Origin of the sequence: Streptomyces sp. NPDC102437 (assembly GCF_044765565.1) — a bacterium.
Classification (GTDB): domain Bacteria; phylum Actinomycetota; class Actinomycetes; order Streptomycetales; family Streptomycetaceae; genus Streptomyces.
The window spans coordinates 1-111,908 of sequence record NZ_JBIWKI010000014.1 but is presented as its reverse complement, the minus strand read 5'-3'; the positions used below and the strand labels follow the sequence as shown (position 1 = coordinate 111,908).

At 69.7% G+C, this 111,908-nt stretch carries 103 protein-coding genes and 8 pseudogenes (1 of these 111 running past the window's edge); 55 read left to right on the top strand and 56 right to left on the bottom strand.

All coding sequences use genetic code 11. The features are described 5' to 3' along the window. Window positions 1–895, bottom strand: partial view of a 2,3-diaminopropionate biosynthesis protein SbnA gene (sbnA, locus tag ACIRJP_RS19860; protein ID WP_404175558.1) — the 5' portion only. It extends 155 nt beyond the left edge of the window; the window shows 895 of its 1,050 coding nt (coding positions 1–895); its start codon is at window positions 893–895; its stop codon lies beyond the left edge, outside the window. Window positions 896–1,106: 211 nt separating this feature from the next. Here sbnA and ACIRJP_RS19855 point away from each other — a divergent pair, with 211 nt between their 5' ends. From ACIRJP_RS19855 to ACIRJP_RS19845, 3 genes are all read left to right on the top strand, one after another. Continuing rightward, window positions 1,107–2,720: a tryptophan halogenase family protein gene (locus ACIRJP_RS19855; protein WP_404175555.1), complete on the top strand. Its 1,614-nt coding sequence runs from the start codon at window positions 1,107–1,109 to the stop codon at window positions 2,718–2,720. Between the two features lie 86 nt (window positions 2,721–2,806). Continuing rightward, a complete protein-coding gene (locus ACIRJP_RS19850) occupies window positions 2,807–3,343 on the top strand; it encodes a flavin reductase family protein (RefSeq protein ID WP_404175552.1) in 537 nt (178 codons plus the stop codon). Continuing rightward, window positions 3,330–4,670, top strand: coding sequence for a cation:proton antiporter (locus ACIRJP_RS19845; protein ID WP_404175549.1), 1,341 nt, complete (start codon window positions 3,330–3,332; stop codon window positions 4,668–4,670). Before ACIRJP_RS19850 ends, ACIRJP_RS19845 begins: the two co-directional genes overlap by 14 nt. Window positions 4,671–4,761: 91 nt before the next feature. On the opposite strand, the gene trpD is transcribed toward ACIRJP_RS19845, so the two are convergent. The 8 genes from trpD to ACIRJP_RS19805 form a co-directional block, all read right to left on the bottom strand. Next, window positions 4,762–5,871: an anthranilate phosphoribosyltransferase gene (gene trpD, locus ACIRJP_RS19840; RefSeq protein ID WP_404175547.1), complete on the bottom strand. Its 1,110-nt coding sequence runs from the start codon at window positions 5,869–5,871 to the stop codon at window positions 4,762–4,764. Between the two features lie 19 nt (window positions 5,872–5,890). After that, entirely contained in the window at window positions 5,891–6,169 is a 279-nt protein-coding gene (locus ACIRJP_RS19835; RefSeq protein ID WP_404175544.1) for a hypothetical protein, read from the bottom strand. Window positions 6,170–6,367: 198 nt separating this feature from the next. Further along, the gene (locus ACIRJP_RS19830; protein ID WP_404175541.1) at window positions 6,368–6,958 is read right to left on the bottom strand and encodes an anthranilate synthase component II; all 591 of its coding nucleotides are present in this window, start codon (window positions 6,956–6,958) and stop codon (window positions 6,368–6,370) included. After that, window positions 6,955–8,490, bottom strand: coding sequence for an anthranilate synthase component I family protein (locus ACIRJP_RS19825; RefSeq protein ID WP_404175538.1), 1,536 nt, complete (start codon window positions 8,488–8,490; stop codon window positions 6,955–6,957). The genes ACIRJP_RS19830 and ACIRJP_RS19825 overlap by 4 nt, the downstream gene beginning before the upstream one ends. Window positions 8,491–8,502: 12 nt before the next feature. Next, window positions 8,503–9,537, bottom strand: a complete 1,035-nt coding sequence (sbnB, locus tag ACIRJP_RS19820) for a 2,3-diaminopropionate biosynthesis protein SbnB (protein ID WP_404175535.1) — start codon at window positions 9,535–9,537, stop codon at window positions 8,503–8,505. Window positions 9,538–9,691: 154 nt separating this feature from the next. Next, window positions 9,692–12,676 carry a BTAD domain-containing putative transcriptional regulator gene (locus tag ACIRJP_RS19815; RefSeq protein ID WP_404175532.1) on the bottom strand — a complete coding sequence of 995 codons (2,985 nt, stop codon included), beginning with the start codon at window positions 12,674–12,676 and terminating at the stop codon, window positions 9,692–9,694. A 333-nt stretch (window positions 12,677–13,009) separates the two neighbouring features. Continuing rightward, the gene (locus tag ACIRJP_RS19810; protein ID WP_404175833.1) at window positions 13,010–14,572 is read right to left on the bottom strand and encodes an acyl-CoA carboxylase subunit beta; all 1,563 of its coding nucleotides are present in this window, start codon (window positions 14,570–14,572) and stop codon (window positions 13,010–13,012) included. 49 nt (window positions 14,573–14,621) lie between these two features. Continuing rightward, a complete protein-coding gene (locus ACIRJP_RS19805; RefSeq protein WP_404175529.1) occupies window positions 14,622–14,819 on the bottom strand; it encodes an acyl-CoA carboxylase subunit epsilon in 198 nt (65 codons plus the stop codon). 725 nt (window positions 14,820–15,544) lie between these two features. Here ACIRJP_RS19805 and ACIRJP_RS19800 point away from each other — a divergent pair. Together ACIRJP_RS19800 and ACIRJP_RS19795 are read left to right on the top strand one after the other, a co-directional pair. Continuing rightward, entirely contained in the window at window positions 15,545–16,201 is a 657-nt protein-coding gene (locus tag ACIRJP_RS19800; RefSeq protein ID WP_404175526.1) for a TetR family transcriptional regulator, read from the top strand. Window positions 16,202–16,339: 138 nt separating this feature from the next. Then, complete coding sequence (locus ACIRJP_RS19795; RefSeq protein ID WP_404175523.1) at window positions 16,340–17,884, top strand: FAD-dependent monooxygenase; 1,545 nt, start codon at window positions 16,340–16,342, stop codon at window positions 17,882–17,884. 10 nt (window positions 17,885–17,894) lie between these two features. Here ACIRJP_RS19795 and ACIRJP_RS19790 read toward each other — a convergent pair whose 3' ends face one another. Together ACIRJP_RS19790 and ACIRJP_RS19785 are read right to left on the bottom strand one after the other, a co-directional pair. Then, window positions 17,895–18,776 (bottom strand): alpha/beta fold hydrolase, encoded by an 882-nt coding sequence (locus ACIRJP_RS19790; RefSeq protein ID WP_404175520.1) that lies wholly within the window; start codon window positions 18,774–18,776, stop codon window positions 17,895–17,897. 58 nt (window positions 18,777–18,834) lie between these two features. After that, window positions 18,835–19,278, bottom strand: a complete 444-nt coding sequence (locus ACIRJP_RS19785) for a nuclear transport factor 2 family protein (RefSeq protein ID WP_404175517.1) — start codon at window positions 19,276–19,278, stop codon at window positions 18,835–18,837. Window positions 19,279–19,373: 95 nt separating this feature from the next. Between ACIRJP_RS19785 and ACIRJP_RS19780 the strand changes: the two genes are divergently transcribed. Together ACIRJP_RS19780 and ACIRJP_RS19775 are read left to right on the top strand one after the other, a co-directional pair. After that, window positions 19,374–19,943, top strand: coding sequence for a PadR family transcriptional regulator (locus tag ACIRJP_RS19780; protein WP_404175515.1), 570 nt, complete (start codon window positions 19,374–19,376; stop codon window positions 19,941–19,943). Then, entirely contained in the window at window positions 19,930–20,745 is an 816-nt protein-coding gene (locus ACIRJP_RS19775) for an SGNH/GDSL hydrolase family protein (protein WP_404175512.1), read from the top strand. The genes ACIRJP_RS19780 and ACIRJP_RS19775 overlap by 14 nt, the downstream gene beginning before the upstream one ends. 102 nt (window positions 20,746–20,847) lie before the next feature. Here ACIRJP_RS19775 and ACIRJP_RS19770 read toward each other — a convergent pair whose 3' ends face one another. From ACIRJP_RS19770 to ACIRJP_RS19760, 3 genes and pseudogenes are all read right to left on the bottom strand, one after another. After that, complete coding sequence (locus tag ACIRJP_RS19770; RefSeq protein ID WP_404175509.1) at window positions 20,848–21,804, bottom strand: N-acetylmuramoyl-L-alanine amidase; 957 nt, start codon at window positions 21,802–21,804, stop codon at window positions 20,848–20,850. Between the two features lie 179 nt (window positions 21,805–21,983). Beyond that, a pseudogene (locus ACIRJP_RS19765) lies at window positions 21,984–22,201 on the bottom strand (DUF4287 domain-containing protein). Window positions 22,202–22,277: 76 nt separating this feature from the next. Further along, a complete protein-coding gene (locus tag ACIRJP_RS19760; protein WP_404175506.1) occupies window positions 22,278–23,078 on the bottom strand; it encodes an alpha/beta fold hydrolase in 801 nt (266 codons plus the stop codon). Window positions 23,079–23,231: 153 nt separating this feature from the next. Between ACIRJP_RS19760 and ACIRJP_RS19755 the strand changes: the two genes are divergently transcribed. From ACIRJP_RS19755 to ACIRJP_RS19745, 3 genes and pseudogenes are all read left to right on the top strand, one after another. Continuing rightward, window positions 23,232–23,840 carry a TetR/AcrR family transcriptional regulator gene (locus tag ACIRJP_RS19755; protein WP_404175503.1) on the top strand — a complete coding sequence of 203 codons (609 nt, stop codon included), beginning with the start codon at window positions 23,232–23,234 and terminating at the stop codon, window positions 23,838–23,840. Between the two features lie 47 nt (window positions 23,841–23,887). Continuing rightward, on the top strand, window positions 23,888–24,727 hold the full coding sequence (locus ACIRJP_RS19750) for an alpha/beta fold hydrolase (protein WP_404175500.1): 840 nt from the start codon (window positions 23,888–23,890) through the stop codon (window positions 24,725–24,727). Further along, window positions 24,724–24,876: pseudogene (locus ACIRJP_RS19745) on the top strand (LysR family transcriptional regulator); the annotation flags it as partial. The gene ACIRJP_RS19750 and the pseudogene ACIRJP_RS19745, both read left to right, overlap by 4 nt. A 96-nt stretch (window positions 24,877–24,972) precedes the next feature. On the opposite strand, the gene ACIRJP_RS19740 reads toward ACIRJP_RS19745, so the two are convergent. Beyond that, entirely contained in the window at window positions 24,973–25,557 is a 585-nt protein-coding gene (locus tag ACIRJP_RS19740; protein ID WP_404175497.1) for a GNAT family N-acetyltransferase, read from the bottom strand. Window positions 25,558–25,705: 148 nt separating this feature from the next. On the opposite strand from ACIRJP_RS19740, the gene ACIRJP_RS19735 reads away from it, so the two are divergent. Next, complete coding sequence (locus ACIRJP_RS19735; protein ID WP_404175494.1) at window positions 25,706–26,176, top strand: hypothetical protein; 471 nt, start codon at window positions 25,706–25,708, stop codon at window positions 26,174–26,176. 72 nt (window positions 26,177–26,248) lie between these two features. Continuing rightward, window positions 26,249–26,519: pseudogene (locus ACIRJP_RS19730) on the top strand (polyketide cyclase /reductase); the annotation flags it as partial. Here the strand turns inward: ACIRJP_RS19730 and ACIRJP_RS19725 are convergent. The 6 genes from ACIRJP_RS19725 to ACIRJP_RS19700 form a co-directional block, all read right to left on the bottom strand. Continuing rightward, the gene (locus ACIRJP_RS19725; protein WP_404175491.1) at window positions 26,504–27,175 is read right to left on the bottom strand and encodes a hypothetical protein; all 672 of its coding nucleotides are present in this window, start codon (window positions 27,173–27,175) and stop codon (window positions 26,504–26,506) included. The pseudogene ACIRJP_RS19730 and the gene ACIRJP_RS19725 overlap by 16 nt on opposite strands. An 86-nt stretch (window positions 27,176–27,261) precedes the next feature. Then, a complete protein-coding gene (locus tag ACIRJP_RS19720) occupies window positions 27,262–28,302 on the bottom strand; it encodes an aminoglycoside phosphotransferase family protein (protein WP_404175488.1) in 1,041 nt (346 codons plus the stop codon). Window positions 28,303–28,356: 54 nt separating this feature from the next. Then, on the bottom strand, window positions 28,357–29,016 hold the full coding sequence (locus ACIRJP_RS19715) for a glyoxalase (protein ID WP_404175485.1): 660 nt from the start codon (window positions 29,014–29,016) through the stop codon (window positions 28,357–28,359). Between the two features lie 79 nt (window positions 29,017–29,095). Next, window positions 29,096–29,506 carry a VOC family protein gene (locus ACIRJP_RS19710; RefSeq protein ID WP_404175482.1) on the bottom strand — a complete coding sequence of 137 codons (411 nt, stop codon included), beginning with the start codon at window positions 29,504–29,506 and terminating at the stop codon, window positions 29,096–29,098. A 251-nt stretch (window positions 29,507–29,757) separates the two neighbouring features. After that, window positions 29,758–30,507, bottom strand: a complete 750-nt coding sequence (locus ACIRJP_RS19705) for a dienelactone hydrolase family protein (protein WP_404175479.1) — start codon at window positions 30,505–30,507, stop codon at window positions 29,758–29,760. A 24-nt stretch (window positions 30,508–30,531) separates the two neighbouring features. Beyond that, complete coding sequence (locus ACIRJP_RS19700; protein ID WP_404175476.1) at window positions 30,532–32,691, bottom strand: PQQ-binding-like beta-propeller repeat protein; 2,160 nt, start codon at window positions 32,689–32,691, stop codon at window positions 30,532–30,534. Window positions 32,692–33,183: 492 nt separating this feature from the next. Between ACIRJP_RS19700 and ACIRJP_RS19695 the strand changes: the two genes are divergently transcribed. Then, on the top strand, window positions 33,184–33,726 hold the full coding sequence (locus tag ACIRJP_RS19695) for a L,D-transpeptidase family protein (RefSeq protein ID WP_404175473.1): 543 nt from the start codon (window positions 33,184–33,186) through the stop codon (window positions 33,724–33,726). Between the two features lie 244 nt (window positions 33,727–33,970). Further along, window positions 33,971–34,960, top strand: a complete 990-nt coding sequence (locus ACIRJP_RS19690) for a CorA family divalent cation transporter (protein WP_404175470.1) — start codon at window positions 33,971–33,973, stop codon at window positions 34,958–34,960. Window positions 34,961–34,995: 35 nt separating this feature from the next. Here ACIRJP_RS19690 and ACIRJP_RS19685 read toward each other — a convergent pair whose 3' ends face one another. Beyond that, a complete protein-coding gene (locus tag ACIRJP_RS19685; protein WP_404175468.1) occupies window positions 34,996–35,604 on the bottom strand; it encodes a TetR/AcrR family transcriptional regulator in 609 nt (202 codons plus the stop codon). A 52-nt stretch (window positions 35,605–35,656) separates the two neighbouring features. On the opposite strand from ACIRJP_RS19685, the gene ACIRJP_RS19680 reads away from it, so the two are divergent. Continuing rightward, entirely contained in the window at window positions 35,657–36,643 is a 987-nt protein-coding gene (locus ACIRJP_RS19680; RefSeq protein WP_404175465.1) for a GNAT family N-acetyltransferase, read from the top strand. A gap of 54 nt (window positions 36,644–36,697) precedes the next feature. On the opposite strand, the gene ACIRJP_RS19675 is transcribed toward ACIRJP_RS19680, so the two are convergent. Continuing rightward, complete coding sequence (locus ACIRJP_RS19675) at window positions 36,698–37,927, bottom strand: PQQ-binding-like beta-propeller repeat protein (protein ID WP_404175462.1); 1,230 nt, start codon at window positions 37,925–37,927, stop codon at window positions 36,698–36,700. Between the two features lie 226 nt (window positions 37,928–38,153). Between ACIRJP_RS19675 and ACIRJP_RS19670 the strand changes: the two genes are divergently transcribed. Continuing rightward, window positions 38,154–39,344, top strand: a complete 1,191-nt coding sequence (locus tag ACIRJP_RS19670) for a serine/threonine-protein kinase (protein WP_404175459.1) — start codon at window positions 38,154–38,156, stop codon at window positions 39,342–39,344. 85 nt (window positions 39,345–39,429) lie between these two features. Here ACIRJP_RS19670 and ACIRJP_RS19665 read toward each other — a convergent pair whose 3' ends face one another. The 4 genes and pseudogenes from ACIRJP_RS19665 to ACIRJP_RS19650 form a co-directional block, all read right to left on the bottom strand. Beyond that, window positions 39,430–40,335 carry a DUF3626 domain-containing protein gene (locus ACIRJP_RS19665; RefSeq protein ID WP_404175456.1) on the bottom strand — a complete coding sequence of 302 codons (906 nt, stop codon included), beginning with the start codon at window positions 40,333–40,335 and terminating at the stop codon, window positions 39,430–39,432. A gap of 79 nt (window positions 40,336–40,414) precedes the next feature. Next, a pseudogene (locus ACIRJP_RS19660) lies at window positions 40,415–40,785 on the bottom strand (isochorismatase family protein); the annotation flags it as partial. 376 nt (window positions 40,786–41,161) lie between these two features. Beyond that, window positions 41,162–42,052 (bottom strand): alpha/beta fold hydrolase, encoded by an 891-nt coding sequence (locus ACIRJP_RS19655; protein WP_404175453.1) that lies wholly within the window; start codon window positions 42,050–42,052, stop codon window positions 41,162–41,164. Between the two features lie 64 nt (window positions 42,053–42,116). After that, window positions 42,117–42,785, bottom strand: coding sequence for a DUF4097 family beta strand repeat-containing protein (locus ACIRJP_RS19650; RefSeq protein WP_404175450.1), 669 nt, complete (start codon window positions 42,783–42,785; stop codon window positions 42,117–42,119). Window positions 42,786–43,011: 226 nt separating this feature from the next. Here ACIRJP_RS19650 and ACIRJP_RS19645 point away from each other — a divergent pair, with 226 nt between their 5' ends. Beyond that, window positions 43,012–43,767 carry a helix-turn-helix domain-containing protein gene (locus ACIRJP_RS19645; protein ID WP_404175447.1) on the top strand — a complete coding sequence of 252 codons (756 nt, stop codon included), beginning with the start codon at window positions 43,012–43,014 and terminating at the stop codon, window positions 43,765–43,767. Window positions 43,768–43,819: 52 nt separating this feature from the next. Here ACIRJP_RS19645 and ACIRJP_RS19640 read toward each other — a convergent pair whose 3' ends face one another. Both ACIRJP_RS19640 and ACIRJP_RS19635 read right to left on the bottom strand, forming a co-directional pair. After that, entirely contained in the window at window positions 43,820–44,059 is a 240-nt protein-coding gene (locus ACIRJP_RS19640; RefSeq protein ID WP_404175444.1) for a hypothetical protein, read from the bottom strand. 170 nt (window positions 44,060–44,229) lie between these two features. Then, a pseudogene (locus ACIRJP_RS19635) lies at window positions 44,230–44,668 on the bottom strand (hypothetical protein); the annotation flags it as partial. 358 nt (window positions 44,669–45,026) lie between these two features. On the opposite strand from ACIRJP_RS19635, the gene ACIRJP_RS19630 reads away from it, so the two are divergent. After that, window positions 45,027–45,800, top strand: coding sequence for an SAM-dependent methyltransferase (locus ACIRJP_RS19630; protein ID WP_404175441.1), 774 nt, complete (start codon window positions 45,027–45,029; stop codon window positions 45,798–45,800). A gap of 58 nt (window positions 45,801–45,858) precedes the next feature. Here ACIRJP_RS19630 and ACIRJP_RS19625 read toward each other — a convergent pair whose 3' ends face one another. The 3 genes from ACIRJP_RS19625 to ACIRJP_RS19615 are packed head-to-tail and all read right to left on the bottom strand — an operon-like array spanning window position 45,859 to window position 48,354. After that, window positions 45,859–46,428, bottom strand: a complete 570-nt coding sequence (locus ACIRJP_RS19625) for a transcriptional regulator (RefSeq protein ID WP_376625183.1) — start codon at window positions 46,426–46,428, stop codon at window positions 45,859–45,861. After that, window positions 46,429–47,970 carry a helix-turn-helix transcriptional regulator gene (locus ACIRJP_RS19620; RefSeq protein ID WP_404175437.1) on the bottom strand — a complete coding sequence of 514 codons (1,542 nt, stop codon included), beginning with the start codon at window positions 47,968–47,970 and terminating at the stop codon, window positions 46,429–46,431. It abuts the gene before it with no gap. A 51-nt stretch (window positions 47,971–48,021) separates the two neighbouring features. After that, window positions 48,022–48,354 (bottom strand): hypothetical protein, encoded by a 333-nt coding sequence (locus ACIRJP_RS19615; protein ID WP_351262368.1) that lies wholly within the window; start codon window positions 48,352–48,354, stop codon window positions 48,022–48,024. Between the two features lie 139 nt (window positions 48,355–48,493). Between ACIRJP_RS19615 and ACIRJP_RS19610 the strand changes: the two genes are divergently transcribed. Beyond that, complete coding sequence (locus ACIRJP_RS19610) at window positions 48,494–48,700, top strand: DUF5988 family protein (protein WP_404175434.1); 207 nt, start codon at window positions 48,494–48,496, stop codon at window positions 48,698–48,700. A 28-nt stretch (window positions 48,701–48,728) separates the two neighbouring features. Here the strand turns inward: ACIRJP_RS19610 and ACIRJP_RS19605 are convergent, their stop codons facing one another. The 3 genes from ACIRJP_RS19605 to ACIRJP_RS19595 form a co-directional block, all read right to left on the bottom strand. Further along, entirely contained in the window at window positions 48,729–49,724 is a 996-nt protein-coding gene (locus ACIRJP_RS19605; RefSeq protein ID WP_404175431.1) for a cupin domain-containing protein, read from the bottom strand. Between the two features lie 76 nt (window positions 49,725–49,800). Next, window positions 49,801–50,592 (bottom strand): NAD(P)H-binding protein, encoded by a 792-nt coding sequence (locus tag ACIRJP_RS19600; RefSeq protein WP_404175830.1) that lies wholly within the window; start codon window positions 50,590–50,592, stop codon window positions 49,801–49,803. Window positions 50,593–50,764: 172 nt separating this feature from the next. Beyond that, window positions 50,765–51,388, bottom strand: a complete 624-nt coding sequence (locus ACIRJP_RS19595; protein ID WP_404175428.1) for a sigma-70 family RNA polymerase sigma factor — start codon at window positions 51,386–51,388, stop codon at window positions 50,765–50,767. 77 nt (window positions 51,389–51,465) lie between these two features. Between ACIRJP_RS19595 and ACIRJP_RS19590 the strand changes: the two genes are divergently transcribed. Beyond that, the gene (locus tag ACIRJP_RS19590; protein WP_404175827.1) at window positions 51,466–52,335 is read left to right on the top strand and encodes an alpha/beta fold hydrolase; all 870 of its coding nucleotides are present in this window, start codon (window positions 51,466–51,468) and stop codon (window positions 52,333–52,335) included. A 21-nt stretch (window positions 52,336–52,356) separates the two neighbouring features. On the opposite strand, the gene pip is transcribed toward ACIRJP_RS19590, so the two are convergent. Next, complete coding sequence (pip, locus tag ACIRJP_RS19585) at window positions 52,357–53,316, bottom strand: prolyl aminopeptidase (protein WP_404175425.1); 960 nt, start codon at window positions 53,314–53,316, stop codon at window positions 52,357–52,359. A gap of 397 nt (window positions 53,317–53,713) precedes the next feature. Here pip and ACIRJP_RS19580 point away from each other — a divergent pair, with 397 nt between their 5' ends. The 4 genes from ACIRJP_RS19580 to ACIRJP_RS19565 all read left to right on the top strand — a co-directional run bounded on the left by ACIRJP_RS19580 (window position 53,714) and on the right by ACIRJP_RS19565 (window position 58,254). After that, a complete protein-coding gene (locus tag ACIRJP_RS19580; protein ID WP_404175421.1) occupies window positions 53,714–53,917 on the top strand; it encodes a hypothetical protein in 204 nt (67 codons plus the stop codon). A 281-nt stretch (window positions 53,918–54,198) separates the two neighbouring features. Beyond that, the gene (gene abc-f, locus ACIRJP_RS19575; protein WP_404175418.1) at window positions 54,199–55,878 is read left to right on the top strand and encodes a ribosomal protection-like ABC-F family protein; all 1,680 of its coding nucleotides are present in this window, start codon (window positions 54,199–54,201) and stop codon (window positions 55,876–55,878) included. Between the two features lie 83 nt (window positions 55,879–55,961). Beyond that, window positions 55,962–57,647: an ABC-F family ATP-binding cassette domain-containing protein gene (locus ACIRJP_RS19570; RefSeq protein ID WP_404175415.1), complete on the top strand. Its 1,686-nt coding sequence runs from the start codon at window positions 55,962–55,964 to the stop codon at window positions 57,645–57,647. A gap of 28 nt (window positions 57,648–57,675) precedes the next feature. Then, window positions 57,676–58,254 (top strand): CGNR zinc finger domain-containing protein, encoded by a 579-nt coding sequence (locus tag ACIRJP_RS19565; protein WP_404175412.1) that lies wholly within the window; start codon window positions 57,676–57,678, stop codon window positions 58,252–58,254. A 296-nt stretch (window positions 58,255–58,550) separates the two neighbouring features. Here ACIRJP_RS19565 and ACIRJP_RS19560 read toward each other — a convergent pair. The 8 genes and pseudogenes from ACIRJP_RS19560 to ACIRJP_RS19525 form a co-directional block, all read right to left on the bottom strand. Further along, window positions 58,551–58,691 (bottom strand): annotated as a pseudogene (locus ACIRJP_RS19560) (antibiotic acetyltransferase); the annotation flags it as partial. 104 nt (window positions 58,692–58,795) lie between these two features. Beyond that, a pseudogene (locus ACIRJP_RS19555) lies at window positions 58,796–60,265 on the bottom strand (MFS transporter). A gap of 150 nt (window positions 60,266–60,415) precedes the next feature. Then, on the bottom strand, window positions 60,416–60,727 hold the full coding sequence (locus tag ACIRJP_RS19550; RefSeq protein ID WP_266738032.1) for a replication initiation protein, RepL2: 312 nt from the start codon (window positions 60,725–60,727) through the stop codon (window positions 60,416–60,418). Then, window positions 60,724–61,176, bottom strand: coding sequence for a MarR family transcriptional regulator (locus tag ACIRJP_RS19545; RefSeq protein WP_266738034.1), 453 nt, complete (start codon window positions 61,174–61,176; stop codon window positions 60,724–60,726). The genes ACIRJP_RS19550 and ACIRJP_RS19545 overlap by 4 nt, the downstream gene beginning before the upstream one ends. A gap of 774 nt (window positions 61,177–61,950) precedes the next feature. Next, complete coding sequence (locus ACIRJP_RS19540; protein WP_404175847.1) at window positions 61,951–62,097, bottom strand: hypothetical protein; 147 nt, start codon at window positions 62,095–62,097, stop codon at window positions 61,951–61,953. Further along, window positions 62,049–62,297, bottom strand: coding sequence for an FAD-dependent monooxygenase (locus ACIRJP_RS19535; protein ID WP_404175407.1), 249 nt, complete (start codon window positions 62,295–62,297; stop codon window positions 62,049–62,051). The genes ACIRJP_RS19540 and ACIRJP_RS19535 overlap by 49 nt, the downstream gene beginning before the upstream one ends. Continuing rightward, window positions 62,298–62,534: a hypothetical protein gene (locus ACIRJP_RS19530; RefSeq protein WP_404175404.1), complete on the bottom strand. Its 237-nt coding sequence runs from the start codon at window positions 62,532–62,534 to the stop codon at window positions 62,298–62,300. It abuts the gene before it with no gap. Window positions 62,535–62,666: 132 nt separating this feature from the next. Beyond that, window positions 62,667–63,302 (bottom strand): ScbR family autoregulator-binding transcription factor, encoded by a 636-nt coding sequence (locus ACIRJP_RS19525; RefSeq protein ID WP_404175401.1) that lies wholly within the window; start codon window positions 63,300–63,302, stop codon window positions 62,667–62,669. Between the two features lie 430 nt (window positions 63,303–63,732). Here ACIRJP_RS19525 and ACIRJP_RS19520 point away from each other — a divergent pair, with 430 nt between their 5' ends. Then, on the top strand, window positions 63,733–64,686 hold the full coding sequence (locus ACIRJP_RS19520; RefSeq protein WP_404175397.1) for a ScbA/BarX family gamma-butyrolactone biosynthesis protein: 954 nt from the start codon (window positions 63,733–63,735) through the stop codon (window positions 64,684–64,686). Window positions 64,687–64,769: 83 nt separating this feature from the next. Here ACIRJP_RS19520 and ACIRJP_RS19515 read toward each other — a convergent pair whose 3' ends face one another. Then, on the bottom strand, window positions 64,770–65,621 hold the full coding sequence (locus tag ACIRJP_RS19515; protein ID WP_404175394.1) for an NAD(P)H-binding protein: 852 nt from the start codon (window positions 65,619–65,621) through the stop codon (window positions 64,770–64,772). 128 nt (window positions 65,622–65,749) lie between these two features. On the opposite strand from ACIRJP_RS19515, the gene ACIRJP_RS19510 reads away from it, so the two are divergent. After that, the gene (locus tag ACIRJP_RS19510) at window positions 65,750–66,421 is read left to right on the top strand and encodes a ScbR family autoregulator-binding transcription factor (RefSeq protein WP_404175391.1); all 672 of its coding nucleotides are present in this window, start codon (window positions 65,750–65,752) and stop codon (window positions 66,419–66,421) included. Window positions 66,422–66,447: 26 nt separating this feature from the next. On the opposite strand, the gene ACIRJP_RS19505 is transcribed toward ACIRJP_RS19510, so the two are convergent. The 4 genes from ACIRJP_RS19505 to ACIRJP_RS19490 form a co-directional block, all read right to left on the bottom strand. Then, entirely contained in the window at window positions 66,448–67,956 is a 1,509-nt protein-coding gene (locus ACIRJP_RS19505; protein ID WP_404175388.1) for an FAD-dependent monooxygenase, read from the bottom strand. A 131-nt stretch (window positions 67,957–68,087) separates the two neighbouring features. Continuing rightward, the gene (locus ACIRJP_RS19500; RefSeq protein WP_124723573.1) at window positions 68,088–68,477 is read right to left on the bottom strand and encodes a DUF6009 family protein; all 390 of its coding nucleotides are present in this window, start codon (window positions 68,475–68,477) and stop codon (window positions 68,088–68,090) included. After that, complete coding sequence (locus ACIRJP_RS19495; RefSeq protein WP_404175385.1) at window positions 68,474–70,000, bottom strand: phage/plasmid primase, P4 family; 1,527 nt, start codon at window positions 69,998–70,000, stop codon at window positions 68,474–68,476. The genes ACIRJP_RS19500 and ACIRJP_RS19495 overlap by 4 nt, the downstream gene beginning before the upstream one ends. Beyond that, window positions 69,997–71,109, bottom strand: a complete 1,113-nt coding sequence (locus ACIRJP_RS19490; protein ID WP_404175382.1) for a bifunctional DNA primase/polymerase — start codon at window positions 71,107–71,109, stop codon at window positions 69,997–69,999. Before ACIRJP_RS19490 ends, ACIRJP_RS19495 begins: the two co-directional genes overlap by 4 nt. A gap of 1,551 nt (window positions 71,110–72,660) precedes the next feature. Here ACIRJP_RS19490 and ACIRJP_RS19485 point away from each other — a divergent pair. From ACIRJP_RS19485 to ACIRJP_RS19475, 3 genes are all read left to right on the top strand, one after another. Next, on the top strand, window positions 72,661–73,296 hold the full coding sequence (locus ACIRJP_RS19485) for a hypothetical protein (protein WP_404175379.1): 636 nt from the start codon (window positions 72,661–72,663) through the stop codon (window positions 73,294–73,296). Between the two features lie 45 nt (window positions 73,297–73,341). Then, complete coding sequence (locus tag ACIRJP_RS19480; protein WP_404175375.1) at window positions 73,342–73,755, top strand: hypothetical protein; 414 nt, start codon at window positions 73,342–73,344, stop codon at window positions 73,753–73,755. Window positions 73,756–74,159: 404 nt separating this feature from the next. After that, window positions 74,160–74,729: a DinB family protein gene (locus ACIRJP_RS19475; RefSeq protein WP_404175372.1), complete on the top strand. Its 570-nt coding sequence runs from the start codon at window positions 74,160–74,162 to the stop codon at window positions 74,727–74,729. Window positions 74,730–75,390: 661 nt separating this feature from the next. Here ACIRJP_RS19475 and ACIRJP_RS19470 read toward each other — a convergent pair. Continuing rightward, on the bottom strand, window positions 75,391–76,284 hold the full coding sequence (locus ACIRJP_RS19470; RefSeq protein WP_404175369.1) for an NADP-dependent oxidoreductase: 894 nt from the start codon (window positions 76,282–76,284) through the stop codon (window positions 75,391–75,393). A 70-nt stretch (window positions 76,285–76,354) separates the two neighbouring features. Between ACIRJP_RS19470 and ACIRJP_RS19465 the strand changes: the two genes are divergently transcribed. Further along, a complete protein-coding gene (locus ACIRJP_RS19465; RefSeq protein ID WP_404175366.1) occupies window positions 76,355–76,954 on the top strand; it encodes a TetR/AcrR family transcriptional regulator in 600 nt (199 codons plus the stop codon). Between the two features lie 869 nt (window positions 76,955–77,823). Here the strand turns inward: ACIRJP_RS19465 and ACIRJP_RS19460 are convergent. The 4 genes from ACIRJP_RS19460 to ACIRJP_RS19445 form a co-directional block, all read right to left on the bottom strand. After that, window positions 77,824–78,933: a ParB/RepB/Spo0J family partition protein gene (locus tag ACIRJP_RS19460; RefSeq protein ID WP_404175363.1), complete on the bottom strand. Its 1,110-nt coding sequence runs from the start codon at window positions 78,931–78,933 to the stop codon at window positions 77,824–77,826. Next, window positions 78,933–79,595, bottom strand: a complete 663-nt coding sequence (locus tag ACIRJP_RS19455; protein ID WP_326770378.1) for a ParA family protein — start codon at window positions 79,593–79,595, stop codon at window positions 78,933–78,935. Before ACIRJP_RS19455 ends, ACIRJP_RS19460 begins: the two co-directional genes overlap by 1 nt. A 1,530-nt stretch (window positions 79,596–81,125) precedes the next feature. Next, on the bottom strand, window positions 81,126–82,448 hold the full coding sequence (locus ACIRJP_RS19450; RefSeq protein ID WP_404175360.1) for a winged helix-turn-helix domain-containing protein: 1,323 nt from the start codon (window positions 82,446–82,448) through the stop codon (window positions 81,126–81,128). A 442-nt stretch (window positions 82,449–82,890) separates the two neighbouring features. Next, a complete protein-coding gene (locus tag ACIRJP_RS19445; protein ID WP_404175357.1) occupies window positions 82,891–83,367 on the bottom strand; it encodes a hypothetical protein in 477 nt (158 codons plus the stop codon). A gap of 800 nt (window positions 83,368–84,167) precedes the next feature. On the opposite strand from ACIRJP_RS19445, the gene ACIRJP_RS19440 reads away from it, so the two are divergent. Further along, the gene (locus ACIRJP_RS19440; protein WP_404175354.1) at window positions 84,168–84,500 is read left to right on the top strand and encodes a hypothetical protein; all 333 of its coding nucleotides are present in this window, start codon (window positions 84,168–84,170) and stop codon (window positions 84,498–84,500) included. On the opposite strand, the gene ACIRJP_RS19435 is transcribed toward ACIRJP_RS19440, so the two are convergent. Next, window positions 84,497–84,769, bottom strand: coding sequence for a prolyl oligopeptidase family serine peptidase (locus tag ACIRJP_RS19435; RefSeq protein WP_404175351.1), 273 nt, complete (start codon window positions 84,767–84,769; stop codon window positions 84,497–84,499). The two genes, ACIRJP_RS19440 and ACIRJP_RS19435, sit on opposite strands and share 4 nt — an antisense overlap. Before the next feature lie 81 nt (window positions 84,770–84,850). Here ACIRJP_RS19435 and ACIRJP_RS19430 point away from each other — a divergent pair, with 81 nt between their 5' ends. Then, on the top strand, window positions 84,851–86,659 hold the full coding sequence (locus ACIRJP_RS19430) for an acyl-CoA dehydrogenase (protein WP_404175348.1): 1,809 nt from the start codon (window positions 84,851–84,853) through the stop codon (window positions 86,657–86,659). On the opposite strand, the pseudogene ACIRJP_RS19425 reads toward ACIRJP_RS19430, so the two are convergent. Next, window positions 86,656–87,089, bottom strand: a pseudogene (locus ACIRJP_RS19425) (integrase core domain-containing protein); the annotation flags it as partial. The gene ACIRJP_RS19430 and the pseudogene ACIRJP_RS19425 overlap by 4 nt on opposite strands. 303 nt (window positions 87,090–87,392) lie before the next feature. On the opposite strand from ACIRJP_RS19425, the gene ACIRJP_RS19420 reads away from it, so the two are divergent. The 23 genes from ACIRJP_RS19420 (at window position 87,393) to ACIRJP_RS19310 (ending at window position 111,730) form a co-directional block, all read left to right on the top strand. Further along, window positions 87,393–88,055, top strand: coding sequence for a hydrolase (locus ACIRJP_RS19420; RefSeq protein WP_376596576.1), 663 nt, complete (start codon window positions 87,393–87,395; stop codon window positions 88,053–88,055). A gap of 5 nt (window positions 88,056–88,060) precedes the next feature. Continuing rightward, complete coding sequence (locus ACIRJP_RS19415) at window positions 88,061–88,570, top strand: DoxX family membrane protein (protein ID WP_404175344.1); 510 nt, start codon at window positions 88,061–88,063, stop codon at window positions 88,568–88,570. A 97-nt stretch (window positions 88,571–88,667) separates the two neighbouring features. Then, window positions 88,668–89,246 (top strand): Dps family protein, encoded by a 579-nt coding sequence (locus tag ACIRJP_RS19410; protein ID WP_404175341.1) that lies wholly within the window; start codon window positions 88,668–88,670, stop codon window positions 89,244–89,246. After that, entirely contained in the window at window positions 89,246–90,670 is a 1,425-nt protein-coding gene (locus ACIRJP_RS19405; RefSeq protein WP_404175338.1) for a dihydrolipoyl dehydrogenase family protein, read from the top strand. The genes ACIRJP_RS19410 and ACIRJP_RS19405 overlap by 1 nt, the downstream gene beginning before the upstream one ends. 122 nt (window positions 90,671–90,792) lie before the next feature. Further along, entirely contained in the window at window positions 90,793–91,629 is an 837-nt protein-coding gene (locus ACIRJP_RS19400; RefSeq protein ID WP_404175335.1) for an alpha/beta fold hydrolase, read from the top strand. A 47-nt stretch (window positions 91,630–91,676) separates the two neighbouring features. Next, window positions 91,677–92,630, top strand: a complete 954-nt coding sequence (locus ACIRJP_RS19395; RefSeq protein WP_404175331.1) for an alpha/beta hydrolase — start codon at window positions 91,677–91,679, stop codon at window positions 92,628–92,630. Further along, window positions 92,627–94,513 carry an amidohydrolase gene (locus ACIRJP_RS19390; protein ID WP_404175328.1) on the top strand — a complete coding sequence of 629 codons (1,887 nt, stop codon included), beginning with the start codon at window positions 92,627–92,629 and terminating at the stop codon, window positions 94,511–94,513. The genes ACIRJP_RS19395 and ACIRJP_RS19390 overlap by 4 nt, the downstream gene beginning before the upstream one ends. Before the next feature lie 13 nt (window positions 94,514–94,526). Further along, window positions 94,527–95,255 carry a GPR1/FUN34/YaaH family transporter gene (locus ACIRJP_RS19385; RefSeq protein WP_404175325.1) on the top strand — a complete coding sequence of 243 codons (729 nt, stop codon included), beginning with the start codon at window positions 94,527–94,529 and terminating at the stop codon, window positions 95,253–95,255. A 45-nt stretch (window positions 95,256–95,300) separates the two neighbouring features. Next, window positions 95,301–95,615: a GNAT family N-acetyltransferase gene (locus tag ACIRJP_RS19380; protein ID WP_404117976.1), complete on the top strand. Its 315-nt coding sequence runs from the start codon at window positions 95,301–95,303 to the stop codon at window positions 95,613–95,615. 52 nt (window positions 95,616–95,667) lie between these two features. Further along, the gene (locus tag ACIRJP_RS19375) at window positions 95,668–96,393 is read left to right on the top strand and encodes an alpha/beta fold hydrolase (protein ID WP_383723805.1); all 726 of its coding nucleotides are present in this window, start codon (window positions 95,668–95,670) and stop codon (window positions 96,391–96,393) included. Between the two features lie 103 nt (window positions 96,394–96,496). Continuing rightward, entirely contained in the window at window positions 96,497–97,828 is a 1,332-nt protein-coding gene (locus ACIRJP_RS19370; RefSeq protein ID WP_404175321.1) for an ABC transporter substrate-binding protein, read from the top strand. Beyond that, window positions 97,828–98,793 carry a carbohydrate ABC transporter permease gene (locus ACIRJP_RS19365; RefSeq protein WP_404175318.1) on the top strand — a complete coding sequence of 322 codons (966 nt, stop codon included), beginning with the start codon at window positions 97,828–97,830 and terminating at the stop codon, window positions 98,791–98,793. Before ACIRJP_RS19370 ends, ACIRJP_RS19365 begins: the two co-directional genes overlap by 1 nt. Then, the gene (locus tag ACIRJP_RS19360; RefSeq protein WP_404175315.1) at window positions 98,790–99,677 is read left to right on the top strand and encodes a carbohydrate ABC transporter permease; all 888 of its coding nucleotides are present in this window, start codon (window positions 98,790–98,792) and stop codon (window positions 99,675–99,677) included. The genes ACIRJP_RS19365 and ACIRJP_RS19360 overlap by 4 nt, the downstream gene beginning before the upstream one ends. Continuing rightward, window positions 99,674–102,430, top strand: a complete 2,757-nt coding sequence (locus ACIRJP_RS19355; RefSeq protein WP_404175312.1) for an ATP-binding protein — start codon at window positions 99,674–99,676, stop codon at window positions 102,428–102,430. The genes ACIRJP_RS19360 and ACIRJP_RS19355 overlap by 4 nt, the downstream gene beginning before the upstream one ends. A gap of 134 nt (window positions 102,431–102,564) precedes the next feature. After that, window positions 102,565–103,401, top strand: coding sequence for an alpha/beta fold hydrolase (locus ACIRJP_RS19350; RefSeq protein WP_404175309.1), 837 nt, complete (start codon window positions 102,565–102,567; stop codon window positions 103,399–103,401). A gap of 102 nt (window positions 103,402–103,503) precedes the next feature. Next, on the top strand, window positions 103,504–104,589 hold the full coding sequence (locus ACIRJP_RS19345) for an LLM class flavin-dependent oxidoreductase (protein ID WP_404175306.1): 1,086 nt from the start codon (window positions 103,504–103,506) through the stop codon (window positions 104,587–104,589). Further along, a complete protein-coding gene (locus ACIRJP_RS19340; RefSeq protein WP_404117955.1) occupies window positions 104,586–105,200 on the top strand; it encodes an FMN reductase in 615 nt (204 codons plus the stop codon). Before ACIRJP_RS19345 ends, ACIRJP_RS19340 begins: the two co-directional genes overlap by 4 nt. 75 nt (window positions 105,201–105,275) lie before the next feature. Continuing rightward, window positions 105,276–108,110 carry an ATP-binding protein gene (locus ACIRJP_RS19335; RefSeq protein ID WP_404175303.1) on the top strand — a complete coding sequence of 945 codons (2,835 nt, stop codon included), beginning with the start codon at window positions 105,276–105,278 and terminating at the stop codon, window positions 108,108–108,110. A 137-nt stretch (window positions 108,111–108,247) separates the two neighbouring features. Next, a complete protein-coding gene (locus ACIRJP_RS19330; RefSeq protein WP_404175300.1) occupies window positions 108,248–108,397 on the top strand; it encodes a hypothetical protein in 150 nt (49 codons plus the stop codon). Between the two features lie 38 nt (window positions 108,398–108,435). After that, window positions 108,436–108,732, top strand: a complete 297-nt coding sequence (locus ACIRJP_RS19325) for a PucR family transcriptional regulator (protein ID WP_404175297.1) — start codon at window positions 108,436–108,438, stop codon at window positions 108,730–108,732. 138 nt (window positions 108,733–108,870) lie between these two features. Next, a complete protein-coding gene (locus ACIRJP_RS19320; RefSeq protein ID WP_404175294.1) occupies window positions 108,871–109,722 on the top strand; it encodes an alpha/beta fold hydrolase in 852 nt (283 codons plus the stop codon). Between the two features lie 41 nt (window positions 109,723–109,763). Continuing rightward, window positions 109,764–110,648, top strand: coding sequence for a helix-turn-helix domain-containing protein (locus tag ACIRJP_RS19315; RefSeq protein ID WP_404175291.1), 885 nt, complete (start codon window positions 109,764–109,766; stop codon window positions 110,646–110,648). A gap of 236 nt (window positions 110,649–110,884) precedes the next feature. Next, the gene (locus ACIRJP_RS19310) at window positions 110,885–111,730 is read left to right on the top strand and encodes an alpha/beta hydrolase (RefSeq protein WP_404175824.1); all 846 of its coding nucleotides are present in this window, start codon (window positions 110,885–110,887) and stop codon (window positions 111,728–111,730) included. Window positions 111,731–111,908 lie beyond the last annotated feature (178 nt).

Here is a 111,908-nt window from a genome sequence, read left to right as displayed (position 1 = left end):
TGGAGCCGGGCGGTATGCCGGGGGCGAGCCGGGTCAGGGCCGCGACGACCGCGCCCGACGAGCCGCCGGCGAGGATCGCCTCGCGGCGCACCAGGGTGCGGCAGCCCACCACGCAGTCCAGGTCGCCGACGTGCACCACCCGGTCCGCGTCGGACCGCCGCAGCAGTTTGGGCGCGACGGACGCACCGTGGCCGGGCACCAGACGGGCGCAGTCGACGGGTGAGTCGAACAGCACGCTGCCGAGGGCGTCGACCGCGTTGACGGTGGTGCCGAGGTGGTGCCGGCGGATGTACTCGGCGCAGCCGCCGAGCGTGCCGCTGGTGCCCGCGGCCACGACGAGCTGGTCGACCTTGCCGTCGAGGGCTTCGGTGATCTCCTCCATCGTGGTCTCGTGGGCCCGCCGGTTGAGCGGGTTGGCGTACTGGTCGGGCCAGTAGGCGTCGGGGGTGGTCGCCACGAGTTCGGCGACCCGGTGCAGCCGGGCGGACAGCAGTTCCCCGGTGGCCGGGTCGGGCTCGGTGATGATCTCGACCTCGGCCCCGTAGGCACGCAGGATCGCGATGTTCTGCCGGGTGGTGCGGGTGTCCACCACACAGACGAGCCGCAGGCCGTAGTAGCCGCAGATCTGCGCGAGCCCGATCGCGAGGTTCCCCGAGCTGGACTCGATGACCGTCGAACGGCCCGGGACGAGCTCCCCGGACCGGATCTTCGTGGCCACCATGTTCAGCGCGGAGCGGTCCTTGACACTACCGCCGGGGTTGAAACGCTCCACCTTGGCGAACACCCGCGAGGTGAAACCCGGCATCAACCGTTCGAGCTCTACGAGCGGGGTTCCTCCCACAGTGGAAAGGATGCCTTTCAGCCCCGTCTCCGGCTCCCGTTCTGTGCTCGCCATGTGATGCGGCCATCCTCTGCTGGGAGATACGAGTGCGGAATCAACAGGTCCCAGGCTGTGCCTGCGCGCTATACGCCCTCCATAAATCCGGGCGCCCAGCGATCTCATTCGGCCTTTTCCGCCGGGTTATAGAAGTGCCGTAGAGCAGCTGCGGATTCTGGCCATCCCCACAGTTCCGCCACCACAACTCCGCCAGAAGAGGAAATTCGATATGACGGGCACCTCCACCGCAACAGACAACGCCATCAATAAGGTCGTGATCCTCGGCGGCGGTACGGCCGGCTGGATGACTGCCGCCTATCTCGGCAAGGCCCTCCACAACACGGTCGACGTCACGGTCCTGGAGGCGCCGAGCATTCCGCGCATCGGTGTGGGCGAGGCCACCGTGCCCAATCTGCACCGTGTTCTCTTCGACTTCCTCGGAATCGAGGAGGAGGAGTGGATGCGCGAGTGCAACGCCAGTTACAAGATGGCGGTCCGCTTCATCAACTGGCGTACTCCGGGCAAGGGCCAGAGCAGTCCGCGTGAGCTCGACAAGGGCGGTCCGGACCACTTCTACCACCCGTTCGGCATCAGCCCGGAACACGACAACGTTCCGATGTCGCACTACTGGTTCAAGAACAAGTTCGAGGGGAAGACGGACGAGCCGTACGACTACGCCTGCTTCCGCGAGGCGCCGCTGATGGACGCCAACAAGGCGCCGCGGCACCTGGACGGCACCTCGCCCACCCGGTACGCGTGGCACTTCGACGCGGCGCTCGTCGCGGACTTCCTGCGCCGGTTCGCCACCGGGAAGCAGGGTGTGCACCACATCCAGGACGAGATGACGCGCGTCGAGAAGGACGAGCGGGGCTTCGTCAAGGCCCTGCACACCAAGGAGGGCCGGGTCCTCGACGCGGACCTGTTCGTGGACTGCTCCGGCTTCCGCAGCCTGCTGATGAACCAGGCGATGGAGGAGCCCTTCGTCGACATGAGCGACCAGCTGCTGTGCGACCGCGCGGTCGCCACGGCCGTGCCGCACGACGACGAGGCCAACGGCGTGGAGCCGTACACCTCGGCGATCGCGATGTCCTCCGGATGGACCTGGAAGATTCCGATGCTGGGCCGCTTCGGCACCGGTTACGTCTACTCCAGCCGCTTCACCACGCAGGAGGAGGCCACCGCCGAGTTCTGCGAGCTGTGGGGCCTGGACCCCGAGACCACCCAGTTCAACCACGTGAAGTTCCGGGTCGGCCGCAACCGCCGCGCCTGGGTGAAGAACGTCATCGGCATCGGCCTTTCCAGCGCCTTCCTGGAGCCTCTGGAGTCCACCGGCATCTACTTCATCACCGCCGCCGCCTACCAGCTGGCGAAGCACTTCCCGGACAAGACGTTCAACCAGGCCCTGGTCGACAACTTCAACAAGGAAATAGAGGTGATGTTCGACGACACCCGCGATTTCATCCAGACCCACTTCTACTTCGCGCCGCGCACCGACTCGCCCTTCTGGCGGGCCAACAAGGAACTGAAACTCGCCCCGAGCATCCGCGAGAAGATCGACGCGTACAAGGCGGGTCTTCCGGTCAATCCCGCGGCCACCGACGACACGACGTACTACGGGAACTTCGAGGCGGAATTCCGTAACTTCTGGACCAACGAGCGCTATTACTGCATCTTCGCCGGCCTCGGTCTGGAGCCGGACGCACCGCTGCCGATCCTCTACCACAAGCCGGAGTCCGTGGCCGCCGCGCAGACCATGTTCGCCAAGGTCAAGAAGGAGCAGCAGGAACTCCTCAACTCCCTGCCGAGCACCTACGAGGCGCTCCGCCAACTGCACGGCAAGTAGTCGTGCCGCACCGCGCCGCCCGGCAGCCGGGACTCCTCTCCGGCCGGCTGCCGGGCGCGCGGCACACGTCTTCGACAGGAGAAACCATGACCGACCGGCCCGTTCCGGAAGCCGACATACGCCCGCTGATGGGCAGTTTCCCCTCCGGCGTCTCCGTGGTGACGACGCTCGACGCCGACGGCACGCCCCGCGGGATGACCTGCAGTTCCCTGGCGAGCGTGGCGCTCTCCCCGCCGACGCTCGTGATCTGCCTGCGCACGGCGAGCCCCACCACCGAATCCGTGCTGTCCAGTGGGCAGTTGGCCCTCAACCTGCTGCACGAGGACGCGCACGGCACCTCCGACCTCTTCAGCTCCGGCAACCCCGACCGGTTCGCGCTGAGCGAGTGGCGGCTGCCGCTGGGCGCGGGCGGCCCGCATCTGACGGAGGCCGCGCACGCCATCGCCGACTGCGCGGTGGTCGGTACGCGCGAGGTCGGGGACCACACCACGGTCTTCGTGCAGGTACGGCGGTTCACCGCCGACGAGTCCGCCCAGCCGCTGTTGTACGGGCGGCGCCGTTACGCACGCTGGTCGGACGCCACGGCGACCGCCAAGGAAGGAGCCGGCCGTGTCGGCACGTGACCCCCTGCCCGATCTCCTGATCGCGATCCCGGTGGTCATCCTGGTGTGCCAGGCGGGCGCCCAGCTGTTCCGCAGGTTCGGGCAGCCGCCGGTCATCGGTGAGATCACCCTCGGCATCATGCTGGGACCGTCGCTGCTGGGCTGGATCTCGCCCGCGGCACAGACCTGGCTGTTCCCCGAGTCGGTGCTGCCGTACATCAGCGCCTTCGGCAACATCGGCCTGCTGGCCTTCATGTTCCTGATCGGCCTCGAACTGGATCTCGGCACATTGCGCGGCCATCGCGGGACCGCGGTCGCGGTCAGTCAGGCCAGCATCGCCCTGCCGCTGGCCCTGGGCTCGCTGCTGGCCCTCGCGATGTTCGGCTCGTTCGCGCCGCCGGGCGTGGGCCGGTTGCCGTTCGTGCTGTTCATCGCCGTGTCGATGAGCATCACCGCGTTCCCCGTCCTCGCCAGGGTCCTCACCGACCGGGGCCTGGTCGGTACCCGGATCGGCTCGCTGGCCATGGCCTGCGCTGCGGTCGACGACGTGACCGCCTGGTGCCTGCTGGCGGCGGTGGTCGCGGTGTCGACGAGCGGTTCGCCGGCCGAGGCGCTGACGACGGCGGCACTCGCCGCGGTCTTCCTCGCCGTCATGGTCTACGCGCTGCGTCCGCTGCTCGCCCGCTGGGCAAAGCGGGCCGAGCGGACCGTGGACGGTGTGGTCCTCGTCGTCCTGTTCAGCGGCCTGTGCCTCTCCGCACTGGCCACCGACAGGATCGGCGTGCACGCGCTGTTCGGCGCCTTCGTCTTCGGCCTGGTCACGCCTCGGGGATCCAGGGTCATCGAGCGCTGCACGGCCCGGCTGCGCGCGTTCTCGGTTCCGGTGCTGCTGCCGCTGTTCTTCGTCGCCACCGGGCTGCGCACCGATGTCTCGCTGCTGGCCGGCGACCCGGTCCAGTGGCTGTGGGCGCTGGCCGTGCTCGCCGTCGCGATGCTCGGCAAGTGGGGCGGGAGCACGGCCGGGGCCCGGCTGTCGGGTCAGTCCTGGCGCGACTCCCTGGCGATCGGGGCCCTGATGAACTGCCGGGGCCTGACCGAGCTGGTGGTGCTGAACCTGGGGCTCGAACTCGGTGTGATCGGGCCCGATCTGTTCACCATGCTGGTCCTGATGGCACTGATCACCACAGGCCTCACGTCGCCGGCCCTCTCCTGGATCCGGCGCGAGAAGTTCCGCGGTTCCCGGCGGACGGGGTCCGAGGCGGCCGCCCGCGACGACGCGGAGCCGGCGGCGGCCGGCGGAGCGGACCTGGAGCGGGACCAGGCTCTCGAACCCACCGCTGCCAGGTGACCGCGCGGACGCGCCATGGCCGTACCCACCGGTCTCCCGGGAAGTACCGCCATGGCGCCGTCCACGGTCCGCGTCCGTCCCGGGTGCCCGCTCACGCCGCCGTGGCGACCCGGGTGACCGGGGCTTCGGCGACCGGGGCGTCGGTGTGCGGGGCCGAGGTGGCCCGTACCCACCGGTCGAGGGTGTCGGCCGCGGCGCCGGAGTCGATCGCCCGGCCCGCCGCTTCCACCGCCCAGCCCAGGCGTTCGGTGACGGTACGTCCCCCGGTGGGTTCGCCCGCCACGAGCGCGGCGCCCGCGGAGAGCAGCACCGCGTCCCGTACCGGGCCGCGCTCACCGTCCAGGATCCGCCGGGCGACGGCCGCGTTGTACGCGGCGTCCTCCCCGCGCAGCGCCTCCAGCGGTGCGAGCGCGATCCCCACGTCGCGCGGGTCGAACCGCTCCTGCCTGATGTCGCCGTCGTCCACGGTCAGCACGGTCGACGTGGTGGTGACGGTGAGCTCGTCGAGCCCGTCGTCGCCCCGGAAGACCAGGCCCCGGCCGCCGGCCCGGGCCAGTGCTCCGGCGATCAGCGGCAGCAGCCGGGCGTCGGCGACCCCGACCGCCTGGGCGGTGGGCGTCGCCGGATTGGTCAGCGGGCCCAGTGCGTTGAAGACGGTCGGGATGCCGAGCTGTTTGCGCGGCCCCGCCGCGTGACGCATCGCCGGGTGGAAGTCCGGCGCGAAGCAGAAGGTGATGCCCGCCTCGTCGACCACGGCGGCGATCCGCTCGGGCGGCAGCCGCAGGGTGACACCCAGTGCTTCCAGTACGTCGGCGGAGCCGGAGGCCGAACTCGCCGCACGGTTGCCGTGCTTGACGACCCGTGCCCCCGCTCCCGCCGCGACGATCGCGGACATCGTGGAGATATTGACCGTGCGTGCGCCGTCGCCCCCGGTGCCCACCACGTCGACGGTCCTCCCCGGCACGTCGATGTGTACGGCATGGGCCAGCATCCCGTGTACGAGCCCTTCGAGCTCGCCCACGGTCTCGCCCTTGGCCCGCAGGGCCACCAGGAAGCCGGCGATCTGTGCGTCGGTCGCGCGGCCCCGCATCACCTGGTCCATCACCCAGGCGGTGTCGACGGCGGTGAGATCCCGGCCGTCGAGCACCTGCCCCAGCAACGGGGGCCAGGAGCGGTCCTGTTCGGGTGTCGTGGCGCTCACTGGTCTTCTCCTTCTTCGGTCAGGCGCTCGGCGCCGGGTGCCACGGGTCGTCCAGCACCGATGCCTGGACGGCCACGGGGCTCGGGTGCCACGGGTCGTCCAGCACCGATGCCTGGACGGCCACGGGGCTCGGGTGCCACGGGTCGTCGAGCGGCGTGGCGGCGGCGGTGATGTAGGAGCCGACGCGGTCCGCCCGGCCGGCCTCCGAGACGGTCTGCACGGTGGCGAATATCGCCGCACCGGCGAGCGTCACGACGACGGTCTGCTGGATCTTGCCGGTGATCGCATTGAGCTTCATGATTCGTTTTCCCCCTGTGAACTGTTGCGGTTCGTTCCGACATCCAGAACATTAGGAAGGACCTGTTTCGAATCATTATCACCGGGACTTCCGCCCATCAGACGCAGCAATATATTTGATATAACCGCTGATCAGCGCCATTCGGACGCGAATATTCCAGCCGTCTGGAGGGTGTGTCCCACGGGACAGCCCTCAGTCTCAGGGGATCGATTTCAATTTCCGTCCGGCGGTCGTCAGGAAGTTGTCCAGGAGCCGCAGGCCGCCGACGGTGGTGATGGACTCGGGGTGGAACTGCACCCCTTCCACGGCGAGCGTGCGGTGCCGCAGCCCCATCACATAGCCGTCGTCCTGGGCGTGCGCGGTGGCGATCAGCGGGGGCGGCAGCGGTTCGTCGGCGATCAGCGAGTGATAGCGCGTGGCGGTCATCACCGGTTCCAGCCCCTCGAACACCCCGGCGCCGTCGTGGCGCACGAGGCTGGTCTTGCCGTGCTTGAGCCGCTCGGCGACCGTGACCCGGCCTCCGTAGGCCAGGCAGATCGCCTGGTGGCCCAGGCAGATGCCGAGCAGCGGTACGGACCCGGCGAAGGTGCGCACCAGCTCGACGTGGCCCGAGTCGGCCGCGTGGCCGGGCCCCGGGCCCAGGACGACCGCGTCGGGCCTCGTGCCGGCGAGCTGCTGCGGGGTGCGGGTGTGCGAGCGGACGACGTCGGTGTCGGCGCCCAGGGTGCGCAGGTACTGGTCGATGATGTGGGTGAAACTGTCGTACGCGTCGACGAGCAGGACCTTCACGGCAGCAGCTCCTCCCCGGTCAGCGACCAGTAGGCCGCGCCCATCTTGTGCAGGGTCTCCCGCCACTCGGCCCCGGGGGACGAGTCGGCGACGATGCCCGCGCAGCTCTGGGTGGAGTAGGTGCCGCTGCGGCCGTCGTGCACGATCGTGCGGATGCACAGGGCGAGTTGGCTCCAGCCACGCAGGTCGACGAGGCCGACGGCGCCCGCGTACATGCCGCGCGGCTCGCTCTCCAGCTCCTCGATGATCTCCATGGCGCGGATCTTGGGCGCGCCGGTGACGGTGCCCGCCGGGAAGGTGGCGCGCAGCACGGACCAGGTGTCGTCCTCGGGGGCGAGGGTGCCCTCGACGGTGGAGACGAGATGGAAGACGTGCGAGTACGTCTCCACCGTCATCAGCCCGTGCGCCTCCAGCGTGCCGGGCAGGCAGACCCGGCCGATGTCGTTGCGGCACAGGTCGACGAGCATGACGTGCTCGGCCCGTTCCTTCTCGTCGGCGACGAGGCGGGCGACCCGGGGCTCGTCGATGCCGGGGTCGCCGCTGCGCGGCGCGGTCCCGGCGATGGGCCGCATGACGACCTTGCCGACCTCGGTACGGAAGAGCACTTCGGGGCTGGCGCCGATGACGGTGCGCCCGTCGCGCGGGACGAGGTACATGTACGGGGACGGGTTGCGGCCGCGCAGCCGCCGGTAGACCTCGAAGGGTTCGAGGTCGGATTCGACGTCGATGCGGTGGCCGATCTGGATCTGGTAGATGTCGCCGACGCCGATGTGCTCCAGGCAGCGCCGGGCCCGCGCGAGGAAGGTCTGCTCGTCGCAGGTGTCCCGTACGGCGTGCGGCTTCGGCGCCTCGGGCAGGACCTCGGATACCCGGCCGACGGCGGCGACCGCCGCGACGGTCTCCTCGCTCAGGTCGAGGGGTTCCGGGTCGGGGAAGGCGTCGCTGTGCGCGGTGAGTCTGCGCACGGTGCCCGGTTCGGGGCCGTACCAGACGGTCTCGCGGAAGAGGCCGAGCACGATGTCGGGTTCGCCGTGGTCCCGCTCGCCCCGGTCGGGCAGGGTCTCCATGTGCCAGGCGGAGCCGTAGCCGAAGGTGGCGAGGAAGCCGAAGGCGTAGCTGTCGTGGGGCCGGCCGGTCTCCACGGTGAACAGGTCCTGGACGGTGCGCAGCAGTTGCCAGAGCTGGTCGCCGTGGAGGAGACCGCGTTCGTTGCCGGGCCGGGGGGCTAGGCCGAGTCCGTCGGCGGCCGCGAGGGCCGCGGCGACGACGGCCTCGGCGCCGTCGACCGAGATCCGGTCGGCGTGCACCCGGATCTCGGCGAGCAGTCCGTGGCCCACGACGGTGGCTCCGGGAGACTGTCCGGGGCCTTCGCGGCTCTCCAGCAGGAAGACGTCGTGCGCCGACTGCTCGCGCAGCGCGGCGTAAAGGTCGAGCGGTTCGTGCGGGGCGAGGGCGGTCTCCTCCACACGTACGGTGATGGAACCCGGGCCGGGCCCTGCGGGCCGGGGCGGGCTGTCGAGCAGAGTGGTCACGGTCGTCTCATCTCAGCCGTATCGGCGCATCTCGTGGAAGAAGTCGTCCACGACGGCGAGTTGGCCGTCGGCGCGCAGGGTTTCGTAGATGTGTCCGCCGACCGCGAGGTCCAGGACGCCGAGCCCGAAGGGTGAGAAGACGACGGGCCGGTCGTCGGGGATCTTCAGGTCGCCGGTGAGTACGTCGTACAGGGTGCCGTCGATGAACTCCCGGTTACCGCTGAGCTGTTCGGCGAGATGCGGGGAGGTGTCGGCCTTGAGGCAGTGGTCGATGTCGTCGACGACGTTGGTGGCCGCGAGGATCACCTCGGGCGACAGGTCGCGCAGCGACACGTGCAGGACCAGCGGGTTGTGGGTGAACCACGCCGGGTCGGTGACGTGCGGGGCTCCGGCGACGGTCGCGAAGACGACGACGTCGCTGGAGCGGATCAGCTCTTCGGGGCCGGTGTGCAGGGTGACCGTGCCGTTGTCGCCCTCGCGCTCCAGGTGTTCGGCGAAGCCCCGGGCGTGCTCCTCCGACAGGTCGTGCACCCCGGTCTCCTCGAAGCTCCAGCCGGTGCCCACGAGGTACTGGTGGATGAACCGGGCGATCAGGCCGGTGCCGAAGAAGCCGATCCGGCGCGGCCGGTCACGCCCCTCGGTGAGCCGGTCCGCGGCGAGCGCCGCCGAGGCGGCGGTGCGGGCCGCGCTGATGATGGAGCTCTCCAGACAGGCCAGCGGGTAGCCGGTGGCCGGGTCGTTGAGGATGAGCACGGCGGAGGCCCGGGGAATCCCGGCCGCCACGTTCTCGGGGAAGCTGGAGATCCATTTGATGCCGTCGACGGGTGCGGCGCCGCCGAGGGAGGCGGGCAGCGCGATGATGCGTGAGGTGGGACGGTCGGGGAAGCGCAGGAAATAGGAGGGCGGGTTGACCGTGTCACCGCCACCGTGCACGCGGTAGGCCGACTCGATCAGCCGGACAACTTCCTCGTGCCGGCCGTCGAGGACTCGGTGCACCTGCGCGCCGGGAATCACGGCGAACGAGGGCACCCCGGGGGTAGGCGGCATCACAGACTCCACAGCTCTCGGGAAACCGAATTTCTGTGATGACGCTAGCCATCGGCCTTATCGGCGTGATATCGCCGGATTAAGCCCTTCCGCAAAGCGGGCCCTGTCCCACCACCCGGGGCCGGCCCTGGAAAAATGGCCGGCCCCTTTCTTCCTATTCGCCGATGCCCACCTCCGGGGCGACTGCCGGCGGGACCTCTGCGGAGACATCCGGGGATCCGCTGAGCTCCCGGGCCACCTCCTCCTGCCAGTGCGTGGCCCCTCTCCGGGTGAACAGCTCCTTGGCGCCCAGGAGTTCGGCGCGGGCCTCCTCCTCGCGGCCCAGCTCCCGCAGGAGTACGCCGAGTTTCAGCCGGATCGATCCCTCAACAACGGGGCTGCCGAGCTCGCGGGCGACCTTGCGGCCCTGGACGTACGCGGTCTCGGCCGATTCGAGCGCGCCGAGCGCCACCCGGGCCTGGCCGAGTCCGTACAGGGCGTGCGCGAGGCCATGGGTGTCGGCCTTCGCCCGGGACAGCTCCTCCACCCGCAGGTACGACTCCTCGGCCTCCTCCGCCCGCCCGGACAGCAGCTGCGCGCTGCCCAGCCGGTACAGGCACTGGGCGAGGCTGCGCGAGGCGCCGGGGTCCATGGACTCCGCGACCCGTACCGCGTCCCGGGCGTGGCCGAGGCTGGCCTCGTAGTTGCCCCGGTCCAGCTCCAGCTGGGCCATGTTCTGGAGGACGGACGACTCCGACGAGAGGTCGCCGGCCTCGCGGAAGATGGGCAGGGCCCCGCGCAGCCGGTCCGCCGCCGCGTCGGGGTCGCCCTGGAGGCGGTGGACGACCGCGAGGTTGCGCAGGACCAGGGCGCGGCCCAGCCGTTCGTCCAGGTCTCCGTACAGCTCAAGCGCCTCCTCGGAGCGCGCCTTCGCCTCGTCCATGCTCTGCCGCATCAGCGCGGCGGCCCCGGTGTGGTGCAGCATGACCGCCTGGCCCAGGCGGTCGTCGGCGGCGCGGGCCGCGTCCAGGGCGTGCTCCGCGCAGCTCTCCCAGTTCTCCACGTAGCTGCGCGTCTCGAAGAGCACGGACGCGGACCCCGTGAGGTCCCAGGCGAGATCGGCCATGCCCATCCGGGCCGCCTGCTCGACCATGCCGACCAGGCAGAGCCGCTCCGCCTCGAACCAGGCCAGCGGGTCCGAGAGCAGCTCCTCCAGCAGGTCCGTGTCGATGGTGGCCGGCTCGGTGCCGCTGTGCACGATGCTGAACTCCCCGCCGCTCTCCCGGCGGTGGGCCTCGCGGGCAATGGTCAGGGCGGTGCGGAAGACCCGGCGGCAGGCCTCCCGCCAGGCCTCGTCCGACTCCTCGTCCCGGGCGCGCTCCCCCGCGTACAGACGCAGCAGGTTCTGGAAGCGGTAGCGCAGCCGCCCGGTCGCGTCGACGCCGACGACCTCCAGGAACTGGGTGTCCACCAGGTCCTCCAGGAGCAGCTCCGCGTCGATCACGTCGACATCGAGCAGCGCGGCGGCCACCCACGAGGTGAAGTCCGGTACGTCGGCGAGGCCGAGGCGCCGGTAGAGGCGGGCCGCGTGGGGGGAAAGGTAGCGGTAGCTGAGCTCGAACCCGGCCCGTACCCGGGAATCCCCCTGGCTCAGCTCGTCGAGCCTGCGCCGCTCGTCGCTGAGCCTGGTCACCAGGTGCCGTACCGTCCAGTGCGGCTTGGACGCGAGGCGGGCGGCGGCGATGCGCAGGGCGAGCGGCAGCCGGTCGCAGAGCTCGACCAGCCGGTTCGCGTCCGCGCAGGCGGCGATCCGTTCCTCGCCGGCGATCTTGGCGACGAGTTCGACGGCCGCGCCTGGCGGCAGGACGCCCAGGTGGACGCGGGCCTCCTGCGGCCAGGTCACCAGCTGCTCCAGCTGGTCGCGGCTGGTGACGACCACACAGCTGGCGCCGCTGCCCGGCAGCAGCGGGGCGACCTGGGCGTGGGTGCGCACATTGTCCAGGACGATCAGCGCGCGGCGTTCGGTGAGCAGGCTGCGGTAGAGCGCGATCCGCTCCTCCAGCGCCTCCGGGATCTGCTGCCCCGGCACGCCGAGCGAGCGCAGGAAGCGGCCGAGGACGTCGGCGACGGATGCGGGCTCGTGCTGTTCGTCGTAGCCGCGCAGGTCGGCGAAGAGCCGCCCGTCGGGGAAGCCGTCGGCGACCCGGTGCGCCCAGCGCAGGGCGAGACCGGACTTGCCGACCCCGGCGACACCGGTGATCAGGCCGACGGTGGGCGTCTGGAGCGCGGCCCCGGACTCGATCATCAGCGCGTCCAGGGCCGCGAGTTCGCTCTCGCGGCCGGTGAACCCCGGTACGTCCGGCGGAAGTTCGGAGGGGACCACGACGACCTCTGGCACCGCGGCCTCGGCTGCGACGGAGACCGGTCCGTCGGCCGGGGTCAACGAGGGGTCGTCGCGCAGGATCAGGTCGTGCAGTTCCTGGAGGTCCGGGCCCGGTTCGAGCCCGAGCTCCTCGATGAACTGCTCGCGCGCCTCCCGGTAGGACTCCATGGCCTCGGCGCGCCGGCCCGCCCGGTACTGGGCGAGCATCTGGTGGTACCTGGTCCGTTCGCGCAGCGGGTTCTCCTGCACGACCCCGCCGAGCTCGGGCAGCAGCTCGTAGTGGCGCCCCAACGCCAGCTGGACGGCGGTGGCGTCGTCGTAGGCGTTGAGCCGGTACTCACCGAGTCGGCCGGCCTCCTCCTCGACGAGCAGCCCGGACACCCCGGCGAGCGCGGGCCCGCGCCACAGGTCGAGGGCGCGCCGGTACCGGCCCGCCGCGTCCTCCAGGCGCTGCTCCCGCACGTCGGTCTCCGCCTGCGCGACGAGAGCGGTGAACTCCACCGAGTCGATGCAGTGGCTCTCGGCGTCGAGGAGGTACCCCGGATGCGTGGTCACGATGGTGTCGTCGGCCGCGCCCTGCGCCTTGAACGTCTTGCGGAGCGCGGCGATGACGATGGCGATCTGGGTACGGGCGGTGGCGGGCGGGTTCCCGTTCCACACTTCGTGCACCAGAGTGTCCACCGGCACGGTTCGACCGGGATTGAGCAACAGCAGAGCGAGTGTGGTCCGTTGACGTGCCCCGCCGATGACCACCTTTCGCTCGCCCGACGTCACCATGAGTGGGCCAAGGATTTTGAATAAGAACCGTTCCCCCACCGGGCCTCCCGTTTCCCCCACCCCGAGGAATTCCGGGATCACATTACCCGTCCAGGAGTTCGAAACGGGTGATCGGGGACGAACTCTCGATGACCGATTTCCGGTGCCGGGCGCGGACATACCGCCGGGGACCGGTTACCTGTCATATGCGGTCACATCCGTACGGGTCCGATCGGCGACGATCGGACCCGCCACGGGTGGGACCACCGGCGGGACCAGGGCCGGAACCGGGGCCGGACCGGGGTCGCCAGGGCTCGGCGGGATCCCGTCTCCCGCACGTTCCGGCGCTTGCGTCTACTGCGGCGGGTTCCCGTGCTTACGGGACGGCAGGTCGGCGTGCTTGTTGCGGAGCATCGCCAGGGACTTGACGAGCACCTCCCGGGTTTCGGCCGGGTCGATGACGTTGTCCACGAGCCCGCGCTCGGCGGCGTAGTACGGGTGCATGAGCTCGGCCTTGTACTCCTCGACCATGCGGGCGCGCATCGCCTCCGGGTCCTCGGCGGCGGCGATCTGCCGGCGGAAGATGACGTTGGCGGCACCTTCGGCGCCCATCACCGCGATCTCGTTGGTCGGCCAGGCGTACGTCAGGTCCGCACCGATGGACTGGCTGTCCATCACGATGTACGCACCGCCGTATGCCTTGCGCAGAATGAGCGAGATCCGGGGCACGGTCGCGTTGCAGTACGCGTACAGCAGCTTGGCACCGTGCCGGATGATCCCGCCGTGCTCCTGGTCGACGCCGGGCAGAAAGCCGGGTACGTCCAGCAGAGTGATGATGGGGATGTTGAAGGCGTCGCACATCTGCACGAAGCGTGCGGCCTTCTCGGACGCCCCGATGTCCAGCACCCCGGCCAGCGACTGGGGCTGGTTGGCGACGATGCCGACGACCTGTCCGTCGAGCCGCGCCATGGCGCAGATGATGTTGCGGGCCCAGCGCTCGTGGACCTCCAGGTAGTCACCGTCGTCGACGAGCTCCTCGATGACCTGGCGCATGTCGTACGGCCGGTTGCCGTCGAGGGGCACGAGATCGAGGAGACCGTCGTTGCGCCGGTCGGCGGGGTCGCGGGTGGGCTGGACCGGCGGGTCCTGCCGGTTGTTGGAGGGCAGCATCCCGATCAGGTAGCGGACCTCGGCGATGCAGGTCTCCTCGTCGTCGTACGCGAAGTGCGCGACGCCCGAGGTCTCGGCGTGCACGTCCGCGCCGCCGAGCCCGTTCTGGGTGATCTCCTCACCGGTGACCGCCTTCACGACGTCCGGTCCGGTGATGAACATCTGCGAGGTCTCGCGGACCATGAACACGAAGTCCGTCAGCGCCGGGCTGTACGCCGCACCGCCCGCGCACGGGCCGAGCATCACACTGATCTGCGGAATCGCACCCGAGGCCCGGGTGTTGCGCTGGAAGATCCCGCCGTAACCCGCGAGCGCGCTGACACCCTCCTGGATACGGGCGCCGGCGCCGTCGTTCAGCGAAACCAGCGGCGCACCCGCCGAGATGGCCATGTCCATGATCTTGTGGATCTTCGTGGCGTGGGCCTCGCCCAGCGCACCGCCGAAGATCCGGAAGTCGTGGGCGAAGGCGAAGACGGTCCGGCCGTCCACGAGCCCCCAGCCGGTGATGACGCCGTCGGTGTACGGCCTCTTGTCCTCCAGCCCGAAGCCGGTGGCCCGGTGCCGCCGCAACTGCTCGACCTCGCAGAAGGTGCCCTCGTCGAAGAGGAGCGCCAGCCGCTCGTGCGCGGTCAGCTTGCCCTTGGCGTGCTGTGCCTCGGTCGCCTTCTCGCTCGGCCCGCTGCGGGCCAGCTCACGCAGGGCGTGCAGTTCCACGACACGACCCCGGACGTCGGCCGGGGCGCCCATGGCATCGACAGAAGCGGAGGGATCGACAATCGTCGTCATGGCGTCCCCCTCACTGCCAGCTGAGCGGGGCGTCGTACCGGTCCGCGTGCCGCCACCACCGCGACCCGGCGACGGACTGCCGCTGCGGCGGCTCCGCGCGATCGGCCCGCAACGCGAGCAACACCACGGTGAGCGCGGCCAGTTCCTCGTCGGTGGCCTGCCCCCGCTCGACGCTCAGCGCGATCCCGGAGCTCTCCGGACTGTCCATCTCACCCTCCTTCGCCTCCGGGGAGCTCACTGCGGAGAACCCCACGGCCCCTCATGGGACGACGGATTCCTTGCGAGGGACTACGCGGCTCCTATGCGGGGACCGTGATCGACCAGCGGGTCGTGGGCCGGCACCACCACGCGCTGGAGCACGTCCCAGCCGTCGTCGACGGCAGCCGCCGGCGGACTGTCCAGGGCGATGGCAGCTGGTCGGCCGGAGCCGCCCCGATGCCTGCTCCAGCGACGCGGGCCCCGACGTTCACGGCTTCGGCCGAGTCGGCGCCGCCTCCCACTGCTTCATCAACTCGCTTATAGAAGGAATTCCTGAATGCGCAAGCGTTGAGCACTGCTGCCCCCGGGCGTCGCGGCAATGGCCGTCATCGTCCCGCGCGCACCGTCCGCCCGGGCGGCGGACTGGACGCGCATCGGCATGTACGCGAGCAAGTCCCGGTGTGTCGACGCCGGTCAGCAGTACCAGCGCGAGGGTTGGTCCGAATGGAAGTGCGTGAACAGGCCCGCACGGGCGAGTACGGCCTCTCCATCCGCTGAGCCCGAGCAGCGCCGGAGGCCGGAAGCGGGACGTCAGCCACCGCACCGGCCCCCGGCCCTGTCACGGCGGCACTATCACCGCCCCGGGCGGACCACCTCGAAAGATATTTCCATATTGGCAAACTTTCTATTCTTGCAATCTTGCCGTGGCGGCAAGATTTGCCCTACGCTGCTCACATGACACCTGCAGACGAGGCCCGCACGAGCGGGCAGCCCGGACTCCGCGAGCGCAAGAAGCGGGAGACCCGGCTCGCCCTGAGCCAGACAGCGATCCGGCTCTGCGTGCTGCACGGCTGGGCCGATGTGACGGTCGATCAGATCGCGGCCGAGGCCAACGTCTCCGTCCGCACCTTCCGCAACTACTTCGCCGGCAAGGCCGAGGCGATCGCCGCCAGCCACCTGGATAGGATGCTCCAGGTCGCCGAGGACCTGCTGGCACGCCCGGCCGGCGAACCGCTCTGGGACTCGCTGCTCCACGCCGTCGTCGGCCGGTTCGTACCGTCGGAGACCCCCGCGTCCCCCAACGCACCGCAGAGCGAGCGGTGGCGCGAGGGCGTGCGGCTGATGCTGGGCGAACCCGCGCTGGCCGGTGAGATCGTCAAGGCCAACGCCGCCGCCCAGCAGGCGCTGGCCGAGGCCGTCGCACAGCGCACCGGCACCGACGCCGAACGTGACGTCTACCCGAAGCTGGTCGCGTCCGTGGTGGCGGCCGGCAGCGCGACGGCCGTCGAGCACAGCCTGCGCGCCGACGAACCCGCGCCGCTCGGCGCGGTCCTGGCCCAGGTCTTCGAGCAGCTCGCCGCCGGCCTGCCGGTCCCGGGCGGAGAGCGGTAACCACCCACCGCGTACCCGGCGCCGCCCTCTCCACTTCCGCAACGAGGAGCGGCAGCCGCCGCATGCCCGAACCCGCCCCTTACCTCCCCCCTTCCCTTCCCCTCACCTTCCCTTTTCCCGTACCGAGGAGGCACGACCGTGACAGCCGACGTGATCATCGTGGGAGGCGGCCCGAACGGGCTGATGCTGGCCTGCGAGCTGAGCCTGGCGGGCATCAGCCCGATCGTGCTTGAGCAGCTTCCGGAGCCCAGCACCGAGCCCAAGGCCAACGGCCTGCTCGGCCAGGTGGTGCGCCTGGCCGACCACCGCGGCCTGTACGAGCCGCTCAGCGGCAGCCCGGAGCCCCCGCAGCCGAACACCGCCTACTTCATGTTCGCCGCCATGGGCCTGGATCTCGGCCTGCTGGACGCCAGTCCGGTATTCGGCCTGGCCGCCCCGCAGCACCGCATCGTCCAGGTCCTGGAGGAGCGCGCCCGCTCGCTCGGCGTCGATCTGCGGCGCGGGCACCGGGTCGGTGCCGTCGTCCAGGACGAGGACGCCGTCACCCTCGACGTCACCGGCCCCGACGGCGACCGGCAGCTCCGCGCCCGCTACGTGGTCGGCGCGGACGGCGCGCACAGCGTGATCCGCAAGCTCTCCGGGATCGGGTTCCCCGGCGTCAGCCACGACCGCCGGACCAACCGCACCGCCCACGCCGTCGTCCCGGCCGACTGGGTCGATCCGGGCAACGGCGCCCTGACCGTTCCCGGCCACGGGCCGGTCCTGCCCTTCCTGCCCCACCGCACCGACCGGGGCGGCTTCTCCTACGCGCCGTTCCCCGGGCAGCCGCCGCTGGTCAGCACCACCGAGTGGGACCAGCCCGCGACGGACGAGCCGATGACCCTGGCCGAGATGGAGGCGAGTGTCCGCCGGGTCCTCGGCGTCGGCCTGCCGCTCGGCCCGCCGGACGGCACGGGCCCCCATGTGCTGCGGCGGCTGGCCGGCGGCAACACCCGGGTCGCCGACCGGTTCCGCGACCGCCGGGTCTTCCTCGTCGGCGACGCCGCCCACGTGTACGCCTCCGGCGGCGGCCCCGGGCTGAACCTGGGCCTGCGGGACGCCGCCAACCTCGGCTGGAAGCTTGCCGCCGCGCTGCGCGACACCGCTCCGCCCGGCCTGCTCGACAGCTACGACACCGAGCGCCGCCTGGCCGCCCGCCGCATGGTGCTCAACTCCGAGGCGCAGTCCGCGCTCACCGCCCCGGGGAGCGACACCACGGCCCTGCGCGAACTCTTCACCGAGCTGCTCACCGGCAAGGAGGTCGTCCAGCGCCTTGCCGACCTCACCGCGGGCACCGATGTGCGCTACGAGATGGGCATCGCCGATCCCCACCCCGCGGTCGGCCACTTCGCACCGGAGCTGGAGCTGATCACCGGGACGGAGAAGGTCCGGCTCGCCGAACTCGCCCGGAGCGCCCGGCCGTTGCTGATCGACCTGACCGAGGACCGGTCGGCGGTGGCCGTACTGGCGAAGGACCAGAACGCCGTCGATCCCGTCGTCGCACGGGGTGGCGGCCCGGCCGGTCTGTCCGCCCTGCTGATCCGCCCCGACGGATACGTGGCCTGGGCCAGCGGCTCACCCGTCCCGGACCCGGCCGAACTGGCCGCGCTGCGGGCGGCGGTCGAGCGCTGGTTCACGGTCTGAGCACGTCCGCTCAACGGGTGTGGGTCTCCAGGGCGTCGATGATCTCGGGCCAGAGTTCGCGAGGCCGGTCGTGCCCCATGTCGGCGAGCAGCAGGAGCTTCGCGCCAGGCACCAGCTCGGCGGTGCGCCTGCCCCCGCTGGGGTCGATCAGCGTGTCGTCCAGACCGTGGATCACCAGGGTCGGCACTCGGAGCTCGCGCAGCGCGTCGGTGCGTGGGCCGCTGAGGATCATGGCCGCGAGTTGCCGCCCGGCTCCGGTCGGGTAGTGGGCGCGGTCGTAGCTCCGGGCAGCCAGCTCACGCAGGGGCGCCGGGGTGCCGTACCGCTTGGAGGCCCACACCAGGTCCTTCTCCGCCGCCGCGATGTACCCCTCGCGATCCGATGGTTTCGGGCTGGAGACCACCGCCTGGGCCTCGGGGCTGGACCGTCCGTAGTCGGGCTCGCCGGTCGAGGACATCATCGACGTCAGGGTCAGCAGTCGCTCCGGCCGGCTGACGGCCATCGTCTGGGCGATCATGCCGCCCATCGAGGACCCGATCACGTGGGCCCGCTCGATGCCGAGCGCGGTGAGCAGGCCGAGGCCGTCGTCGGCCATGTCCTGCAGCGTGTAGGGCGCCATCGCTCGGGCGGACGAGATGTCTCCCGAGCTCACGGCTTCGATGAACCGGCCCATGTCGACGGGATGTTCGTCGAATGTGGTGGACAAGCCGCAGTCTCGGTTGTCGTACCGGATCACGTAGCGTCCACGTTCGGCGAGCGCGCGGCAGAAGTCCTCGTGCCAAGCGATCATCTGGGCGCTGAAACCCGTAACGAGCAGCACGGCCGGATCAGCGGGGTCGCCGAAGGTCTCGTACTCGATGGACACTCCGGGCAAAGCTTCGACAAGCGGCATGCAGGAAGTGTCCAGCATCGACCGTCCGCGCGCATCCGGGTTCGGCGCCGGGCAGCCCCTACGGCCTGTCCTCGGCCGCGGGGGCGAGGCCGTCGGAGACCAGCCCGTCGAGTACCGCCTGCCCCAGGGCGTGCACGGCGGACTGGGGGCGGACCATCACGGTGAACTCCTTGATCCGGCCCGCCGCGTCGAACTGGAGCAGGTCGATGCCGTGGATCTGCTTGCCGTTCACGGTGGCCCGGAAGACCAGGACCGTCGACGGGGCCTCTTCGCCGTCGGCACTCGTCTCGGCCGAGCCCTCGAAGTGTCCGACGTAGCGGAAGTCCTCGAAGGTGCGCAGCAGTACGCCGAAGAGCCCCAGCACCATGCGCCGGCCCTCGAAGGGGGTGAACTTCACGGGGCTGTAGAGGCGGATGTCCTCGGTGAACAGGTCGCTCAGCGCGGCCAGTTCCCTCTTCTCCACCGCCGCACGGAAACGTTCGGTGGTCTTCGCAGCCTCCATGGCTCCTCCTGATGCTCAGAAATACTCAAGAATATGACTAATCATTTTCTTGAGTATGATGCAGCGGCGGACGAGGAAAAGGAAGGGGCGCTTCGATGGCCTTGCGACATGCCGTGCTGGCGGCGCTGCTGGACGGTGAGTACAGCGGGTACCAGCTGGCGAAGGCGTTCGACATCGGCGTCGCGAACTTCTGGCACGCCCTGCCGCAGCAGCTGTACGTGGAGCTGGCCAAGCTGGAGAAGGAAGGACTGGTCGCGGGGCGGCAGGTGGTCCAGGAGACCCGGCCCAACAAACGTCTGTTCCAGGTCACCGACGCCGGTCGCGCCGAGCTGGAGAAGTTCGCCGCAGCCGTGTCGAAGCCCTCGTTCATCCGCGACGATCTGCTCGTCAAGGTCCAGGTCGCCGACCGCATCGGCACGGATTCGGTGATCGAGCAGCTCCAGGAGCGGGCCTCCGCGGCCGAGGCCAAGATCGAGCTTCTCGGCAAGGTCCTGCGGCAGTTGCGCGGCGACGCGGACGAGGCGGAGTTCCTCCTCCGGGGCGAGCGGATCGGGCCGTATCTGACCTGTCTGCGCGGGCTGGCCTTCGAGCAGGAGCACCGTGACTGGTGCCGGCGGATCGCGGCCGTCCTCCAGGAAAGGCAGTCGGCGCATGCCGAACGGTGAGTACCTGCGCTACGTCGCCCTGGGCGACAGCCAGACCGAAGGGCTCGGCGACGGTGACGACATCGTCGGACTGCGGGGCTTCGCCGACCGGCTCGCCGAGCACCTCGCGGCCGTCGCCCCGGGCCTTCGGTACGCCAACCTTGCCGTACGCGGCCGTGTCGCCGATCAGGTCCGCGCCGAACAGCTGGAGCCCGCCCTGGCTCTGCGCCCCGACCTGGCCACCGTTGTCTCCGGGGTCAACGATCTGCTCCGGCCACGGTTCGACGCCGCGGCGGTGGCCGGGCACATGGAGGAGATGTTCGCCGCGCTCACCGCAGCCGGAGCCCATGTGGTGACGCTCACCTTCCCCGACGTGGGGAAGATCGTGCCGCTCGCCCGGCCGATCAGGTCACGCGTGTTCGACCTCAACACCCGCATCCGTGCCGCGGCCGCCCGGCACGGGGTCGCGGTTGCCGAAACCGGCCGGGCGGCCGTCGCCACCGATCCCCGGCTGTGGAGCGCGGACCGGCTCCACGCCAGTCCCCTGGGCCACGAGCGGATCGCCTCAGCCATCGCCGAGGCGATCCAGCTGCCCGGCAGCGACGACGCCTGGGCTCTCCCCCTCCCGCCGCGGAGAGTCCTCACGGGCCGTCAGGCCGCAGCTGCCGAACTGCGCTGGGCGGCCGCGTTCCTCGGCCCCTGGCTCGGACGCCGCCTTCGCGGCCGGTCCTCCGGCGCCGGTCGCACCGCGAAGCGTCCCCAGCTGCTGCCCGTGAGCGCCCCGCCCGGCGCCGCGACGGGAAACCGACCGGCGGGAGCCTAAGGGCTTGCAGGGAAGCAACACCTTGATTCCCTGCAAGCCCTTAAGCCTCTCGTTTGGATCATGCCGGGCTCGCGGGGTTCGGCCTGATCCAAACGAAAGACCCTAGGCGTCCCCGGTTTCGGTGTCGGTGTCGGTTTCGATGACGGCCCGTTCGATCGCGGCCTCGACCGCGGCGACGACGGTCCGTGTGTCGGCGCCCGTGCCGACCTGACCGGCGAGCGCGGTGATCGCGGCGGTCTGGGCGGCCATCCGCCTGTCCATGGACCGGATGCGGGCCTGCATGTCCTTCAGGATGGACTGCGGCTGCCACGTCGGATTCGTCGAGTGGTCCGCCGCGTCCGCCGGGCCGCCGATCGCGTCGGTCTTCCACACGGCGTCGAAGATGTCGCGCTTGGTGATGCCTGCCATGGGGTCCTCCTCCTGATCCGAGCCGGGGTTCCAGCTCGCGGGGTGCTTGAGCCGCTCGGAGACATCGGCGCGGAGCTCGGGCATGGTGAAGCCGCGGGGGTCGACCTTGTCGTTCGACCATTCCAGGTGGCCTATCACGGACTTCGCCGACCATTTGTGCGCCCGGCACAGGGCGGCCTGGACGCGGACGATCGCGTCGTACTGGGCCTTGGGCCAGGGGTCCTTGCCGTCGCCGAGGTTCTCGCACTCCCACCCGTAGAACCGCGCGTTGCCGTCGACCCCGTTGCTGTTGCCGCGGGTCGGCGGAGTCGGCCGGGTGCCGTACGACTCCGCTATGACCTGCTCCAGCACCTTGGGGTCGCCGCCACCGGCATGATTCGCGCGGCCCCAGCCGACCATGTGCACCCGGCCGTCCTTCGCGATCATCCCGTGGCACAGCGGGCCGGGCAGGTCCGCGTAGCCGTCGCGGACCATCCGGACCGTCGCCGCGGTGCCCTTGGTAACGGTGTGGTGCACGATGCTGCCGTTGACCGGGCCCCATGGGCCCTTCGAATTGCGGTTGTGGGTAGGCCAGTTGCCTACCTCGACCACGCGCACGCCCTCGGCGCGCAACGCCTTGAGCACAGCGGAGGCGGACAGAGGACCAGCCATTCGTTTCCCTTCAGCCCGGGGTGTACGGGACGTCGCGGACCTTTACGTACGGTTCGCCACCGTCCGCCACCGTCCGCGTGAACGCGAACCGGGGTGCGGTGACGTCCATTTCATAAGAGATCCATACCCGCACAACGACTCCCGGACTCGACCGCGCGACCGGCAGTGTGCACGGACCGTCACTCAGCGCCGGACTTCGCCTCGGCCAGGGTGTGTGCGACGAGGGCGTTGGCATGGCCGTGGCCCAGGCCGTGCTCGGTCTTGAGCCAGCGACGAGCTCCATGTGCTTGGTCAGCGGCGATGTGCGGATGAGGTTCTTCCAATCCTCGACCGGGCGGCCGTACTTCTTCTCGATCGAGGGGAAGTAGCTGGCGGGGCCGTTCACCGGGGCGGTCATGTCGTTGTCTGTCCTGTGTGCGTACGTGGTGGTCGTAAAAGCCGTACGGTCACCCGCCGGGCCGGCGGGGCCTTGCTCAGGCCTTCTGCCCGGCGGCGAAGAAACCCTCCAGGACAGGAGCGAGGGAATTCGGGTCGATGTTGTGGTCCTGGCCGGCAAAGGTGTGCAGGGTGAAGTTGTCCGCCAGTGCGGCGAGTTCCCGCGCCCCCTTCAGCATGTGCTCGTCGGCATCGCCGCTGCCGACGAGGACGGGGACCTTCACGGACTGCCAGCGGTCGGCGGGCAGCGGGCGGCCTGACATGGTGTCGCCCATGACCTGACCGTCGTACGGCAGGGTACGGGCGGTGGCCTCCATCCCGGCCCAGAAGGGGGCTTGCCGCATCCCTGCGACGGCCTCGGCGGGCATGCCGACGGCCGCGGTCATGAAGTAGGCGACAGCATCGCCGAATGCCTCCCGGGCCACGAGCGCCTTCAGGTGGTCCACGTAGTCGGCGGGCAGCGGAGGACGGGTGGTGTCGACGATGAACGGCGGTTCGTACAGGGCCAGGCGGGAGACGGCGGTGCCCCGGGCCACGGCCTCCAGCGCCAGAACAGCGCCGGAGGACAAGCCGAAGACCATCGCCTCGCCGCCCACGCGCTCGATCAGCGCGTCCAGGTCCTCGACCTCGCGCTGCACGTCGTACGCCGCGTTGTCCCCGCTGTCGCCGCGGCCCCGGCGGTCGTACGTGATCACGGTGAACCGCTCGGCCAGCAGGCCGGCGAGTGCGGCGGAGTCGCCACGGGTCATGAAGGCACCGCCGACGAGCACCACCGCGGGGCCCGAGCCCTGCTGCTCATAGGCGATGGCCGTGCCGTCGGACGAGAACACCTTGTCCATGCGAGATCCCCAATCCCATTCATACGCAGTGCACACGCACCAGGAAGGAATCCCCGGCGCTTCGGAACTAGACGGTACAGTACCGACATGAGTACTGAACAGTCCAGTACTCTTCGGTGGGGGCGAACCGAGGCAGGAAGGGAGTTGTTGGCGATGGACAACCGTTCAGCACGCAAGCACCAGGCGATCCTGGAGGCCGCGACCACGGTGTTTCTGGGCAAGGGCTACTCGGGAACGAGCATGGACGACATCGCGAAACTGGCCGCGGTGTCCAAGCAGACGGTCTACAAGCACTTCGCGGACAAGGAGAAGCTTTTCTCCGAGATCGTCCTGGCCACCACCGATCGCATCGACGGCATGATCGACCTGGTGGCCGCCGTCCCCGCGGACGCCGATGCCCTGGAAGAGAACCTGACCCGGCTCGCCCGCCAGTTCCTGGCCGCCCTCACCCGGCCCCAGGTCCTTCAGCTGCGACGTCTGATCATCGCCAACGCCGATACCTTCCCCGAGCTGGGTGCCGCCTGGTACGAGCAGGGCTTCGAAAGGGTTCTGGTCACCCTGTCGGAAACCTTCCGGCATCTCGCCGACGAGGGTCTGCTCCGGACCGACGACACGATGCTGGCGGCCCATCACTTCGCCGGTCTGTTGCTGTGGGTCCCCGTGAACAAGGCCATGTTCCACGGCAGTGCCCAGCACACCGAGGCGGACCTCGACCACTACGCCGCCGCCGGCGTCCGCGCCTTCCTCGCCGCCCACCGCTGATCCGACGGAGTGCCCGGCCCGACCGTCCGCGAACCGGAGGAAGCCACATGAACTGGTCCGAGCGCACCGTCGTACGCGAGGGTGTCCGCATCTCCTGCCGCGACTGGGGCGGAACCGGACACCCTCTCGTCCTTCTGCACGGTCTGGCCGGCCACGCGGGCGAATGGGACGTCGTGGCCCGCGGCCTGAGTCCTCGGTACCGGGTCATCGCCGTCGACCAGCGAGGCCACGGCGCCAGCGAACGCCGTCCGAGCGACGTTTCCCGCGCGGCCTACGTAGCGGATGCCGTCGCGGTCATCGATCAACTGGCCCTCCAGCAGCCGGTTCTGATGGGTCAGTCGCTCGGTGGTCACACCGCCATGCTCACCGCTGCCGCGCACCCCGGCCTGATCCGCGCGCTCGTACTCGTCGAGGCCGGGCCGGGCGGGGCGGGGCCGGAGGTTCCCGCCGGGATCGGCAGATGGCTCGACACCTGGCCCACGCCCTTTCCCACGAGGCAGGCAGCCGTACGGTTCCTCGGCGGCGGACCGGTCGGCGAGGGCTGGGCGTCCGGGCTCGAAGAACGCGACGGTGGATGGTGGCAGCGCTTCGACCGCGATGTGATGGTCGGCTCCCTGGCCGAGAACGCCCGGCGTTCCTACTGGGACGAATGGGCAGGCGTCACATGTCCGACCCTGACCGTCCTCGGCCAGTCCGGAATCATCACGCCTCAGGAGGCCGACGGCATGTTCCGGAAACGGCCGCATACGGTCGCCGTGAGCATCCCGGGGACGGGACACGATGTCCATCTGGAGCAGCCCGACGTCCTGCGGCAGGTACTCCAGGGGTTCCTTACGGAGGTCCTGGCAGCGCCCCCTGCTCAATCGGCGCGCGTGGAACGGGCGTAGCACTCCGAATCTCCCAGGCCGCTGTCTCCCGCAACCTGCTCGCCCTGGAGAAGGTCGTCGGGGTGCGGCTGCTGCACCGCACCAGCCGCACCGTCGCGCCCACCGCCGTCGGCGTGCGCGTCCTCGCCCGCGCCCGGCTCCTGCTCTCTCCGAACCGGGCCGCGGCCGGGGCGGTGGCCACTGCATGCCCTGCCCGATCATCCGCGGACCCGTGTCGTACTGACGACCCTGCTCCCGCTCCTGCTTCAGCGTGGGCCGGAAAGCGGAGACCGGGCCTTGAACAAGTGCAGGTCGACCGCGGCGAGGGTCTGCTCCGCGTCATGCGCCTCGAAGGTTGCCTTGTGCTGGAAGCCGAGACGGGTGGCGAGCCTGAGGGAACGCTCGTTGGCCGTCTGGGTCACCACCAGGACCGGCTGGTCGGGCAGTTCACCGGCGGCGGCGCGCAACACGGCCGTGGCGGCCTCGAATGCCAGCCCCGCGCCCCAGCTTCCGCGCCGGAGCAGATAGCTCAGCTCCAGCTCCCCGCCTTCCTCGGTGACGTGTCCGGGAAGGTCGGCGGAGCGGCGGTCCAGCGCGAGTGTCCCGATGAACCGGTCGGTTTCCTTGTCGGCGATGACGTAGGTACCGGGCCTGCCCGCGATGGCACCGATGCCGTGCGCGTCGAAGTACTGCTCGACGACGCCACGGGGCCGCGGGCCACCGAGGTGCGCACGGAGCTGTGGATCGGTCTGGAGCTCGATGAGGCCGTCGATGTCGGCGTCGTGCGCCTTTCGCAGCCGGAGGCGATCCGTGGTGATCTCAGTGGCGGACAGCGTGGGCGATGCGTTCATGGGATCCATTGTCCCGGCTCGACAAGTACGGGCGCCGCGTGTCCGGCATAAGCAGTGTCGTTTCAGCAATGAAGTCGCTGGGCCGTCCGGGTGGGTTCCTGGCCGCAGGGCTGGCGCGGGCCCCTGCGGACTGCCTAAAACCGGGGTTGTGATCAAGAACCTCGTGCGGCGCGGACTTCCCGCGCTCGCCCTCGCAGCCCTGCCCGTCCTGGCCGCCGTTCCCGCCGCTGATGCCGCGGGAACCGGCCATGCCGTCCGGAGCACGCAGACCCACGCGGTGCGGAGCGACGCCCACTTCTACCCGCCCGCCACCCTCTTCAGGAACCAGGCCTGGACCTCCGGCAACGGCCGTACCATCCTGCGTGTCCAGAGCGACGGCAACGTCGTCGTCTACAAGGACGGCCGCCCCGTCTGGCAGGCCCCCGGCGTCTACCCCAACGCCGACCGCCTGGTCATGCAGGAGGACGGCAACCTCGTCGTCTACAACCGGTCCGGCGATCCGCTCTGGGCCGCCGGCACCTGGCACAAGGGCCGGTACCTCGCAGTCCAGGACGACGGCAACGTCGTCGTCTACGACAGCGCGAACCGGCCCGTCTGGGCCACCAACACCGGCGACTGAGCGACGTTCCGCGTACGGCAGGGGCCCGGACAGCCGTCCGGGTCCCTGCCCGTGTCGTCCTGTGCCGGGGCTACCTCGACCGTCGAGCAGCTCAAACGCGACTCCTGCATCCGCTGGACCGGCCCCGCGACCAGTGAGGGACTACGTATCGACGGCGTCCACGTATGGCAGTTCACCAAAGCCGATGGCGGCGTCCTCGTACGCACCGAAGAGACCCGCGCCGGAAAACAGGTCGAGGCGGACGTCCCCACCGCGACCGAGATCCTCCGCGAGGGCCTCGAAGGGTGGCCCGGGCGACCTGAAGCCCACCGCCGAGGCCCAAGCCGGTCACCACCGGCGCTGAACCGCCCCAGGCGCATTGGCCCGGTCCGGCGCGCCCGCGCGTCCGACGGGCCGCCCGTCGGCCCTCGTGCTCCTGGCGGCCCGGAAGCGGTGGACGGCCCAGCCGGCGCCGATCACCAGGGCCGTCCAGATGAGGACCTCGGCCAGAACGGTTTCCCGCGCGAAGGCGAGGCCCGGCCGGGGCGGGAGCATGATCATCTGCGCGGCGCCGCCCACGGGCACCGTCAGCCCGGCGAGCAGACCGGTCACGCCGGGGCGCTCGATGGCAGCGCCCACCACGCCCAGGACGGAGCCGAACAGCACGCTCGCCGTCCACCACATGAGCATCTCCGGCCAGTACAGGGCGAGTGGTTCATCCCGTATCGCCGCGTCCATCGGGTAGTACGCCGCCGTGGCCGCGACCAGCGCAACCGCCCCGGCCACGGCACCTCGCGTCCATGTCCTCGCCTGCCACCCCATTACCACGGCCAGCGCGGCCCACGCCCAGCCGAGCCCCACCAGGACGCTGAGCACCTTGGCAGCACTGCCCCAGACAGTGCCCGTCAGTGGGGCGCCGAGTGTTGTGTACGGCGAGGAGAGCGCGTTGGCGAGCGAGACGGCCGCACCGAACCCGGCCCCTGCCACAAGGCTCACGAGGCCCGACACCATGATCTTCATTTCGCGAGCATACTCAGTATGCTCCTGACGCTCACAGCGCCCCGGCTGCCGATGACGGCTGTGTAGGCCACATCGGCAGAAGTCGTCTACCGGCGCTTCGACGGGACCGGCCGGAGCCTGGGCCAGCGGGCGAGCATGCGGCGCCGCATGTCAGTGCTGAGCCTGCTCATGCCGGACAGGTCGGCGCGGTCGGCGGTCAGCCGGCCGACGACTCCGAGCCGGTGGACGAGGCGCTGCCGGGCGGTCACGTTGCCCCACTTCCAGTTCCGGTCCGGAATCCGGGCCAGGTGGTCGGTTGTTCCCCGGTGGGCCCTCTCGACCAGTGCGTCGCCCCGCAGCAGCCAGCCCGCGCACGCGTCGGCGAGGCCGTCGTCGTGGAGTTCCGTGCCGGTCGCGGTGTGCCATGCCGTGCGGTAGGCGGTCTCGGCCCGGTCCAGCAGCGGGACGGGGGCCTCGGTGACGCACCAGCATGTCGGAAAGCCGATGCGCAGGTAGGCGAGCTCCATCAGTCCGCTGCCCAACGAGGCCTGTTCCAGGTCGATGAACCTGACCCCGTCGGCGGTGTGCAGATCGTTGCCGGGGCACGGATCCCCATGCAGAAGGGCATGCCCCGGGGCCCGGCCGAGCCGGTGCACGAGCTCGTCGAGCTCGCCGGACACACCGGGCGCGACAGTCGCGACGGGGACCCCGAGCGCCTCGGCCAGCCCGAGGAAGGACTCGACGTCGGCTCCGTCCGGACCCTGCCAGCGGGGAAGTGATCCGGCGTCCTCGGGGCGGGCGACGGCATGCAGCCGCGCCAGCGCCGAGGCGTAGCCGACGATCCAGTCGCCGGACGGGCGCCGGTGGTCCAGCTGCTCCAGGACCATCACCCGCTCGCCCGGATCGGTGCCCAGCAGGGCGGGCACCAGGGGTTCGTCGGACCGGGCGGCGAGCCGCAATGCGGTCAGCTCGCGGGCGTACCGCTCCTCGGCGTCGGTACCGCCGACGATCTGTTTCACCACCACCGGTCCCCCGGCCAGCTTCACGCGCCACACACGTGAGCGCGGGCTGCTTTCCAGACGCCGGGAGCGCCCGGGAGCGCCCAGCTCTGCCCGTAATCCGTCCCCGAACGGGAGTCGCGACCGCATGGGGGCTCATCCTTCCACGCGAGGGGCGCGGCGGGCAGGTCCCGGCACGCGAAGTCACGCTCGGTGGTGACCGGACGAACCGGCCAGCGAGGCGGCCTCCCATGCGAACCCGTCCGGGTCGGTGAACGGGCCGGCGTCGCCGCCGATCAGGAGCCCGTGCGTTCCGGTGCCCTCGGGAGAGACGCCGAGGTCCTTGGCCAGGGCGCGGCGCCGGTACAGCGCCAGCTTTACGGGACTCTCGCCGGTGACGGGACTCTCCCCGGCCGCGAACTCGACGTAGACACGGCTGAAGCTCTTCGCCACGGCGAGGCCCCGGCCGACGTAGAACCGCTTGCTCGCGATCACGTCCGCGACTCCCAGCAGGAGCACGATCTCGTCGATCTTCCGGGTGGCGGGGCCGGTGTCCTTCTTCGCCGAGGTCGCGATCTTCCAGATCGTCCCGTCCGGGGCCTGTACGACTCCGCCGTAGCCCCAGAGGGACTTCGCGGCAGGCTTCAGCGACGTGGCGCCCGCGTCGAGTGCGGCGCCGATGAAGCCGTTCACGTCGGCCGGCTGGGACACCGTGAGTGCGAGCGTGAATCCTCGGAAGCCGGTGGTGGGGGCCTCCGAGGCGCGCAGGCGGATCGTGGTGTCCAGGCCGAAGGCGGTGGCGTGGAAGCGGTCGGCGGCCGCGGGGTCGGCCACTTCAAGGGTCACGGTTTCGATGGTTGCCATGTCCCTCACGCTAGTTACGGCCCGGCGACCGGTGCTTCTCGATTCCTGATCGGTTCGGTCCGGGCCGCCGCCGGACGGCTCAGCGCACTTCCTGGATGCGCACCAGGTTGCCCGCGGGATCGCGGAAGGCGCAGTCGCGGATGCCGTACGGCTGCTCGGTCGGTTCCTGGACGACCTCGGCGTCGGCGGCCCGCAACTGCTCGAAGGTGCCGTCGAGGTCGCTGGTGGCCAGCAGGATCCAGCCGTATGTGCCCTTGGCCATCATCTCGGCGATGGTGCGGCGCTCGTCCTCGGTGACTCCCGGGTCGGCTGCGGGCGGTGCCAGCAGGATGGAGGTGCTGGGCTGGCCGGCGGGACCGACCGTGATCCAGCGCATCTTGCCCTGGCCGACATCGCCGCGTACCTCGAAGCCGAGGACGTCGCGGTAGAAGACCAGGGACTCTTCCGGGTTGTCGTGCGGAAGAAAGCTCGTGTGAATGGAGATGTCCATAACGATCATGCTAAGGGCTGTCCCGTAATCCCTGGCGGGCGTGCGGCGTCAGCCACTGCACCTCGCCGCGTTGTCGGAACGCCCGAATACACCCAGTATTCGGGCGTCCCTCCGCCTTGCGATGCACCGCGTCTGACGCCGCACGCTGATCCACCAGGGATTACGGGACAGCCCTTAGGCGCGGCTCCGCGAACCGCACCTCGCAATTCCCGCTCCGGCCCGGCCGCGCCGCTCGCCCCCGGGCCGGAGCCTCAGCCCTTGGCCAGGGTGCGGTCGAGGAGGGGGAGCAGGCGGTCCCAGTGGCGTTGCAGTGCGGCGGGGTCGAAGGCGGCGGTGTCGGCCATGGTGAAGCCGTGGAGGGTGCCGGGGTAGATCTCGCAGGTGTGGGCGACGCCTGCGGCGTCCAGGGCCTGTTCGAACTCGCTGATGGCCTCGGGCGTCATGTCGCCCTCGGCGAGGCCGAGGTGGACCTCGGCCTTGAGCCCGGGGGCGAGGCGGTGAGGGCTGTCCGGCGCATCGGTGACCAGGGCGCTGGGGTGGAATCCGGCGGCGGCGGCCACCCGGTCGGGGTGGGCCGCCGCGGTGCGCATCGCCAGGGCGGCACCCATGCAGTAGCCGATCGCGGCGACCGGTCCGGCGCCGACCTCGGGCCGGTCGGCGAGGAACCCGAGGTAGGCGTCGGCGTCACGCAGGACGCGTTCGGGGGTGTGCTCCTCCAGCAGGGGCTTCAGTCGGCTGAACACCGTGGGCCGGGCCTCCGCTCCGATGTGCTCGGGAAGTTCGACCACCGGTGCCGTGCCGTTCCGGTAGAAGACGTTGGGGACAAGCACGTAGTACCCGTGGCCGGCCAGTTCGCGGGCCATCTCCTCAAGCACCGGACGCACTCCGAAGATGTCCATGTACAGCAGCACTCCGGGGTGCTGCCCGCCACCGTCGGGGTAGGCGGCGAACGCGTCGGCCTGGCCGTCCTTGGTCGGAATCTGCAGTGTCATGGTGGGCATGGGTACGAACCGTAGCAGCGATGATCAGTCCGAACGCGGCTGCGCCCTGCCGTGCTTGGCGGTGGCGGTGGCTCTCAGGGCATACACGTTCCTGTCGTCGCTGCCGACGTACACGACTCCAGCGGCCACCGTCGGGGACGACTTGACCATGTCGCCGGTGGCGTACGCCCATTTCCTCTTCCCGGTGGCCGCGTCCAGGGCATACACGTTCCTGTCGTCGCTGCCGACGTACACGACCCCGGCGGCCACCGTCGGCGCCGAGTTGACCGAGTCGCCGGCGTCGAACTGCCATTTCTTCCTGCCGGTGGCCGCGTCCAGGGCGAATACCCTGCCCTGCCAGCTGGCGCCCGCGCTGTCGTGGTTGCCGACGTACACGGCTCCGTCGATGACCGCCGGTGCCGAGCAGCCGCTGAACTGATTGGACTCGATGCCGTGGACCCATTTCTGTCGGCCGGTGGCGGCGTCCAGGGCGTACACGGAGTGGACGCTGCTGACATACACGACTCCGTTCACCACCGTCGGCGCCGAATAGGTGCCCTCGGCTCCGGTTCCGAAGATCCATTTCCTGGCCCCGGTGGCCGCGTCCAGGGCATACACGGAGTGGATGTTGCCGACGTACACGTCCCCGCCGGCCACCGCCGGGGACGAGAAGAGACTGCCGCCGAGGGTGTCGAAGCGCCACTTCTGGTCCCCGGTCGCCGCGTCCAGGGCGAGGACGCCGCTGTCGCTGCCGACGTACACGACCCTGCCTGCCACCGTCGGCGCCGAGCGGACCGCGTGACCGGCGGCGTAGGCCCATTTCTTCTTGCCGGTGGCCGCGTCCAGCGCGTACACGGTGTTGTCGAGGCTGCCGGCGTACACGACTCCGCCCGCCACCGTCGGCGCTGCTTCGACCTTGCGGCCGGTGGCGTAGGCCCACTTCTTCTTCCCGGTGGCCGCGTCCAGCGCGTACACGTTCTTGTCGTCGCTGCCGAGGTACACGACCCCGTGGGCCACCGTCGGGGACGACTTGACCGCGTCGCCTGTGGTGTATCGCCACCGGAGCAAGGAGGTGGCGTCGGGGGCTTCGTGGTCGGAGGCGTTCTGGTCGAACAGGGTGAAGGCGGCTGCGATTCCGGCACCGGCGGCGGCGCCGATGCCGAGCCGCAGCGCCGTGCGACGGCTGAGGGCCCGCGTCGGCGCCGGTGCGCCTGTGGACGGGTCCGGACCGGGCTCGGGGGGTGGCACGGCATCGGGTGCTGTGGCGGTGACCGTGGCCAGGGCCGTGGTGCCGGTGTTCGCGTCCGTGTCGGGCGAACGGGGCGCGGTCACGGGGGCCGCGATCGGTGGGGTCGGGACAGTGGGTGCCGGGGTCAGAGGTGGAGGCGGGGCCAAGGTCTCGGCGGGGCGTTCGCGAAGGCGTTCGTGGACCTCGGCCGCTGCCGCGGGACGGTCGTCGGGGTTCTTGGCCAGCAGGGCCATGACGAGGTCGTCGAGTGCGGCGGGAACGCCGGGCCGCGTCCGGCCCGGTGGTTCGGGGACGCTGTTCAGGTGTGCGGCCATCAGCGCGACCGGGTCGGTGGCCTGGAAAGGAGCCTTACCGGTGAGCAGCTCATGGAGCACGCAGCCCAGCGAGTACAGGTCCGAGCGGGCGTCCGCCGGGTGGTCCCCGAAACGCTCGGGGGGCATGTAGGCCAGCGTGCCGATGACCTTGCTCGACTTGTGGGTGGACGCTATGTACCGGGCGATCCCGAAGTCGAGGACCTTCACCCGGCCGCCCCGGGTGAGCATGAGGTTCGCCGGTTTCAGGTCCCGGTGCACCACCCCGGCGGAATGCGCGGCCTGTAACGCCTCGGCGGTCTGGGCCACCCAGTCCACGGCGGTGGCCACCTCGGGCAGACCGTCCTCGCGGAGCACTGTGTCCAGGTCTCGTCCGGCGAGGAACTCCATCACCAGATAGAGGGTGCCGTCGTCGGGATCCTGCCCCAGGTCGAAGATCGTCACCACGCCCGCATGGCTCAGACCGCCCGCGGTCCGCGCCTCGCGGAAGAACAGCTCCGCGCCGGAGGTGTCCCGCCGGTCGTGCGGCAGCAGCTTGACCGCGACGCGGCGCTCGATCACACGATCGTGCCCCTCCCAGACCTCCCCCATTCCTCCCCGGCCGATGAACGCGACCAACTCGTAGCGGCCACCCAGAACCCTCACAGCCACCCCACCCCGCTCGGACACCCGCCACGCCACCCGCGTCGGGCCGGCCCCGCCCTCGCGGGACCGTATCGAAGATCCCACGACTGCGCCGCGCCCACCGACAGCAGAGCGGAATCGACTCGAACCCGAGATGCCCGGCACCGGGTGCGCGGTCCTGCTCCCGCTCCGGACACGCCCCGTGCCCACTGCCCGCCCACGTCTCGACCGCACCGCGTCCGGTATTCATCCGGCATGCATAAGCGCAGGCCGGAGCGGTGCATGGGGTGCGCATGAGGGCATGCATGACCGCCCATCGGCGCATCGCCGCCGGGCGTTCCGTACTGCCTCCCCGAGGACCCATGGTTGGTCCACGGCGCCCCGGACTCCCGGGGCCTGCCGCTCCACCACCCCTCGAAGGAGCAGTCACCCATGTCCGCAACCTCTACCTCTACCTCAGCCTCTCCCCTGCGTGTCCGTGCAGCCGCCATCGGTCTGAGTGCCATGGCCCTGATGAGCATTGCCGCCGTCACCGCCCCGAGCGGTCAGGCCGCCCCCGCGGCCGGCGGCCGGCCGGCCGCTGCTGCCGCCGCCGTCACCACCTTGAAGTTCGTACGGAACTCCGCCGACCCGCAGAACTCCCGGCTGCTGGTGGTACGCAACAACAAGACGCAGGCCGTCTTCCGCGCCGGCTCCGGACTCGGCCGCAGCCATGCCAAGGGGCGCGACGAGTGCGCCTCGGCCAAGGGATGGCTGCCCGCGGGCACCTACACCGTCGGCACCCGTCAGACCAGCTACAACGGCAACCTCATCAAGGGCTACGCCGTCCCCCTGAGCAACAAGACGTGCAAGAACGGCCGGACCACGCGCACGGAACTCTTCATCCACAGCGAGATGACCCGTACCGGAGGACAGGGCAGCACCGAGAGCCGACGCTGGGACGGCGTGGGCGACTACAAGTCCGCGGGCTGCATCAAGCTCGCCCCGGAGGACATCAAGAAGCTGTTCCGCAACCTCGACGGGGGCTCGGCCCCCAAGCATCTCGTCGTCGTCTGACACCGGGGAGCGAGCGTGCTCCGGGCCTCGGCCCTGGGCGCGCCCACCGCTGTCAGCGCCCCGCCAGCTTCCCGAACAGCCCGGGCGCCCGTCCGCCGGGTGGGACGGGCGGAGTCGGTCCGTGGTCCGCGGCGTACTCCTGGTCCGCGTCATCCTCGTGGTCGGCGCGTACGTCCGGCCCGGCGGGCTTTCCGCCCCGAAGATGGGTCCGAAGGCGGGCGGAATAAGGATTCGGCGAGGGACGATGATCGTATCGATGGTGTCGATGCCGGAAGGCACCGTCATCCACACCCATGTGTCGGAGGCACGTGAGCGACTGGCGACATCCCGTTTCCTGCTCGTGGACATCGAGCTGCCCGACGATGAACCGCCCGACGAACAGCCGGTCGCCCACCTGCTCGGACTGGAGACCGAGGACGTGGCGTGGCTCGGCAGGGCGGGCGAATCCGCGCGGGTCGAGTTCCTCGGGGACAGCGCCGCGTTCGTCGTGCCGATGGTCCAGGCGGCCCGGATCACGCATGTCCACGCCTTCGTGACCGAGCGGTACCTGATCACGGTGCACCGGGGTCCGGCCGAACCGATCAGGAGCCTCATCGCCGGGTTGCCGCACGAAAGGCCGCCCGACAGCGTGGCCATGCTGTTCCTGCTGCTGGAGGAAGCCCTGGACACCTTCCGCGGGTCCGCCGTGCAGGCCCTGCTGGAGGTGGAGGACCTGGAGGACGAGATGTTCCAGCACCGGGTCCCCCAGCACGTCTACCGTCTGGCGCGGCTGCGCCGGCGCGGGGCGCTCCTGCACCACGCGCTGCTGCCCTACCTCCAGGTGACGGACGAGATCTTCACGCGCCGGATGATGAACCCCGGGTTCCCCGAGGAGCGCCAGAAACTCGCCCGCGACTACCAGCACACGGCGAGGCTGGTGCTCACGGACATCGAGTCGCTGCAGAACTCCGCCCGCCGCGCCTTCGCCAGTTACTCCTCACTTGTGTCGGGCGAACAGAACAGCGTGATCAACCGGCTGGCGATCGTGTCGACGATCTTTCTGCCGCTGACCTTCCTGACCGGGTTCTTCGGGATGAACTTCAGCTACTTGACCGACGAGCTGGAGAGCAGGGACGTCTTCTGGCTGCTCGCCGTGGGACTGCAGGCGGTGTTCCTGCTCATCGCCCTCTACGCGCTGCACCGCACCCGCATCTGGCGGAAGCTGCGCGACGGCGAGGGCGTCGACGACCTGTAGCGCGATGCGCGCGCCCGGAACCACCGGGCATGGGCTCATCGCCGTGCGGGCCGGAGCGGTGCGACCGAGGCGAGGAAGCCGTCGAGCATGGCGATCTGTACGTCCTCGGGGAAGCGGCCGGGGTCGAAGAGGGCCTGGACGACGAGCCCGTGGGTGAACGCGACCGCCGTGGCGGCGAGTTGCTCCGGGTCGGCGGCTTCGGGGACTTCACCCAGGCCCCGCGCGGCCTCGAAGTGCGGGCTGAGCGTCGAGCGCAGCCGGGTGTAGCGGCCGGCCTGGTCCGTGGCCAGCCCGTCGTCGGCGAGGGCCAGATCCCAGGAGCTGACCCAGATGCGGTTGCGGGCGGTGTCGCCCGCGGTCAACGGCAGGATGTCCAGCAGCATGGCCCGCACGGTGGCCAGGCCCTCGGCCGGACGCTCGCGGCGCGGACGTTCCGCGGTGCGCTTCTCCAGCAGGTCCAGGGCATGCGCGATCAGGGCCCGCTTGGTCGGGAAGTAGTGCATGAGCATCCCGGTCGAGACGCCCATCGCGGCTGCGACAGCACGCAGCGTCAGCCCGCCGAACCCCTTGTCGGCGAGTACGTCCCACACCGCCCGGGACACATCGTCGCGGCGGGCTTCACGGTCTCCGGGTGCGGGTGGCATGCTGCTACCTTACGTACCGAACGCTTGTTACGCACCCAGGGACGAGGTATCCGTGTTCACACTGCCGCTCGGCGACACCGCTCGACTCCGCCCTCTGGAGCCCTGGCACGCGCCGGAGTTCCTCGCCCACATCGACCGCGCACGGCCCCATGTGGACCCCTGGATACCCTGGGCGACCTTCAGCACGGACCGCGCCTCCGCCACCGCCGTCCTCCAGCGTTACGCCGACAAGCAGACCCAGGACGCCGCCCGGATCTACGGGATCTGGCTGGACGGCACGCTGGTCGGCGGCGTCATGTTCACGCGCTTCGACAGCGCCTCCGGAGTGTGCGAGGTCGGCTGCTGGCTGGAGGCCGCCGGGGAGGGCCGGGGGCTGGTGACCCGGGCGTGCAAGGCGTTGATCGACTGGGCTTTCGCGGAGCGCGGGATGAGCCGGGTCGAATGGTGGGTCGCGGCGGGCAATGCCCGGAGCGTCGAAGTCGCGCGCCGGCTCGGGATGACCCGTGACGGGGTGCTGCGCAAGCACACCGAGTACCGGGGCGAGCGGCGCGACATCGAGGTCTGGTCGGTCCTCTCCGAGGAGTGGCCCTCACAGGAAGCCGAGGCCGAGCCCGCAGCCGAAGGCTCGTCCGACGTCAAGGCCGAACTCGACCGGCTGATGCACGCCTTCCTCGGCGCGTTCACCAACACCGGCGGCAGCCGGCCGAACCTCGATGCCGTCCGTGAGGTGTTCATCCCGCAGGCGACGATCATCGCGAACACCGGTGGCGTCGGAGCCGAGCCGGTGGTCTACGACCTCGACTCCTTCATCGGCCCCCGGGAGAAGATGCTCACCGACGGGACGCTGACCGAGTTCTCCGAATGGGAGGTCGCCGAGCGGACCGAAGTCCTCGGGTCCGTCGCTCACCGGTCCAGCGAATACCGGAAGTCCGGAATCCGGGACGGCGAGCGGTTCGAGGGCTCCGGCCGCAAGACGGTCCAGTTCGTACGGACGCCCACCGGCTGGCGGATGAGCTCGATGGCCTGGGAAGACATGTAGGTGCTTCGAAGCCGTGGGCCCGGCCCCCTGGGCCCTCCACCCCGGGTGTCCGGATCACACGGCGGGGAGCGCGTAGATCCGCTTCCCGTGCATCACGGCCAGCCGGTCGCCCCCCGCCACCACGTACCACTGCTGGATGTCGCCGGTCTTGTCGTTGTAGGTCCAGCGCAGCTTCCCGGTCGCCACGTCGAAGGCGTGCACGCCGCCGTCCTTGTCGAACTCGGTCGCGCCGTACAGGGTGCCCTTCACCTTGGCGAACTGCCACGCCTGCGTCGCCGACTCCCGCAGGTCCTCGTTGTGCCAGATCTGCTTGCCCGTACCGGGGTCCACCGCCCACAGGCCGCGCGCGCTGTCGGCCGCGTAGAGCACCCCGTCCAGGACGTGCGGGTCGTTGAACGAGCTGAACTCCTCCGTCCGCAGCGACCAGCGCTCCTTTCCCCCGGCCAGTTCGAAGGCCCGCATCCGCCGGCCGTCCGCCACGATCACCAGATCCTTGTGCATGGCGAAGTGGCGGTTGTTGGACCGGCTGATCTTCTTCGTCCACACCTGCCGGCCGGTCGCCGTGTCGCGGACGGTCACGTTCTCCCGGTAGTCCGTGTAGACCAGGCGCCCGTCGACGGCCGCGGCGGTGATGCCGAACTCCTCGGTCCCCGCGTCGCGCTGCTCGCGCCAGGCGATCCGGCCGGACGTGGTGTCGATAGCGGCGATCACGTTGTTCGGCGTCGTGAAGTCCTTCTCCAGGATGCCGGCGATCACGTACACATGGCGGTCGTCGGCCGCGATCGGGCGAGGCTGCTCGTACTGCTTGCCGAGGCGGCTGCGCCAGGTCTCCTTGCCGGTCGCCGGATCCAGTCCCACCACGTCGCCGTCGTACTCGGCGCTGGCGAGGTAGAGCGTGCCGCCGCCGAGGATGAGCTTGGCACCGGGTGTGGTGACGCCGCGGCGCGACCACTTCTCCTTGCCGGTGGCCATGTCCCGTCCCACCAGCGGGTCGCCCGACACCAGGGCCACGTTCCCGATCACCGCGAGCGCCTCGTTGCCGGACAGGCTGGTGTTCGCGGCGGCCGCCCGCCACAGCGGCTCGGGCGCGGTGCCCGGCGGCGGGGTGGTGAAAGCGTCACCGCTCCTGCCCCCGCCCGGCTTCGAACCCCCGCCCGGGGCATCCGTTTCCTCCTCGGGGCCGCACCCCACGACACCGGCCCCGAACACGGCCAGCCCCAGCCCGGTCCCCGCCAGCCCGAGTATCCGCCTGCGTGACACCACGCGCCCGTCACGACCGCCCATGTCTGTTCCCACTTCCGTCCGACTGTTCCGACGTCCCCGAGGGACCCCTTGAGCGCCGCCAGGCTAACCGTCGATTTTCGGCCGACCGCCGGATGGCACACAGCCGGGACACAGCCGTGAAGGTCTCGTCACAGGGCAACCGTCGCACCACCGGCACCACCGGCACCTGGGGCCCCGGGTGCTGAGTCATACTGATGCGCCGAGCACAGGGGAGGGCTTACAGCGCATGGGGCACGGGGTAGACGGCGCGGGCCTGCCGGATCGTATCGGCGGGTATGCCGTGGAGCGGGAATTGGGGGCCGGCGGGATGGGCACCGTGTATCTGGCGCGTTCGCGCGGCGGGCGTGCGGTGGCCGTGAAGGTGGCGCGCCCGGAGCTCGCGGCGGATCCGCACTTCCGGGAGCGGTTCCGGGCCGAGGTCGCGGCCGCGCGTAGCGTGGGCGGCTTCCACACCGCCCCGGTGGTGGACGCGGACCCGGCGGCGGTGGCGCCCTGGCTGGCCACGGCGTACGTTCCCGGGCCCACGCTCGCCGCGCTGCTCGAAGCCGAGGGGCCGATGGACGAGGCGCGGCTGCGGCAGCTGGGCGCGGCGCTCGCCGAGGCACTGGTGGCGATCCACGGCTGCGGGCTGGTGCACCGTGATTTGAAACCCGGCAACATCATCATGGCTGCGGACGGCCCGCGGGTCCTGGACTTCGGCATCGCGCGGGCACTGGAGTCGACCCGTCTGACGGCCACCGGTGTGGCGTTCGGGACGCCGGGGTTCCTGGCGCCCGAGCAGGCGCAGGGTCTGGAGGTCGGCGGCGCCGCGGATGTGTTCGCGCTGGGGGCGGTACTCGTCGCGGCAGCGGGCGGCAGCGCGTTCGGTGCGGGTACGCCGATGGGTCTGATGTACCGGTCGGTGCACGAGGCACCGGATCTGGCCGCGGTGCCGGACGGCCTGCGGCCGGTCCTGGCGGCGTGTCTCGCCAAGGAACCGGGCCAACGGCCCACACCGGCAGGCCTGTTGGACCTGCTGGTGCCGGACGGTACGACGTACTCCCCCACCGTGGCGATTCCCCCGCCGCCCACCTACGCACCGTACAACGCCGTCCCCCTGCACCAGGCGCCCACCGAGGCCGCCCCCGTGGGCGACACGCCGGCCGACAGCGACCTCGCCTTTGTCGCGCTTGCCCCGGAGAGTTCCCTCCTGGTCGACGCCAGGGGTGTCGTGCTCGGCTCGAAGGCGGGGGACCAGGCGTTCACCTGGGAAGAGATCAGCACCGTCGAGTACGCGGCCGAGGGCCCCAAGCACCTCAAGGTCACCGTCCTCCTCCACAACGGCACCATCCACCAGTGCCTGCTCGCCGCTCGCAGGCGGGCCCGCCTCCAGGAGTGGCTGGAGGATCTGCCGCTGATCCTGGAGTGCTTCGTCTGACACGCGCACGCCGCCCCGTACAGCCGGCCACTGCCCGGGATTCCCACGGGCCTCCCGGTGTCGGGCGCCGGATCGGGTTCAGTGTCTACGACGGCGGCAAGGACAACGGGCACTCCACCTCCGGTGCCAGGACCCTGATGGCCCTGTCGCCCTTCCCGGGGGCCCCGAAGCGCGCCAGGCAGTGCCACACCTTCTTGAGCGCCTGGGGATCGTGGCGGCCATCGCGTGCCGCGTCCCCGACGATGCGGGGGTCGAGTACGCCGCCGACGGCGATCCGCGCGCCAAGCTCGACGTACTCCCGACCCCGGTAGCCGGGGTGCAGGCGAAGCGTCTCGACCCCGAGGCGGAAACCGGGGTGCCACTCGACGGGGCAGCCCAGACGCCGTGCCGCGGCCTCGACAGCCGTGCCCCGGTAGCACGGGTCCAGAACCAGCGCCTCCACATGACGGTCCAGCAGAACCGGTCCGTGCACCTGGGCCTCGACGTAGTCGTCGAGCTCGTCCTGGCTGTCGGCCAGGGCAAGGGCCACGAGCCCCATGCGGGCCGCGACACCGAAGTCCGTGGGTTCGAGGAAGCTGTCCGGGTAGCAGAACGTGGCGCGTGCCAGGGTCGGTGCGGTCAGCCGGAAGTGGGCGGAGCCGAACCGCGGCGCACCTCCGACCGGCTTGCGGCGGAAGTTCAGCGCCCCGTAGACGGGTCGCTCATGAGCGGACGCCGCGTCGTACGCCCCACCGAAGATCCGGCTCTCCCAGCGCCACCGGTCCCCGCCGGGATGCGCGGTCAGTCCGCCGTTGCTGGTCCCCGTGACGAACTGGGAGCGGTAGACACCGTCTTCGGCCAGGGCTTCGAGGATCGGCTTGCCGTGCAGCAGGCGGTCCGGGTGAAAGTTGAGGGTCACCCGCAGCGCAGGGTCCAGCGCAGGACCCGACGCAAGCCCCGCGACGTGGCGGATGGCCATGGCCTGCGGTGTCCGGGACGCATCGGAGATCATCCGTGCAGTGTGCCCCGGGCCGCTCGACCGGCACACCCGGATTCCCGCCGGCCGCGGTCCGTCGCGGCCGGCACGGCGCTCAGTCCAGGCACTTCCCGGTCTCGACGACGACCCCGAAGAGGTCGGAGATCGTGGCGAGCGCGCTGCCATGAACCTGGTCGGCGGTCAGCTCGGTGCCCAGCGAACGCAGGGGGCGCGTCGCGCAGGCGTCGGCGACCACGGTGGCCGGTTTCCCCGCAGGAACGCGCCCTCGGTGGTGAACGTCACGCACATGTGCGTCATGCAGCCCGCGATGATGACGTCCTGGTTGCCGGCGGCGTCGACGTGCTCGGCCAGGTCGGTGTCGACGAAGGCGTTCGGGGCCTTCTTCACGACGACGGGCTCGCCCTCGACGGGCGCCACGCTCGGGTGGATCCGGCCGATCTCCGCACGGATGTCGTACGGGGTGCCCCTGCGTGGTGGGGGCGGGCAGCCGTATGCCGCTCCTCCTCCGCCCCGGCTGCCGCATGGTTCTCCTTGCGGACGCCGCTCCTTGTCCCATTCGATTCGGACGATCCAGTTTGTATACCAAACTGAAGGGCCGAACAAGACCACCGCGAGACCATCGCAGCATTCATCCGGAATCTCCCGACGGAATCATTCATTCCACAGGCATTGGTATACGAACATTCCGCCTGGAGGCAGGGCCCCCTGGAGCAGGCCGGTCATTCGGCACCATCGACGACGCGGGCACGCCGGTCCGCCTCGCCGCCGCCCCGGCCGGCCTGACGCACATCATCCGCCAACTGCGTCCCGCGACGGGCCAGTCATCCGGCCGAGGCACCGGTCAGGCCGTCGTGGACCGGCCGCTCGACTCCTGACCGCCGGCGGCCTCGGCCTCACGTACAACTTCAGCCTCAGTCTCATGTACAACTTCAGGCCGGCGTACGGCCGCAGCGGTCTCCCGTACGGCCTCCGCGATGGCCCGGTAATCCTTCTTCAGGATCGCGCCGTGGTTGCTGGCGACCTTCGCGCTGATTCCGATGTTCGGGTTGCGGGCGGTCACCCCGTCGAGGCTGGCGCGGATCCGTTCCTGCTCGTCGCCCCGGCTTCCCAGGGACGTCCCCGACGCGACCACGTACCGCACCGGAACGGCGATGCCGTCCAGCACGGGACCCAGCTCGCGCTCGCGGGAGAGCCTGCCGAGCTCGATGTTGCTGTTCGCCTGCTGCTCGGGGCTCATCCGCGGGGTCAGGCCCGTCGGACGCAGCAGCGGTGTGAACCAGCCCATCCGCCGGAACAGCTTCCGTATCCGCTGCTCCATGGCCTCGTCGAGCCAGTCGTGCGGAAAGGCGCCGTCGACCAGGACCGCGCCCAGGGCACGGGCCGGATTCCGGCCCGCCCAGTGCGCCGCGACGAACGCGCCGTAGGACCAGCCCACCACCAGCGCCCGGTCCACCCGCCTGGCCGCGAGCACGGCATCGACGTCCCGGACGGCGGCGGCGAAGGAGTAGTCCGCCGAACGCTTCGATTTTCTGCCGCGAGCCCGTTCGTCGTAGGTGATGTGCCGCCATCCCGTGCCGAGTTCGGCGATGGTCCGCCGCCAGTACCCCTGAGTGGCGAACTGGCCGTTGAGGTAGACCACGGGGATTCCGGGGCCGCCGGTGTCGGTGACGGCCAGGGCTGTGTCGTCCACCGGCACCATGCCGGTCCAGGTGGATTGCTCGATGGTGGTCATGGGTTCCTCCGTGACGTGATTGTCGTGAGGGAGTTGTCGTGACGGAGTGTCAGGACGGGTGCTCTCAGAGGCTGTGGGCGTCGATGTTGCCGTGGTCCGTGGTCGCGTGGATGGTCAGACCGGCGTCGCCGTCGGCGTTCTTGAGCGCGTTGTGGATCCGGCCGTAGCCGGTGCCGGCGTCCAGGGACGCCGAGACTCCGGCGGTGGCGCCGACCGACACATCACCCATCTGCGTACGCAGCTCGACCGCGCCGCGCACGGCCTCGGTGATTCGGATGTCACCGCGTCCGGTGCTGATCTCCGCCGGGCCGCCCAGACGGCCGATCGACACGTCGCCACCGGAGGTCGTGACGCGGACACCCACGGCCTCGTCGACCTTGATCGCGCCCTGCGCGCCCTCGAAGGCGACGTCGCCGAACCGTCCGACGCCCCGGAACTCGGCGCAGGAGGACTTCACCTCGACCCGGGATCCGGCCGGCAGCTGGACGGTGACCTCGATGGATCCGGAGGGGCCGAAGTACTGGTTCTTCGCCGCCGGGGCGCCGATCCGCAGAACGCCGTCGGCGTAGGCGACCTCGACCTGCTCCGCCGCCTTCACGTCCCGGCTCTTCGAGGCGTTCGCCGGAAGGACCTCGACGGTGGTGTCGGTCCGGTCGGCGGCGATGAACTGCACGCGCCCGGCGGGGATGTCCAGGACGGCGGAGATCGGGGTGACGGTGTCGAAGTTCTGCATCGTGCTCTCCTTTTGCGTTCGTGGTTTCTGACATCACAAACGCTACGTTGCGTTCAAGGATCAGGCAACAATGTTGTTGCACTCAATGAAGATCAATGCAGGTAAGAGCCCAATTATCGTTGCAACGATTCCACCTTTAATGCAACGTCAGCCACTTGGTTCGTTGCATTGAATGGAAAGTGAACGCTATGCTGGGGGCATCAAGGAAGCGTGAAGGGAGATCGCGGTGCCGGGAGGCAGACTCACCCAGCAGGAACGCCAGCAGATCGCGCTGGGGGTGGCCGACGGGCTCGCCTACGCGGAGATCGCCAGACGCCTGGACCGCCCCACCTCGACGATCACACGCGAGGTGATGCGTAACGGCGGCCCCACCGCCTACCGCGCCGACCTGGCCCACCGCGCCACCGAACGCCGCGCCCACCGGCGCAGGCAGGCCACCCCCCGCGGGCCGCAGGCGCCCGAGCAGACCCACGGACGCGACACCGAGGCGGTGCGCGAGTACGAGGAGGTGTTCACCACCCTCCTGATGCAGCAGGGCCTGCCCCAGATGATGGCCCGGGTGCTGACCTGCCTGCTCACCAGCGACGCGGGCAGCCTCACCGCGTCCGAGCTCGTCCAGCGCCTCCAGGTCAGCCCCGCGTCCATCTCCAAAGCGATGGCGTATCTCGAAAGCCAGGGCCTCATCAGCCGCGAACGGGACGAACGCCGCCGCGAGCGCTACCTCGTCGACGACGAGGTCTGGTACCGGTCGATGATCGCCGCCGCGCGGGCCAACGCCCAGCTCGCCCAGACCGCCCGGCAGGGGGTCGGCGTCCTCGGCCCCGACACCCCGGCCGCCGTCCGCCTGGAGAACATCGCCCGCTTCGTCGACTTCGTCGGCGAGAGCATCGCCCGCGCCGCGGAACAGGCCCGCGAGATCCTGTACACGAACCCCGAACCTGCTTCGGGCGACGCTGCCACGCCCCATTCGGACCGCGGATAAGCAGCCCCGGGTCGCGACGCCGGATCTGGCTCCACGTGGTCAGGCCGTCGCGTCAGGCCTCGCGCTGGTCCCGGGCGGTGTGGACGCCGCCGCCCGGGACGCCGCCGTGGTCGGGATCCCGGCGCTGGGCGTCGTACGTGACCGAGGCTCCTTCGTCTCGGTCGTCGGCGGTGCCGCGCCCGTACCGCTGCGCGGTATCACCGTGGCCCAGCAGTGGATCGCGGCGGACGCCGATGCCCTCGCCCGGCTCTCCTCGCTGGCCGGGACGGGGCAGCTCAGCCGTGGCCGACACCCTGCCCCTCCACGAGGCGGCGCAGGCCCACCGCCGACTGGCCGAGGGCGGCATCCACGGCCGGCTGGTCCGGGTTCCCTGACGGAACATCGGGACATCGGCGCGGACTTCGGTCGCGGGCATCGGTCGCGACCGTCGGCCGCGGGCATCAGTGCTACATCAGCCGGACATCAGCAGAACGACAGTACGAGGGCCAAAGCTAGGAGCAGACCAACCGCCGCACCACATGCAGCAGCGCCCCGGGCACTCCCCCGTTCCGGGGCGCTGCGACGTGGTCCGCAACGGTGCGTGCGCGGGGCCGGAAGGGTCCGGCCCAGGCGGGCGAGCGAGGACAGGGCCATCAGGGCGGGGGACACCATCAGCCCTGCGGCCGTCACCAGGAGAGCGGTGCGCGGCGCCCACTCCTGCCCGAGGAACCCGCCGAGCAGCGAGCCGACCCGGGGTGAGGCCCATGCCGGCGAAGATGATCGTCGCGGCCGCGCGGCCCTGCATCCCGTCCGGGGTGACGGCCTGCCGCACGGCCATGACCGTGACGTTCACCAACTGGCCGAAAGCCCCGAACACGAGGTTGACCGCGATGAGCGACGGGTCCGTCACCCCGGCGGGCCCGTTGTCGACGCGGACATCGTCTGGGCGGCGAACACCGCGCCGGCCGCCTGCGGCCTGCCCGGGTTCCGGGAGGACGGTGAACGCATCGTCTTCCGGGGCCGGCTGAGTCCCACGGGGGACGGCAGGGCGCTGTTGGACGTGAGTGGCGCGCTGCTCCTGTTCGAACTCGCGGTTCCGCCACCGCCGGACGGCGTCGACGCGGCATGGGTCGAGGTCCGGGCAGGGAAGGAGAACGTCGGTCTGTGGCCGTGTCGGCTCTGACCGTGTCGGCTCTGACCGTGTCGGCTCTGACCGGTCCGACTCGGCGGGGCGATAACTCGGTGTTCATGGCTGACCCCTCGGAGCTAGCCTGCGCCGCATGACTGAGAACGATCTTCCGCCGCGCCTGACCCGGCTCACCTTCCACGGTCCGCTCTCCGAGGCGCGAGCCGCGCGGATCGTCGACCGGCTCGGCCGGGCCTCCCCGGCGCGGGTCCTGGACATCGGCTGTGGCTGGGGGGAGTTGATGCTCCGCGTCCTCGACGCGGTGCCGGGGGCGACCGGAATCGGCATCGACCTCAACGGCAAGGACCTCGCCCGGGGGCGCGCGAACGCCGAGGCCCGCGCGCTGACCGGCCGTGTGGAGTTCGTCGAGGGGTCCGCCGCGGAAACGTCCCACGGGCCCGCTGACCTCGTCCTGTGCCTCGGGGCAAGTCACGCCCTCAGCGACGAGGAACCGCCCCGGCACAGTGCCGACGCACTGCGTGCGCTGCGCGGGATCGTCGCGCCCGGGGGGCGGGTCCTGCTCGCCGAGACCTTCTGGCAGCGCTCCCCCACCTCCGCCGAACTGGCCGCGATGTGGCCGGACGCCCGTGCCGACGAACACCACGACCTGGCCGGACTCGTCGATGTAGCGGCGGCCGCCGGGTTCCGGCCCGCCTGGATCGAGACGGCCGGCGAGGACGAGTGGGAGGACTTCGAGTCCGGCTACCAGTCGGACGTGGAGGAGTGGCTGGCCGCTCACCCGGACCACCCGCTGGCGCAGGAGACGCGCGAGCGGGTCGACCGGCACCGGGCGAGCTGGCTGCGGGGCTACCGTGGAGTGCTCGGGATGGCCTACCTCACGCTGGTCCCCGTGAACCGAGCGGACTGAACGGGCTCAGCGGGCTCAGCGGGCCGAGCATTTCCCCCAAGGCGTCGGGGCCGGTCGGCTACGCCGCGAAGCCGATGTTGGTGACGTACTCGTACTGCCCCCACTGCGACCCCAGGTCGACGATGACGTCCTCCCAGGCGTCGTCCAGGCCCTGGTGGTCACCGGCTGCCCAGGCCTCGACGATGCGGTCCCAGCGGCGGACGTTCATCGTGCGGTACTCCACCATCCGCTGGAGCGGGCGCGGCACCTGTGACTGGTTGAGCGGGTGGATCTCCACCCGCGTCCCGCCGCCGGCGTTCAGGCGCCTCAGGAGATACCGGGCGACGTTCTGGCGGCGCACCTGGCGGTAGGCGGCGTCGATGCGCTCCAGGTTGGCGTTGGTCGGGCGGCGTCGTTCCTCCAGCCACGCCTTCAGCGTGCGGTCGGTCACCGTCAGCCCGGCGTCCCTGGCCGCCCTGCGGCTGTGTTCCGTCCTGGTCAGGTAGTGCAGGCGCGCCATCAGACCACGCTTCACGGTCACCGGGGTGACGACGCCGTCCGCCAGCTCGTCGAGTTTGCGTGCGACGGCGTCGCTGCCCTTGATGCCCCGGGCGCCGAACTTCCCGAAGTCGATGGTCCTCTCGGGCATCTACTCCTCCTCCCCCGACATGACCCCGGTGTCCTCGGAGTCGTCTCTGCCCGCGGTGTAGGTGTCCTTCGTCTTGACCTCGGTCACGCCACGGCCCTCGGGGAAGACACGGTGCCAGTCACCGATCACGTGGAGCTCGTCGGTGCCCATCGCGCGTACGACGGTGAGTCCCTCGTCGTGGGCCTTGAGGGCCTTCGTCCAGAGGTTGGCGAACGCCTGGCTGCGGATGATGTGCATCCAGTCCGGGCGGTAGAGCTCGCGGTTGTAGTTCGACTCCCCCATCGTGGAGACGAACTTCGAGTACATCGCCTTCACGTACTCCAGTGTCACCTCGTCGCCGTCGGCGATCGCCGTGTCCCTGGCTTCCTTGAGGGCGACGCGGAACTTCTCCAGCAGGTTCTCCGTAGCCCCGGACGTGTAGGACTCGTGGATCTCCGGGGGCGCGCACAGGGCGTGCTTGGGGCCGGAAAGGCGCAGCAGGAGGCGCAGGGTCGGTTCGGTGACCCACAGCGGGCCGGGCTCGTCCCGGTTGCCGATCGGGTTGGGCAGCACCGCCCCGTGCTCCCACTCGGGCGGGGTGATGAGGTGGACGCCGGCGCGGCGGCGGTCGTGGGCGAATCCGGCGCTGTGTTCCAGCTGGCCGAGCGGGAGGTGGGTCTTCAGGGCGGAGAGGTAGGCGCCGTTGATGTCCAGTGCGGTCACCTCGTGGCGGCCGGGCGGCAGTTCATGACGGGTCCACTTCGGGCGCGCCTCCCAGATCCGGTCCGCGCCCTTGGAGGTCTGCTTGCGCAGGATGTCCGGGATCCACGGGTGCGCGACGATGTCGTACCGCGCGCCCTTGCGGGTCTCGTCGAGCAGCCGCATCGCGTCCGGGATCGCCCGCTTCAGCAGCGCCGCGAGGGCCGCTTCGACGTCGCCCCGGTGCTCGGCGAGCGCCGCCTGAACCGTCTGCCCGATCAGGTCACCGGGCCCGGACTGCCCCTGGAACGCACGCTTGGCCGGGCCCCGGGCGGGCCGGGCGGGGGGTGGTGTGGGCTGCGTGACGGTGGACGGCGCGGCGGTCGGCCGCGTGGCGGCCGGTTGCTCGACGGTGGACGGTGTCGTGGTCGCGGGTCGGCAGTCGGACGGGTCCAGGTGCTGGGCGAAGCCCGCCACCCGCTGCCTGGCCGGTGCTCCGCACAGCACACACGGCTCGGCGGCGGCGAGGGACTCCACCTCGTCCCCGGCCTCGCCCGCGCTCTCGCCCTCGTCTTCGGCCTCGTCCTCGTCCTCCGCGGGCTCTGCTTCCTGCCCCGTCCCGGCGGGGAACTTGGCGGCCAGTCCGTCCAGCAGATACGCGTACTTGGCGCGGATCTCGCCCGACGGCTCGCGGCCGCCCTCCCACGCGCCGACCGTGCCGGGGCTCACGCCGAGCGCTCGGGCCACCTGGGCCTTGGAGAGCCTGGCCTGCTCCCGCAGCTCACGCCGGACGTCCGGCGGCGGGAGTTCGGCCTGCGGACCGACGTCCGCGAGCAGCGCGTCGATGGCGTCGAAGTCACTCACCGGAGCGCTCCTTTCGCGGCGACTGGGATGTCATGAGACCTGTCGGACGCATCAGATGTAGGTGACGGGGTTACGGGACAGATGCGGGCTACCGGTCGGACGCCCGACACGGGGGTCGGCGCGCAGGAGTTCGCCTTCGAGAGCGTAACGGTCGCCGTGCTTGGAGATGCCGATGATCCTGGCGACCGCGAGGACCGTGCCTTCGGTGTTGATGATCTGTACCTCGTCCTGCGACAGGGCCCGGTCGGCGTTGAACTTCCAGATGCCCCGTCCGGCTTCCCATGCCTCGTCCTCGCTCATGCCCCGGCGCCACCCGAGGGTGGTCCGCATCAGGCGGTCGTCCGGGTCCGCCGCGCGCTCGGCACCGATCTGGATCTGCAGCACCCGCCCACCTCCCGGCGCCATACTGTTCAACTTGTTGGAAAGTTACCATGCACGCCGTCGGAGTGGGGCGTGGCAGGCTGCGGTGAGCCCTTCGGCGCGTCACGGAGGAGCCGGACCACCACCCGGAGAAACTCTCGCCATGACCGACGCAGCGAAAGCAGTCCTCGAAGGCGGACCGGACGATCTCCCCGACCGGATCGTCCCCCTCACAGCACCCGGGCCCGACATCAAGCTCCCGTTCCGTGGCGGGTACGAACACTTCAGGGCCACGGCACGCCACCAGGAAACGGCCGAGGGGCAGTTGCCCGTCTACGAGTGGTGGGAGCGCACGGAGGTCCCCGGGTAGGGCCCCTCTCCTCGGGCGGATCGGGACGTCACACCCCGCCCAGCACCACGGTCCGGGACGGCGTCGTCGAGGGCAGGACGATCTGCGAGGCGCCGCTCCTGCGGTACTCCTGCGGACTGACCCCCCGCACCCTCTTGAACGCCGAGCTCAGCGCGAACGCGCTGCTGTAGCCGACCTGGTGCGCCACCGTGGCCACTGTGGCATCCGATTCGCGCAGCAGGTCGGCGGCCATGGCGAGGCGCAAGGTGGCCAGGTAGGTCATCGGCGGCTCCCCCACCACCTCGGTGAAGTGGCGGGCGAGGCCCGCCCGGGAGACACCGACCTTGCGGGCCAGCGATTCCACCGTCCACGCATGGGCCGGATCGCCGTGCAGAAGTCGCAGTGCGGGCCCCACCCTGGGGTCGGACCGGGCGTGGTACCAGGCCGGCGCACCGGCGTCCGGCTCGGCGAGCCAGGCGCGCAGCACACTGACGAAGAGCAGGTCGAGGAGGCGGTCGAGGACCAGTTCCTGTCCCGGCTCGTCGCGGCCGATCTCCTCGGCCAGCAGGGGCACGAGCGGGCTGTCGTCGAGAGCGGCGGGCAGCACCAGGAGGGTGGGCAGGGCCCCCAGCAGCCGGCGTCCGATCTCGCCGGGCGCCTGGTACGTACCGCTGAGCATGACGGACGAGCCCTGCCCGAGCGGGTCCCCCCAGGTCCGCACCCCCAGGGCCATGGTGTCGGTGACGTCCTCGCCGACGGTGGTGCTGCAGCGCTGGTCGGGGCCGACGGTGACCTGGACGGGGGTGTCCTGCGCGTCGGCGACCGTGTACGGGTCGGGGCCGCGCAGCACGGCGATGTCGCCGGGACCGATGAGGGCCGGGACACCGCCGTCGGGCATCACCCACGCGCTGCCCCGGACCATGGTGGCCAGGGAGATCGGAGCGCGGTCCTCGACGCGGAGCGACCAGGGCGGATCGAAGACCGACTTGAGCAGAAAGGCGCCGCGCGCCTTCGGCCCGTCCAGGAGTCCGGTGAGTACGTCCATGTGGTGATCCCCATTCGGCGAGGGCTCGGCGCCGGCCGGATCCGTACCGGACACTCTCAGATGCTGCCGGGCGTTGTCAGACGTTCCAGACGCCGGTGGCGGCGGCATCCTTCGCGAAGACCGAGAAGTCGCGCGGCTTGCGGCCGAGGACCTCCTCCACGCCGTTGACGACGCCGGCGTTGCGCCCGTCGAGGATCAGGGCGAACAGGTCGGCGAACTCGACGGGCAGCTCATTCTCCCGCAGGAACGCCCGGTAGTCATCGAGGGCGACCGGGGTGTACGTGATGTTCCGGCCGGTGACCTGCGACAGTTCGGCGGCCACATCACCGAAGCTCAGCGACCGGGGCCCGGACAGCTCGTACGTCCTGCCGATGTGCTTGTCTTCGGTGAGTGCGGCGATGACGACGTCGGCGATGTCTTCGACGTCCACGAACGGCTCCACCGCGTCGGCGGTCGGCAGCACGAGCTCACCGGAGAGGACGGGCTCCAGGAAGAAGCTCTCGCTGAAGTTCTGGTTGAACCAGCTGGCCCGCACGACGGTCCAGTCGGCGCCCGACTCCTTGAGCTTGTTCTCGCTGTTGACCGCGCCCTCTTCACCGCGTCCGGAGAGCAGTACCAGCCGGCGCGCGCCCTTCTTCACGGCGAGCTCGGAGAAGGCGCCGACGACTTCCGCGGCTCCGGGGAACCCGAGGTCGGGGTAGTAGGTGACGTAGACGGCTCCGACTCCGTCGAGCGCCGCCTCCCAGGTGTCGGGGTCCTCCCACACGAAGGACGGTTCGGCGTTACGCGATCCCACGCGCACCGGCAGTCCCTGCGCGGTGAGCCGCTCCGCCACACGGCTCCCGGTCTTTCCGGTGCCGCCGAGCACGAGAATCGTCTTCGAGTCGGCCCGCTGAATGTCCTGCTGAATGTTCTGCTGAGTGCTCTGCTGGATGTTCTGTTCGTTCGTCATGCGGATCAGTCAACGCTGCCCCGGCGAGACGAACCATAGCCACAACGCTCAATTCCATACGCGTGCGTCCAAAGTCGGATCGCGTCAGTCAGGCGTCGCCTCTGAGCCGGTCTCGCTGGATCCGGTGCGCGAGGGTGCGGCGCACGGAGGCCGATGCGGTGGCGGAGGCCGGGGTGGCGGAGGCCGCCTTCGGGGGCACGTCGAGGCCTCGGCTGATCCTGTCGTACGCCTCCTGGTAGCTGCCCGGCATCGTCGCCCGGTGCCCTCTCAGGTCCTCCTCGACGAGGCGACGCAGCTCGTCGACGTTCTCGGGGGTGAAGCGCTTCTTCCCCCGGGCGATGTCGTTGACGTAGCGGGTGCAGCGGGCGGTGTCGCCGAGGGTCTCCGAGATCTCCTCGGCAAGGGCCCACAGGCGTCCTTCGAGCCATGGGATGTCGTGCTGGTCGAGGGAGAGCGCCATCGGGGGCGGCGGTTCGTCGTCCAGCCGGTATTTCGCCAGCTGCTTGGACACGGCGGGCTGGCTCATGGCCGCGAGCCGGGCGATCCTGTCCTGCGTCCAGCCGAAGCCGATGAACAGTTTGATCATTTCGGCGCGCAGCTTCCGCATCTCCTCGCCCGCGCGGATGACCTCGTTCATGTCGGCGAGCATCCGCCCGGCCTGCTCCTCGGTCAGCGCCTCGGGGACCCGGTGCGCGCTCTCTTCGCCTGCCATGTGTCGGTTATACACCTCACCCCCTCTATGTCATAACCAGGTTGTACAACTTGGTTATGACTGGCATGGTCCTTGCCATGCCCAACTTCTACGCACCTGACGGAACCCGGCTCGCCTACCGCCTGCACGGAGGCGGAGACGGAGACGGAGACAGCTTTGGCCGTATCGATGGCGACGGCGACCCGGTCGTCTGCATCCCCGGAGGTCCCGCGGACTCCCGCTACCTCGGCGACCTCGGCGGTCTGTCCGCGCACCGCCGGCTGATCGTCCTGGACCTCCGCGGCACCGGACGGTCCGCGGTCCCCGACGACACCTCCTCCTACCGTTGCGACCGCCTCGTCGAGGACGTCGAGGCCCTGCGCATCCACCTCGGACTCCCCCGGATCGATCTGCTCGGCCACTCGGCCGGAGCCAACCTCGCGACGCAGTACGCGGCACGTCACCCGAAGAACGTCGGCAGGCTCGCCCTGATCGCCCCGGGCACCCGGTCCCTCGGAATCACGATCACCGGGGAGGCGCGGCGTGAACTCGCCCGGCTTCGCAGGGACGAACCGTGGTTCCCGACGGCGTACGCCGCCCTGGAGGCGGTCACCGGGGGAACCGGCAGCGACTGGGAGGCCATCAGCCCCTTCTTCTACGGCCGGTGGGACGACACGGCGCGGGCGCACCTGGCGGCGAGCCGGCCGGACAACGAGGAGGCCGTCGCCCTCTTCGCGGCCGAGGGCGCCTTCGCGCCGGACGCCACCCGTGCGGCGCTCGCCGGCTTCGGGGCCCCCGTCCTGCTGCTCGCCGGAGAGTTCGACGTGAACAGCCCGCCCCGGTCGGTGGCCGAGGCGGGCGATTCGTTCCGCGATGCCGAGCTCGTCGTACAGCCAGGGGCAGGTCACTACCCCTGGCTCGACGACGCGGACCGGTTCACGGCAACCCTCGCGGCGTTCCTGGGCTGACGCCCGCACCCCTCCTGCCGGCTACTCCTGCGCGAACCGCTCGAACGCTTCGTACAGGGCCGCGCTCATGGCGGCGCTGCCCTTGTGGCCCGAGTCCTCGACGACCACGAGTTCCGAGCCGGGCCAGGCCCGGGCAAGTTCCCAGGCCGTGTCGAGCGGTCCGCTGATGTCGAGGCGGCCGTGGATCAGGACGCCGGGGATGCCCGCCAGGCGTCCCGCATCGCGGATCAACTGCCCCTCCTCCAGCCAGGCTCCGTGCGCGAAGTAGTGCGAGCAGATCCGTACGAGCGCCAGCATGGCCCGGGGCGGCCTGCTGCCGTACGGGTTGGGCGAGCCGTTCGGCTCCGCTGACAGGACCGCGTCCTCCCAGGCGCACCAGTCGGTCGCGGCCCTGGCCCGTACGTCCGGGTCGGGGCTGCCCATGAGACGCGCGTACGCCCCGACGAGGTCGCCGCCGCGGTCGGCCTCGGGAACACCGTTGCGGAATCGCTCCCACGCATCCGGGAAGAACCGGCCCGCGCCCCGGTAGAGCCAGTCGATCTCGGAGCGGCGGGTGCTGGTGACAGCGGCGAGGACGATCTCCGACACCCGCTCCGGGTGCCGTTCGGCGTACGCGAGAGTGAGCGTGGACCCCCAGGAGCTGCCGAACAGCAACCACCGTTCGACACCGAGGTGTTCGCGCAGTTGCTCCATGTCGGCGATCAGATGCTCGGTGGTGTTGAGCTTCATGTCGGTGGTGGGGTCGGCGGCATGGGGTGTGCTCCGGCCGCAGCCGCGCTGGTCGAAGAGGATGATCCGGTAGCGCTCCGGGTCGAAGGACTTGCGCGGGCCCGTCGAGCAGCCCGAACCGGGGCCGCCGTGGACGACGAGGGCGGGCTTCCCGTCGGGGTTTCCGCAGGTCTCCCAGTAGATGAGGTTTCCGTCGCCGGTGTCGAGCATCCCGTGGTCGTAGGGATCGATCGGTGGATACGGGGCTGTCATGTCCGGTTCTCCTACATCGAGTTCGTCGATTTCGTCGAAGGCACAAGCCGAACACCATACGCACAAGTCGACTCCGTCACCTGTTTGACCGGTGACGAATCACGTGGAACAGTCATGGCACACGGACCCGCGGCGCCGCCACACCGCCGCACCGCCGCACTCGGATTTCCGCGCGAGGTCCGCACTTCGACACGCACGGAGGGCTTCAGATGATCAACAGGCGTACCTTCAGCCAGGCCCTGGGACTGGGCACCGGCACGGCCGCCGCCACCCTGGCGGGCCTGGCGGGCACGACGGCTGCGTCACCGGCTTGACAGGTGACGCAGACGGTGCCACGCTGATGTCAGCCCAGCGCTACGGCGCGATCCGCAACCGATGAACCGAGCGGAGTCCGGCCATGCAGACCAATAACGCCGCGAACACGATGGACAGTGCCGCAGCGGCCCGGCACGAGCGCTTCGGGAAGCTGCCCGAGCGCGTCCCCTACCAGGACATGGTCGAGGTGAAGCCCGCCTCGCCGAAGGAATCCGCGAGGGAGGCGTACGACCCGGAGGGCTCATGGATGTCCTTCTCCTGCCTGGCCGCCGACCTCGGCCTGTAGTCGGCCGTCCGAAGTCGGCCGTCAGACCGTCGCACGGCCGTCGTACGGCAAGAAATTGCGAGGGGCCGCCGAGGGGCGGCTGCTAAGCTCGCTAGAGCGTTGATCACATTTTGAGGAGACCAGACATGGTGGGTGACGACGACATCTCGGGGTGAGACCCCGTTGTGTCAGGCCACCGGCCGATGCCCAGGAGCATCGCCGTCGTGGCCGTTCAGTCGTCCCCTTCTTCCATGTCCCGGGCAGCAGTCCGTGCCTGCCCGTATCTCATTCGAGGTCTCTCCATGTCCGACGCCGCCATCATCTGCTCGAACCTGTCCTTCGCCTGGCCTGACGACACCCCGGTCTTCGACGACCTCTCCTTCGCCATCGGCAGCGGCCGGACGGGGCTGGTCGCGCCCAACGGCTCCGGCAAGAGCACCCTTCTCAAGCTGATCGCCGGCGAGCTGCGGCCCGGCACCGGTTCCGTGTCCGTCGGTGGCACGCTCGGCTATCTCCCGCAGAGCCTCCCCCTGACCGGTGATCTCACGGTGGCCGAGGTCCTGGGCGTCGCCGAGGTGATCCGGGCCCTGGACGCCGTGGAGTCCGGGGACGTGGGCGAGGAGCACTTCACGGTCATCGGCGACGACTGGGACATCGAGGAACGCACCCGGGCCCAGCTGGACCGGCTCGGCCTCGCCGGTCTCGCCCTCGACCGGAGCCTGAACACACTCAGCGGCGGCCAGGTCGTCTCGCTCGGCCTGGCGGCCCAGCTGCTGAAGCGGCCCGACGTACTGCTGCTCGACGAGCCGACCAACAACCTCGACCTCGACGCCCGGCACAAGCTCTACGACGTGCTGGAGGACTGGAACGGCTGTCTGCTGCTGGTCAGCCACGACCGGGCGCTGCTCGACCGCATGGAGCGCATCGCCGAACTCGAACGCGGCGAACTGCGTTTCTACGGTGGCAACTTCACCGAATACGAAGAGGCCGTGCGGGCCGAGCAGGAGGTCGCCGAGAAGAACATCCGCAACGCCGAACAGGAGCTGAAGAGGGAGAAGCGGGAGATGCAGCAGGCCCGCGAACGCGCCGAGCGCCGGGCGAGCAATGCCGCCCGCAACCTCAAGAGCGCGGGCCTGCCGCGCATCTTCGCCGGAAACATGAAGCGCGGCGCCCAGGAGTCCGCGGGCCAGTCGGGCCAGCTGCACTCGTCCCGGGTCAGCGAGGCGAAGGCCCGGCTGGACGAGGCGGGGCGCGCCCTGCGCGACGAGCAGCGCATCACGCTGGACCTGCCGGACACCGATGTGCCCGCCGGACGCACACTCGTCCTCGGCGAGCAGATGCAGGTACGCCACCGCGGGCGGGCCCTGTTCGCCGAAGCGGGCGTAGACCTGACGATCCGGGGCCCCGAACGCATCGCGCTGACCGGTCCTAACGGCTCGGGCAAGACCACACTGCTGCGGCTGCTCAACGGCGAACTGGGGCTGGACAGCGGGCAGATCAAGCGGGCCGACGGCCGGATCGCCTACCTCTCGCAGCGGCTGGACCTGCTGGACCTCGACCGAACGGTCGCCCAGAACTTCGCCGCGTTCGCACCGCACCGGACGGAGGCGGAGCGGATGAATCTGCTCGCCCGCTTCCTCTTCCGGGGCCCCCGGGCCCATCTCCCGGTCGGGGTGCTGTCCGGCGGTGAACGGCTGCGCGCCACGCTGGCCTGCGTGCTGTGCGCCGAACCGTCTCCGCAGCTGTTGCTCCTGGACGAGCCGACGAACAACCTCGACCTGGTGAGCGCGGGCCAGCTGGAGGGCGCGCTGGGCTCGTACCGGGGAGCGTTCGTGGTGGTCAGCCACGACGAGCGTTTCCTCGCCCGGATCGGCGTGGACCGGTGGCTGCGGCTGGCCGGCGGTGAGCTGACGGAGACCGGAGCGCCCGAGACGGGAACGCCGGGGACGGGAGTGCCGGTTACGGGGGCGCCGGAGGTGTGAACCGCTGAGGTGCTGACCGGGCCCGCGCCCGAGGTGGGTCACCACCCGGCGGGCCGAACACCGATCACATCAGGTGGAACACCATGTCCCGACCAGCCCTGCTCGCCCATGACGTCGTCCGCACCCTGGGGACCCGACGGGTCCTCGACGGCGTCTCCCTCACCGCCTCCCCCGGCCACCGCATCGGGCTGATCGGGGAGAACGGCGTCGGCAAGTCGACGCTGCTGCGTCTGCTCGCCGGAGTGGACGAACCCGACGCCGGGAGCATCACACGCCCTGCCGACCTGGGGTTCCTGCACCAGGAGCTGCCGTTCGACGACACGTCGACGATCGCCGACGTGCTGGACGAGGCCCTGCGCGAGGCCCGCGACGACCTGGCCGAGCTCGAACGTCTCACCGAGCGGCTCGCCCACGTACCGCAGGACTCCCCCGGCTACGCCGAGCTGCTCGACGCGTACGGCAGACGGCTCGAACAGGCCCAGGAGCGGGAGGTCTGGGACGCCGACCGGCGTGCCGCGATCGTGCTCGACGGCCTCGGCCTCGGCGCGTTCCGGCACGACCGGGTGCTCGGCTCCCTCTCCGGCGGGCAGCGCGGTCGGCTCGCGCTGGCCGCGCTGCTGGCCAGGCGCCCTTCGGCCCTGCTGCTGGACGAGCCGACCAACCATCTCGACGACGGCGCCGCCGCGTTCCTGGAGGAGCAGGTGCGCGGCCTGCCCGGGGTCGTCGTGGTGGCCAGCCACGACCGGGCCTTCCTCGACGCCGTCTGCACGGATCTGGTCGATCTCGACCCGGCCATGGACGGCCCGGTCCGCTACGGCGGCAACTACAGCGCCTACCTGGCCGAGAAGCGTACCGAGCGGGAGCGCTGGGAACGGCGGTACGCCGAGGAGCAGGAGGAGCTGGCGGCGCTGCGCCACGCGGCCGGGGTCACCGCGCACCTCGTGGCACCGGACCGGGAGCGGCGCGACAACGAGAAGATGGGCTACGGCCATCGCGCCGGACGGGTGCAGAGTCAGGTCTCCCGGCGGGTGCGCAACGCCACCCGCCGGTTGGACGGGCTGGAACGCCGGCGGACCGGTGAGCCGCCGCAGCCGTTGCGTTTCCACGGCACCGCACTCGCCGCCGCCGCACCCGCCGGCACCGCGCTCGGCGAGGTACCGACGGACGACGCCCTCGTCTCGCTGCGCGACGTGCGGGTGCCGGACCGGCTCGACGTCCCGCGGCTGGACGTGACGGCGACCGAACGCCTCCTCGTCACGGGCGGCAACGGCGCGGGGAAGTCGACGCTGCTGTCCGTGCTCGCCGGGCGTCTCACGGCCGAGGGCGATGTGAGACGGCGGCGGGGGCTGACGGTGGGACTGCTGGCCCAGGACACCGTGTTCGGCCGCCCCGACCGGACCGGGCGTGAGACGTACGAGCGCGCGCTCGGCGCCGAACGGGCGGAGACGGTCCCACTGCGCTCGCTGGGCCTGCTGCACGAGGCGGATCTGGACAAGCCGGTCGGTCAGTTGTCGGTCGGTCAGCGCCGCCGGCTCGCGCTGGCGCTCCTGGTGGCGCGTCCGCCGGAGCTGTTGCTGCTCGACGAGCCGACGAACCACTTGTCCCCGCGGTTGTGCGACGAACTGGAGGCCGCTCTGGGTACCGGCCCCGGCGCGATCGTCCTGGGCAGCCACGACCGTTGGCTGCGCAGACGCTGGCAGGGCCGCGAGATCCGGCTGGCCGTCGGCGGTCCGGCGGGGGGCGGTCCGGCGGGGGGCGAGCCTTGCTGACGCGATTGTCACCTGCCAGAATGGTGATGTGAATCTGGATCATGTCTTCGTGTGCGGAAACCCGGCACTCGACTTCGCCGCGACACTCCGGGCCCGGCGCTCGGTGCGGTTCGAGATGTTCGTGACGCCGGAGCGGCTGCGGGCGTGGTACCTGGAATCCGGCATCGTCGACGCGGTTTCCCGGGGCGACCGGGCCGACATCGGTCAGGCCGACGTCGATCGGGCGAAGTCCGTACGGGAAGCCGTCTATCAGCTGGTCACGGCCCGCCGCCTCGGCGAGGAGTACGCCGAGGCGGCGCTTGACGTGCTGAACGGTGCGGCGCGCAATCCGCCCGCCGCACCGCAGCTCACCGTCTCGGGACGCTGGAGCGAAGCAACGCCGGACGAAGCCCTGTCCACCGTGGCACGCCTTGCGATCGAGCTCCTGAGCGGGCCGGACGTCCCCCTGCTCAAGGAGTGCGGCAATCCCGAGTGCACTCGTATCTACATCGACCGTTCCCGGGGCATGCGGCGGCAGTGGTGCGGCATGGAGTCCTGCGGGAACAAGATCAAGGCGGCCGCCTACCGGGCGCGCAAGAAAAGCGCGAACACCGCGGCGGCGCAGTAGCGGGCGCGCCCGGTTCCTCCAGGGCTCAGGCGGGGAGGATGCTGGGCGCCTCCCGGGGCTCCCGGGGCTGGGTGATCGGGAGCACCCCGGGCTCGGCCAGTCGCTGGTAGTCGGCCGTGGCCAGGGCCACCGAGCGGTCGAGGCGGGCGGCGTTGAAGTAGATCTCGTCGTGGGACAGGAGGTCCGGGTCGGCGAGCAGTTCGACTCCTGATGGAAGGCGAACGGGATGATGGTCCCGCTCACGCTGCCGGCCAGTTCCTCGGCGACATCGCGGGCGGCGAACGACGCCTCGGTGCCGGACCGTAGTGGTACAGGACGTTGCGCGTCTCGAACGCGGTCGGATCGTCCGGATCGTCGTAGTAGGTGAAGTCACCGACCTCGATCAGCGGCGACTTCACCACCTGCTTGAGCAGAACCACACGCGGGTGCTCGGGCATCGGGTGGAGCACGGTGGGGTTATGGGCGGCATCGTGGAAGCGGTTCCTCTCTGGTGGGGGCGTCTCCCGGATACGGCAGAAACGGGCCATGGGATGAACTTGGTCTAGTTCGGGCTGTGCGCGGATGCCTTGTGCGAGGTGGTGACCGCATCTGGACCGGTGGAACGTTGCGGCGCCGCGGAGCCTTCCGCGGGCTTGGACCTCGCCAGTTACAGGCCGGTGAACACGGCGGTGGCCAAGGTGACGGCGTCGGCAGCGAGAAAGGCGCTGTTGAGACCGGTCTCGAAGGAGGCGCCGCCGGATTGCCGGGTGCGGACGATGGCTCCGAGTACCGCCACGCCGAGCACCGCGCCGATCTGCCGGGTGGTGCTGCTGATGCCTGATGCGAGACCGCCTTCCTGCGGGCTGACTGCCTGGATGGCGGCGCCGGTCAGTGGGGACAGGGTCAGGGCGAAGCCGATGCCGACGACTCCCAGCCGCCACCACACGTTCGCGTAGCCGGTGTCGGCGTGCACCATGCCGAGCGCCAGCAGTCCCAGGCCGGCCAGGGCCAGGCCGGTGGTGACCACGATTCGGAAGCCGTGCCGGGCGGCGAGCCGGCCCGCGTACGGGCTGACGATCACCATGGCGAGGGACACCGGCAGGGTCTGCAGGCCGGCGCGCAGGATCGAGCTGCCCTGGACGTACACGAAGAACTGGGAGAAGAAGAACGACGAACCCATGAGCGCGAACCCCACCACGACCATGGCGGTGTTGGACACGGTGAACAGGCGCTGCCGGAACAGCCGCAGCGGCAGCATCGGTGCGGAGCGACGCGCTTCGACGGCGACAAAGGCGGCGAGGAGGATCGCCTCGACGGTGAAGCTTCCCAGGCTCACCGGCGACGTCCAGCCGCGGGCACCACCCTTGATCAGCCCGTAGGTCAGCACCCCCACCCCCAACCGACAGCACCGTCCCCGGGATGTCGATCGCGGGGGCGCTCGGATTGCGGGTCTCTTCGAGGCTGCGCAGACCGACCAGCAGAAGAACCACACCAACGGGCAGATTCACCAGGAAGATGGCGGGCCAGCCGAAGGCTTCCGTCAGCACGCCGCCGGCCACGGGGCCCGCGGCCAGACCGATTCCGCTGAATCCGGCCCACAGCCGATCGCCTTGACTCGTTCCTGCGGCACGGGATGGGCGGCGGCGAGCAGGGCCAGCGAGGCAGGGCTCGGCGCCGCGGCCCCGATGCCCTGCAGCACCCGGCCGGCGACCAGCCAGCCGAGCGAGGGCGCGAGAGTGCACAGCACCGGCGCGGCGGTGAACACCGCCACGCCGGTCAGGTACACCCGCTTGCGGCTGAACCGGTCGGCGAAGACACCACCGGACAGCAGCAGCATGGCGACCAGCAGTACGTACGCGTCGACGATCCACTACAGACCGGTCAACTGAGTGTGCAGCCGGTGCTGCATGTCGGGCAGCGCCGCTCCAACAATCGTGTTGTCGAGCAGAACCATGAATTGGCCCAGGCAGGTCACCGTGAGCAGCACGGTCCGGTTCGGTCGACAGCCTACGGCCGCAGGCGATGCCGCCATGGGCATTCCTCTCGATCGTCGGTTGCGCCTCTCCACGGCCGATGTCGGCCCTCTCCCACCCGAAGCTCATGTACGTGAGGTCAATGAGTACCGATCCCGGGATCGGTACTCATTGACCTCACGTACATGAGCTCTGCTCCTCGGAGCCGTTCAGGTTGCGCGGCGCAGGGGGATGACGACGTCCTCGCCTGTGCTTTTCACGCTGAGCCGGTAGTAGCTGATGTGCGCGAGCCGGTCGGATTCCTCCAGCCACCCGGCCTCGATGACCTGGCGCCGGGTCCGGGAGAAGACAGTCGGAGACATGCCGACGAGCTTGGCGAGGTTGGCGCCGGTCTCGATGACGGCACCGGCGCGGTCGGTGGGGTGCATCGCGTAGAGCATGACGACCAGGCGCTGATTGGCGGTCATGCCGACGGTGCGGTGGAGGACGTCCAGGAGCCTCTGCTTGTCGTCGTTGTTCACTGCGCCTCCCAGAGCGAAGGGATGGTGTTGTCGAAGCCGGGGATGTCCGGCGGGTTGCACGTCCTGATCGCTTCCCGCTGCTCGATCCCGGGTCCGTGAAAGGCGATGTACGGGCTGATGCGGTACAGCCTGTAGTTGCCGATGCGCCCGCGCTCGATCAGGATGCGCCGCTTGAGGAGTTTCCGGTTGATCTTGCCCACGGCATCGGCGGTCATGCCGACCTTCTTGGCGATGTCCGCACCGGTCGCTCTCAGCGGTGCCATGCCCTGCGGGGAGACCCCGATCCACCACAGCACCATGAACTTCTGGCTCGGGGTGAATTCCTTGCTCTCGGTGATCGCTTCGACCCTGGCCTTGTCGACCTGGATGTGTTCGCCGGAGAAGGCGTAGGGCGCATAGGGGATGGCCTCGCCCGTGTCGGCATCGACCAGTCTGCGTACCGCTCCCAACGGGCCCTCCCCTGAATGGGCATTGCTGTGATGTGCATGAGCACCGACCCTGCGGGCCGACCAGATGAACTTAACGTACATGAGCACCAAGTGGATGGACCCCGCCTCCAGGGCGTGCCGATCGACCTGCCGTCCATCCGACGCCGCGGCCGTCCCCCGCCCAGATATGGCATCTACTCATGTACGTGACGTCAATCTACTCAGATCCTGCAGCAGTGGTCACGGTTCTCAGGACATGGGCACCACGATCCTTGAAACTGCCTGCCCTGATCTCAGGAACTGGGTGCACGATGCTGAGAACTGGGTGCCAGATCGTCAGAACCTGATGAAAAATGCGTTTCCACAGGCCAAGACGCCTTTGACGTCTGCGCGCTCTCTAACAGGTAGGACAGGCCGTCGATCCGACTGCTTCACAGCGCCCCGAGCCGTGAAAAGCTGTCGGGAAGCGCTGGGCCCAGCGCTTCCCGACAGGGCCTTCAGCGCGAGCCCCGCTCGCTCCCGTCGGTGAAAACCTCGCCCGCGTCCCCCGGCCTCAGCCCGCGAAAGCACGCCACGACGCGGCTGCTGCCGACGGACCACCCGCCACGTATGTCTCGATCAGCCCCGCCCGGCCTCAGCCACTCTGTTCCCCACCGCTCCCACCGGTCTGCAGCCGCCCGACCACCCGCGGACCCCGTCGGTGCACCGGAGGCCCGCCAGGGCCGAGGATGCACCGACCGATGGGCGTGAAGAGCCGCTTTCTTTTGACGCCTGATACTGCTGGTGCTGCGCAGGTCAAGGAGATCCGGTGCCGTAGGCCACCTTGTGGCTGATCAGGGCGCCAAGCCGGGTGTGGGTCACCAGGGTCGCGGCGCGGGCGCGCAGGAGCCCGGCTACGGGGTTGCCGCCGCCGAACATGGCCTTCGCCTGCATGCGCTGCATCCGGTGGACCGATGCCGCGGCCGGGGCGCGCAGCCGGGCACAGGGCGCCAGCGTTCGCGGGTCGGCTGCCCGGCGAAGAGCGCGTCGAGCAGCACCGGGTGCAGGGCGGCCGCGTCCTGGAGGGCCAAGTTGATGCCCTGGGCGCCGATGGAACCGTGGGTGTGGGCGGCGTCCCCGATGAGGACGAGCCCGTCGCGCACTCATTCGCGGGAGTGTGCGGCGAACACATCGAGGAGGGTGAGGTCGCTCATCGACCTGATCTGGTCGTGCAGCAGACCCTCGAACGGCGGGAGTGCACGGGCCAGTTCCGCCCGGATGCCGTCGATCCCGCGCCGTGCGACCTGGCGCCAGCCGCCGTGCGGCAGGGTCCAGCCGATGCGCAGCCGGTCGGCGCGGGTGTCGTGGACGAGTACGGCGCTGCCGGCCGCGCGGTGCACGCGTACCCGTCCAGTCGCCAGGCCGGGCGCGCAGCGAGAACCATGCCAAGTCGTGCGCAAAGGACAAGGAACACGCCAAACAAACCAGCAGGTATTCTCCTTGATCAGCAACCGGAGAACCCGTCACACCACCTACGGACGCCGGGTTCCCCCGGCCTCGATTCCGGCGAGATTCGCCGCCGGCACCAGCGTCGGCAGCATCAACCGCCAGAACCGCGCCACCGTCGACGCCGAGAGCCACGCCGGGTCCCGCACCCCGAGCACCTCGAATCCGACAGTCGCGGCCACCACGGCGGTCACCACGTCCTGGACCCCTGCCGCCCGGCGCAGTTCACCTGCGGACTCGGCCTGCTTCAGGGTCTCCTCGCCCCAACGCCGCCAGCGCTCGCGCAGATCCATCCGGCGCGGGCGGGACGTCTCACCGCTCAGCGCGAAGCCGACCCGCAGCACCACATCGCCGCGCAGCGCCTCGGCAAGCGCGTGGGTGGCATCGACGAGGAGCTGCACATGACTCGCCCCGAGCAGCAGCACGCTGTTCGTGACGGCCAGCAGCCTGGTCAGCGCCTCCTCCTCGACGGCGTCCACCAGGGCGGCCTTGCTCGCGAAGTGAAAGTGCAGCGCCCCGTTGCTCACCCCTGCACGCGAACTGATCGCGGTGAGCGACGCCGCCGAGAAACCGTCACGGTCGAAAACCTCGGCCGCGGACCGGATCAGAGTGTCACGCGTACGCGCCGCGCGTTCCTGTTTGACCATCAACTGCTCCGTCACTGCCAGAGGTTGCTGTGCCTACCGAAGGGCAGGCGTCGAATATAACAAACCGTCCATGCGGTTTTGGAGATTCCCTGCTCATCCGTCAAAGCGCAGAAGAAGGCATGGCCCTTCCGGCAGAACGCCGCGGGCGCACTTTGGGTCACTCCGCTCAAGAACGACTCGTGTCACGCTCGAGCCGTGTCGGACCGGAAACGGACGCCAACCCGGCTACAACCCGCGCCGGCCTGGCCCCATCCTCAAGAACAGGCAGATCGGAATGAACGGCTCCACTGTTTTTGGATGACAAGGCGTCAGGAGCACTAGAAATTAAACCGGTTGGTATGTATTTTCGGGCCAGGAACAGCCCTGAACATACCTCTCGCACCAGCCCAAGGGGAGCAATGTCTGCGAGCACGTTTCAGGTCGAACGAACACGTTCGACAGAGAAATGACAAGAAGCATCAAGGCCTCCACCATCAAGCCCGGCGGCTTCTACCCCGACACTCTGACTATGACCGTGCCCAAAGAACTCGTACACCGCTCCGCAGTCGCAGAGGTCATGCTCACCGACTGGGAGCGGGTCGACGACACCCACTTCGTCATGTCCGCCCAATGGCCACGCGGCCACAGCTTCTTCACCCCGGTCGCGGACGGCTACCACGATCCGCTCATAGGCTGCGAAACGCTCCGCCAGATCGGCATACTCATGGGGCACGCGGAGTTCGGTGTGCCCTTCGGCCACCAGTTCCTCGTCTGGGACCTCGACCTCGCCGTACGTCCGCAGCACCTGCGGATGGGCTACGAGCCCGCCGCGCTCAGCATCGACGTCCACTGCACGGAGATCAACCAACGGGGCAGGAGCCTGTCGGGGCTGCGCTTCGAGGCAGTCTTCCACCGCGACGGGAACATCGTCGCGACCGGTGGCGGATCCTTCTCCTGCATGGCGCCAGCGGTCTACCGGCGGGTGCGCGGCGAGCACATTCCCGGTGGCAACTGGGACCAGCTGCCGCTGATCAGCCCAGCGGCCCCGCAGAGCGTCGGGCGCATGTCCCCCATGGACGTCGTGCTCTCCCCCACGAACGAGCAGAACCGCTGGCAGCTGCGGGTGGACACGCGACACCCCGTGCTCTTCGAGCACGCGGTCGACCATGTGCCGGGCATGGTGCTGGTCGAAGCCGCCCGCCAGGCCACAGCGGCGGTCCTCGGACGGTCCTCCTATCTCCCGCTCGCCATCGCAAATGAGTTCAAGCGGTACGTCGAGCTGGACTCCCCGTGCATGATCGAGGCGACCCTGCTGCCCGACACCTCCGCCGAAGGCGAGCAGAGCGTCCTGGTGACCGCCCACCAGGACGGTGCACTGGTCTTCAACTCCACGGTGACCGCAGGATCGCACGGGAGCTGACCGTGCCGAACAGCGACTTAGCCATGCCGAACGGCGGCTGCCCACCGGGCAGCCGCCGTTTTCTTCTCTTCACCGGTACGCCCTCAACGACTCGCGTTCCCGAAGGCGCTCAAGTGCTCGGCCGCCCAGCCGCGGAAGGTCCCGGCCGGCCGGCCGAGCAGACCGGCGACCGTGCCGTTCGCCTCCGCCTTCGAACCCTCACGGCCGCGCTCCGCGCTCTCCAGCAGCGCCTCGACGATGTCTGCCGGATAGCGCGCGCCAAGCGCGGTACGCGCCTGGTCCGGGCCCAGTTCCTCGAAACGGAGCGGACGGCGCAGCAGTTCGGCGAGCTGGGCCGTCTGCTCGGCCGCCGAGATCGCCTCCGGCCCGGTCAGGGTGTGGACCCTGCCCGCATGGCCGTCCTCGGTGAGGGCGCGTACCGCCACCTCCGCCACGTCACGCGGATCGACGCAGGCGTTGGCCGACGCCCCGTACAGGGCCCGCACGACGTCGTCCGAGCGGATGGATCCCGCCCAGGAAAGCGCGTTGGACATGAACGCGCGGGGACGCAGCAGCGTCCACTCCATCCCGGAGTCGCGCAACAGGTCCTCGTTACGGCGCTGCCACCGGGTGATCAGATCCTCGGCCCGGCTGTCCGCGACGGCGGCGGCGGACAGCTTGACCACCTGCCGCACCCCCGCCGACCGGGCGGCCCGGATGAAGCCCTCGTCGTCGTCCCCGCCCGGGTTGGTCACCAGAAAAACGGTGCGAACCCCACGCAGAACACCCGCCACCGAGGCCGGATCCGAGAAATCTCCGTGGATGATCTCGGCCGCCGCGCCCGCTCCCGTGACCCGCTCCGGACGCCTGGCCATGATGCGAACTGCCAGGTCAGCAGGGATCCTTCGGACCACTTCGCGCCCGATGGTCCCCGTGGCACCGGTGACAAGAATCATGGATTTGCCTCTCTTGCCTGACATTTCCCCGACCGGTAAGGATGAGGAAGCGGCCTGTAAGATACGAACTGGACGGTTTCTTTCACCGGCCTCCCGACGTTCACCACCCTGAGGAGGGAGGAGGCAGAGTGGCTGAGCAGCTACGAGCCATCCGTACCCGTCAGACGATTCTTTCGGCTGCGGCCAAGACCTTCGAGGAACACGGGTACCAAGCGGCCACGATCTCCCAGATCCTCACCGAGGCAGGCGTCACCAAGGGCGCCCTGTATTTCCACTTCCACTCCAAGGAAGACCTGGCTCAAGGCGTCCTCGCCGAGCAGGACCGGCGGATCATCGTCCCTTCCCGCGCCTCCAAGGTGCAGGAGATCGTGGACGTCGTGATGCTGCACGCCCACCAGTTGCAGACCGACCCCATGGTCCGCGCCGGCGTGCGACTGACCATGGACCAGCTGGCACAGAGCCTCGACCGCAGCGGCCCGTTCCTGCGCTGGGCCGAGGTCGGCCACGAGCTGCTCCAAATGGCGCAGGACCAGGGCGAGTTGCTGCCCCACATCACGCCGTCCGAGACGGCCGATGTCATCGTGGGCTCCTTCGCCGGCATCCAGTCCATGTCGCAGGCCGTCTGCGAGTACAGCGACCTGGTCCGCCGGGTCTCCGCCCTGATGCGTCACGTGCTGCCCAGCGCGGTGGTGCCGTCCGTCCTCGCCTCGCTCGACCTCTCCGAGGGCCGGGGAGCCGCGGTCTACGACGAGGCGCTGAAGGCGGCCGACATAAGAGACCTCGTCGACACGGCCGGCTGAGCACCGCTCGTGTCTGCGGGCCACCGTCAACGGTGCCCCGCAGACACGGCGCCCTTAACGAAGTACGCCGACAACGCCTGCCTCAGGTCATGGCCACCCGGCACCCACGCGATGTAGCCGTCGGGCCGCACCAGCAGCGCCTCGTACGGCACCTCGGCCGTGGGCCGGGCGCGGACCACGTTCAAAATCCCCTCCCACCCCCGGGCCGCATCCCGGTGGCCGTCGCCCTCCTCGTCGAGGAGCAGCAGCAGCGGCCTGCCCTCGCGCAGCAGCCCCATCACATCCGTCTCGCCGTCCGCCGTGCTGAGCACCGCATTGCGCAGGAACGTCCCCGTCGCCCCGCCGGATGGCCCACCGGTCCGGTCCGGAAGCACCGTGTCCTGCGCGCTGATCATGTCGCCGAGGTGCCCGTGCGCACGGTCCGCCGACAGAATTCCGGTGAACACGCCCCGCAACGCATCGAGTTCGGTACCAGACCGCATCAGCGCGAGCTGCGCCTGTGTCTGTTCGATGACCTTCCGGGCGACGGGACGGCGCTCCAGGTCATAAGTGTCCAGCAGACCCGCGTCCGCCGATCCGTGCACCGCCAGCGCCAGCTTCCAGCCCAGATTCAGGGCATCGAGCACCCCGGCGCTGAGGCCCTGTCCCCCGATCGGGAAGTGCACATGTGCCGCGTCGCCCACCAGGAAGACCCGCCCCGCGCGGTAGCTCCGGGCCAGCCGCGCGAAGTCGCTGAATCTGCTGAGCCAGTGCGGTGCGTCCATCGCGATGTCCCGCCCCGCGATCCAGGACACCTCCTGCTGCAGCTCCTCCAGCGTGGGAGGAAGCTGCCGGTCCGCATGGGCGCCGGTGCAGTTCAGCGTCCGGATGTGTGTGCTGCCCTCCGCATCGTGCTTGGCCACGATCCAGCCGCGCGGGGTGCGGTGCCAGCCCTTGGCGAGCGAGTCCGGCTGCGCGAGCGTGACGGTACCCATGAGCGCGGACACCGTCGCCGGATGAGTGTCGGAAGCGATGCCCGCCCGGTCCCGGACCGTACTGCGGGCTCCGTCCGCCCCCACCACGTACTCGGCGAAGCAGACCACGCTGCCCTCCGGCCCTTCGGCCGTGACCCGTACCCCGTCGTCCTCCTGGACGACCTCGGTCACCCGGTGCTCGCGCAGGACCCGTGCCCCGGCCGCCCGCGCCCGCGCCCCGAAGTGCCGCTCCAGCTCCGCCTGGGGGCACTTGAGGATCGGCTCGGGTTCACGTGCGGGAGCCGTGATCACCAGTCCGGGCAGACCCGCGAAGTGGAAGGGGCTCTCCGCCGCACCACCGGTGTACGGGTACCCGTCCCCCGGCAGGTGGCCACGCCGGGCCAGCGTCTGCACCGCACGGGCATGCAGCGTGGTCGCCTTCGGCTGGCCGGACACCTCGGCCCGGGACTCCAGGAGCACGGTGTCGACTCCGTACCCCGCCAGTTCGGCGGCGACGAGCATGCCGACCGGTCCCCCGCCGACCACCAAGACCTTTGCCCGTACCGGATGTTCCCCCTGCACAGCGACGCCTTCCCCTGGCCGTGATCCACCCTCGCAACGGGAAATATACCGGACGGACTGTTTCTGATCCATCCACCGAAGAACGGGATCACGGGAGCCGAGGCCGAGGCTGAGACCGTCGGGGCCGAGGGCTAGGGCTGGAGCTCCCGCATCGTGGACGACATCGGTCCGCCCTCCGAACGCTCGGTCTTGTGCCCCTTGCTGCCCGGCGCCAGCGTACGCACATCCACGGCCTCCGCCGGCGCACCCCTCGCGTACAGCCCGTCGGGCTCGGTGTCCCGGTCGTGCGGCAGCAGCCAGAACACCCGCCGCCTGAACGTGCCGGAGGAACGGGAGGGCTTGGCCTTCGGGCCCAGCAGGGCGTACCCGACCATCCGGCCGTCACGGTGGTACGCGGGTCTGCCACGCCGGGTCGGCAACCGGTCCAGGCTCTGCCGGACATAGTCGAGCCGACTGATGTCCTCAAGCCAGACGAGGTCCATCTCGTCGACGATCTCGTCCTCTGCGATGAGGGCACTCATACTGTCTCCTCGTCCGCGAGCAGGCCGATGCCCGGGTAGTACTTGCGCTGATTGGAAAGGATCATTTCCTTCGGTGACGCCAGTCCCACCACCTCGCGGACACGCGCCGCGAAAGCTCGGGACGATATCGCCGGAGCACCCTCATTCTGGCACCAGCTCCTGTAGGCCGCGTAGAGCTGCGACTGCTCCGCCCGCAGATCGGCCTCAAGCCGACAGGTCTCGTGGACGAAGCGCCCGGTGTGGTCCTCGGTCTCGGCGTACGCCGTGGTCGCGATGCGGACCCGCTCGGGGCCCGCCAGGTCCTTGTCGCCCCCCAGGTAGCGCCGGGCGCCCTCGATGAGCCAGTTGAGGATGCCCGGACCCTCCTGAGTGACAAGGATGTCCGCCAGGTTGTCGATCTTGCGGTCGTCGGAGACGACTCGCTCGAACGGGATCAGCCGCATCCGCCGCCAGAACGCGAACCCGCCCGTGCCCACCTCGGGGCGGTGGTTGCCGAGCAGCCACATCTTGTGCGTCGGCTCGAAGCTGAAGAAGTCCTGCCGCATCCGGCGCGCCTTGATGCGGTCACCACCGGTCAGCAGCTTGACCCGCGCCTCGTCGAAACGGTCCCCCGGCTTGACCTCGCTGCAAACGATCACGCGCCGGCCGTGCAGCTCGGCCAGGTCGGTGGGATGCCCCTCGTACGGACGTGACATCAGGAACCCCGGAGGCGCCGCGTCCGCGTAGTCCCCGAGCAGCTTCATCAGCACATCCAGCAGTACGGACTTGCCGTTCTTCCCTGAGCCGAACAAGAACGGCATGACCTGGGCGCCGACATCTCCGGTGACGGAGTAGCCGAGCAGCAGCTGGAGAAAGTCGATCATCTCCGCGCCGTCCGGCCCCTCGCCGAAGGTGTCGGTCAGGAACCGGTTCCAGCGCGGCGTCGGCATCGGCTCGGGTGCGGCCGAGGTGGACCGGGAATGGAAGTCCTTCGTGGGCTCGGCAGGACGGATGCGACCGGAACGCAGGTCGACGACGCCCGCGGGCGTGCACAACGCGTACGGATCCGCGTCCAGCCGCGCCGCGTTGAGCACCATCCCCGGGGCGGACTTCGCCTGCGTCAGCATCGCGTTCATCCCGCTGGTGCTCAGAGTGCGGCGGCGGTGCTGCTGCAACGCGGTCGGAGGGTAGACGCCTCGCGGATCGGTGGTGGCAATGGACTCCGCCAGATCGCCCGCCGACCACATCACCGTGTCGTCCTCGTCGATCTGCCACCGGGTGCCGTCCCACCGGTACCAGCCGATGCCGGGGACGTGCCGGTAGTCGTTGCAGTAGAGCTTGACGAACAACTTGGCGTTACCGCGGTCCGTCAGGGTGTCGGGCAACAGCCCGTCCGCCGTCGCCTCACCCTCCGGGGCGGCCACAGCTTCGTACCGCGCGGACTCCTCGCTCTGCCGGGGCGCCGGGACGGGCTGCGCAAGGATCTGCGCGGCCACCGCCTGGACGTCGAAGGCAGACAGTGCTCTCTCCTCGTCCACACTCACGCCCGCCCCCCGAGGGACAGTGGACGTGCCAGACCTGCGCTCAGCCCACTCCGGATGATCGCCAGGCAACGCCGCTGCTGCCCCGGGCGGGCCTGCTCGGCCGCATCCTGCAACACACGCGTGGCTTTGGCCTCCGTCATGTGCCCCGCCGCGACCAGCCCCCCTGCGGTGTACGCGGCCCGGTTCAACTTCTCGGAGAACGCGGCGCCTTCGGGTACCGCCGCACACGCAGCGACCTCGGCGAGAACACCGGTCAGCGCCCGGTCCACCGCACCGCGGCCGCCAGCGGCCGCGAGGACCGCCTGCCGGGCCCGGGGAGGCACCGGCCGGGTCCCCGGCACGGACGCGGACGGCAGATGCCCCGTGCGCTCCAATTCCCTGGCGAGCCAGACGGGAAGCGGAGCCGGAACCCGTACGGACCCCAGAGGCCGGTAGATCCCTGCAGGGGTCACGGTCCCGGGCGCCACGATGTACCCACCGTGCGCCCGGACATCGACCTGCCAGGCGAGGGCACGGCCGCCGCCCGACCCGGAGGAGCACTGCCACCGGTGCCCGCCGTCATTGCGGTACCACACGTGGAGCCCCCCGGACGGGGTGCGGACCCGGAGCGTCGACTCGTCGTCCGCCGGGCTGGCCGCGCCGCGCAGTGCAGCCAGCACGCCCAGGGTGTGGAAGCCATTGGCCAGCCCGGTCAGGTCGACCCCGGCGGAGATCCCGACACCGGGCAGCAGCCGGTCACGTTCAGGAAGTTCACACGCATGCGCATCGATATCGATGACCACGAGGCCGGCCGGACCGGTGGCGACTCCCACCCCGAGATCGGGCCGGGATCCCCACCACTGCTGGATCCGGTCGAAATCAAGCGTTGCCGCATGAAACCCATGACACCAACGACCCGCACGAATACAGTCGCACCCCCCTCGGGCATGACCTTGAACACGGCACACCTCACAGTTGGCCACAGGCGTTTTCCGGCCCGGAGCAAGAGGATGAACCGGCCACCCCTGGCGCGCACACCACGAGGCAGTTGTCAGAGGCTGCGAAGCGACCGATGCAGATCTCACGAACTGCCGTGGGTCGCTGCGCGAAACCTGCAGCTCAGCTGCCATTCACTTCCCCCATCAGCGACTGAAGCGACTCAACTCCCAAAATCAGATTAGCGAAATCTAAGGGAGAGGAGAGGGACATGGGACAGAACAGGTGTACGCATCTGCAATATGCCCGAGCGACGGAGCAACCGAGGCCCCAGAGACCGACAGTCGCTCAGTCGCTGCCGGACAGGCACACAAAACACCAGGTCACAGGCGTATGCAACGCAGAACAGCGACTGAAGCGACTCAAGCTCGCCATATATGACGCACACACGCTCACACGCACACGCACGAATGTCTCCATATACCTGAAACTTGAGTCGCTTCAGTCGCTGTTCCCCCAGGAGCCCCATCTGACCTGCGGTTTTACATTTCTGATCAAAGCGACTCAACACTCATTCAGTCGCTGACGTTCAGTCGCTGCGGCCACTCCCCCACCATCCGAACGCTCAAGGCCGTCTGCATCCAGGCTCAAGCGGCTTCCCCATTACGACTGCTCTCACCGGTGCATACCAGCCAGTCGTACCTGCTGACGGACACGAACCTGCAGGCCGGACGACCGAAGTTCAAGCACATCAGCACCAACACGCCTACTGTGCCGAACAGTTCCTCGCTCACCCCGACAACCGTCCTGGGGCGGGGCGGGGTGTCACCGAGGCGGGCTCCCCGGGCCCCGGAGCTATCGCGCCGTGATAGCTCCCGCACGAGTTGCATGGTGCATCTTGTCCGCCGTAGGTGCCGACTCGGCCTCGACCCAGCCACTGAGCCGTCGCGGTCCGCCGGGTTCACTGAACCGCGGGTGATCAAAGGGCCACAGTGGCTGATCCGAGTGGGTGGCTCGGGTGGGCACTCCCGCCGCAGAGTCCATGAACCCATCGTCGGGGCTGACTTTCGTGGGCTGATGTTCAGTCAGGTAGTGGAGAGAGCTCATCCCGTGCCCCTCCGTCAAAGGCGCTGAGCGACGCTCCCGTTACCGACTCAGGATCCCCACGAAGCACGGCCGACACAGCACTCAACCTGGCTCAGGACAAGGCCCGTACGTAGGGTGCCGGTCTTCTTTTATAAGAGGCGCCGGACCTCGGCAAGTCCCTGACCTGCACATATGCGATGTTGATCATGCTCTGGCCGACACATTTGGTGGGTCGAAATGTTAACCTGGCCAGCACATTTGGCCCTGAAAGTAAGGCTCAGCCTAACTTTTCAAACCGACCATGATCGCCAGAGAAACCGCAGGTCAGAGGAGTGGTAGCTCCAGGCGAACACTCCAGCCCGTGGCACCGATTCGATCAGAATGTGCTGTAGAACGAAACCAAAAGTTAGGCTCACGCTAACTTTCACCGCTTTCGTGCACCGAAAGTTCGGCTCACGCAAACTTTTAAAGTGAACCCGTCACCCCTTCAGACTCGAAGCGTGTCGAGCCGTCAAAAGTAAGGCTCAGCCGAACTTTTGGGATAGCCTCGGACCGCCTGAGCAACAAGGAGGGGTCCAGTGACATCTGAAACGCCGTCGCGCCAGTCGCGTCGGCCCCGAGCAGTGCCTTCTCCTGCGTCCTCGCCGGAGAGCAACGCCGTGTTCGACGACATCCTCAACCTGTTGGGTGAGCAACTCGGCACGACTGCCCCGGAGACAACACAGCCAAGGGCAGGTAAACGCAAGCTCAAAGGCGTCACCTTCGAGTATGAGAACGACCCGCGGTCCGTCCACAGCTTCGCCGGAGGCGCCGGCTACAGCCTCGCCAGCAACTGGTTCACGCAGCTGCTGCCCCAGCTCTTCATCGCCAATGGCATCACGAAGAGCCAGCTGTGCGTGTTCCTGTACGTGGCGGGCGGACAACGCCCCGGCACCGGGATCGCGGAGTACACCCAGCAGGAGATCACTGACGGCCTGAACGGTCTCGCAGCCAAGAAGCCAGGCGCCAAGATGATCACCAGGCCCACGGTGAACCGAGCCGTGCGAACCCTCTGCGAGTACAAGTGGCTCGAACCGGCGGGAAATGGGCGGATTCGCCTCAACGTCACTCTCTGGTTCCAGGGCAACAGCACCGACCAGCACGAGGTGCTCGCCCAGATCGCCGCAGACCACGATGACGACCCGACCGCGTTTCCGCACAGTATTGGTCCTGAGCTGGTTCACCACCAAGAAGCGTTGGACCTTAACCTGGATGGCGAAGTGCCCGAGCCTGCCAGAAGAAAGCGCACCGGGTGATGTCCGCTATTGAGACAAGCCGATTCGATATGGAGGAAGGCACCGATGGCCGTTGCAGTCATGTCGCCGCTCGTTGCTGAGCGCATCTGGGCGCTGCCCATCGGAGCTGCCCCGGTGAAGTTCCTTCAGTACCTGATCTTCCGGAGCGAGAGCGGCGGCGCGCTGCCGAGCCAGCGCGAGATGGCGGTGGAGTACAAGGTGAAGCCGCCCACCGTCAGCGCGCTGATGGAGCCGCTGTTCGAGCTGAACCTCGTGCTGCGCTCCCGCGCCGAAGGCCGCGGGGGCAACCGCTATCGACTTCACCCGCTCGCCGCCAAGTACGAGAGTGTGACGGACATGGAAGCTGCCTTCGCGTACGCCCTCGAAGAGATGAAAAGCGGCAAACTGCCGACCATCCACCTTCCGGAATACCGAGCCGCACCGCCGACCGAGGGCCGCCCGGACCTCCGCATCGCCTGACCGGACAAAACAGAGGCCCCGCCATCAGCGATGGCGGGGCCTCTGTGCCTGAACAACAAGTTGTGCCCTCACTATACCGATACACGCGACAGTCGGCGAGACACCGCCGTCGACAGCCCGCCACCTTTGACGACACTGGTGCAACCGACCTCAAGCCGTCCCTGTCAGCCGCAGCCGTCGCCGAGCGTTCCAGGTACGGCGGCCGCCTTGGCAGCCGTCCGGTACCACGACCATCGTCCCACCTATCCATTGGGACACCCGGCCCAAAGCTGCATCACTGAACTGGTCGAAGCCAAAGGGCCCGAAATCGGCATCTCCATCACCCACCACCGAACCACCAACCCCACAACAAAAAGAACTTCGAACCCAGGGACACTAGCGGGCCCGGGCCCTCGCAGATGAACATGGAAAGCATGAATGATCAACCCGCACGATGGACCCAGGCCACCGTCTACCCCGACATGTGGACTGACCCGGACAAAGACCCTCGCAACAGCGAAGGAGTCAGTCCGGATGGCGAACAAGCCACGCTGGATGGCTACCTGACCGACTATCGGCTGACCCTGCGGATGAAGTGCGAGGGCCTGGACGCGGAGCAGATGGCCCGTCGCTCGGTGTCGCCGTCGACGATGTCGCTGCTGGGCCTGGTTCGGCACCTCGCTGAGGTGGAACGGGACTGGCGTAACTGGATCAGTGGAGATGAGCCGCTGCCGAAGCTGTACGGCAAGCGTGACGCGGACTTCGACGGAGCCGTTGCCGACAAGGCCGTGGTCGATGCCGCCTACGCCGATCTGGAGCGCGAACAGGCCGCGACCGACGCCGCGCTGGCCGAGCACCCGGACCTGGGCGAGCGTCTGGGAAAGGACAGGATCTCCGTCCGGGAACTGCTGGTGCACAGGGTCGAGGAGTACGCCCGTCACTGCGGGCACGCAGACCTGCTGCGCGAGTGCATCGACGGAAGAGTGGGCCAGTGACCAGAGGCCGCCGTGGAACTCGCCACGGCGGCCTCTGAGCCCTTGTCCGGCAGATCCGCCGGACAAGGGCTCAGCGCTTGAGCATGAAGGCGAAGTCACCGGAGAGCTTGCCGTTCAACCGGGGCGCGGAAACGAGATTCCCCTCCGTGACCAGCCTCTCGACCTCGGTCCGTGAGAGCCAGCTCCTCGATGTTGACGCCCAGGATCTCCTTGGCGCGGGCGGTGGTCTCGTAGTGCCGCAACGGGGCCGCCTCATCTACGGCCTGGCAGCCGTACCCGCAGGTCGCGATCAGCCATCACGCAGACAGTAGGGCGCTATCTGCGTGACGACTTCAGACAAGTCCCCCAGCCGACGCTCTGGCAGCCCCCACCAGGGCCGATCGAGGCTTGGCGCCGGTCTTCGTTCCGATGTTCCAACCGCCGCACCACGACATGCCCGGTTGCTGATGTCCGCCAGGGTTTCAATGACGACTCGGCGCAGTAAGTCATCACGGCTCGGCTGTAGCACGGCACCTGGAGATACGGGTACACGAGTCGCCCCCCTGACGCAGCACCCATGCCCCGCGGCTCCGCGCCGACCGCCGCCGCGCGATGCGGACTGACCAGTCCCAAGGCCGGCATCCTCCTCAACTTCTGCTTGGGAAAGACGCGCAGCCGGTTCTCAGACGACCAGCACCCGGCGCCCGCGCGTGTGACCGGTCTGGCTGTCGATGTGCGCCGCCGCGGCCTCGGCGAGCGTGTACGACTTCTCGACCGGTATGTGGAGCTTTCCCCGCGAGATGAGGCCGACGGCCTCGGCGAGCGCTTCCGGTACGCTCCCGGCCACGCCGGAGAAGCGGACACCGAACTCCGGCGCGGCGAGGTCGGCGATGGAGATCACCTTCTGCGGATCCCCGGTCAGCTCGACGAGCTCGCGGATCACGCCCGAGCCGGCCAGATCGAGAGCTGCGTCGACATGGCCGAGCCGCCGCACCCGCTCCACCCAGCCTTCGCCGTACGTCGTGGCGAGGGCACCCAGGCCGCGCAGGTAGTCCTGGTTCGCAGCTCCGGCCGTGCCGATCGCCCTGATGCCGCGGTCGCGGGCGATCTGCAGCACCGCCGATCCGACTCCTCCGGACGCACCGTTGACCAGCAGCGTCTGCCCGGCCTGCACACCGACCTCGCGGATGATCCGCAGCGCGGTCTCCACCACGGAGGGGTACCCGGCCGCCTCTTCGAAGGTCAGTCCCTCGGGCATGCGGGCCCAGGCCGACAGCACGGCGAACTCGGCATAGGTGCTCGACCCTTCGCCCAACACGTGGTCGCCGACCTCGACCCCTTCGACGCCCTGGCCGACCTCGTCCACCACCCCGGAGGCGTCCAGCCCGACTCCGGAGGGCAACTCGAGCGGATGGGCCTTCAGGATCTGGCCTTCGCGGATCCTCCAGTCGACAGGGTTCACGCCCGCAGCCCGCACGGCGATGCGTACCTGGCCGGGGCCCGCATGGGGCTCCTCGGCGTCGACGAGTCGCAGGACGTCCGGACCGCCGAACTCGGCAAAGCTCACTCTCTTCATGCCATCGACCATAGCCCTAACCGTTAGCGTTTTAAAACGGTTACGTTTCTGGAACTGGTAGTGTGAGAACATGACCGTGCCATCCGGACGACGCGAACGCAAGAAGGCCGCGACCCGCCAGAAGATCGCCGACACCGCCCTGCGAATCTTCCTGGAACGCGGGTACGACACGGTGGGCATCCGCGACGTGGCCGCCGAGGCCGATGTCGCCGTCACCACGGTCTTCTCGCACTTTGCCTCGAAAGAGGCCCTGGTGTTCGAGCAGGACCAGGACTTCGAGCAACGCCTCACGCAGGCGGTCACCAACCGGGCACCGCACGAGCCGCTCATCCCCGCGCTGCGCCGGGAGATCCAAGCCCTGGTGCGACATTGCACGGGGGACAGCGCCGCCCCGATCCGGCGCCTGATCGACGAATCACCCGCCCTGCGCGAGTACGAGGAGTCGATGGGACTGCGCCATGCAGAGTCGCTGGCAACGGCCATCGCCGCCGATCCCGACCTGTCACAGACCACAACGGCCTGCCGGACGATCGCGAGGTTCGCGATCGACGCCTACTCCCTGGCCCGTGACGCGGCCGATCCACAGACCGCGGTGCACGAGATCTTCCAGATGATCGAGGCTGCCTGGGCCGTCACCTGCCCCTCCGGAAATCCCACCAGCACGGTCTGATCCCGGCCAGGACTCGACCCCGCCCGGCACCGTCCCGCCGAACCCCCACGGCAGAGCGAAAGCATCTGGAGCCGGTACGCCACCGACGATCCCCTACGGTCACCATCCGGCCGGACACCGGGACGAATTGACGGACAGCACCGCGACGAACTGTCGGACAGCACCGCGACGGGTTCACCCCGATAGCGGGCGGGAAACCCTGCCTGCACCGACCATGAGTTCCGCTGCGGCAAGGGAGCGTGCGGTGATCACCCTTCGCGCAGGTCCGGGGGGTTGATACTGGTGGGCTCGCGTATTCAACTGTGATGTGGGCAGACACCACCTGGGTGTCCGATCCACTCCCCCACCGATGAGGACCGGTTCGCGGGGCAGTGCCCCGGACACTGCGTGCACCTGGAGCACCGGTGTCCCGCGCATCGCCGACGTACTGCTATGCGAGATTCAGCCTGGTGACTTCCCGAGCGTCACTGGCCTCGTCGTCCAGCCAGAGGATCTCGAGCCGCGGCCTGGCTCACCGTTGAGGGTCTGGCGGTCTTGCTGCGGTCCACTGCGCATAGGCCCTGAGTGGTGGGCCTTCAACCTTGGCGGGTCGGTGTACAGCGGTTCCGGGCGGTGGCCTAGCGGGTCTTGTCTGTGGGCGTGCCGAGCATCTGTATGGCTACAGCGTCTCCCTGGAAGCAGGCGCCATCGTTCGCACGGCTCGGGAGGCCGCCTCCTGACACTCCGAACGGGTGGGACCAGAAAGCACTCACCCGCGACCGAAGAACTCGGTACGCGCGGGTGTTCACTCAATCCGACCCGGCCACGACGAAACGGCCCCGCTCCCCCACCACCAGGTGAGAGAACGGGGCCGCCAATGAAGCTTGACGCTATGCCTGGGAATCTTCGACCCGGCTCGTCTCGCTCAGCATCACGCGCTGGAGCTTCTTCGTCAGCATGTGCCGGTCCAGCTCGGACAGCTCCTCCATCAGCCGGTCAAACCACCTTTCCCAGTTGGCGGCCGGGGCCTGCTTCTGCTTTGGGGCAGCAGAGGTGGGCTCGACTTCCGGCGATTCAGGAGCAGCGTCGCGTGGCACAGGGACGGGCAATGCTTCGCGCGGGACAGTGCCCGGTGATTCGGCTGACAGGGGCTCTTCTGCGCGGGGCTCGGGCCGCTCTGAGCCTGCTCCCGAACTGGATGTGTATACCGCGGTATACGCAGGCTCAGGTTGGGGAGCCGGTGCGACGGTCTCTCTCGCAGGCGCGGGGCCGGGGGCAGGCATGGGGCTAGGGGCAGGCGTGGGGGATCCCTTCCTGTCCGCCTTCTGCTTCGCAGCCATCCGATCGGCCTTCCACGCGGCAAGCTGATCGCTGGGCGGCATGGCCGAGTACATCCGCATGTCACGGAACGCCTTGAGCTCGCCGGCGATGACGAGTGCTTGCATCTCCTCGGAGAGGCGCAACAGACCAATGCGCTGGCTGAACCACTGCTTCGACTTCTGCAGCTTCTCTGCAGCCTGCGTCTGATTGCCGTTGGTCATCTCCAGCATCTGCTGAAGGCCACGGGCTTCTTCGATGTAGTTGAAGTTCGACCGCTCGACGTTCTCTGTGAGAACGGCTGCGAGGAACCTGACGCGGGACTCGGCGATGTCCTCGCGGACGTGTACGTCGAGCGTAGGGAGTCCGACGTGGACGGCAGCCTTCCACCGCCGCTCCCCTGCGGCCATGACGATCCGGCAGTCCGGCAGCTGTTCCTCGTGTTCGGGGAACAGCTTGATGTAGCGGGCCCGGGTGATCCCCACGCACGGCTGAAGCTGCCCGGTGCGCATGCTGTTGCCGAGCTCTTCGAGCTTGACTGGGTCGAAGTCCTGGCGGGGGTTGAGGGGGGTGGGCGCCACCTGGTCGGGCGCCACGTGAACCAGGGTGGGCTTGCTGCTGCCGGGGGTGCTCTCCACGGCTGCTCCGGCCAGGGTGGCCAGGTTGAGTCGTCGGCCGGCCATCAGCGGCGGCCTCCGTATCCGAGCTCCAGCGCCAGCCGGAAGTAGTCTTCGCGTGCTCGGAGCGTGGTGCCGTTGTCGGCGTACTGGGTAACGACCTTGCCTTCGGCCGCTGCACGGGTATGAATCTTGTACCGGCGGATCACGGTATTGGCGCGTGGCCAGCCCATGGCGTCGATGTACTCAAGAGTCTCATCGCGGTCGGCTTTGCCGTCGCGCGGATCCCAGGCATTGACGACGACCTTGTACGGCAGCCCCCGGGGTGCGATCACCTGGGTGATAGTGCGCGCGGTCGGGTCGAACGCAAGAGGTTCCGGCGGAAGCGGGACCAGGACGTCGTCAGCGATGTCGAGTGCGGCCGCGAGGATGTGCTCGTTCTCGAGGCTGCCGGGGGTGTCGATGAAGATGTGCTGCCGCTGGTCGCTGCTTCCGAGAACATCGTGCGTGACTGCTGCCAGGTTGACCGTGGTGGTCGTCTTGCCGACTCCACCCTTCTGGTTCGCGATGACGTGGATCTCAGCGCCCAGGTTCTTGAGCTCCGCGAGGCTGTCGGGGTCCTCGTGGGCAGTCGCGAAGTCGAAGGGGAGGTTGTCGCCGATTCGGTCGGCCCACCAGATGGTGGACCCCTGTGGGTCGGTGGATACAACGAGAATGGAGGAGGCCATGATGCTCCGTTTCCGTGTGCTTCCCGAGGGGTTCTCGGTACTCGGACCGGAACAGCATTGCAGATGATCGAGCCGGACATTTGCACCACCCTGGATGTTCCGCGTGGCGGATGTATACCGCGGTATACGCGGACGCGGTATCAGCGCGGCTGGCCGAACCGTCGGGGGACGGAGTCTCCGAACGGGCCGAGGCGTATACCGCGGTATACGCCTCGCCTCAGTCCCGCTCGTGTCCTACCTCCGGCCGACCCTGGCCCGTCGGTCCGGCCCGGACGGCCGCCCGTCCATCCTCGCCGAGCACCACCGTCCGCTCAGCTCCTGCCTCGCCGCCCTTCCGCTGGGCTTCCAAGTCCTGCAATGCGAGGAACCCCGCCGCCCGCGCCGCTCCCTCGATCCCGACACTGCCCCGGACCCGCTCCCGGCCCATGTGTCCTGGGACTTGTGCACTGCTGCCCGGAAGCGTCGGCTGCGGCCTTGGACGATTCCCCGATCGCGGTCATCTCGCACTTCCAACTCGACGGCACCTGGAAGGCAGAGCAACCGGACCAGATCAACTGAGGCAGCATCCGGCATCCACTCGCCCAGACCGCCTCACCGTTCTCACCGTCTCCAGGTCCCAAGCGATCTGGTCACCGCACGTCACAGGTCTGATTCGGAGCCAGATCGTCAGAGGCAAGGCGTATACCGCGGTATACGCCTTGCCTCAGTCCCACTCCTCCTGAGTGCCATCTGTGCTCCGGGAAACGCGGTTCGAGACAGTCCTCGGTATTCCGGTGCCGAGGCGCGCCTGCGATTCCGGTTGAGGTCGGCTCTATGGCTGCACGGTGGGGGAGTCCAGGCGTGGTGGAGCATTGTTCAGGTAGCGGGGGACAGGCGACGTTGAAGGCCCATCGACGGGCTGGCCCCTCCGCGGTAGCCGGCGCGGTTCGGATGCTCGCGAGCGGCAGGGGGAATCGGCGTCGGCGTCAGTTCCTTGCGAGCCACTACGGCGTTGGCGAGCGCAATCTCGGGCTCGCGAAGCTTGGCGTGGGTCTGTCGCTCTATCGCTGTCACGGCGTCGATGGTGCTGTGGGTCTTCAGCGGATGGCGGACAGCGCGGCACAGTGCCGGACAGCCTGACCCTTGAGACGGTCGGTCCACCGGGACGCGTGCGGCTCGACACTGCGGTGACACACCCCCATCGAGGTTGATCACCGGGCGGACCAGAGGAAGACGCCAGCCGTCCAACGACCCGGTGATCCAAACGAAACCGCTTGGCGGGCGGGCTCGATGAGGCTGCCGTACTGCGGGCAGAGCTCAGACCAACGGTTGATGACGTCTGCAGCAGACAGGATGGCCAGCGAGGCCGGCATCGAACGGCTGGGGGTTATGGCTGCTCCTCGACTGGCGCGAAGCAGTCCTCATTGGTTGCCCAGAGCAGACCGTCTCTACCGTGGAGCTGCTGTTGCTGCGTCCCGCGCGCTTTTGCCTGGTGCCGGAGCTTCGCGGCCTGGTTGCTGGTGTTGCCTGTTGTTCATGGGGGTTCCGCTGTCAGAACGCGGGGACGGGCTCCGTCTGGGTCAGGCGGAGTGCGGCGAGGGCCTGGTCGACGAGGTTGCTGGTGAGGAGCCGGCGGACCGCGGTGTCGGTCATGGTGTGAAGCAGTGACCGGACGTAGGTCGGGTCGGCGGTCGCGTAGGCGCGGTGGATGCCGATTTCCTGCGGAGTGAGCGCGCGCAGGTCGAGGTCACCAGCCGCGTACGTGGGCTCGTTGTCCTCGTCGGAGCCGGCCTGGAGCAGGGCATTCGCTGCCTGCAACGCTGCGCTGATCGTGTCCTGTGCCTCACGAACCCTGTTGCTGGTCGAAACACGGTGCGGCGCGGGCTGGTCGAATCCGGCGTGCCGGAAGTGCTCCTGTGCCCGGGATTCTTGCCATTCAAGGACCATGAGGCGGCGGCTGTTGGGGTCGGTGTACAGCAGGTGGGCGCCCTTGATCCGGTGGGCGAGGAGTCCGGACGGCCGACGGGCGTCCGCAGGGTCGATGGGGCTGTGTTCCTCCGCGGCGGCCTGGACCTCGCGCCATGTCCATCCTTCGTCGGCGCAGTGCCGGGCGATCCACGAGATGCGGGGGGCGGAAGCGTGCTGTAGCCACGGCACGTTGGTGACGAGCTCGTGTCCGAGCTGGTAACGGCGACCGGTCTTGTTCAGCTTTTGCGGCCTGTGGCCGGCTTTCTTCTGGGTGGGGTGACTGGTGCTCCCGCTGGCGAGTTCTGCCTCAGAGGGAGAGGTGGAAATAGCTGTGGGAGAAGACGCTGAGGTACCACCCTGCATTGGGGTGCAACGCGACTTGCCCGAACCGTCGTTGCGTGTCCGGCGGCGACGTACCTTTCGGGCGGCCTTCTTCGCGAGCTTCCCGATGAGCTTTCGTCCCTCTACGGCGATCCCGACCGGGACACGGGTGTGTGCGGGGGCGGCCTTGTCGCGCTGCACCGTGCGGATGCCGAGGGCCTCGTCGAACTCGGCAGGGATGACCCGCTCGTATACAGACGCCTGACGGACGCTGCCGGTGATGCGGGTGCCTTGGGCGCGGTACACGAGGAGTCCGGCTTCGCGGAGCATGTCGAGGTGGTACTGCACGGTGCGTCTGGACAGCTTCAACTTGCGGGTGAGGTAGTTGACTCCGGGCCGGCACTCGGTGAGCGCGGACAGCTCCTGGGCGACGAGCACAGTAGTGGGCCCCCACTTTGGTCCGTGGATGCGGGACGGGGTGTAGAGGCCGGAGCCGCCTACCCAGTGGACGGCCTGCATCCAGGAGTAGGGGCAGGTCGTGATGCGGCCGGTCGTGGTGGAGACCCACTGAGCGGTTGCGGGCACTCGCAGAGCTTCCTGACGCCTGGGCTCGCCACTGCACTCGTGCATGCGTTCGGACGTGTCATGCGGGATGTCCGTGTCGTGAGGGGATTGCTGGCACGGAATGCCCTCGGAGGCGGGTGACTTTTGCCATGAATCGGGCGTCCGGGCGTGCGGAAGCTGACAAACGGCAGCCGCGTACGGCACTATGTACCTGCTTTCACTAACGAGAACGCCAAAGGGAGCTCTCACTACCTACGTGAAGGTGAAGTGGTTCGTGGGGAACCTGAAAGTCGCTCGACCTGCTCGGACCTGGTCGTCAAACCGGATCCGGAAGTTCGGGCCTTGGCTCGGTCGTCAAACCGAGCCGTATGAAGAGGCCGCGCACGGTGCGTCAACACCAGCGGCCAGCGGTAGAGGTAGTGCCCCCGCCAAGGGGGCACAGAGCCTCCCGCTCAGAACGTCGCTACGTCACCTGATCTCTCCTACTGGGTGAGGTCTGTCCCTGCGCCTTTCCGGCCAGGAAGTCTTTGCGGAACCCGCCCCGGCCGACGACACGGAGCATGTCCTGCATCCGGTCACTCAAGCCGTTGGGGCTGTCCAGGGTTTCGTTCCACCCGGACCGGTAGTCGGGGTGGCGGCGCCACGTGCGGGTGAAGTACCGCATCGTGCTGCACGAGAAGCCGTCCGATCCATGGGGGCAACAGCGCGGCCAGCTCTTGCCGTCGCTACCCACGCAGGCGGCGCGCTGGGTGACGGCGAGGCCGGGGGAGACGAGCCGGTCGAGAGCCTGGACCTGCTCCGGACCCGCCAGCGGGGTCTCGGCTGCGGTCAGCTCTTCGGCCCAGCGCGCATACACAAGTTCCTCGGCGAGGAACTCCCACTCGGAGTCGGGGTCGCCGGGGGAGAGGCAGACGAGGAGGACCTCGCCTTGCGCGGTCATGCGATGACGCGGGCAGTGGTGACAGGGCCCGCGCGGTGTGTCGCCGGTGTGATCTTTACGGCGAACTGCTGGGTCCCACTGTCTGTATCCCCGTTAAGCCGGGTATTCTCTGCCATAGAACTGGCACCTTCTTCTGGAGGTTGGGTGTCGGTCCGGCCCCGCTCCTGGGTGTGCTACCACCCGGGACTCCAGCGGGGCCTTTCCTCTGCCTTGGTGACTTCGTCCGGCACATCTCAAGGCTGAGTGGTCGTCTGGCGTCAGGCCAAGCCTATCTGTTCGTCTCACCACTTGTTCACGGCTTGCTAATGGTGTCGTTGGTCGGATCTGTCATCAGACATGCAGCTCATCGCACGACTGGCCGATGACCACGAGACCGGACCTTCTCAGTCTGAGCATCGTGTGCTCTCCACCCGACGAAGGCGGCGTGGAGGTCCGCCCGATCGTCAATGGCCGGGATCTTCTGGCCGAAGTGGTCCCCGGTGGCGTGGGAGGCTCCCGGTACCTGGGAGTAGGCCCCAGGGAACTGCTGGGCCAGGACTGGCCGTTGCATGCCACGGCGACGTCCCACGAGGTTCGTCTCGCTTGGTCCGGGTGCGGCGTGGAGGAGTGCTGTGGCGCGCTGTACATGACGGTCACGCGGATCGGGGATCATGTTGTCTGGGCGGGCTGGCGCGACCTGGCGGCCTGTGCCCTGGTAGGGGCAAATCGGAGGGCAGCTCCGGAACTTCGTGAGGAACGATCCTAAGGATGAGCCTAGAAACGCAGTCGGTTGGAATCCAGCGCCATCGGCGTTCTGGGAGATGTCCGACGGTGAGCCGATCACTTTTCAGGCCGTCCAGCGCGAGGCCGGCGTCTCCCACGCCTTCCTCCACAATCACGCCGACCTGCGAGGACGCATCGAACGACTCGGAGGCCAAGCCCATCCCGCCCCTGAACCGGCCTCTCCGGCCGACGAGCAGAACACCCTCGCCCTCGCGCTGACCGGCCAGATCGCCCGCCTCAAGAAGCAGCACCGAGAAGAAGGTACAGGCACTGCGGGACAGCGTTTTCATCCTTGCCGCGGCGAAGTGCGGCGAATCGGTTTCGCACCGCTCCCGTCGAGTCCGCGGGTCGCCGAAGACTTTATGGACTAGGCGCGCATGTCCGTGTCAGCCTGCAACGCCTCCAGGTTCCACATCCCGGCAGCCGAGACGACTGTCTTGAATCGGTCGGTGCTGGTCGCGGCCCAGTTGGCCACGTAGCAGCTGTAGGACCAGTCGGCGAAGGCGGTCCGAGTCGTGTCGAGGTCAGCGCGCGCCTGTGCTGCTTCGGTCAGCGCGATGAGGTCACGGTAGGGCTGACCGCTGTACTGGCGCCAGCCGCGTTCTTGCGTCCGCTGCCCGTAACCAGTGGACAGGGCCATCGAGTACCTCATCTTCCGGCAGTTCAATCGTGTTGATGATCACGCCGAGGGGAGGGCGATAATGAACTACCGTTCCGGAGCGTGACCTATCAACTACCCCGTGACCAGGGCCTTTCAAGTGCAGCTGAACTTACGCAAGCGCTATACGGAGATCAGTTTGAACGAGTCCACGAGCCGTGGCGCAAGTTCTTCAGCACTGACTCATTTCGCTTCCAGGAGGGCCTGACTCCCGAAGGGCGGGCGGCCCTCTCCTACCAACGGCTGCGCCTGGTCAACGAGTCTCTGGACAACCCTGAGCAGTTGGTACTCGACGTGGAGCGGCTTACCGCCCTGCACGAGTGGGCCGGTCCGGTAGACGCTGGCCTGGGCACGGTAGCCAGCATCCACTACAACCTGTTCCTCGGGAGCCTCCTCGACCACGACGGAGACCGTCGAGACCTGGCGGCGTACACGGGCCTGGAGCGCACGGGGACCTTCCTGTGCACCGAGGCAGGACACGGCAATGCCGCCGCGCAATTAGAGACCACAGCGACGTACGACCCGGGCAGTCGCACCTTCGACCTGCACACACCGAGGTATTCGGCCCGGAAGTTCATGCCTAACACAAGCTCCACTGGCGGCCCCAAGAGCGCTGTCGTCGCAGCACGTCTCGTCACCGCTGACGGAACGGACCGCGGGGTGTTCCTGTTCCTCACCCCGCTCCACGACGCGTCCGGGGATCCCCTCCCCGGCGTATGCATACAAACGCTCCCTCAGACCTCAACAGCTCCAGTTGACCACTGCGCCACGAGCTTCGAGCATGTTCGGCTCCCGTTTACGGCGCTGCTGCAGGCCGACCACGGACGTCTCACCCCGGAAGGCGCGTTCACCAGTTCTATCGGAAGTCCGCGGAAACGGTTCTTGAGCAGCATAGGTCGAGTTACCGTTGGCAAACTCTGCATGAGTGCCTACAGCCTGGGGGTCGCACGCCACGCTCTCACCGTCGCGGTACGGCACGCACACAGTCGGCGCACCGCCAGCGTCACAGCGCGGGGTACAGTCCCGCTCTTCGCGTTGCGGAGTCATCACCATCCGCTTCTCGACGCCCTCGCCACCACCTATGCCGCGACTCTGCTGCACCGCAGAGTGGTTCAGAACTGGGCACAGGCTACCGAGGACGGACGCGAGGACGCCGAGCGCCTCACTGCCGTCGCGAAGGGATGGCTCACCTGGCGTGTTCGTGAAGTACTGACTACGTGTAGAGAGCGCTGTGGCGCCCAAGGGCTATTCCTGGCCAACGGAATTGCGGGCCAACTTGCCGCGAACGAAGGCACGATCACAGCAGAGGGCGACAACCTCGTGATATGGGTCAAGGCGGCGGGTGAACTGCTCTTGGGGCACTTTGTGCCGAGTCAACCCAGTGGCCTGCCTGTCGCGGACCGCGAGCTCACTGATGCTGGGTTTCTCCAGGATCTACTCGCGGATACCGAACGAATCTGGCACCAGCGCGCACGCACACGCCTGCGCGCAGCTGCGCCTGGCGGCCCTCTCGACCGGTGGAACAACGCCGTCACACCCGCCCTCGAACTAGTCGACGCCCACGCTCACCGCCTGGCTGCCGATGCCTTGCTGAGTGCAGCGGCGAAGGCCGGGGGTGCCGAAGCGCGGGACCTTCTGTTCAGCATGCACCAGCTGTTTGTTCTGCGCCGCATTGCAGCCCAGAGCGGTGACCTCGTTGCACACGGACGACTGACAGCAGATCAGGTCAAGCAGCTTCCCGATGCTATAGAGGCAGTCGTAGCGGACCTGGCACCTCATGCGATGACCCTCGCAGCCGGCTTCAGTGTTTCCGAGGACGTACTACTTGACCACCCCATCACCGCCAAAGAGGCTGCCGGTCTGGCGCCCTAGTTGTATTGCCCGGTCAGGTTGGGGACGCGGCCGGCGGGTGGCTTGCCTGCGAGCGCGGTTTGTCCGCGGTGGTGATTGTAGGCGTGCAGCCATTGCCGGAAGACTTCGCGTCGTTCCGTCTCTGATCGGTAGGGGCGGGCGTATGCCCATCCGTCGAGCAGGGTGCGGTTGAGGCGTTCGACCTTGCCGTTGGTCTGTGGCCGGCAGGGCCGGGCTCGCTTGTGAGCGATCCCGGCCGCTGCGAGGGCATCGCGCCAGAGGTGTGACTTGTAGCAAGCTCCGTTGTCGGTCAGGACCGCTCGACGGTGATCCCGTGGGCCGCGTAGAAGGTCTGGGCGCGAGTCCAGAAGGCGGTGGCGGTCTCCTTGCGCTCGTCGTCATGGATCTCGCTGCAGGCGAGGCGGGAGTGGTCGTCGAGCGCGGCCTGTAGAGCAGCGGCCTCCGTCGTCCACTCCTCTGAGGCCGGGCAGATGCGCCAGTGGGGGCCAAGTCCCTGAGAGCGTCGATTCGGTGGAATGACCGGATGGGCATCCTCGTCAAGCACGCGGGTACCGGCCGCGTCCCACTCGGCGGTGGTACCCAGCGGGACAACTCGTCCTTGACCGGTTGTGCGCTGTCGTGCCAACCCCTGGGCGCAGGAGGTCAACGCAGGCGGTCGGGTCGCTCGTAGCTTGAAGAAGTGCCGAGCCGCGAGGCGGCGGGCACGTTACCGATTGCTTCGAGAGGACATCTCATGTTCGACATCAACAAGGTGCAGGCCGCCCCGAGTAAGGATCTGCTCACGCCCGACAACTCGGTCATGCTCTTCGTGGACCACCAGCCGCAGATGTTCTTCGGCACCGGCAGCGGTGACCGTGCCGCGATCATCAACAGCACCGTCGGTCTCGCCAAGGCGGCCAAGGCGTTCGACGTTCCGGCCGTCCTGACCACGGTCGCCGCCGAGTCGTTCTCCGGGCCCCTGCTGCCGCAGCTCGCCGAGGTGTTCCCCAAGAACGAGATCATCGACCGCACCACCATGAACGCCTGGGAGGACGAGGCGCTCGTCGCGGCGGTCAAGGCGACCGGGCGCAAGAAGATCATCCTGTCCGGTCTGTGGACCGAGGTCTGCCTGGTGCTGCCCGCGCTCTCCGCGCTTGAGCAGGGCTACGAGGTGTACGTCGTGACCGACGCCTCCGGTGGCGTCAGCCCGGCCGCCCACGAGCACGCGCTGCAGCGGATGATCGCCGCCGGCGCTGTCCCGGTGACCTGGGTCCAGGTCCTCCTGGAGCTCCAGCGCGACTGGGCGCGCCAGGAGACGTACGGCGCCGTCATGGAGATCGTCAAGGCCCACGCGGGCGCGTACGGCCTGGGTGTCGTGTACGCGCAGTCGGTCATCGGCGCGCACGCGGCCGGCTGACCCCTGTGGACACCGGCCTTCTGATCCTGCGTCTGCTGGTGGGACTGCTCGTCGCCGGCCACGGTGTGCAGAAGGTCAGCCGGCACCTGGGCGGCAAGGGACTTGAGGGCGGTACCGAGGAGTTCCGTGGCGACGGCTTCCGCGGCGGTGCCGTCACCGCCCTGGCGGCGGGCGGTGGTCAGATCGGATCGGGCCTGCTGCTCGCCGCCGGCCTCCTGACCCCGCTCGCCGCGACGGGCGTTATCGGGGTCATGACGGTCGCGCTCACCGTGAAGTGGCGCCACGGGCTCTGGGTGCAGAACGACGGATACGAGTACCCGCTCGTCCTCATCGGCACCGCCGCCGCCCTCGCCGCCACCGGCCCCGGCGCCTGGTCCCTCGATGCCGTCCTTGGCCTTATGCCTTACCCGCTGTGGTGGGCCGCCCTCGCGCTCGTGGCCGGGCTCGGCAGCGGACTCCTCACCCGGCTTGTCCTGCACCGGCCCCCCGCCGCCCCGGCGATCGCCGAGCGCTGAGCGCGAGCAACGCAGACCGGGTCCGGCCGCCCGTGTACCCCCGACCGGGCGGCCAGACCCACCCACTTACCCACTTCTCCCTGTACAGGAGCACCCGATGGACACCCTTACGAACCCGCACGGCGGCGGCCAGCCGCTGCTGCACCAGAAGGGCGCCGAGACCCAGACGTTCGGCACGCTCAAGCAGCTGCCGATCGGCCTCGGCCACGACACCCGCCTGTACGCCTGTCAGCGGCTGAACCACGTCCTCGCCGACACGCAGATCCTCTACTCCCTCTACAAGAAGCACCACTGGCTCATGCGCGGGGCGACCTTCTACTCGCTCCACTTGATGCTGGACAAGCACGCGGACGCCCAGCTCGCCATCGTGGACGCGCTGGCCGAGCGGGTCCAGAGCCTCGGCGGCGTCGCCGTCGGGGACCCGCGCCACGTCGCGGAGCTGACGTCGATCCCCCGGCCGCCGGACGGCGTCGAGCCGGTGCCCGTCATGCTGTCGCGGCTCCTCGACGCGCACGAGCGGATCCTGATCGACGCCCGCGACGCCGCCGCCCGGCTCTCCCACGAGGGCGACGAGGGCAGCGTCGACCTGCTCGTCTCCGACGTGATCCGTACCGGCGAGGCACAGGTGTGGTTCCTGGCCGAGCACCTCGTCGACACCCCCCTGGTGCACGGCTGATGGACACGTACGACGTCGTCGTGGTCGGCGGCGGGCCGGGCGGCGAGGTCGTCGCTGACCGCGCCGTCCGGTCCGGGCTGACCGCCGTCGTCGTCGAGGCCGAGGCGGTCGGCGGCGAGTGCTCCTACCGCGCGTGCGTTCCGAGCAAGGCCCTGCTGCGACCCGGCGCCGCCCTGGCCGCGGCCCGCGCCGTCGACGGGGCCCGGCAGGCGGTCACCGGGCCCCTCGACCCGGCGCACGCGCTGTCCCGCCGTGACCGCTTCACCGGGCGCGGCGACGACACCGGCCAGGCCGAGTGGCTCGACGGTGCGGGCATCGCGCTCGTACGGGGGCACGGACGGCTTGCCGGTGAGCGCCGGGTGGAGGTGACCGAGGCCGACGGCACTGTCAGTACGCTGCGGGCCCGGCGCGCGGTCGTGGTCTGCACCGGCACGGAACCCGCCCTTCCGCCGGTCGAAGGGATCGACCGGATCGGTGTGTGGACCAACCGGCAGGTCACCACGGCCGACGCGGTGCCCGAGCGGCTCGTCGTCATCGGCGGGGGAGTGGTGGCCTGCGAGATGGCCACCGCGTGGCGCTCGCTCGGCTCCTTTGTCACTCTGCTGGTCCGCGGCCAGACATTGCTGACCGGCTGGGAGCCCTGCGCGGGCGAAGAGGTCACCCGGGGGCTGAGTGATCTGGGCGTCACGATCCGCTTCGGGGTGTCGGCCGTCCGGGTCGCCCGTGACGAGGACACCCGCACAGTGACCGTGGACACCGACGACGGCACCGCCCTCGTCTGCGACGAGGTCCTGGCCGCCGTCGGCAGGCGCCCGCGGACCGCGGACCTCGGCCTGGACTCCATCGGCCTGCCGGCAAGCGACTGGCTCCCGGTCGACGACACGTGCCGGGTCACCGCGGTCGAGGGCGAATGGCTCTATGCCGTCGGCGACGTGAACCACCGTGCGCCGCTGACTCACATGGCCAAGTACCAGGCGCGCGCCTGTGCGGCGGCGATCGCCGAGCGAGCCGCGGGGCGCCCGACCGTCACCGGCGGTCGGCAGCCGTGGAGCGCGGAAGCCGACCATTTCGCCGTCCCGCAGGCCGTCTTCACCCGTCCCGAGGTCGCGAGTGTCGGCCTCACGGAACGCGCGGCACGCGAAGCGGGTCTCGCGGTGCGCGCGGTGGAGTACCGCATCGACGACGTCGCCGGCGCCGCGCTCCACGCGGACGACTACCGCGGCCTCGCCAAGCTCGTCGTCGACGAGACCCGAGGAGTCGTCGTCGGCTGCACGCTCACCGGGCCCATGGCGACCGAACTCATCCACACGGCCACGGTGGCCATCGTGGGCGAGGTCCCCCTGGAGCGCCTCTGGCACGCCGTGCCCGCCTTCCCGACGGTGAGCGAGGTCTGGCTCCGGCTACTGGAGGCGTACGGCCTCTGAGGCGAGGCCCCGCCCGACCTGCGCACCCGCCCGGCCCAATCGGCGTACCCGCCCGACCTGCGCATCCCCTCCGGCCCGACCGAGTACCCCCGAACACTTCACCACCCACAAGGAAACCCCCCATGCATCCCACGAGGCGCACCCTCACCCTCGCCCTTGCCCTGCCGGCCGCGGTGGCCTCCCTGCTGGGTGCCGCACCCGCCCGACCCGCGAGCGACCCGGTCGCCGCCGGCACCGACCGGCACGACCCCAAGCCCACGATCGTCCTGGTCCACGGAGCGTTCGCGGACGCCTCCAGCTGGAGCGGCACGATCAGGCGGCTGCAGCACGTCGGCTACCCCGTCCTGGCCCCCGCCAACCCGCTGCGCGGTCTCGCCGCGGACACCGCCTACCTGCGCAGCGTGCTGGCCGCCGTCGACGGACCCGTCGTCCTGGTCGGCCACTCCTACGGCGGCGCCGTCATCAGTGGCGCCGCGGTGGGCGACAGCCGTGTGAAGGCCCTCGTTTACATCGCCGCGTTCACCCCGGACAAGGGCGAGAGCGCGGCCGAGCTCGCCGCCAAGTTCCCCGGCTCCACTCTCGGCGACACCGTGAACCCGCGGCCGTACCCGCTGCCCGGCGGTGGCACCGGCACCGAGCTCGTCATCGAACGGGCCAAGTTCCACCGGCAGTTCGCCGCCGACGTCCCCACCGCCGACGCCGCCGTCATGGCCGCGACCCAGCGCCCGGTCGCCACCACCGCGCTGGAGGAGAAGTCCGGCGAGGCGGCCTGGAAGACGATCCCGTCCTGGGCACTGATCGCCACCGCCGACAAGAACATCCCGCCGGCCGCCCAATGGTGGATGGCCCAGCGCGCCGGCTCGCACATCACCGAAGTGGACGCGTCGCACGCCGTGGCCGTCTCCCGTCCGGCCGTGGTCACCCACGTGATCCTCGCCGCCGCGCGGGCGACCCGTTGAGCCCCCGACCCGCCCCCTCCCGCACATCCCCAGAAGGAGAACCCCTCATGAAGAACCGTCCGGTCCTTGAACCCGCCGCCCAGGCCTTTGCCGGCGCCACCGACCAGCCGCCGTACCTCTACCAGATCCCTGTTGCCGAAGGCCGTAAGGCCGTGGACGGCGTCCAGAGCGGCGAGGGTGTTCCCCTGCCCGAGGTCGACGAGGAGTGGATCACCGTCCACGGCGGCCCGACCGGCGACGTCCGCGCCCGGATCGTCCGCCCCCGCGGCGCCACCGGCCCGCTGCCCGTCATCCTCTACATCCATGGTGCGGGCTGGGTTTTCGGCAACGCCCACACCCACGACCGGCTCGTCCGCGAACTCGCCGTCGGCACCGGGGCGGCCGTGGTGTTCCCCGAGTACGACCTCTCGCCCGAGGCGCGCTACCCCGTCGCGATCGAGCAGAACTACAGCGTTGCTCAGTGGATCGCCCGTGAGGGACACCACAAGGAGCTCGACGGCACGCGGATCGCCGTCGCGGGCGACTCGGTCGGCGGCAACATGAGCGCCGCCCTCACCCTCATGGCCAAGCAGCGCGGCGACGTGCCCCTCGTCCAGCAGGTCCTCTTCTACCCGGTCACGGACGCGAGCTTCGACACCGAGTCGTACCACCAGTTCGCCGAGGGCTTCTTCCTGCGCCGTGACGGCATGAAGTGGTTCTGGGACCAGTACACGACCGACGAGGCCGAGCGCGCCCAGATCACCGCATCCCCGCTGCGCGCCACCACCGACCAGCTGACCGGCCTGCCGCCCGCCCTGGTCCTCACTGCCGAAGCCGACGTCCTGCGTGACGAGGGCGAGGCGTACGCGGCGAAGCTCCGCGCCGCCGGAGTCCCCGTCACCGCCCTGCGCGTACAGGGGGTCATCCACGACTTCGTCATGCTGAACGCGCTGCGCGAGACGCAGGCTGCGGAACTCGCCATCGGTCTTGCCACCGCCACTCTCCGCAAGGCCTTCGCATGACCGGGCCGTCGACGAGCATGCCGGTGGCGGGCCTCGTTCCCGCCCCGCGCCGGGAGCACGAGCACGCCGATCTCCTCGTTCGCAACGCCAAGGTGTTCACCGGTGACTCCGACCGCCCCGAGGCGCGCGCCGTCGCGATCCGCGACGGCCGGGTCGCGGCCCTCGGGGACGACCACGACCTCGCCCACCTCGTCGGGCCGGGAACGAAGGTTGTCGACGCTCTCGGCCGCCGGGTGATCCCCGGTCTCAACGACTCGCACCTGCACGTCATCCGGGGCGGCCTGAACTACGTCCTGGAGCTGCGCTGGGACGGCGTACGCAGCCTCCGACACGCCCTCGCGATGCTGCGAGAGCAGGCCGGCCGCACCCCCAAGGGGCAGTGGATCCGCGTCGTGGGCGGCTGGACCGCCGAACAGTTCGTCGAGCGCAGGATGCCGACCGTCGCGGAACTGAACGCCGCTGCCCCCGACACCCCGGTGTTCGTCCTGCACCTGTACCAGTCGGCGCTGATGAACCGTGCCGCCGTCAAGGCCGCCGGATTCACCCGGGAGACCGCCGACCCGCGCGGCGGGCAGATCGTCCGCGGCCGGGACGGCGAACCCAACGGCGTTCTCCTCGCCGCTCCAGGTGCCCTCATCCTGTACTCGACCCTGGCCAAGGCGCCGGCCCTCGACGAGGCCGACAAGCGGACATCGACCCGGCACTTCCTGCGCGAGCTCAACCGCTTCGGACTCACCTCGGCGGTCGACGCCGCCGGAGGGTTCCAGAACTTCCCCGACAACTACGCCACGGTCGTCGACCTGGCCAGGTCGGGGGAGCTGACCCTCCGGATCGCCTACCACCTGTTCCCGCAGACGGCCGGGCAGGAGCTCGCCGACCTGAAGCGCTGGACCGAGATGGTGAAGCCCGGGGACGGGGACGAGTGGCTCCGGCTGAACGGCGCGGGAGAGAACCTGACCTGGGCCGCCGCCGACTTCGAGAACTTCTCCGAACCCCGGCCCGAGCTCGCCGCGGGCTACGAGACTGAATTCGAGAGCGCCGTACGGCTCCTGCTCGAGAACGGCTGGGGCTTCCGGCTCCATGCGACCTACGACGAGACGATCCGGCGTGACCTGGCCGTCTTCGAGAAGCTCGCGGCCGAAGGGCTCTTCCCTGGCGGCAACCGCTGGCTATTCGACCACGCGGAGACCGTCTCCACCCAGAGCCTCGACCGGATAGCGGCCCTCGGCGGCGCCGTCTCCGTACAGAACCGGATGTCCTTCCAGGGCGCCGCGTTCCTCGACCGCTACGGCGCCGAGGCCGCCGCCCACACCCCGCCGGTCCGGGCGATGCTCGACCGGGGCCTGACCGTGGCCGCCGGAACCGACGCCACCCGTGTCTCCTCGTACAACCCCTGGGTCGCCCTCCACTGGCTGGTGACCGGCCGGACCGTCGGCGGCACGGCCCTCTACCCGGCCGGGAACCTGATCGACCGGGAGACCGCCCTCGGCCTCTACACCCGGGGCGGAGCTCAGCTCACCGGCGAGCAGGACGTCAAGGGAAGCCTGCGAAAGGGCTGCTACGGCGACCTCGCGATCCTGTCCGACGACTTCCTCACCGTGCCCGAGGACGTCATTCCCGACATCGAGTCCGTCCTCACCGTCGTCGGCGGCCGCATCGTCTACGCGACCGCCGAGTACGAGGGACTGGACGAGGCCATCCCGCCGGTGACTCCAGAGTGGAGCCCCGTCGCCCGCTTCGGCGGCTACCAGAGCGGCGCGCTCCAGGCGTCGGCCGTGGCCGAGGCCGTGGCCGAGTCCGAGCAGCACCGCCGGTGGCGCGTAGCGCGCGGATCCGTTCCCGAGACGACACCGTCCTTCGTCGACCCCTGCTTCGAACACTGAAAGAGACCACACGATGAGTACAGCCTCCCCTGCCACCGACGGCGGCGACGAAGACCCGGCCGCCCTGCCGGAACGCCGCTTCGAACCGGACCTCCGGTCGATGACCCGGATCAACCTGCACCCCATCGCCTCACCCATGCCGCTCGGCTTCTTCACGATCGCCATCGCGTCGGTGATGACGGGCTGCCTCCAGCTCGGGATCTTCGGCGAGGAGGCCCGCACCGCCGTCGCCTTCACGGTGCTGCCGGCCTTCGTGCTCCAGCTCCTGGTCAGTTTCCTGGCCTTCGGCGCCCGTGACGTGATCGCGGCGACCCTGATGGCGGTGTTCGCCGGCAGCTGGCTGCCGTACTCGCTCATCATGCTCAGCGGCGCGGCCGACGGCCTGAAGGTCCTCGGCGTCTTCAACCTGGCGCTCCTGTGCTTCGGGGCGCTGATGTCCGCCGTGACCCGGCCCAAGCGGGCGCTGTGGCTCGTGATCGCGGTCTCCCTGCCCCGCTGGGCGGCCACCGGCCTCGCGGGCATCACCGGGGCCGAATGGCTGACGCGCACGTCGGGCGCGCTCGGCCTCGTCGTGGCGCTGGTCGCGATGTACACGGCGTTCGCCCTGATGCTGGAGGACATGCGCAGCGAGCAGGTCCTGCCCATCGGACGCAGTGGCCCCGCCCACCTCGCCGTGGAGGGCGATCTCGCCGTCCAGCTCCGCAACCTGGAACGCCAGGCGGGCGTGCGCCGCACGCTCTGACCACACCCATCCACCTCGTCACACCACGACCGCACAGGAGCACCCATGGAACCGCAGGTGACGGACCGGCCCGAGAAGTCCCGGTACGAGATCCTTGCCGGCGGCGACGGCACCGAGACCGCGGGCTTCGCCGAGTACCACCTCTCGGAGGGCGAGATCGCCTTCATCCACACCGAGATCGATCCCCGCTTCGGCGGCCGGGGTCTGGGCGGGCTGCTTGCCCGCGGCGCCCTCGACGACGCCCGGGCCCGTGGGCTGCGCGTCCTGCCGTACTGCCCCTTCATTCGGGGCTGGATCGGCAAGCACCCCGAGTACGCCGACCTGGTGCCGGAGGCGCGCCGCGCCCGCTTCGGCCTGTGAACCACCCACCACCACCTTCCCCATCTCCATCCACCCACCGAGGAGTTCGCGCATGCCCCGACACGCCCGCCCCACCGTCGTTCTGGTCCACGGCGCCTTCGCCGACGCCTCCAGCTTCGCCCGTGTCATCCCGGAACTGACCGCCGCCGGCATGGACGTGGTGGCTCCGGCGGTGCCCAACCGCAGCCTTGTCGACGACGCCGCGTACATCGCCTCGGTGGTCCGTGCCGTCGAGGGCCCCGTGATCCTGGTGGGGCACTCGTACGGCGGCGCGGTCATCACCCTCGCCGGCACGGAGGACAACGTCCGCGCACTGGTGTACCTCGCGGGATACGCGCTGGAGGAGGGCGAGAGCCTGGGCGAGCTGCAGGGCCGCTTCCCCGACTCCGGCCTCGCCGACGCGCTCGTCTACACCCCGTTCCCGGTGGCCGGCTCCACCGAGACCGGCACCGACGTCTCGGTGGAGATCGAGAAGTTCCCCACCCTCTTCGCGGCGGACGTCGACCCCGACCTCGCCGCGGTGCTCGCCGTCTCCCAGCGCCCCCTGGCCGCGCGTGCCTTCTCGGAGGCGGCGCCTGTCGCGGCGTGGAAGACCAAGCCCTCGTGGGGCCTGGTCGCCTCCTCCGACCGCACGATCAACCCCGATGTGGAGCGCTACGGGTACGAGCGCGCCGGCATGACGACCATCGAGGTCGACTCCTCCCACCTGGTCATGCTTGCCCAGCCCAAGGCCGTGGCGGAGCTGATCCAGGACGCGGTCCGGGCCACCGCCCACTGACCCGATCACCCAAGATCGAACGATTAGTCGATATTGTTCGAGCGCTGGTAGCTTCTGATCGCCCCCGAGAACCTTTCGGCGGGCGATCGGAGGAAGTACACCCATGAGGTTCGGCGCGAGGCTCGTTCTCGCGGTCATCACGCTTGCCGTCACCGCCACCGCCTGCGGCACCCCGCAGGGTAGCGGTTCGCGGGCGCATACCACCGCGGACTGCGGACGGTACGCCCGGTACGGCGAGCACCCTGGCACCAAGGTCACCGTCTACGCGGAGAACCGGGACAGGGAGGCCGACCTGTTCGAAGAGACCTGGGCGGACTTCGCGCACTGCACGGGAATCGACGTCCAGTACGAGGGGGACGGGGAATTCGAGGCCCAGATCCAGCTCCGGGTCGACGGTGGGACTGCGCCGGATGTGGCGTTCTTCCCTCAGCCCGGGCTCCTGGAACGCTTCGCTCGGGCGGGGAAACTGAAGCCCGCGAGTGCCGGGGTCGTGGCCCTCGCGAAGCAGGGCTGGTCGGCTGACTGGAACAGCTACGCGACCGTGAACGGCACCCTCTACGGCACGCCGCTGGTCGCGAACGTGAAGTCGTTCGTCTGGTACTCGCCCAAGTTCTTCCGCGACAGGGGACTGAGCGTTCCCCGCACGTGGTCCGAGCTGATGGCCGTGACGGAGAAGGTCGCGGCGTCGGGCGTCAAGCCGTGGTGCGCGGGCGTCGAGTCCGCCGAGGCGACCGGCTGGCCTGTGACGGACTGGATCGAGGACGTCCTGCTGCGTCAGCAGGGAACGGATGTCTACGACCAGTGGGTCGCCCACAAGATCCCGTTCAACGACCCGCGTGTGATCAAGGCCATGGACACCGTGGGGTCCGTCCTCAAGAACGACCGGTACGCCAACGGCGGTTTCGGTCCGGCCCGGTCGATGGCGTCGATCTCTTTCCAGGAGGCCGGCACACCGATTCTCTCCGGCGACTGCGCGATGCACCGCCAGGCCTCGTTCTACGCCGACATGTGGCCGAAGGGCACCGAGATCGGACCGGACAAGGACGTCTACGCCTTCCTCCTCCCGGGGGCCGATCCGGCGAGCCGCCCCGTGCTGGGCGGTGGGGTGTTCACCGCGGCGTTCGCCGACCGTCCCGAGGTGCGGGCGTTCCAGGAGTACCTGGCCTCCGCGGACTTCGCGAACGCGCGGATGAAGAAGGGCCCGTTCGTCTCGGCGAACAGGGGCGTGGATCCGGCGAACGCCGCGACCCCGGTCGACAAGCTCTCGATCCAGCTGCTCCAGGATCCCCGGACACAGTTCAGGTTCGACGGTTCGGACCTGATGCCGGCGTCGGTCGGCGCCGGGACGTTCTGGAAGGGAGCCGTCGACTGGATCGGCGGCGCGAGCACCCGGCAGGTCGCCGACTCCATCGAACGCTCCTGGCCGAGAAACTGATGCCGTTCGACGCCGTCGCCCAGCAGCCCAAGCTGATGTACCTGCTCCAGGGCATCGCCGCCTTCGCGGCGGTGGTCGCCCTGGTCCTGCTCGCGCTGCACCGGGGGCCGGTACGGAGGAGGGCCGCGGCCCTGATCCTGCTGGCCCCGGCACTGCTGCTGCTCACGGTCGGTCTTCTCCTGCCCGGTCTGCGCACCCTGGCCCTGTCGTTCACCGACGGCCCGGGAGACGCGTGGGCCGGGTTCGACAACTACGTGTGGATGTTCACCGACCCCCAAGCGCTGGTGGCGCTGTGCAACACCCTGGCGTGGGTGGTGCTCGTGCCGTTGCTGGCGACCTCGGTCGGTCTGCTCTACGCGGCGGCCGTCGTACGGTCGCGGTTCAGAGCGTTCGCGCTGTCCCTCCTCCTGACGCCGATGACGATGTCGTTCGTTGGCGCGGGTGTCGTCTGGAAGTTCGTCTACGCCTACCGCCCCGCGGAAGCCGGGCAGATCGGGCTGCTGAACCAGCTCGTCGTCGCGTTCGGCGGCGAACCGAGGCAATGGCTCGTGGACTCTCCCTGGAACGTCCTGTTCCTCATCGTGGCGATGGTGTGGACACAGGCGGGCTTCGCGGCCGTCCTGCTGGCCGGCGCGATCAGGGCCGTACCCGACGAGCTGACCGAGGCGGCCCGACTGGACGGTGCGTCCCCCCGGCAGATTTTCCGGCGGATCACCATGCCGTCGGTCAGGCCCACGCTGCTCGTCGTGGTCCTCGCCCAGGCGATCGGCACCTTCAAGGCCTTCGACATCGTCAAGACCATGACCGGCGGACAGTTCGACACGGGCGTCATCGCCCACGAGATGTACGACCAGGCCTTCCGCTACGGCGAGACGGGCCGCGGCGCGGCGCTCGCCGTGCTCCTCTTCCTCCTCGTCACCCCCTTCGTCGCCCACCAGGTGCGGGTACAGCGGAGGGCGGGGTGAACGGCGTCCGGGAGCGTCTGGCCTCCAGCGCCTTCACGTTGATCGCCGTGGTGATCGCGGCCCTCTGGACGACACCGACCCTCGGTCTGCTGCTCTCCTCGTTCCGCCCCGAGGACGAGATCAAGACGACGGGCTGGTGGACCGTGTTCGGTACGCCGCACCTCACGCTTGACAACTACGGCGAGGTGCTGTCCGGCGGCGGGAACGGGTCGGGGCGGCTCGCTGAGTACTTCGTCAACTCCGTTGTCATCACCGTTCCCTCGGTGCTGTTCCCGCTCGTCCTGGCCTTCTTCGCGGCGTACGCCCTGGCGTGGATCGAGTTCAGGGGGCGGGACGCGCTCGTCGTCGGCATCTTCGCGCTCCAGGTCGTGCCGCTCCAGATGGCGCTCGTCCCCCTCCTGAAGCTGTTCTCCCACGGCTGGCTGTTCCTGCCCGCGTGGAACGTCACCGGTCCCGCCCGGTTCGGCCAGGTCTGGTTCGCCCACACGGTCTTCGCGCTGCCGTTCGCGGTGTTCCTCCTGCACAACTTCCTGGCAGGGCTGCCCCGGGACCTGATCGAGGCCGCCCGCGTCGACGGCGCGTCGCACGGGACGCTGCTGCTCCGGATCGTGCTGCCCCTGGCCCGCCCGGCGTTGGTCTCCTTCGCCATCATCCAGTTCATCTGGGTGTGGAACGACCTTCTCGTGGCACTGGCGCTGTCGGGCGGAACGGCCGAGACCGCGCCGATGACGGTCAGACTGGCGAGCCTGGCCGGGACGTACGGCAACGAGTGGCAGCGGCTCACCGCGGGAGCCTTCGTGGCGGCCTTCGTCCCGCTGCTCGTCTTCTTCTCCCTCCGGCGGCACTTCGCACAGGGACTGCTCGCCGGATCGGTCAAGGGATGAGCCCCGACCGGCCCGAGGAGCAAGACGTGGCGACAGGGCTGAGCCGGGCCGGGCTGCGGGGCCGCGAAGCCGAGCTGGAGCGGCTGCGCGCCCTGGTCGAGGCGGTGCGCGACGGCGAGGGCGGAGCGATCGTGCTGCTCCTGGGCGAGCCCGGCATCGGGAAGACCGTACTGCTGCAGGAGACCATCTCGATCGCACGGGCCCACGGATTCGTCGTCAGCCATGGACGCGCCGAGGAACTGCACGAGCTGGCACCGCTCGCCTCGCTGGCCTCGGGCCTCTTGCACGGTGACCCGCCGCTGCTGTCCAGCACGGACTTCGCGGACCTCGCCGACCACCACGACCAGCGCATCTGGCTCGTCGAACGGCTGGCCCAGCTGATCGAGGAGCGCTCGGCAGGCACGCCCGTACTGATCGCGGTCGACGACGTCCAATGGGCCGACCCGCTGAGCCGGTTCGCCCTGAGCGTCATGCCCGCACGACTGCTCAGCTCCCCGGTCCTCTGGCTGCTCACGGGCAGGGAGGACCCGGAACTGTACGGGCAGGGGCCGCGGACGACAACCCTCCCTCTGCGGCCGCTGCCCGACACGGCCCTGACCGAGCTGGCACGCGACGTCCTCGGAGGGGACGTGCCGGAGCAGGTCGCGGAGCTCCTCGACGGGGCCGGCGGCAACCCCTTCCTCGCGACCGAGATGCTCGCGGGCATCGCGGCGTCGGGCGCGGACGGGACGGAACCGCCGGAGCGGCTGGTCCTCGGCGTACGCGACCGGCTGGCCGACCTCCGGCCGGACACCCTCCACTTCCTGCGGATCGGCTCGGTCCTCGGCCGCGCGTTCTCGCTCGCGGACGCCGCCGCCTTGTGCGGCCGGCCCGCCTCCGGACTCAGCGCCGAAGTGGACGAGGCGATCGACGCCGCCCTCCTCCACGACGACGGCGAACGCCTCCTGTTCCGCCACGACCTGCTCCGCCAGGCGGTGTACGCCGACCTCACCCCCTCCGTACGCCGGGCGCTGCACCGGGAGGCCGCGAGCCGGCTCGTCGCGGCGGGCCGGAGCTCCGTCGACGCGGTCCCGCATCTGCTGAAGAGCGCCGAACCCGGCGACATGGAGGCGATCGGACTGCTCGGCACGGCCGCCACGGACGTGATCGCCGTGATGCCCGATCTCGCCGCCGACCTGGCCGTACGCGCCCTGGAACTCGTACCGCCCCGTGCGCCCATGGCGTACGACGTGGGAGAACGGGCCATCGTCGCGCTGACCCGCGCGGGCCGCTACACGCAGGCACGGGACGTCGGCGACGCGCTGCTCGCCCGGCAGCCTCCCCTGGACGTCTTCGCCCGTCTGCAGTCCGTACTCGGTGACACGCTGTGGCACTTCGACGACGTCCCCGAGCTGACCCGCCGCTTGACGGCGGCGCTGGCAGCCGTCACCGACCCGGCGATCCGCGCCCGGCTGACCGCTCGGCTGGCCCTGGCCCGGTCCCGCGGGAGCGACCTCGGGGCCGCTCGCGAGACCGGCGAACGGGCGCTCGCCGAGGCGGAGCGGGCCGGTGACCGGGAGGCCCGCGTCCTCGCGCTGTGGGGTCTCGGCGAGATCGCCCTCAACGCGGGCGACTGCGCCGCCGCCGTCGAACACCACACGGTGCTGAGCGTGTTCGACACGGCCTTCCTGCCGGAGGAGGCCGTCGCCCGGATCCACATGGACGACTTCGACACCGTACGGCGACTGCTCCGGACGGCGGGCGACCCTCCCCTGCGCCCCGCGATGCTGATCTGGGCCCAGGGAACCCTGAACATGGGGCTCGGCCGGCTCGACGACGCGGATGCCGACCTCGTCACCGCCGAGCGGCTCGAAGCGGACCTCCACGTGCCCGGCAACCTGGTCAACATCCGCGTCAACCGCGGTCTCCTCGCGATGCTGCGCGGCGACCTCGAAGCCGCTCGGGAACACCTGGACGTCGTGCGGGCGACCGTGGCCGACCGGCCGAACACCGGCAACCACGCCACGCACCGGTACTTCGAGGCTGTCGTCGCCGACGCCGACGGCGACCACGCGGCAGCGGCCGAACTGGTCCGGTCCGCGCAGCGGGACCACCCCTTCCTCCGGTGGCGGCTGCTGCGCCCCCATGTCGTCCAGGCCGTGGGGATCGCCCTGCGCGGCGGGGACCGGGATCTGGCCGAGGACCTCGCGACCCAGGCGGCAGAGCACGCCACGCGCAATCCCTCGGTGCCGACCGCCCAGGGGACGGCCGCCCACGCGGCCGGCCTGGTGAACGCCGATCACGGACTCCTGGAGCGGTCGGTCCGCATCCTCCTCACCGGCCCCCGGCCACTGCCCCTCGCCGCCGCATCCGCCGACCTCGGGCGCGCTCTCGGCACGGCAGGCGACCCCGCCGCGACACCCGCCCTGACCAGGGCCCACGACATCTACGCCCAGGCGGGGGCCGACGCCCAGGCCGACCGGGTCCGGGACGACCTGGAGCAAGCCACAAGACGCGCCGGCCGACGCACGAGAGGCCCCCGGCCGCGCCCCGACCAGGGCTGGGACGCGCTCACGGCCTCGGAACGCAAGGTGGCCCGGCTGATTGCCGCGGGCCACACCAACCGGTCGGCCGCGGAGGTCCTCGTCGTCTCCCCGCACACGGTCAACACCCATCTGGCGTCGATCTTTCGCAAGCTCGCGGTGCGCTCGAGGGTCCACCTGGCCCGGATCGCCCTCGTGGAGGACGATGCCGCAACGGCCGCCGGCGACTGAGCGATCTCTGCGCCCTCGTGCAAGGTGTGGTGCGCGGGACGGCAACAGCAGGTGCGGGACCGGTCCTAGCGTGACGGGCGTGCCGCGCCGCTCCGATGCGCGGACCAGCCACCCCGAATCGAGGAAGCAATCCCATGCCGTACATCACCGTGGGCCAGGAGAACACCAACCCCATCGAGCTGTACTTCGAGGACCATGGCGCCGGACAGCCCGTCGTCCTCATCCACGGCTTCCCGCTCGACGGCCACTCCTGGGAGCGTCAGAGCGCCGCGCTGCTCGACGCCGGCTACCGCGTGATCACGTACGACCGCCGCGGTTTCGGGCAGTCCTCGCAGCCGACCACCGGCTACGACTACGACACCTTCGCGGCCGACCTGAACACCGTGATGGAGGCCCTCGACCTGAAGGACGCCGTCCTGGTCGGCTTCTCCATGGGTACCGGCGAGGTCGCCCGCTACGTGTCCACGTACGGCTCCGGCCGCGTCGCCAAGGTCGCCTTCCTGGCCTCCCTGGAGCCCTGCCTGCTCAAGAGCGACGACAACCCGGACGGCGTCGCCCCGAAGGAGTTCTTCGACGGCGTCGTCGCCGCCGTCAAGGCCGACCGGTACGCCTACTACACGGCCTTCTTCAACGACTTCTACAACCTCGACGAGAACCTGGGCACCCGCATCAGCGAGGAGGCCGTCCGCCACAGTTGGAACACCGCGGCCCGCGGCGGCTCCTTCGCCGCTTCCGCCGCGCCGGCGACCTGGTACACCGACTTCCGCACCGACATCCCCGCCGTCGACGTGCCGGCCCTGATCCTGCACGGCACCGCCGACCGCATCCTGCCGGCCGAGGGCACCGCGCGCCCCTTCCACAAGGCGCTTCCGTCGGCCGACTACGTCGAGATCGAGGGCGCCCCGCACGGTCTGCTGTGGACCCACGCCGAGGAGGTCAACACCGCCCTCCTCGCCTTCCTGGCGAAGTGACGCCGCACCGTTGACCCGCCGGGGTGACGCCGGAGCCCCGGCGTCACCCCGGCCCCTGGTTCCCCGGCGCGGGAACCGGACGAGCTCAGGAGAGCAGACACCATGCAGTTCGGCATCTTCACCGTCGGGGACGTGACACCCGACCCCACCACCGGCCGCACGCCGTCGGAGCACGAGCGCATCAAGGCGATGGTCGCCATCGCGATCAAGGCCGAGGAGGTCGGCCTGGACGTCTTCGCGACCGGCGAGCACCACAATCCGCCGTTCGTCCCGTCGTCACCGACCACCATGCTCGGCTACATCGCCGCCCGCACCGAGAAACTGATCCTTTCCACCGCCACGACGCTGATCACCACCAACGACCCGGTGAAGATCGCCGAGGACTACGCGATGCTCCAGCACCTGGCCGACGGCCGGGTCGACCTGATGATGGGCCGCGGCAACACCGGTCCGGTGTACCCGTGGTTCGGACAGGACATCCGCCAGGGCATCAACCTCGCCAAGGAGAACTACGCGCTGCTGCGCCGACTGTGGCGCGAGGACGTCGTGGACTGGGAGGGCACGTTCCGTACGCCGCTCCAGGCATTCACCTCGACACCGCGGCCGCTGGACGGCGTCCCGCCCTTCGTCTGGCACGGCTCCATCAGGTCCCCCGAGATCGCGGAACAGGCCGCCTTCTACGGCGACGGCTTCTTCCACAACAACATCTTCTGGCCGGCCGACCACACCCGGCGCATGGTGCAGCTCTACCGGCGCCGGTTCGCGCACCACGGTCACGGCCGGCCGGAGGACGCGATCGTCGGCCTGGGCGGACAGGTCTTCATGCGCAAGAACTCCCAGGACGCCGTACGGGAGTTCCGCCCGTACTTCGACAACGCGCCGGTGTACGGCCACGGCCCGTCGCTGGAGGACTTCACCGAGCAGACGCCGCTGACCGTGGGCTCTCCCCAGCAGGTCATCGACCGGACCCTGTCGTTCCGGGAGAGCGTCGGCGACTACCAGCGCCAGCTGTTCCTGATGGACCACGCGGGCCTGCCCCTGAAGACCGTGCTCGAACAGCTCGACATCCTCGGCGAAGAGGTCGTGCCCGTGCTGCGGAGGGAATTCGCCAAGGGACGTCCGGCCGACGTACCGGAGGCCCCCACGCACGCGTCCCTCCGAGCCGTCCGGGAGGTGTCCGCCGCATGAAGCTGATCGTCGTCTCCGCGGGGCTGAGCACCCCCTCCTCCACCCGCCTGCTCGCGGACCGGCTGGCCGAATCGGCCCGCGACGAACTCGCCGTCCGGGGGCAGGCGCCGTCGACCGAGGTCGTGGAGCTGCGCGAACTGGCCGGCGACATCGCCAACCACCTCGTGACCGGCTTTCCGCCGCCGCGGCTGAGCGCCGCGATCGACGCGGTGACGGCGGCCGACGGCCTGATCGTCGTGACTCCCGTGTTCGCGGCCTCCTACAGCGGTCTCTTCAAGTCCTTCTTCGACGTGATCGATCCGGACGCACTCTCCGGGAAGCCGGTCCTGATCGCGGCGACGGGCGGTACCGCCCGTCACTCCCTGGCCCTTGAGCACGCCGTGCGTCCGCTCTTCGCCTATCTGCGCGCCGTCGTCGTCCCCACCGCCGTGTTCGCGGCCTCCGAGGACTGGGGCTCGGGTGGAGACGAGTACACCGACGGCCTGCCCGGTCGCGTCCGTCGCGCGGGCGTCGAGCTCGCCACGCTCATGGCGGCGCGCCCGGTCAGTGAAGAGCCCGAGGACGACGTCACCGTCCTCGAACGGCAACTCGCCGACTTGCGCTTCGACTGAGACGGGCCGGTGGGCCGGGCGACGGCGGGGTGGTTCATATGGGTCATACTGTTCCGCCGTATGAGCGTGAACAGGATGACGACACGGACCGTGCCCGAGGAATTCGACGGTGTACGGAGGCCCCTCCGCGGCAGGGACGCCGAACTGGCGTTCATCAAGGCGCGGCTCGACGCGCTCGACCGGGGCGAAGGCGGGATCATCCGCGTCGAAGGCCCCGCCGGCATCGGCAGGTCCAGGATCCTCGCGGAGGCCGCGGCAGCCGCGAGGTTGCGCGGGACGAGGGTGTTCGAGGGAGCGGCGGACCCGGACGAACAGTTCGTGCCGCTCGGCCCGCTCCTCGACGGCGTGCTCGCCGGCAAGGGGCCGCTGTCGGGCGCCGTCCGTGTCCGGGACCTCGCCAAGACACCCGGCCAGCGGTTCTGGCTGCTCCAGGAGCTGGGGGACCGACTGCGGGAGACGGTTCGAAAGGGACCCCTGCTCGTCGTCCTCGACGACCTTCAGTGGTGCGACGACCTGACCCTCCTCACTTTCCACACCCTCGCGGCCGGACTTTCGTCGCACGCCATCCTGTGGCTGGTCGCCGTGCGCAGCGGCAGCGTGCCGTCGGGAGTGCGCACCACCCTGGACAGGATCCGGCAGGCAGGCGCACACGAGCTGGCCCTTGGCGCGCTGGGGGACCGGGCGACCGCGCAGATCACCGAGGACGTCCTGGGCGCCCCTCCCGACCCGGACGTCCTCCGCGTCGCCCGCCGCGCCGAGGGGGTGCCGCAGCTGCTGGTCGAGCTGATCGGCTCGCTGCGGGAGGACGCGGCGGTGACGATCGCGAACGGCATGGCCAGGCTGTCCGCCGGCCCCCCGGCCCCACGGGTGCTTCCCTCTGTCGTGCGCCGCCTCGACCAGCTGTCGGACGAGGCCCGGGAGTTGGTGCGGACGGCGGCTGCCATGGGCGGCCCGGTCACCGTCGCACTACTCGCCGAACTGCTCGGCAGGTCCTCCGCGGCACTCATCACGGCGGTCCAGGAATCCCTCGACGCCGATCTGCTCGCCGAGAACGGCGATCGCCTCGCCTTCCGTCAGGACCTGATCCGCGAGGCGGTCGAAGCCGGCCTGCCCCTGCCCCTGCGCCAGGCCCTTCGCCGGCAGACTGCCGGACTGCAGCTGGGAAGCGTCGCCCTCCCCGTCGACCGTCCCGGGCCGTCGGAGGGAACAGCGGGGCCCGGAGTCGCCGCGGAGGCCGACCGGCTGCGCACCGAAGCGGCGGAACTCGCGGCCACCGCTCCGGGACCCGCCGCGGAGCGCAGCCTCAAGGCCCTGGAGCTCACCACTGCGGACGCTCCGGAGCGGCCGCGGATCATCGCCGAGACGATCCCGCTGCTCTGGCAGACGGGCCGGGCCGCCCAGGCACGCGAGCTGGGAGCCGCCGCCCTGGCGGCCGGCGGTCTCGGACCCGAGGACGAGGCACTCATACGCCTCGCCCTGGCACGCCTCGCCGTACCGTTCGACTTCTCCGAGGCCGTCCGGCAGGCCCGCGCCGGGGCGCAACTGCCCGGGATATCCGTGACCGCGAGGGGACGACTGCTCGCCATGCTCGCCGTCGGCCTGTCGATGTCGGGCGAGCACGCGGCGGCCGAGCAGATCGCCGCGGAGGCGTGGGAGACCGCGGCGGCAGCGGGGGACCGCACCGCCGAGGCCACGCTGACGACGGTCCGCTCGGCGGTCAGTTTCCACCGCATGGACCTGACCGAGGCGTTCCGGCAGGCCGAGCGGTCCGCCGCGCTGGCCGACGCCCTGGGCGTCAGCACCTCGCTGTGGGTTCCGGAGGCCTTGTGGCACGCTCTCCTGTCGAACACCACCGGACGCACCGCGGAGGCGCTCGCCGTCGCGGAGGAAGGCATCCGGATCACCAGGAAGCAGGGCCGGACGGCCGCCACCCGCATGTGGCTCATGACCCGCTCCCGCATCCATCTGGACACCGGACGGCTGGCGGACGCCCGGGCCGACGCCGAAGCCGCGTCCGCGGGGACCCCCGATCCCGGCCCGGGCAACCTCGCGGACGTCACACTCCGGTACGTGATGCTGCGCGTCGCCCTCCACACCGGTGACCGGCAGACCGCACGAGCGTACGCGGCGGAGGCGAGGCGCATGCGGAGCGACGGCGCACCCGTCGTCCGGCACTTCGGTACCTGGATGCTGGCGCTGATGGCCGACTTCGAAGGCCGGCCCGACCGTGCCATGGCCGAACTCGACGAGGTGATGACGTCACCCGCCGCGGACCGGCCCGCCTACGCCGGCTTGATCGACCCCGCCGACGCCCCGGTGCTCGTCCGTCTGGCGCTGCGCGCAGGCAGGCACGAACGGGCCGCGCAGGCGGTCGCCCTGGCCGAGAAGCGAGCCGCCCTCAATCCCGAGCTCACTTTCCTCGCCGCCACCGCCGTGCACGCCCGGGGGCTCCTCGACAACGACCTCGCCACCCTCGTACGTGCCGTCCGGCTGTACGAGGACTGCCCTCGGGTGCTGGCCCGGGCGTCGGCGCTGGAGGACGCCGGACGCAAGCTCGCGGCCACCCGTAAGTCCGAGGCGGTGCCGTACTTCGAGACGGCCCTCGCGCTCTACGCGCGAGCGGGCGCCGAACGGGACGCCGCACGCGTCCGTCGGCGCCTGCGGGCCGCCGGCGTCCGCCGCCGGCCCTCGACGTCCGGACTCTCCGATGCATGGCCCGAGCTGACAGCCGCGGAGCTACGGGTGGTACGGCTCGTGGCCCGAGGGCTGACCAACCAGCAGGTGGCCGAGCACCTCTCCCTCTCACCGCACACCGTGAGCTCGCACCTGCGCCGGGCCTTCACCAAGCTGGACGTCACCTCGCGCGCCGAGCTGACCCGGCTGGAGAAGCATCGCGACAGCGGAGAGTAGTTGCTTCGTACCCCACGCGGGCGTCGCGGTAATCGACGATTCATGCGATGTGCCGACGTCGTCGTTTCCTCAGACTGATCAAGAACCGCGGAATGCAGAAGTCCGCGGGGAACTGTTGGTCGAGAGAGGAACAGCGCATGACCGTAAGGCTCCAGCGAGCCCGCCCCGGCAGCCCCGAGCTCCAGGCACTCGTAGACGAGCTCGCGGAGCGGCTCGGCCGATCCGTCGCCGTCGACGACCCGCTGGTCCGCATGGTCTGCGCGCGGCACGTCGACTGCCCACCCTGAAGAGCGCCGGTGACTGGGAACTCCTCGGGGAACTCGCCGTGCTGCTCCAGCTCCCCGAGCACGCGTCCCTGGTCCCGAAGCCGCTCCGCACCCTGACCGAGGCGCATGGCGGCGACCGCCTGCGGGGCACCCTGCGCTGCTTCCTCGAACACGCCGGATCGATTCCCAGGACCGCGGACACGCTGGGAATCCACCGCACCTCGCTCTACTACCGCCTGCGCCAGATCCAGGAGATCACCGGACTCGATCTCGACGACGGCGCCCACCTGCTCACGCTCCATCTCGGCCTCAGGATCGAGGAACTCCTCGACCCGGGCACCGACGGAGCCGCCTGACCTCCGACTCGCTTCGACAAAGCGAGGAGGATCCACGGCCCGATTCCTACAGCTCGCGGTGGTGCGGGCGGCGGGCCCCATTCGATGATGTTCGGGACGGGCGGCAACGATATACCGCCTCTGACCAGGGAAGAAGTCATGAAGGAACTGATCACGACGGATGGCGCACGCCTCGCGTACAAGGACGCCGGCGGCGAGGGCATACCACTGGTGATGCTGCACGGCTGGGGGCAGACGCAGGCGATGTTCCGCCACCAGTTCGAGGGGTTGGCGCCCGGTCGCCGAGTCGTCACCGTCGACCTCCGCGGCCACGGGAAGTCCGGCAAGCCGCATCAGGGCTACCGCATCGCCCGGCTCTCCCGTGACGTGCTCGAACTCGTCGACCATCTCGGTCTCGACCATTTCGACGCACTGGGCTGGTCCATGGGCGTCTCGGTGTGGTGGAGCTTCATCGACCAGTACGGGACCGGACGGATCCGGCGCTTCGTCGCCGTCGACCAGCCCGCGGCGGTCGCCGCCGTGCCCTGGATGACCGAGCGGGAACAGCGGGACTCTGGCGCCATCTTCGATATGTCGGGGCTGCTGTACCTGGGCGCTGCCCTCGCCGGTCCCGAGGGCGACACGGTCCGCGCCGACTTCGTGCGCGGTATGTTCTCCGGCGAGCCCGACCCCGAGGTGCTGGCCTTCGTCGCCGAGGAGATCAGGGCGACACCCGCCTACGCGGGCGTGCCGCTGCTGTTCGACCACTGCGCGCAGGACTGGCGGGACGTGCTTCCCCGGATCGATGTGCCGACCCTGGTGATCGGCTGTGAGGGAAGCCATGTGCACCCCGACTCACAGCGCTTCGTCGCCGAGCGGATTCCCGGCGCACGCCTGCACGTCTTCGCCTTGGACGTGGCGAGCTCACACTTCCCTTTCCTGGAGAACCCACCGGCCTTCAACGCCGTGGTGGAGAAGTTCCTGGCCGAGGAGCCGCAGAGAGGGGCGTGAATCCGCCCTCCGTCTGCACGAACCCACGGCTAGGAATCACCATGAACCTCACACTGATGTCCCGTGCGCCCGATCCGACCGCGTCCTCCTCCCGCTCGGGGTGGCTGGTCCAGATGCTCTCCGAGATGCCGGACACAAACGACCGGAACCACGTCTTCCTCGGCGTCCACGTCCGTGGGCCCGTCACCGTCGTCCACGAGCGTGCCAAGACCCTGTTGGAGCCGAACGACCTGGTCTTCTGCGACCCGGCCCGACGGCACATGCTGCAGTTCGGCGAAGACTGCCAGATGATCTTCTTCCGGGTGCCCCGCTGCTATCTGGGCGTCACGGAGTCGGAACTGAACCAGGTGCTTGGCGTACCCGTACGCGGCGGGGAGGGGATCGGGGCGCTGGCGTCCGACTTCCTGACCGCGCTCGCCGCCAAGGCGGAGTTCCGCCGGTCCACGATCGGGGACCGGCGTGCCCGGACGGCCGTACATCTTCTCTCCGTCCTGGTCATGGAGCTCCTCGAAGCGGACACCACGGACGAGGCCGACGACGCGTCCGGGCCCGTCAACGAGATGCTGTCCCGTATCCACGCCCACATCGAAGAACATCTGATGGACCCGGACCTCTCGCCGGAGTCGATCGCACGCGCCCACCACATCTCCGTCCGGTACCTGCAGAAGCTCTTCCAGCACGACGGCAGCACGGTGAGCCAATGGGTGCGGCAGCGCAGGCTCGAGTTCTGCCGGCTCGAACTGGGCCGCTCCAACCGGAGAATCACCATGGCCGCGGTGGCACACCGCTGGGGCTTCCGCAGCCCCTCGCACTTCAGTCGCACGTTCCGCGGGGCCTACGGCATGAGCCCCAGCGAATGGCAGGCGCTGGCGACCTCGGCCTTCGCACCGACGGCTCCCGTCGCCCAGGACGAGCCAAAGCGCTGAGCCGCGAGTGCGCTGTCATGACAGGCGCGGATGCGTGCACATACAAGAGGTGCCAGTGCCACAGATGCCAGTGCCACGGCCCTACCGTGAGCAACCGTCGCATGGACCTCTGCCGAATCCCGGGCCGCCCCTGACCGTCGTGACGACGCCTCACACATGGCCCTAACCGAGAAGAGAACTCGCATGACCGACCCCACCGTCGTCCTCGTGCACGGTGCCTTCGCCGACGCGACAGGCTGGATAGGCGTCATCTCGGAACTGCGGAGCAGCGGTATCCCGGTGATCGCTCCGTCGAACCCCTGCGGGGCCTGAGGTCGGACGCCGCCTACCTCGCCTCCGTCCTCGCGCAGGTCGACGGCCCGGCCGTACTCGTCGGCCACTCCTACGGCGGTGCGCTGATCACCGTGGCCGGCGCCGCGGAGAACGTCGTCGCGTTCGTCTACGTGGCGGCCTACGTGCCCCACGAGGGCGAGAGCCTCGGCCAGCACCAAGGGAACTTCCCCGAGTCCCCGCTGACGGGCAACCTGAAGGAGTGGACGTACCCGCTCCTCGACGGCGACTCCGCGGTCGAGGTCACCATCGAGGAGACGGCCTTTCCCTCCGTCTTCGCGGCGGACGTGTCCGAGGACGTCGCCGGCGTCCTGGCAGCGGCCCAACGCCCGCTCGCCACGGCCGCCTTCACCGAGACCGCGTCCGCGGCGGCGTGGCGGACGAAACCGTCCTGGGCCCTGGCGGCCGGGGCAGACCGCGTGATCAGCGCCGAGGTCCAGCGCTTCGGCGCCGCACGGGCCGGCGCCGTCGTCGTCGAACTCCGTGACGCTTCCCACGCCGTCGTCCTGTTCCGAGCCCACCCGGGTCGCCGACCTGATCAGGGACGCGGTTCGGGCGACGAGCTGACCGACCTCCGCGACGACACGAGCGGGACCGCGCCAGTCGGGTCGCAACCCCCTCGGTCGTCAACCACACTGACTGGCAGCGCGCGGAGGGCCGCAGGGTGGCACCCGTCTACTACAAGGCCCTCCTCGCGAAGGGCTGGCTGGACACAGCCAATAAGCCCACCCCCACGGGCAGGCTGGCCCTAGGTGGACCAGGCCAACCATCGTGAGAGTGTGGCCTGATGATGCAGAAACAGGAGGGAAAGCGGGTGGCCGCGATGCAGCTGACACGCACCCACCGGATACTCATCGGTCTCGTGGTCGCCGGAGCGGTGCTCATCGCCGCGATCGGGTTCGCGGGTTCGTACGCGGCGGTGCGCGAACT

Excerpts from the sequence above, each read along its gene's own strand:
- ACIRJP_RS19380 (WP_404117976.1), top strand. The coding sequence starts at position 95,301 with ATGGAACCGCAGGTGACGGACCGGCCCGAGAAGTCCCGGTACGAGATC.
- ACIRJP_RS19405 (WP_404175338.1), top strand. The coding sequence starts at position 89,246 with ATGGACACGTACGACGTCGTCGTGGTCGGCGGCGGGCCGGGCGGCGAG.
- ACIRJP_RS19755 (WP_404175503.1), top strand. The coding sequence starts at position 23,232 with ATGGACAACCGTTCAGCACGCAAGCACCAGGCGATCCTGGAGGCCGCG.
- ACIRJP_RS19770 (WP_404175509.1), bottom strand. The coding sequence starts at position 21,804 with ATGGCTGGTCCTCTGTCCGCCTCCGCTGTGCTCAAGGCGTTGCGCGCC.
- ACIRJP_RS19655 (WP_404175453.1), bottom strand. The coding sequence starts at position 42,052 with ATGACCACCATCGAGCAATCCACCTGGACCGGCATGGTGCCGGTGGAC.
- ACIRJP_RS19465 (WP_404175366.1), top strand. The coding sequence starts at position 76,355 with ATGACCGTGCCATCCGGACGACGCGAACGCAAGAAGGCCGCGACCCGC.
- ACIRJP_RS19810 (WP_404175833.1), bottom strand. The coding sequence starts at position 14,572 with ATGGGCGCCCCGGCCGACGTCCGGGGTCGTGTCGTGGAACTGCACGCC.
- ACIRJP_RS19800 (WP_404175526.1), top strand. The coding sequence starts at position 15,545 with ATGACACCTGCAGACGAGGCCCGCACGAGCGGGCAGCCCGGACTCCGC.
- ACIRJP_RS19480 (WP_404175375.1), top strand. The coding sequence starts at position 73,342 with ATGGCCGTTGCAGTCATGTCGCCGCTCGTTGCTGAGCGCATCTGGGCG.
- ACIRJP_RS19695 (WP_404175473.1), top strand. The coding sequence starts at position 33,184 with ATGAGCATTGCCGCCGTCACCGCCCCGAGCGGTCAGGCCGCCCCCGCG.
- ACIRJP_RS19675 (WP_404175462.1), bottom strand. The coding sequence starts at position 37,927 with ATGGGCGGTCGTGACGGGCGCGTGGTGTCACGCAGGCGGATACTCGGG.
- ACIRJP_RS19685 (WP_404175468.1), bottom strand. The coding sequence starts at position 35,604 with ATGCCACCCGCACCCGGAGACCGTGAAGCCCGCCGCGACGATGTGTCC.
- ACIRJP_RS19440 (WP_404175354.1), top strand. The coding sequence starts at position 84,168 with ATGTCCGACGGTGAGCCGATCACTTTTCAGGCCGTCCAGCGCGAGGCC.
- ACIRJP_RS19710 (WP_404175482.1), bottom strand. The coding sequence starts at position 29,506 with ATGGACATCTCCATTCACACGAGCTTTCTTCCGCACGACAACCCGGAA.
- ACIRJP_RS19835 (WP_404175544.1), bottom strand. The coding sequence starts at position 6,169 with ATGAAGCTCAATGCGATCACCGGCAAGATCCAGCAGACCGTCGTCGTG.
- ACIRJP_RS19365 (WP_404175318.1), top strand. The coding sequence starts at position 97,828 with ATGCCGTTCGACGCCGTCGCCCAGCAGCCCAAGCTGATGTACCTGCTC.
- ACIRJP_RS19580 (WP_404175421.1), top strand. The coding sequence starts at position 53,714 with ATGCAGACCAATAACGCCGCGAACACGATGGACAGTGCCGCAGCGGCC.
- ACIRJP_RS19460 (WP_404175363.1), bottom strand. The coding sequence starts at position 78,933 with ATGGCCGGCCGACGACTCAACCTGGCCACCCTGGCCGGAGCAGCCGTG.
- ACIRJP_RS19790 (WP_404175520.1), bottom strand. The coding sequence starts at position 18,776 with ATGCCGCTTGTCGAAGCTTTGCCCGGAGTGTCCATCGAGTACGAGACC.
- ACIRJP_RS19595 (WP_404175428.1), bottom strand. The coding sequence starts at position 51,388 with ATGGCAGGCGAAGAGAGCGCGCACCGGGTCCCCGAGGCGCTGACCGAG.
- ACIRJP_RS19520 (WP_404175397.1), top strand. The coding sequence starts at position 63,733 with ATGACAAGAAGCATCAAGGCCTCCACCATCAAGCCCGGCGGCTTCTAC.
- ACIRJP_RS19805 (WP_404175529.1), bottom strand. The coding sequence starts at position 14,819 with ATGGACAGTCCGGAGAGCTCCGGGATCGCGCTGAGCGTCGAGCGGGGG.
- ACIRJP_RS19445 (WP_404175357.1), bottom strand. The coding sequence starts at position 83,367 with ATGACCGCGCAAGGCGAGGTCCTCCTCGTCTGCCTCTCCCCCGGCGAC.
- ACIRJP_RS19715 (WP_404175485.1), bottom strand. The coding sequence starts at position 29,016 with ATGGCAACCATCGAAACCGTGACCCTTGAAGTGGCCGACCCCGCGGCC.
- ACIRJP_RS19630 (WP_404175441.1), top strand. The coding sequence starts at position 45,027 with ATGACTGAGAACGATCTTCCGCCGCGCCTGACCCGGCTCACCTTCCAC.
- ACIRJP_RS19475 (WP_404175372.1), top strand. The coding sequence starts at position 74,160 with ATGGAAAGCATGAATGATCAACCCGCACGATGGACCCAGGCCACCGTC.
- ACIRJP_RS19780 (WP_404175515.1), top strand. The coding sequence starts at position 19,374 with ATGGCCTTGCGACATGCCGTGCTGGCGGCGCTGCTGGACGGTGAGTAC.
- ACIRJP_RS19490 (WP_404175382.1), bottom strand. The coding sequence starts at position 71,109 with ATGGCAGCTGAGCTGCAGGTTTCGCGCAGCGACCCACGGCAGTTCGTG.
- ACIRJP_RS19720 (WP_404175488.1), bottom strand. The coding sequence starts at position 28,302 with ATGCGGTCGCGACTCCCGTTCGGGGACGGATTACGGGCAGAGCTGGGC.
- ACIRJP_RS19775 (WP_404175512.1), top strand. The coding sequence starts at position 19,930 with ATGCCGAACGGTGAGTACCTGCGCTACGTCGCCCTGGGCGACAGCCAG.
- ACIRJP_RS19850 (WP_404175552.1), top strand. The coding sequence starts at position 2,807 with ATGACCGACCGGCCCGTTCCGGAAGCCGACATACGCCCGCTGATGGGC.
- ACIRJP_RS19515 (WP_404175394.1), bottom strand. The coding sequence starts at position 65,621 with ATGATTCTTGTCACCGGTGCCACGGGGACCATCGGGCGCGAAGTGGTC.
- ACIRJP_RS19385 (WP_404175325.1), top strand. The coding sequence starts at position 94,527 with ATGAGTACAGCCTCCCCTGCCACCGACGGCGGCGACGAAGACCCGGCC.
- ACIRJP_RS19605 (WP_404175431.1), bottom strand. The coding sequence starts at position 49,724 with ATGGACGTACTCACCGGACTCCTGGACGGGCCGAAGGCGCGCGGCGCC.
- ACIRJP_RS19350 (WP_404175309.1), top strand. The coding sequence starts at position 102,565 with ATGCCGTACATCACCGTGGGCCAGGAGAACACCAACCCCATCGAGCTG.
- ACIRJP_RS19320 (WP_404175294.1), top strand. The coding sequence starts at position 108,871 with ATGAAGGAACTGATCACGACGGATGGCGCACGCCTCGCGTACAAGGAC.
- ACIRJP_RS19345 (WP_404175306.1), top strand. The coding sequence starts at position 103,504 with ATGCAGTTCGGCATCTTCACCGTCGGGGACGTGACACCCGACCCCACC.
- ACIRJP_RS19705 (WP_404175479.1), bottom strand. The coding sequence starts at position 30,507 with ATGCCCACCATGACACTGCAGATTCCGACCAAGGACGGCCAGGCCGAC.
- pip (WP_404175425.1), bottom strand. The coding sequence starts at position 53,316 with ATGACAGCCCCGTATCCACCGATCGATCCCTACGACCACGGGATGCTC.
- ACIRJP_RS19400 (WP_404175335.1), top strand. The coding sequence starts at position 90,793 with ATGCATCCCACGAGGCGCACCCTCACCCTCGCCCTTGCCCTGCCGGCC.
- ACIRJP_RS19435 (WP_404175351.1), bottom strand. The coding sequence starts at position 84,769 with ATGGCCCTGTCCACTGGTTACGGGCAGCGGACGCAAGAACGCGGCTGG.
- ACIRJP_RS19420 (WP_376596576.1), top strand. The coding sequence starts at position 87,393 with ATGTTCGACATCAACAAGGTGCAGGCCGCCCCGAGTAAGGATCTGCTC.
- ACIRJP_RS19500 (WP_124723573.1), bottom strand. The coding sequence starts at position 68,477 with ATGAGTGCCCTCATCGCAGAGGACGAGATCGTCGACGAGATGGACCTC.
- ACIRJP_RS19390 (WP_404175328.1), top strand. The coding sequence starts at position 92,627 with ATGACCGGGCCGTCGACGAGCATGCCGGTGGCGGGCCTCGTTCCCGCC.
- sbnB (WP_404175535.1), bottom strand. The coding sequence starts at position 9,537 with ATGCCGCCTACCCCCGGGGTGCCCTCGTTCGCCGTGATTCCCGGCGCG.
- ACIRJP_RS19610 (WP_404175434.1), top strand. The coding sequence starts at position 48,494 with ATGACCGACGCAGCGAAAGCAGTCCTCGAAGGCGGACCGGACGATCTC.
- ACIRJP_RS19650 (WP_404175450.1), bottom strand. The coding sequence starts at position 42,785 with ATGCAGAACTTCGACACCGTCACCCCGATCTCCGCCGTCCTGGACATC.
- ACIRJP_RS19340 (WP_404117955.1), top strand. The coding sequence starts at position 104,586 with ATGAAGCTGATCGTCGTCTCCGCGGGGCTGAGCACCCCCTCCTCCACC.
- ACIRJP_RS19355 (WP_404175312.1), top strand. The coding sequence starts at position 99,674 with ATGAGCCCCGACCGGCCCGAGGAGCAAGACGTGGCGACAGGGCTGAGC.
- ACIRJP_RS19725 (WP_404175491.1), bottom strand. The coding sequence starts at position 27,175 with ATGAAGATCATGGTGTCGGGCCTCGTGAGCCTTGTGGCAGGGGCCGGG.
- ACIRJP_RS19315 (WP_404175291.1), top strand. The coding sequence starts at position 109,764 with ATGAACCTCACACTGATGTCCCGTGCGCCCGATCCGACCGCGTCCTCC.
- ACIRJP_RS19470 (WP_404175369.1), bottom strand. The coding sequence starts at position 76,284 with ATGAAGAGAGTGAGCTTTGCCGAGTTCGGCGGTCCGGACGTCCTGCGA.
- ACIRJP_RS19410 (WP_404175341.1), top strand. The coding sequence starts at position 88,668 with ATGGACACCCTTACGAACCCGCACGGCGGCGGCCAGCCGCTGCTGCAC.
- ACIRJP_RS19455 (WP_326770378.1), bottom strand. The coding sequence starts at position 79,595 with ATGGCCTCCTCCATTCTCGTTGTATCCACCGACCCACAGGGGTCCACC.
- ACIRJP_RS19335 (WP_404175303.1), top strand. The coding sequence starts at position 105,276 with ATGACGACACGGACCGTGCCCGAGGAATTCGACGGTGTACGGAGGCCC.
- ACIRJP_RS19690 (WP_404175470.1), top strand. The coding sequence starts at position 33,971 with ATGATCGTATCGATGGTGTCGATGCCGGAAGGCACCGTCATCCACACC.
- ACIRJP_RS19590 (WP_404175827.1), top strand. The coding sequence starts at position 51,466 with ATGCCCAACTTCTACGCACCTGACGGAACCCGGCTCGCCTACCGCCTG.
- ACIRJP_RS19670 (WP_404175459.1), top strand. The coding sequence starts at position 38,154 with ATGGGGCACGGGGTAGACGGCGCGGGCCTGCCGGATCGTATCGGCGGG.
- ACIRJP_RS19625 (WP_376625183.1), bottom strand. The coding sequence starts at position 46,428 with ATGCCCGAGAGGACCATCGACTTCGGGAAGTTCGGCGCCCGGGGCATC.
- ACIRJP_RS19750 (WP_404175500.1), top strand. The coding sequence starts at position 23,888 with ATGAACTGGTCCGAGCGCACCGTCGTACGCGAGGGTGTCCGCATCTCC.
- ACIRJP_RS19760 (WP_404175506.1), bottom strand. The coding sequence starts at position 23,078 with ATGGACAAGGTGTTCTCGTCCGACGGCACGGCCATCGCCTATGAGCAG.
- ACIRJP_RS19855 (WP_404175555.1), top strand. The coding sequence starts at position 1,107 with ATGACGGGCACCTCCACCGCAACAGACAACGCCATCAATAAGGTCGTG.
- ACIRJP_RS19395 (WP_404175331.1), top strand. The coding sequence starts at position 91,677 with ATGAAGAACCGTCCGGTCCTTGAACCCGCCGCCCAGGCCTTTGCCGGC.
- ACIRJP_RS19375 (WP_383723805.1), top strand. The coding sequence starts at position 95,668 with ATGCCCCGACACGCCCGCCCCACCGTCGTTCTGGTCCACGGCGCCTTC.
- ACIRJP_RS19815 (WP_404175532.1), bottom strand. The coding sequence starts at position 12,676 with ATGGTGACGTCGGGCGAGCGAAAGGTGGTCATCGGCGGGGCACGTCAA.
- ACIRJP_RS19785 (WP_404175517.1), bottom strand. The coding sequence starts at position 19,278 with ATGGAGGCTGCGAAGACCACCGAACGTTTCCGTGCGGCGGTGGAGAAG.
- ACIRJP_RS19570 (WP_404175415.1), top strand. The coding sequence starts at position 55,962 with ATGTCCCGACCAGCCCTGCTCGCCCATGACGTCGTCCGCACCCTGGGG.
- ACIRJP_RS19665 (WP_404175456.1), bottom strand. The coding sequence starts at position 40,335 with ATGATCTCCGATGCGTCCCGGACACCGCAGGCCATGGCCATCCGCCAC.
- ACIRJP_RS19370 (WP_404175321.1), top strand. The coding sequence starts at position 96,497 with ATGAGGTTCGGCGCGAGGCTCGTTCTCGCGGTCATCACGCTTGCCGTC.
- ACIRJP_RS19540 (WP_404175847.1), bottom strand. The coding sequence starts at position 62,097 with ATGCAGCGCATGCAGGCGAAGGCCATGTTCGGCGGCGGCAACCCCGTA.
- ACIRJP_RS19740 (WP_404175497.1), bottom strand. The coding sequence starts at position 25,557 with ATGAACGCATCGCCCACGCTGTCCGCCACTGAGATCACCACGGATCGC.
- abc-f (WP_404175418.1), top strand. The coding sequence starts at position 54,199 with ATGTCCGACGCCGCCATCATCTGCTCGAACCTGTCCTTCGCCTGGCCT.
- ACIRJP_RS19330 (WP_404175300.1), top strand. The coding sequence starts at position 108,248 with ATGACCGTAAGGCTCCAGCGAGCCCGCCCCGGCAGCCCCGAGCTCCAG.